The organism is Blastocatellia bacterium (assembly GCA_016713405.1).
GTDB lineage: Bacteria > Acidobacteriota > Blastocatellia > Chloracidobacteriales > JADJPF01 > JADJPF01.
In genome coordinates, this window is sequence record JADJPF010000010.1 from 57672 (window position 1) to 173014 (window position 115343).

Sequence of the window (115343 nt, forward strand, 5' to 3'; positions counted from 1 at the left end):
ACATTTAATGGTAAAAAAACTAAGTAACAATATAGATAAAACTAATTTCTTCATAGACAAATCTTAAAATTTAGTAATAAATAATTACCAAAGTATTTTCAAATTAATTAATGATATTTACTTATCTTTTGTAGAGAATAGGATCTCTATTAATAGTATTTTTATTAAATTGTTTATATTTAGGGCAACCATGATAATAGCCTTCTGATTTAGAGACATATTGTTTATTTACTGCCCAGTAGCCAATTAATCCTAAAAAGGAAAGCTAGAGTAAAGGCAAACATACCATAGAAAAATTTGCTTCCCATAAAATAAACTCCTAAATTTTGTTGTTAAATAAAAAAGATAAGCTAGCTAAGTATAGTCAGCCACATCAAGCATGGCAACAGGTAAAAACCTTCCATAAACAAAAATCGAATCATTATCTATAGAGTTTCTTTGTCTTCTAGATTTTCTATTACTTCTAACACAGCTTTTGGTTCTAGTTTACCCTTAAAAAAAATTACTGGCCCGGCTAGACCTGTTAAATGCTCGTCAGTAACGTTAAGCCTATCAGAAACAGCTAGTAACAAGTTTTTCATTCCTGCTTACGAGCCTTATCAAATTTACGTTTTAAGTAATCTGGATGCCAAAAGCCTACTATTTCCACATGGTTAACTCGTCCATCAGGATGACGTAGAGCAAAATCTGGAACAAAAACTGTCCCTTTTAAGTCAACTATTTCTACTTCTCGCTCTATTACCCAAACTGTATCAGTTTTTGACCAACGTTCAACAAAAGCACTTTCAAGTAAACTATCGTAAACCGGAGGCTTAGGAAAATGCGATTTTAATGCAGATTCAGAAGTTAGAGCATAAATTGTTTTTTTCCCTTTAATTTCAAGCTCTGCTTCCATTGCCCAGCGGGTTAGCTGTAATAATGCTGGCAAAAATGCAGCCATTTTTACCCCATAACGCCGGGTTTGATGAAATAAGCTTGCTGGGCCATCAACATGAATTCTATAACCATCTTCTAAATTTCCTTCTACAGCATACATTAGCCCATAAAGCTTTAAGCGATGAAAAAGCCTTCGGTATTCTCCTGGCTCGTTACGATAGGCATGAATTACCAGCCATTTAGCATAATAAAGTAACCCTTGAGCTTGAGCTAAATTATATAAATCCACTAGTTTTTCTGCTGTTGTTTCTGGAACACCTGTAAGTATGTGGTTTTCTGGCAAATCTGCATATAAAGCGTCTGGAATTGTTTCCACTGGTAAATTATGCTTAATGGCTAATTCCTGCAATACTTGCTCTTTTTGTTTTGTACCGTGACCATATTTTGTAGCTAGTAAAAATGCGTCCTCTCGTAAAACTTCAGGCTCAATTTCACAGGCAATACTAAAGTTTGCGTCTGCTAATACTAAATGGGCTAAACCTCTAACTAGCTGATAGTCTGGTGAATCGCCTTCTAAAGCTTTTAATGCTTCGTCCAACTCGCCCCGACTTTGACCGTTCTGCTCATTAATTACTTGTAAAACTTTTGCTGCCCAAGATGTTTTTTCACCTTTTAAGTAGAAAGGATAAGCTTGTCCAGCTTTAACACTATTACGTAGTAATTCGCTAGGTAGCACTAAAATTCCTCCTCGCCATCACTATCTAAATTACTGGTATCAAATAACGGTAAAGCATTATTTTGCTCATTATTAGTTGATGGTTCATCAGTATTAAGTAAGACACCTTCTCGGCGACGTTGTGAGACTCGCTCTTCTTGGGTATTACGTGTAACTATTTCATATAAAACGGCTTGCTTACCTTCTGATTTGCGTAAAATTCTCCCAAGTCGTTGAACAAATTCACGATTAACCGAACTTCCAGACAAAATTACTCCAATTGCAGCATCAGGAACATCTACACCTTCATTTAAGACTTTGCTGGTGACTAATGTTTTATAACTACTTGAGCGAAAAGAAGTTAAAATATGCTGACGCTCTTTTACTCGTGTTTGATGGGTGATACAAGGAATAAGAAAAGTTTTTGAAATTTCATAAGCTGTAGCGTTATCTTCAGTAAAAATTACAGTTTTTTCTTCTTGGTGTTGTAAAAGTATAACTTCTAAAGTACGAAGTTTTGCTGGTGCTGCTTGGGCAAGTCGTCTGGCTTCTCGGTGCGCTCTCATTGCTTGACGACCTATAGAAGTACGAGCCGACATCATAACAAAATGTTGCCAACCTGTTAGACTTCTTAAGGAAATATTATTAAGTCTTAAGAAATTATCTCGTAATTCTAATGCTGCTTGATAAGCTTGGCGTTCTGCTCCTGAAAGTTCAACATAAAGACGGCGAATTTGAAAAGGGGCTAAAATATCGCCTGCTAGCTCAATAGCTTCTCGTCGATAAACTAGCGGCCCAATTAATGCTGGTAAATCGTGATGACGTAAATCTAACCTTTCAGGTGTTGCCGTTAATCCTAAGCGATAGGGAGCAAGGGAAAATTCTGCAATATTTTTATAAAATTCTGTTGGTAAATGATGAGCTTCATCTAAAACCAACATTCCAAACAAGTTACCAAATCTTTCCATATGCCTAGCCGCAGAATCATAAGTAGCCACACTTAAATCTTTAACTTCATAATAACCGCCGCCAATTAAGCCTATTTCAACATCTGGAAAATTAGCTTTTAGCAGTGCAAACCATTGGTGCATTAAATCAAGTGTTGGAACAACAACCAAACTAGTACGCGAAGCCCAAAGTATGGCTAAAACGCCTACTAAACTTTTTCCTGCTCCTGTTGGCAAGACGATTAAGCCACGCCCTTTATTTGCTTTCCAACTCTTTATTGCTTCTTGTTGATGTGGATAAGGTGTTAAGGGTAGGGAAGTAGTAAGCTGTAACTTTCTATATTTAGCTGCTTTGTTGGTTTTAATTAAATGTTTAATTTTATTTATTACTTCAAAATAATGATGAGACGAAGCCCGGTAAGCATCAACCCTTGCATCATAATAAAAATAACTCTCAACTGATGTAGGTAATTTTGAAAAGCCTTCTAAAACTATTGTTCCTTGATCAAACCTAAGTATTTTGTCCATATAAATTTGCAATAAATATTTTTCTTAGTTTTTACTCTAATATTGTCAGTTTCAAGTTTGTTAAATCAGCTATTTTAACAATGTCTGCTTGTTGTCGTGCTGTTTCTAAAAATTGCTCAATTTGTCGGCTAACTCGTTCCTCAACCAAAATAGCTTCAATTAGCTTTCTTTCCTCGTCGCTAGACTTTTCTGGAGGAGAAAATTTTCCTTCTGATAATTTTGGTTTTACTTTTTCATCATAATATTGCTGTATTTCAAGTTCTGAAACTAACGCAAAAGCACGAAAACGAAAATCAATATATTTCAAAATTAGCAAACGATCCCGAAAAATTTGTTGTAGCACTTCGGCTGTTAGCCCGACTTTCTCAAGGCGTTGGTAAAACATTTCTTCATTAGGAAATTTTTTAACTAACTGTGTAATTGCCTGGGAAATTTCTGCTTTATCAAATTCTAGGTTAGGTAAACGGTTAGCTTCTGATAACAACAAACGTTGGTCAATTATTTGCTCTAACATTAATGATAAATTTTCGCTTAAACTAGAGCTATTAGCTACTTCTGGATTTAATGCTAAGGCCCAGACAATATCACTTTGTGTTATAGCTTCGTTATTGACTGTAGCCACTAGTTGATCAACCAAAATTGGTTGTGCAACAACTTTTATTGAAAACAAAAAAATAAATGTTAATGCTACTAAAACCTTATTTATCATATATTAAAAAGCTTGACCAAAACTAAAATGAAACTGGATTCTTCTTTCAGGTACTCCAGGATTAATTAAAAATCCCATATCAAATCTTAATGGCCCAACTGGGGTTGCAATACGTAAACCTGTGCCAATCGTGTTAGAAAATTTCTTTAATGCAATATCTGAAGTTTTTTGAAAAACATTTCCTGTGTCGTAAAATAATACTCCTCCAAGTCGATTATTAATTGGAAAACGTAGCTCTGAAATTAAGATAAGTAGTGCGTTACCGCCTACCGTTCTACCAAGCGTGTTGCGAGGGCCGGCTCTTTCAAAACCAAAACCACGCAAAGTATTTGCTCCACCTGCAAAAAATCTTTCTGTTAAAGGTAATCTTCTGCGCTCATCAAATGTTCTAGCTAGTCCAAGTTGTAAATTTGCTGCAAAAATTGCTGGAGCTTTGGTTGGAACACGTGCATAACGCTGGTGATTTGCAAAAAGCTTGATAAATTTTCTTTCACTTCCTAAAGCCGTTGAAGCTATAGACAAATCAGCAGAGGTAAAAGTCCCTTTGGTTGCATTAAAAATATTATCTCGACTATCACTAACAAATGTTCCAGAGACACGACCTAATTTAACAGGTGTTTCATTACGCCTTAGTATTATGTTATTAACTCTTAAGTCAAATACATTTACATCCTCAAATGTATAGCGTAAAAAAACATCTGTTTCTTCATTAATTTGTCGCTCTATTTGGAGTAGAGCAGTAAAACGACGAGAAGTAAAGCTAGTATCTTTACGATTCCGATAAAAGAAAACTAATAAAGGGTTAATAGGCAAACCAAAAGGTTTAGGGAAAAGGTAAGATATTTGACCCAGTTGCTCACGTGGGCTTGCCCTTAAGGTTAATGTACCGGTTTGAAGTCGTCCTAGTAAATTAACATTAGAAATTTGCAGTAGTCCCCGCGCTCCATCTTCGCTTTGATAGCCAAAGCCATAAGTTAGCGTATAAGCCATAGATTCGGCAGTTTCTACAAACACATCATGCAAAGCACGGTTTCCATCACGTGAAATTAGCTCGCTATGAATTTGAGCAGACTTAAATGCTCCTGTTGCATAAAGTTGCTGTTCGCTTTTGCTAAAATCATCTCTTTTTAAGAGGCCATTTTCTTGGAAAGTAAGATATTTTTTAATGTATTGTTCTTTAGCACGTCCACGATTATTAATAACAACACGGTTAATTACAACTTGATCACCTTCCTGGATATTAAATTTAATTTTAATATTGCTTTCATCAATATTTTCTACTTGAACAGTGACTTGTGCTTCGGCAAAGCCTTTTTTACTATAAGCATTTAAGATAGCTTCTAGGTCTTCATTTAGCCGAGAACGAGAAAAATAATCAAGTTTTCTTTTTGGTAACATACTAATGAAATCTTCATCAGTAAAGATTTCATTTCCAACAAAAGAGCGTGCTGCTATAGAAACTCTAGATCCTGTTTCTACAACAAAAGTAATTATCAAATTTTGGTTATTTGGCGATACTCCTAAACGTCGCTCTGTTACTTGTGCGTTGATGTAGCCTAAAGCTTTTAATCTATTAGAAATAGTTTCGCTATCGCTCTTAAGAAAATCTTGGCTAGTGATACCACGAGCAGAAAAGGCTGCTTTACGGGATTTTAGAGTCTCAGCAATGTCTTCTAATGTAAATTCATTTGTACCTATTAATCTTATATCTGATACTCTATAGCGTTGACCACGATCTACAGAATAAGTAATTTCTGAATTGTCTAAATCAATATCTTGCTTATTACTTTCAATAAGAGCAAAAAAATAGCCATCTTGTTGAACTAGCTCAAGTAAGTTTCTACGACCTTCTTCTATAGTAAAATCGTCAATTCCGCCTTGACGAAACATTGGAAGTATTTCACGAAGTTTGCTATTAGAAATGTCTAAACCACTTACTGAAACCGTAGTTTTTGGGCCAGAATTTATAGCTAAATTTACTTTTACTGTGTTGTTATCGCTATTATAGCTTATTTGTGGATTACCAATTTCTGGGTCAAGATAGTCTGATTGTAGGTGTCGCTTACGCAGTAAATCTATGTCTTCCTGTAAGCTAATTTGTGAAAATGGGCTTCCTTGTTGAGTTTTAAGCAGCGGTATTAAAGAAAAAGGATCAAGTTTTAAGTTTCCTGTAAAAGTTAGTGGTTCTGAAACTATAGCACGGCTACCTGCTAAAATTTGAAAATCTATATTAGCTCGTTCCTTGCTTTCATCAGGTTGTATGCTAGTGTTTATTGCTACTTGAAAGTAACCAGCATCTTGAAAAAATTTTACTAGACTTTCAGCCGACCTATCTATATTTGGTTGTGAAACTCGGCTACCTTCTTCTAATCCAATGGTACGCAAGCGTAAATCTGTAGCAGGGAAAACTTGATCACCAGAAAAAGTTATTTGGTCAATTCGTAACTGTCGAGTAATAAGAAAAGTTAAAACTAATCCTTCAGGCGTTGGGCTTGCTTCAATTGCTACTTCAGCAGCACGCCCAGATTTATAAAGCTTTAGTATAGCTTCTCGCACTTTTACAGCAGAATAAGGTTGATTAGGATATAAATTGATAATATCTCGTAGTTCTGCCTTTTCTTCTTGATCCTTAAAAGTGCTTTTAAATTTAATTTCTATTTTAGAAATTCTACTATTTTCTAAGGATTGACAAAAAACTATTGCTGGCAGGGAAATTAGCCAAAATAAACAAAATAAATAACATAAAGATTTGCTTATTTTAAGATACATAACAAATTTGTCATTATTTAGAATTTTTTGCGAAAACGGACATCAAAGCCATATGTCCCATCTTGTTCACGTGTGCCAATTATAGAAACATTTCGGTTAACTTGGTATTCAACTACTACAATTTGTTCTTGTCCAGTTGTTATATTAGTTGAATAAGTTAAGGAAAGATTTTTAGTAATACGACGACCTAAAGTAATTCTAGCTGTTGGGTTTGAACCTCGGCCAGCAATTAAAGGGTCTATTTGAAAGCGATTTAACCCAAAAAGCTTATCTGTTCTTTGCTCTACTTTTTGAGATAAAGTTTCAGAGAGTAAACCAATAGCAGGGCTTAGCCGAGTTTGTGAATCTAGGGCTTGCGCACTAGTTCCAGGCGGTAATAACTGTCCAGTAGTGATTAGAGAAATAATGTCCGGCTGTGGTAAAGCTGGTTCAGAACGAATTAGAGTATTAAAACGGTTTAATGTTCCAGCTAAATTTAAGATTATTTGATAGCTTCTTATATTTGTATCAGCTTCAATATCAAAGCGAAGTTGTCCATTACGGGAATTAGGAAAATCTACAATTCCACGAGTAATATTATAACGGTCACTTCTTAAAAATAATGTTCCTCGTGTAATAGTTGCACGTCCAGAAATTATTGGGTTATTTAATGTTCCAGTAACTTTTAATGCTCCACTTCCTACCATTTCAGCTACATTATTATCAACAAAAATACTATCTTGAGCATTAACATTAAGGTTTAAGTTTAAGCTATCACCAAAGCTAAAAGATGTTAAATCACCTATGGAAAAAACAAAATTTGATGCAATTAACTTAGCTAAATCTACATCTTCTCTATATTCAGAATGACGAATATTTATACGTCCACTTAGCAGTTGTACGCTATCGCTACCTTGGAGCAAAAGTTCAGTATCTACAATAGAACGAACGGTTTCAGGATATTTTATTGCTACACCAGCAGCAGAAACATTAAGACGTAATCGGCTAGGACGTAATTTATCAAACAACAACCCGCCATTAACTTTAACCTGTCCACCATTTGCTTTAGCTGTAAAGTTATCTAACAAAGCACGCTCATTAGAAAAAAGTATTTGTCCCGCACCATCTTGTAATGTAATAGGAGAGTCAATATAACGAACAGCAATATTTTTTAGACTTGCAGAACCTGTTAAATTTGTCCCATTAGTTATTGCAGCATTAAAACTAGCTGTTCCATTGATGAATAACGATTTAGAGATTGTATTAAGTAATCTAAGGTTTAATTCTCCTGATAACTTTAAGGTGTTATTTCCACCTCCAACCCGACCAGACACACTAAAATTAGTTTTGTCACCTTTTAAGTTAAATTTTGTAAACACTAAGCGGTTTAAGCCTGCTTCAAGCAGTATTGGCCCTTCATTAACCACTTCATAAACATTTTCTTCATCTCCACTAGTTTTAACTTGAACGGCTAAGTTGCTAACATCAACTAAAACTTTAATTTTGCTTAAACTTAAACCTTCATCTGTAGAAAGTGGCCCAGCTATTTTTAATGCTCCTGTTGCAATTGTTTCTAATCTAGGTGGTACAGTTGTAAACAGTGCAAGAAGTGGAAGCAGGGAATCATTTTTTAAGTCAATTTGTGCTTCTAAAGGTAGATCGTCTGATAATGTAACTTTTCCATTCATCTGATAAGGACGATTTTGATAATTAGTTGTTAGCTTTAAGTTAGCAATACCTTCTTTTGCTTGGCTTGTTAAGCTTAAATTCTTTAACGGTTGATTGCCTAAAAATATTTCTTTGCTTTTTAGAGATAAATCAAAGATAGGATTATTAATATTGCCTTGACCGCTAATATTTACTGCAACTATACCGCTAAGAGGCGTAGATTGTTGCTCTAAAGATTTAGAAAAACTTAAAAGATTTAAGTTTTGACTATTTAGATCTACTTTGTAGTTTTTACTAGGTATATGATAACTTGCTAAACCTGAAATTGTGCCAGAAGGCAAATCTAAGTTTATACGGCTAAAATTTATTGATTGGTTTTCTACTGCAAATTTAACTGCTAAATTACGAAATGAAGCATTAGGATGAGAATTCTTTATAGTTAAATCTAAGTTTCCTAGGAATTTGTTTAAGTCTATTGCTTTTTTAGCTGCTAAATCTCCAAAACTTGGCAGTCCTGTTAGTGAAACTTCTCCGTTAATTTCTCCAGCTAGATTTTTTAATGCTGATAAAACATAAATACTTGCAGAGGAACCAGATTTTAACGCTTGGTTTCTAGCTGCTTTGATTGCATTTTGGGAAATTAGGAATTTTTGAAATTTTAATTTTGCTAAAGTGTTGCTATCTGCTACCAAACTAGTAGACAAGTTGACCATTGCTTGGCCGCCAGACTTTTGCCTTAAAATTCCTTGATTAATACTAAGTTCTTTCGTTTGATAATTTATGCTACCCTGAAATTGTCCTATTTCTTCATTAGCAGATAAAATTTCCTCTACAAAAACATCTCCTTGAATATTTGGAGAATTTGCTAGACCTGTTAACTTACCATCAAAAGTAACTTTTCCAGATAAAGAAATTTGGTTATTGTCTTTAGGTAGGAAACTTAAACCAAATAGACTAACTAACTCATTTGTTTGCTGAATATTAGTTGTTTCAAATTTAGTTACTAAATCAATGTTTTTATTTATTAAAGAAATGTTTCCAGAAGTATTTATATTTGTAGCGTCATTGTTGATAATAGCTTTTTCTAGTAAGACATTATTTTTATTTAATTTAGCAACAAGATTTCCTGTTAGAGGAATTTTTAAGTTATCTTTTGTTAAAGTATCAAAATTAGCGGTTAGTTCTCCTGATAGGGAATTGATGTTAGTTTCTAACCAAGATAAATCTACACTAGCATTTAATTTTCCTGTTAATGGAATAGTTAGATTATTTTTAGCTATTAATTTGCTGATACTTACAACATCTAAATTATTTAATTTGGCTTTTAACTCAGAATTACTATTATTTAATGCTAGCAAAATATTCCCATTAACATTTCCACCTAAAGTAGTTAGAGAAAAGTTTTTTATTTCTATTTGGTCTTTAGTGGCCTCTAAGTCTTGGCTTTGGAAAGCTTTTACTAAAATTTCTTTATGTTGTAGTTGAGCTAATTTAATTTCTCCAGAAAAAGCACTATTAGCAAAATCGCCTGTTATTTCTAGGTCTTGGGCAGTTATGTCAGGTGCAGTAAATTTTGGTACTTGGATTTTACCTTGAAAACGATAATCTAGTTTTTCACCTTCAACCACTGCTTGTAAAAGGGCTTGACCTGTAATGTCAGGTAGTGAAGAAACAAATTTAGAAGTTTTTTGTAAGTCTAAATCAGCCGAAACTTGCAAGTTATATTTTAAGCTTTGCCAATTTGATACATTACCAGTAATTGTTGATGAAAAAAGGTTAGTTGCTAATTTTAGTGCTTGAATTTCTGCTCTATCAGATAATATTTTTGTCTGTAAATTAAGTTTGGTTAAATTAAGCTCTTTATCTTGATACTTTAATGAGCTATTTTCTGTAATTAAATTAATTTGATGCCCAGAGTCCTTATTGATTAAAGCATTTAATGTAAAATTTTTAAGCTCTCCTCCAAAACTAACTCGCTCGTCTTGATAAATTATTGCACCACCACGAATTGTTGTTGTTAGACTAGAGATAAAAGAATTTTCTTGTTGTTGGTTATTAGGTGGACGAATCTGAGAGAAATTAGATTTTCCTTCGCTGTCAAATTTAACAAAAATTTCTGGTTCATCAACTACCAAATCTTGTAGTTGAAACTTTTTACTAAAAAAACTAATAACTTTAATTTTTAAGAATACTCGTTGAGCAGTAAAGATTGTTTCTTTGCTTTCACAAGTTTGAATCTTTAATTTATGTACTTCAGCCTGGAAATTTAATGGATTAACTTCTAAATCACCTGTTAAGCAAAGGTTATATTTTACTAATTCTTGGTCTAATCGCTTGCTAATCCAGTTGCGAAAACCATTTCCTTGTAACCAAAACAGCAAACATAAAGCAGCCAAAGGAAAAATTACTGCTAGGACAAGAAAAAGGCGGAAAATAGTTTTGCGCATATTAACAATTTAACTTTATATTGTTAGTAAACTAAATAAAATAATTAGCCAGAATTGGCTAATTATTTTGATATCCCGGTTAGTTGTGGATAGTAGGCTAAATAGTTGCTTATCGTTGCAACACACCTAATTTTTCAGGAAAAAACAAATTACTATAATTGCTAGTTTCTGATGGCTCTATAGTAATAGTCTCAATAATATTAATACCAAATCCTTCTAATGCTGTAAACCTAGTTGGATGATTAGTTAAAAGACGAATATTTCTTAATCCTAATAAATGGAGAATTTGCGCTCCAATACCATAATTTCTAGGGTTGCCATGTCGAAAATGAAAAGGATCATCAGTATTTTTAGCTTGATGCTCTGATAGCGCGTTTAAGTGTCGCTCTATTTCATAGCCCATATTATTCATAGATAAATAGAGAAGTACCCCACAACCTTCTTCTGCAATAATCTCTAATGAACGATGTAGCCAAAAGCCCATTTCATCTACTAAACCACCAAAAACATCGCCTAATAAACAATGTGTATGGACTCTTACTAAAATATTATCTTTTTCTCTATATCACCCATAACAAGGGCAAGGTGAGTTTCTCGGTTTAACTCATTATAAAAACTAATAGCTTGAAACCGTCCATAAATTGTTGGTACTTGGGCGGTTGCAGTGCGTCTTACTAAAACTTCTGTTTCCATACGATAGCGAATCAAGTCGGCAACAGAAATAATTTGCAAATTATGGCGGGCAGCAAAAACTTCTAGGTGTGGCATTCTAGCCATTGTGCCATCATCGTCCATAATTTCGCAGATCACTCCAGCAGGCATTAGCCCTGCAAACCTTGATATATCAACGCTAGCTTCGGTTTGGCCTGGACGAATTAATACCCCGCCGGGCTGCGCTCTTAAAGGAAAAACATGTCCAGGACGTGCTAGATCATTAGGCTTAGTTTCAGGGTTAATTGCAGTTAAAATTGTAGTTGCACGATCTGCTGCTGAAATTCCTGTTGTAACACCTCGTTTAGCTTCTATGCTGACAGTAAAGGCTGTTCCCATGCTAGAAGTATTTTGGCTAGACATTGGCGGCAAATCTAATTCATCGCAACGCTGCTCTGTTAAAGATAGACAAATTAGTCCTCTACCTTCTTTAGCCATAAAATTAATAAGTTCTGGTGTGATTTTTTCTGCTGCACAAACCAAATCACCTTCGTTTTCTCTGTCTTCATCATCAACAATAATAATTAGACGGCCTTGACGAATTTCTTCTATTGCTTCGGGAATAGTTGCTAGCATAGCTATAAAATGCCTCAAAAATAAAAATTTCTTTGCCACAAGCCTAACATGCTTAATGTCTTAGCTTCAATGTAGTTAAGAGGTTAAGCCGATATATCAATTGTGCTTAATATTTTTCTTGTACTCAGAAAAATATTTTTGTCATTTATGTCATAGTTGCCAAAAGTGACATTAAAAGTAACGCCATTTTTGACATATTTTTTAAGTACTTTAAGAAGGGGATTAAATTACTATTTAATTGTAAATAAAGAATTAATAAAAATATATTTTGTAATTTTATAGCAAAATTTATGAAATTAACTACATGGCATAGCTTTTGACTTGTTTGCTTTCAAATCGAAATAAATTTATTTTTTTAGGAGATAAAGCCATGAGTCCTGTAGGTTCAATATCAAACAATAGCGTAAGTAATTTTAATCAAATTGATAACATCCCAAAATCTAATCCATCAACTCCCCAACAAAAAGTTAGTTCTACTAATACAAGCAAAACAGAAAATGCTAGCCCTGAACAACTAGGTAAGGGACTACAAGATGTTAAAAGTGGCACTAAATCAGCAAATGAAACAGTAAAAACAGGTAACGAAATAATAAAAAGTGCTGTAATTGGTGTTAAAGGCAATACCGAGCAAATATCTAAAAAATTAGAAGTTTTCCTACCTGAAGAAAAAACCTTCCGCTCATTAAAAGACGACATAAGCAAACTTGATTTTGGAGCTAAAACTATAAAGCAAGGACTTGATACAATAAAAAGTGGAGTACAAAGTTTTGAACAGGCCATTAATAATGGTAAAAATGTTTTTGAGAAATTAGTTATAGGTGTTGGAATTCCAGCTAGCAAACTTAATCAAGCAGAATCAAAAGCAGATGTTTCAATAAGAATTACTAATTTTGGCTTAAGAAGTGCCGAACTTGGAGCAGGACAAGTTCAACAAGGTATACAAACTATTGAACTTGGAACAAAATTTCTTGGATCCAACCAAGAAAAGGGAAAAGAATTAATAAAAAATGGAGTTGATACAGTTAATCGAGGCGTAGATAGATTGGCTCGTGAAGCCAGCCAATCAGCAAAAAATATCGATGATGCCGCTTCAAGTGTTGTTTCTGCTGCTAATGAAGCAGCAAAAAGCATAGGGCATGAACTTCCAGAAGAACCAGCTTTAGAAAGCCAACATCCAACTAACTCTCAAATATATTCTGATTCTGTTGACCATCCAATTATCGATAACCACCAATTACAGGATTTTTCTAATGGATGCCCTCCAATTTCCCAAGAAAAAGCTGACCATCCAATTTTAATTAAAGATCCATCCAATCAAGTTAGCCCAACCAATTCTGCTGATAAAACCAATGTAAGTGATCCAATTATTAAAGACCAGTCCAATCCTGCTACAAACCCTGATAATACAGCAATTAAAGATCCTTCAAATTCAGATAGTGTTACAACAAGTGGCACCACAAAACCAAATACTCCTCCCCCTCCAATTAATAGAGAAAACCTATCAACAACAGATAAATTTATAATTGATACTTTAGGATTAGATAACATAAAGCCTGGTGAAAAACTTAGTTTCGCTGCTGGCGGCTTGGCAAAAATAGGTGGCTTTGGTTCTTTAGGATTAGGGGCTAATGCTAAGGTGAGTGTTGAGCGGGACAAAACAGATCCAAACAAATTTAATTTTGTTGTAGAGCTTGAGCCTAAAGGAAAGGCTGGAGCAGATGTTAAAGCTCTTGGAGAAGGTGGAGAAGGTAAACTCTCTGCAAGTGCAAAAGCAACTATAACTTTGCAATCGGACTTTTCCAAAAAAGGTGAAGCTACAAATTTTGCTTTTTTTGCTGCTCAAACAGGATTGAGTGCTTTAATACCTCCTATAGCTCCTTCATTATTGCTATTAGAAAGTATACCAGGAGTTAATTTACCTGGTGAACCAGTAGATTATGTAAGATCCCATATTAAATCTTTAGAATTAAGTACAGGTGTAAGTGCTGATGTAACTGCTCAAGCAGTTGCTTTGGTGGGTGCTGATGCAAGTGTAGGTGCAAAGTTAGCTTATGGTGGAAAAGTAGATTTTAATGACAGTGGAACCTATACTGTTACAGGCAATATTGGTGTTAGTGGCAAAGCAGAGGGAAATGTTTTAGCTGGCGTACCAGGAGTAGCTATCAGTGTGCCAGGTATATCAGGAGAAGCAACACTTTCATTAGAAAGAGTTCTTGAAATTGGAAAAGATGGTAAAACTATAAGTGATGACAAAAAAATAAAATTATCTACACGAGGGCAAATTGCTAGTCGTGGGGTAGAATATGAGTTTTCTACAACCTTAAAAGAGTTAGAATCTCAAGTTCCAGCAGAAGTAGGAAATAGATTAAAAGAAGCTGTTTCAAAAGGCGATTCTGCAAAAGTTGCTGAGATTTTGCAAAAAGAAATTTTACCTAACTTTAACGTTAACTTTGATATCAAAAGTCGCTCTTTTACCAGTGACAAAGAAGCTCGCAATGTGGATCTTTCTTTATTAGGAACAGGGGGCGAGTTTAGCACTGAAACAGAAAAGGAAGTTACCTTAGAAACTAGTGAATCGAAAGGCACATTGGGTCGGGATGGTGTAATAGTGGATACACCAGTAGAAAAAGATGGAGTAAAAACTACTCAACGAAGAGAAATTAAATTTGATGACCTGAAAAAAGAAGTTACTAATTTAGTATCAAACACAATTGGAAATTCACAAGATACAGCAAATAAAACAGTTAAACCAAGAAAAACCTTAAATATATTAAATAGAGGGTTACTAGGTAATTTACTAGGATAGTAATTTATTTATAGCAAAGTTAATAAATGGCGAGAGCATTAAGAAAATGCCTCGCCATTTTTGTTGTTACAGTACATATTACTTAACTAACATAGCTGACTCAGGTAAAGTAATTTGTTCAGGTACTTTTAATTTTTGCTCTAGTTGCTCAGTGGTTGATTTTGGTTTTAGTAAATGTTCCAAGCTGCTAAAAGCTTTTGTAGCACCTTGAGCCGCGCTAATAAAGTCTGATGGCATTAAAATTACTGTAGTGCTGTTATTTTCTGCTCCAACTTCTGAAACCATTTGCATACGTCTTAGCTCTAAAGCTCCTGGATATTGACTTATATGTTGTGAAGCTATTGCTAATTTTTCAGAGGCTTCTAGCTCTGCCTCAGCTTTAATAATACGTGCGCGTTTTTCACGTACTGCTTCGGCTTCACGTGCCATTGCTCGTTGCATATTGGCTGGAATTTCAACTTCTTTCATTTCAATCATTTCAATTTTTATTCCCCAAGCGGCTGTAGCAGTATCTACAATTTTGCATAAAATATCATTGATTTTGTCTCTTTCTTTTAGCACTTCATCTAGTAAATGCTGTCCAATAACATTACGTAAAGTTGTCTGGGCAATTTGATGAATAGCAGTAGGATAGTTTCTAATATTTATAGTTGCTCTAGCAGGGTCAACTACTCGATACCAAAGCGCGGCATCAACGCGAATAGCTACGCTATCTTTAGTAATTGTTTCTTGTTGTTCTAAAGCCATTGTGTTAGTTCGTATGTCTACCTTAGACTGCCATTCTAAAATGGGAATCAACCAATAAAGGCCAGGCCACGAATACCAACAAAACGACCTAATCGAAAAACTACTGAACGTTCATATTCTTGAGCGATTCTAAGACCAGATAAAATAATAACTGCAAAAATGATAAAGATTGGTAAGAAATACATAATTAGCCTCTTTCTAGCCTAAATAAAAGTTATAAAAATTAATTAAAATTAAACCAAAGTAAGTAGTTAAAAACTTAACAATGCTTTGATTTAAGTAAAAAGGATATTTATTGTAGAAAGATAGACTTAAATTTTTTATGAGAGTGATAAGTTTTAATAAAGGGAGTTTTTTTTTGAGGTGACATTTTCCGCGCTCCTTAAATTCAATAGTAAAGACACGTCGAAAAGGCAAGAACAAGTTGGTTTAATTAAAAAATATCTAACTTTTCAATGCCTTCCGCTTAGGCTGACGAGGTTAGCTGACGGACTCGGACTCGGAAGTTGCCCTACAAATTACTAATTTGATTCGCCCCATAACTAATGGCCTATAAGCTTTAGTCAGTTGGTTCCCCCGTATTCATTTATCAAAATGAAATTAAGCCATTTAACTACCTTCATTTTACGCCTGTTTTATTATGAGTCAAGAGAGAATATTTTTATTTAAGCAAGTTTTTCTTATAGATTAAAATACTGTAATATAAATTAATAAAAAGACGAAAGAATATTAAAACTCTTTCGTCTTTTTCCTATTTTGAGGGAAGACAAAGTTTTTATTTATATTGCACAACTAAAACAGGGCGATATTGACTTAAAAAGTATTCTCCGCCTGCAAGAAGTAAGTAATCACTAGTTTTGTTGTTATTAGAATTATTTTGGAAACGTAGCTTAAATTGAGTATTTCCTGTTTTGTTTATATGGTTAAATGCTGTGGAATTAACCATTCCAACTACAGATGTACCAGCACTATTGCTAGTAGGAGCAGGGAAAACTATTGCATTGCTAGCTGAAACTGTTGCTTGAAAATCACTAGCTGCCAAAGCACAATTTCCACCTAAACAACCATTAGAAATATCTGCTACTAAAGCCCCATTGCTTACCCAGGGATTACCCAAACTAGCTTGAGTATAGAAAAGACGTAACTCAGCAGATAAAATTGTTGCCCCATCAGGTATTGAAGAAGTATCAAATGAAACTACCCCTCTTAAAGGCATGTCAGCATTATCGCCAGCATAAATATCTAGGCTTACTGCATAGCTGCCTGTAGTTGCTGTTGTACTAGTTGTTGCAACATAACCATCTTGACCACCTACAGAAACAAAAGTGTTAGTCATAGGTGCAGGGTTAACTACATAATTGTAGCTTTGAACTACAGAAACGTTGTTTGCTAGATCTACACCATAAGCAGTTAGAACAGAAGTATTTTGTATTATTATACTTCCATTATTAGTAATATTTCTACGGCTAGCATTATTGCTATTTGTTGGGTCGCTACCATCAGTTGTATAGAAAATAGTTCCTGCTTCATTAAGAGACAAGTTTACTGTTACAGATGTGTCAAAACTACCTCCTGCTGGGGAGATAGTAAGCACAGGTGGAGTTACATCATTTACTGGAGGAGGAGGTGGTGGTGGATTTTGTTGCTGAGAAAAAAATCGCCAAATTTCGTTACTTGCTTTGGGGCCTTTTGGATCTACAAAAGATCCAGCCGTAGAGCCTCCAGACCAAGCATGTCCCATATTTTCAACTATCCATTTTTCCATCAGTGTTGCACCATTAGGATCATTATACTTGAAGGTTGTAAAGTTATAACCTCCAGTTACAGTTCCGCTTACGGTTGATGCGGGTGTGTCGGTAATGTTGTTATTATCACTGCCATCATCAGCTAAGTCATTAGTTTGCGCCCATTGAGAAATTACTTGATTACCATTAACAGTATTTACTGTAAAATCTCTACTTCCATGAAAGACAATAACACGGACTTTTCGGGCAGCACTTCCCATTGCTTGAAAGGCTAAAGTGCCTTGTTGATTGGGGTTTGGCCCACCTTGGCTAAGAGCAGTAAAAGAATTATTTAAGCTTGTTGCAGCCTTATATTCTAGACCAGCACTAACAGCAATGGCTGAAAAAACATCTGGATAAGTTGCACCAAGTATTACTGACATAGCGGCTCCAGCAGAAAGACCAGCAGCATAAACCCTAGCATTATCAATGTTATATGAGGTTTTAATCTTATTAACTATTGCTACTAGTAAAGAAGGCTCACCAGAACCACGAGATTGATTAGCCGACTCAAACCAATTCCAACATCTACTTTGATTAGCATTAGATGGTTGTTCTGGGTATACAACTAAAAAGTTGTTGCTTTCAGCTACTGCATTCATTTGTGTTCCAGCAGCAAAATCATCTGCACTTTGTGTGCAACCATGAAGCATCATAACTAGAGGAACAGAACTATTACCATTATAGCTACTTGGAACCCAAATTTTATAATTTCGTGAGCCAAATTGATTGCTAACACTATCAACAACCCAAGTTCCAGCAAAAACTTGTCCAGGTGCAGCTAGACACAAATAAGCTAATGTAAAAAGAATTAAGCAGAATCCTTTTTTCATATGATCTCCTTAAATACTTAAAATTTTTAACAAAATTAAATCCTTGATTATTAAATTAGGGTAGAGGAATAGATAAAGGGGCTATTGGAAACTAATTTTGACTATATCAAAGTTTTTTATTTATTGATATTAAATGAACGTTCGTTTCTTATATCGACTAAAAATGCAGAAAGTTGCTTATAGAAATTTAGAAAGAGTAGTGGTTATAGAAAATTTTAAGTGTGGTTTGTTTGTAGAGTGGTGAAAGTCAGATATTGCGCAAACAAACTAAAAGTATGTAAAGGATAAATTAAATGTAATGATAGCAAGCACAACTAGCAAGCAAAACAATTACACATTCTCATCTGACCATTTGGTAGAGTAGAACCAGCAGGTCTCCACATATCACCAACAAGTTGTTCACTGTTAGCAGTATCAGTATTGGTTACAACACTATTTCCATTTAGATTAACCCAGGAAGAACGATCCAAATAAGCAGCACGCAAGTTATAGCCTAATTCGGCACGTATAGCGTTTTCTGTTGGTTCATCTTGCTGGCGAAATCCTGCAAAACCTGTAGCTCTTAATTCTTCAAATCTCCATGCTTCTTTATAAGTTGTATTACCTTCAGTAAATATGTGATCTGCTGTAGCGTTAATCCATGCTCCACGTTGTGCATGAATAGCATGAATTAACTCATGAGCTAGTGTTACTTCAATAGCGACGGGTTCATTTTTAATTGTTCCATCAGGTTGTAAAGTTGGCAAAAGTGCAACTGCTGAAGGATCTAGCGATACTGTAGCATTTGATCCAACACCGGATCCGCCTTGGTTATTAACTGAGGCACCATTGTCTGCGGCAGTAAAAGCATCATTTAAAGCAAAGCCAATTGTAACTTTTTTATTGCCGTCATTGCCACCAGCTAAAAGTTCATCAATTAGTTTGTAGCCTTGATCATGTCCTGAAACTCTTGTTGTAGCAGCATGGACAAACCCTTTTTCATCAACTGTTGTTCCGGGTGCAAATTTTGCTAAATTTTGGGCTATATGAGCGCGAAAAAGAGGAGTCCCTTTTACTAATAGATTAGTTGGGCTTTGGTTAATAGTGCTTGGTCGGAGCAAAGGCACGCTAGCTGTTTTAAGGCTTAAGCCCCAGGATTTTAATGTTCCAGTATCACCATTATTAGTATCTTGAACAACCATTTTCCATTGGCCTTTTATTGATTCTCCAGAGAATGCAAATTCTTTAAGTCTGCTAGCAGAAAGAAAGAAGTTACTATTACCACCGCCTTCTTGGTTAGTTAGGATAGCTTCTTTGCCTGAAGGGGAGACTAATTTAATTACTAAATCTCCGCGAAAACTATGTTCTATGTCTAAGTTTAGTTTTAGGTCTTCTAAAGTTCCTTCATCAGTGATATCTATAGTAGAAATAATTGTGTTTTCGTCTGAAATAGTAAGATTTGGAGTAATATCTTTAGTAATAGTAGTGCTAGGAGGAGGAGTTTTTGGATTGCCAGAAACATTTAAGTTCCAAGATTTTAGCGTACCAGAATCTAATGCAGCTTTATCATTAACAACTAGTGTCCAATCACCTTTGCTAGATTCACCATTAAAATCAGCAGGGCTAGCAGTAAAATTAACTGTTCCAGAACCTCTACCACCAGTAGCCGCACGAAGTAAAACTTCTTTACCTGAAGGAGACTTTAGTTTTACTTCTACATCTCCAGCATAAGTATGATCAATGTTTACCGCTACATTTACACCTGTTACAGATAAATCATCATTAATGCTGGCTGTAGAACTAGTAGCTTGAAAATCTTTTATTAGCGCATTAGGTGTTGTAGTTACAGAAGTTGTTAAGCTATCTCTTCCTTGAGTAACTAGGCGCATTAAGCTAGCTACATTTTGGTTACTCAAAGTAGAGGTAGTTAGCTGGCTTCGTAATTGGGTTGCATTAATGTTTTCTGAGCTACGTACAATGCCGCTTTGACTTGGCCTTTGAGAAATAGGATTATTTTGAAATTCGCTGTTTTCTGTTTGTTGTTGTCTTATATGATTTGTTGGAGAATTGCTTTGTTGTTGAATTTGATTTATTGAATTATTTATGCGAATTGTCATAAAAGTTTCCTTAAATAAATTAACTGATTTTAATAGTATAGCGAATGAATGTCCATTCATTTAAGTAAGCTTGCTCCAGCACTAGCCGTTGCAAAATAAATTTCTGCTGCTATGCCAGTTTCTTGTAAATACTCATCTTTAATGCTTTTTGCTATCTCTTGGGCAAATTCTGTTGCTACTAAATTAACGGTGCATCCTCCAAAGCCTGCTCCAGTTAGCCTTGCACCATAAACGCCTACTTGACGACGAGAAATTTCAACCATTAAGTCTAGTTCTTTAGAGCTAACTTTATAATCTAAACTTAAGCTTTTGTGAGATTGATTTATTAACTGTCCTAGTAAGGTTAAATCATTGTGTTGACAGGCTTTTACAGCTTCTAAGACTCGTAGATTTTCGCTAATTACATGTTTAGCTCTTTGAAATAGATTAGTTGGCAAAACTTTTTCAGCTTCTTTTAATTGTTCTAAAGAAATATCTCTTAAAGAAAGGAAATTTTTTTGGTGGAATTTTGCTAATAGCTCAACAGCTTTATTACATTCTGCATGACACTCGTTATAGGCAGATCCGCTTAACTCACGTGATTTCATTGTGTTAGAAATCAAAATAGTTAAGTTATTAGGCAAAGATACGTGTTTATAAGAAAGATCTTGACAATCTATAAATAAAGCATGGCTTTCCTGTGCAAGTGTAATAATAAATTGATCCATAATGCCGCTTTGAACACCACAAAAGAGGTTTTCAGCTTGTTGACATAATTTTGCTACTTCTATTTTATCTAAAGAAAAATTACCTAAGTTTTGTAAAAGAACAGCAAAAGCTACAAGTAAAGCGGCGGAGGAAGAAAGCCCTGCGCCCATAGGGATATTGCCAGAAATCACAGCATTAAAAGCAGGGAAGGAATACCCGCGCTCTTTTAGTAAAAATGCTATACCTTTAGGGTAATTACTCCACAATTCTTTGTCATCTTTAACAATATTATTTAATGCAAAAACACAAGTTCTATTATTTTGATCCATTGCTGTTAAATAAATTTTATCGTCCGTTCGTGGACTAGCAGCAATCAAAACTTGGGATTCAATAGCCATTGGAAAAACAAAGCCTTGGTTATAATCAGTATGCTCGCCAATTAAATTAACTCTGCCAGGTGCGCGAACAATTATTGATGGACTAGTTTTGTAAATTTGTTGAAAAGCTTCTATAACTTTATTTTTCATAGCTGAATATCTCTTAATTCCTTAGCTTTTTCTTCTGCCATTGTGTCATTAAGAAAAACTCCACAACCGGCTTCAACTCCAGCTAAGTATTTTAATTTATTTTCGCTTCTATAAGGTGGATAAAATTCTATATGAAAATGATAATAACTATAATCATTACCATCGGTTGGCCTTTGGTGCATTAGCATTATGTAAGGAAATGAGCGTTGCCAAAGTTTGTCAAATTTTCCTAAAAGTATTTTTAATAAATTTGCTAAATGCTCACGCTCAACAGAGTTAAAATCTGTAATTGCATTAACATGTCGCTTAGAGTAGACATGCGTTTCATAAGGCCAACGTGCATAAAAAGGAATAAATGCTATAAATGATTCATTTTCAATAATTAACCTAGTTTGGTTAGAAAGTTCGTTTTCTAAAATTTGACAAAATAAACAAGTTTTATGTTCTTGCCAATGTTTTTTGGCTGATGTTAGCTCTTTTTCTGCAATCGGTGGAATAAAAGGAAAAGAATAAATTTGTCCGTGTGGATGAGGCAGTGTAACGCCTATTTCACGCCCTTTATTTTCAAAGATATAAACATATTTAATGTAATCTAATGACCCAAGTTCAGCAAAACGATCTGCCCAAACATCAATTAAATTTTTTATCTCTTTTTCAGATAAATCTGTAAGTGTAGCTTTGTGATCAGGTGAATAGACGACTACTTCACATTCTCCTTGAGATGGAGAAATTTTGTAAAAATCAGGTGGTTCAACAGTTTGAGTTGCAGCAGTAAAAGCAGGAAATTTATTCTGAAATACAGCTAATTCATACTCAGGCAAAGGAATTTCGCTAGTAAAGCCACCTTCTTTGGTGACACAAAGCGGACAAAAATCATCTGGAGGAAAAAAAGTTCGGTCTTGACGCTGAGTTGCTACGCCTACCCATTCAGAAAGAACAGGGTTCCATCGTAGATGATTTGAAGCTTTGTTAAGTGAAGAGATATTATTTTCTAACAAACGGCTGTTTTTAGCTTCTTGCCAATATAAAATTAAATATCTACCATCATTTTTAATTAATTTTTCTTTGTACATTAATGGTTTTGCCCCATTAAACATTATCGGGAATAGGGTTTTAGAGAATTTTGACTTTGATTTATAAGTATTTAGGTTATTTATTTCTTATTCCTGATAATGTTTTATTTAATGCTCAACTATTTGATAGGCAAATAATACCCACAAAAATGAATTGTAGCTCTTCCATCTGAAGATGCTACTGTTGCAGTGCCTCTATGTAAAAACCTTATGACAAGATCTTCATTGGGATTAAGAGCAATCCACACATTTTGCCCAATCAAATATTCATCAACTTGCTTGCCTGCACTCTCAAAGCTAAAACTTTTGATGGGTGACAATGTATAGTCTGACCAATACGTCTGATTTGACATTTTTCCTGTTACAAGATCTATTAGAAATGGCACACCAGATGTCATAGTAACTCTACCACCGATATATTTAATAATAAGATGTTTTCCTTTTGGGCTTGAGATCCCTCCAATCAGTGTATGTGTTAAATAAATGTCTTGGGTATAGTTCCAAATTTCTGAACCTACTGTATCAACTACACGCACAGGATAAGGTGGTTTAATAGTTGGGTTAAAGCTCATAAGTTTTGCTCCTTTATTTTTAGTATTATATTGTAAAGCTAGTCACAGTAGCGCATAATGTTGAGAGCTTATACTAATATAATACGGATAGGATTAGAATATACAGCAGTATTTGTAAAATAAAAATTTAGCTTTATGCAAATAAAAAAAGCCCAATAAGCATTGGGCTTTTTTCTGAAGTTAGTTTTTATTTATTATTATTTAGCAGGTTTTTTAGCAAAATCACCATCTTTGATAATAACTATTTTGCTTGGATCTATATGTTTGCGCATAGCTTGAAGAATTTGCTCATTAGTTAAAGCACTAATTCTTTGTTCAAGTTCTTTATCAAAATTTAGTGTACGGTCGCTAAATAAAAAGGCGTTTAAGCGGCGAGCAAGTTCATTATCTTGAGCGCGGCTTACTTGGCGAGATTGTAAATAGCCAGATTTAGCTGCTGTGATTTCTGCTTCAGTAAAACCATCTTTTAACATCTTTTCAATTTCTTCTTTGAATGCAGCTTCTAATTTAGCAACATTTTCTGGTGCATAAATAGCAAAAGTAACAAAAGAGCCATTTTTGTCAAAAGAGCTAGCGTTTAGTTGTGAGCCAACACCATAGCTTAGACCTTCTTTTTGACGAATACGAGTAGCTAGACGAGAATTTAAGAATCCTCCGCCAAGCATATAATTTCCTAAAACTAAGCCAGCATAATCTGGATCATCATCACGGATATTTAGATTCATACCTGCTAGGAAAAAGGCATTAGCTTTATCTGGAGTTTCAAGTGCTTTATTGGTGACTGTAGCTGCTTGATAAGGTCTAGTAATACGTTGAGGTTGTGTTTTAGATGTCCAATTACCTAATTTTTCAGTAATTTGTTGGGCAAATTGTTTTTCATCAAAACTACCAACAACAGTAATTTCTGCTTTAGAAGCACCATAGAAATCATCATAGAATTTCTTTATATCTTCTAGTTTAGCAGCTTTGACTTCAGCAATATCTTCATCTGGAGTAGAGACATAGCGAACATCTCCTTTTGGATAATTGCTCATAATACGTTGAAATTCAGTGCCACCAACAGAAGTAGGTTCACTACGTTGTTGTTCAATTTCAGCAAGTTGTTCTTGGCGAAGTTGTTCAAACTCATTTGCATCAAAAGCCGGTTCGCGTAAGATTTCAGTTATTAAATCTACTACAGCAGGCAAATTTTCCCGTGTAGTTTCAATTCCCACTACTGCTTGACTAGAACTACCAGCAACAAAGGCTCTTGCTTTAAGCTTGTCAAATTCGTCTTGAATTTGTTGACGAGTACGTTTTTTAGTTCCTCGCATTAACATTTGACCAGCCATGTCGCCGGCTGTAACACGATTATTTAAGCTCTTCTCATCGCCTAAATGGAAAGTCATTGCTACTTGGACACTATTACCACGGGTTTTCTTTGGTAACATTGCTAGTTTAATGTTAGAAATATTTTGACGAGTGAGGCGAGCTTCAATATTATTTGGGGAAGGATCAAAGGCTTCACCAGCAGCAATAGCTTCTGCACCTTTATAATCTTTTAACATTGATGCAATATCTGGCACATCTGGAATTTCAGACCTTTCAGGTTTGCTAGTAGGAATAAATAGCCCCACGGTACGATTAGAAGATTTAATATAGCTAGCTGCTACTTTTTTAACATCATCTACAGTAACTTTTTTAATACGGTCACGGTGTAAAAAGAATAAACGCCAGTCTCCCATAGCCTGAAAGTCGCTTAAAGTTAAGCCAACACGGTTGGGATCATTTAAGGTAAGTTCAAATTCTTTAAGTAGCGCGGTTTTAGCACGGTCAACTTCTTCTTGTGTAGGGGGTTCATTAAGAATATTTTCTATAGTTTTTGTTAAGCTTTCTTTTGCTTCATCTAAAGATGAATCTTGGCGGACTTCGGCACCAAATATCATCATGCCTGGTTCGCGTTGTTGGAAACTAAAACCATAGGCAGCACTAGCTTTTTTAGTTTCTGCTAAAGCTTTTCTTAAACGTCCAGTGTTAAACTCACCAATAATTTGAGTAAGTACATCAACAGCAGCAAAATCAGGGTGTGATCCTGGAGCAGTATGATAGAGACATCCTACTAATTGAACGTCGCCTGTACGTCTTAAGGTGACAAGTCTTTCGCCGTCCTGGGTTGGCTCAGCCGTATAAGTTCTAATAAGTTGACGGGATGGTTTAGGAATAGAAGAGAAATACTTGTCAATTAATTGCAGGGTTTTTTCTTCATCAAACTTACCAGCTACAGTTAAAACTGCATTATCTGGCTGGTAATAGTTACGATAAAAGGCTTGAAGTCTTTCAATAGGCACATTTTCAATATCAGAACGTGCGCCAATTGTTGTATTTCCATAGTTATGCCAAAGAAAAGCTGTAGACAACATTCTTTCAATTAAAACTCTTTGAGGGCTATTTTCACCAGATTCAAACTCATTACGAACTACAGTCATTTCACTATCTAAATCTTTTTTGGCAATATAAGAGTTGATCATACGATCAGATTCTAGGTCTAATGACCAATTTAAGTTTTCATCTGTAGCTTGGAAAGTTTCAAAATAATTAGTGCGGTCAAAAGAAGTTGTACCATTGGGACGAGTTCCATGCTCGGTTAATTCTTTTGGAATATCAGGATGTCTGGGAGTGCCTTTAAATACTAGGTGTTCTAGTAAATGTGCCATACCAGTTTCACCATAATTTTCATGGCGCGAACCAACCATATAAGTAATATTTACTGTTATTGTTGGTTTGGAAGGATCTGGAAATAACAGAACTTTTAGACCATTTTTTAATTGGTATTCTGTAATTCCTTCTACAGAAGTTACTTTTACTACTCCTTCAGGAATAGCTGCTGTAGCTTTAGTTACAGCAGTAGCATTATCATTAATCGCAGCACGAATATTAATAGGTGTTGCTAAAAAGGTAGTTGTCAATAACGGAATTGACATTAACACGCTGGCTTTTCTTACTTTACTAGACATTAAATTATTGAACCTCCAAAATTTTGAAAACTTCGGTAAATAAAGTTATATTGTTTACGGTATAAGTTAGATTGCGAAAATTTGAAGCTATCTAACTGTTAAAATATTGTCAAGATTTAAATAATATATTACTTAATAGTAGTTATTTTTTAGAGGCACTAATGATTAATTTTACTAATGAATTTCAACCAAGTTTACTAGAACTTCGCAGTATACTAAAAATTTTACGCTATGATTGGCTTTATCGTAGTATCAAGGGGCTAAGTTATTTTACAGATAGTTCTTTAGCAACTTTTCCTAGAGCAATAACTGAAGAAATAATGAGTTTAAGTTTGTCTTATAATGTTATGTTGCGGTTATTTGCTTTAAGACAAGCTTTAGAACGCTTAGAGGTAGTCGAGAATTTAATAAATGAACAACTACTAAATGATTTAATTAGATTAGGTTTGATTAAAGAAACTGGAAATTTAGTACAACTTGATAATTATAGGATCATAGCCTGGCTAGGTTTTTATATTATTTCTTCAGATCCAATTTTTGAGCCTTCAGCCACATTAACATCTGAAACTTATAAGTTAAGTTATGAACTAATGAAAACAGATGCTAAATCTGCAATAGATCTAAATTGTGGTTGTGGTTTAGCTAGTTTAGTGGCAGCAGAAAAAGCAGAGCAAGTTTTTGCTTTTAGTGATTCTTTAGCTGCTATTAATATTACTAAAGCTAATGCAGCATTAAATCAACTATCAGAAAAAATTATAGTTTCTAGTACACCAAAGGCAGAATTTCCTAAAGTAGAACTAATTTTTTGCTCTAGCACTAGATTTTCTTTACGAATAAATATTGAAATATTATTAAATAATAAATCAAGTAATATAGAGAAAAATAATTTAGAATTATTAAATGAGTTAAAAAACATTGCTAGTGATAAAAGTAAAATAATAATACAAATACTAGCAACAGATAACATAAATATACTATCTGCAAATATAGAGAAATTATTACTAAAAGATAATCAAAAAGTAAAGCTGTTTATTTTATCTCAAAGTTATATTGATAATGAATATTTTAAGGCTTGGGCAGAAATACTATATTATCAACTAAATATGTTAGAAATAAATAGTATACCACTAGAAAATATTAGTAATGAGTTAATAGAATACTATAAAATACTAGAAGCTAAATGTAGTTATTTGATCTTAATAGAAAGTAATGAAGCAAATAATTTTAGTTTTGAATTAATAAATTTAGTTAGTGAGTTAACAAATCAATTAGAAATACCTGAAGATATTAAATTAATAGAACAAGATATAAAAATCCTTAAAACGGAAAAAGGAAATATATCTATCATAGTTGATGAAATACAAAAAGATATAGTTGAGCTAATAGATTCAGAAAATCTTTTACTTAAAGAAGTAGCAGAAATTATTTCTAATCGTCATGACTTATCTTTAGAAACAGCTAGTGTAAAAGTTTTAGAGCTATGTCAAGAATTGTTTTTATCAGGATTGCTTTCAAATCCTGTAATGTCTAGTTTACGTGGTCAAATGCGGTTAATGACCTTAAATGTAAATAAATTTGCTAGCACTCTTAAAACTATTGGCGAGGAATTAGATAAGCAAAATAACTAGAAGTAATCATTAGTACTCTGTAAACTAAATTTACTGATATTTTAATCTTAAGCCCCAACGGGGCGACATAACTGTAGCCTAGGGCGTAAGCCCTAGGAAATTATAGTTAAGCCTTCTTAAGCCCTGAAAGGGCGAAAGAGTCTTTAAGAAAAGGCTCTTTCGCCCCGTTGGGGCTTTATATGATATATTACTTAAACCCTGAGCTTACGCTCTGGGCTACATATCTTTCGCCCCGTTGGGGCTTAAGATTTAACCCCTTACTTTTCAATTAGTTGTTCTTAAGTTCGCGCTTATGGGTTGTAAGACCTAGGTATAGTTGTTATACATAATTAGAGTCGCGTAGCAACGACATAATAAATCTAATAAATTCAATAAATTAATTATGTCGTCACGTTCGTGATTCTCTAAATACTATACTATCATACGTAGGGTTGAAACCCTACGCTACAAATATGTCGCCCCGTTGGGGCTTAAGATTAAAATGTTAGAATATTTAAGTTACAGAGCATTTATTGTTAAGAGCTTATCAGTTTGTTGCGACTATAAGTAAGATTATGGTAGAGTGTAGGATCTCATTTAACAACTAAACTTTAGAAATAAGTATGGCAATACAACAAATAAAAGCCTATGTTGAAGTTCAATCACCAGCACAATTAGCTGATTTTAAGGGTGTTAGTAGTGATTTGGTGGTCAGAGCCTATCAAATTAACTGGCGGCTTAAAGAAAGTATAACTAATTTATTGGCGGCTTTGGCTGGTCAAAGAGGCCCTTATATTATTACTGGCCCTAGGGGTGCAGGTAAAAGCCATCTTTTAACCGTGATGCGTGCTTTAACAACTAATCCCGGTCTTTCTAACGCCCTACGTGATCCTGCTATAGTTTCATCTGCTGGCAAATTAGCAGATGAAAAGTTTTTTGTAATTGAACTAGATATTACTAGTAAAGAACCTCCTGATTTATTAAGTATGATTAGAGAGGAACTAGCTACTAGAGATCATAACCCTGTATTTTTTTCTGATACTGAATGGGGTGACTCTATTTCTGGTTCAAGAGTTTTTAAGCTAATTAGGTCAAAACTTCCTTATGGAGCAGTGCTAGCACTTTTTATTGATGGTATTTCACTGCCAATGCGTTCTAGCAAACGAATACAATCACAAATAGTTAGTTGGTTAAGTTGGGTAGCAGATCAATTTGGTGATCAATCTCAAGGTTTAATTATTACTTTAGATGAAGATATTTTATCTGATGTAGGAAGCAAGCTTTTAAGTAAATTTAAGGTAGAGAGAGTAGATACAGCTAATTTAAGAGATATTGCAGATCGGTTTATTTTGAAAAAAAATGATCAGCAACGTCAAGAATTAGGCTATCTTTATAATGAGATTGTACGTTTAATGCCTCAGTTTGCTTGGTCAAAGGAGGACTTTACAGCCGTTTTTCCTATTCACCCAGCGGTTTTAGAAGTTGCTGCTGGTTTAAGAGTTTATTCTAGGAGTTTTTCCTTACTAGGTTTTATTAGTTCTTCTGCTTCAAAAGCTAGCAACCGACGTGCAATGAACCTTTCAGCATTAGACGAGCTTTTTGATGGTTTTGAGTTTGAATTAAGAAAAAATGAAAACCTTGCTAGTTTATTTGCAACTTATGATTTTATTACTCAAAGTGGTATAGGCCGGCTCACTAATTATGATGAAAAAATGTGGGCTAAAATCGCTCTTAAAGCCTTGTTTATTTTTTCTCTTGCTGGAAAAGCTGTAACAATAAGCAAATTAGCTGATTCTGTAATGCTTTATGATGATCGAGATTTTAAGGCAGGAAGCCAAAGAATAAGTAGAATAATAGAATGTTTTCTGCAAACTGCTCCTGATATGATTGAAGTATCTGGAGAAGGTCGTTATTCTACCTACCGTTTTGTAATTAAAACTGCACCATCTACAGAAGAGATTTTAGCTGAAAGTATTGAAAAAATTGCAGATAATGACATAAGACTAACACAATTACTTATTACTGTAGGAGGAGAGTTTTTTTCTGATTGGCCGCTAAAATTTGGTCAAGAATTAAGAGCAGAATTTCCTATTTCTTGGCGTAATAGCTCGCGTTTAGGAATCTTAAAGCTAGGAACAGAAGTTGAACTTTTTCCTGTTACTAGTATACCTTCTAGTCAACAAAATAATGTTTCTTTAGGTGTAGGCTTAATTACTCCAGATATTGGAGATGATGAAGAACTCCTACCTATTGATTTGCTAGTAGAGCCAGCTTTTGCCCAAACGGGCGAATATATACTTTCACAAAGTATTTGTGAATGGGATTGGCAAGTTTGTTTAATTCCTCTTTTAAGCGATCCAATAATAGATTTTCCTTATTTTAATCCACCAACGCTTATTTATTGGACACCTGAATATCCAACTAGAGAAGACTTAAATACATTAAAAAAAGCTTTAATCTTTAGAATAGATTCACAAGAGCTAACTCAAGCAGGAGTAGATTGTTTAGAAGAACAAAAAAAAGTAGACCTAAGTTTACAAGAAATTTTTCAACGCTTATATGTAGATGGGGGGAAATTTAATAATCCTGGGTCAGATAGACCTATTTTAATTTATCAACTAACTGTAGCAGGTTCAACAATTACAGAAATGTTTTCCTCACTTATGGCTGAATCTTTATATCTTCGCTATCCAGAACATCCTCATTTTGGACAAGAGATAACAGAAGAAGTGTTAATAAACTTAACAAAAAATTTTTTTGGCAAACAAGATCCTTTTTCTTCTCAAACACAAAGCTATCTGGAAAATTGCGCTTTACCACTAAAATTAGTTTTATCAAATGAAGGACAATATATTTTGGACTTAAGCGAAGAAAACACTTCTTTAGCTGTAACAGAAATTTCAAGCATAGTTTTAGAGCTAAAAAAAGATGCTACTATGCCTATTCGCCAGCTTTATACCCGGCTACGTGCTGAACCCTTTGGCTTAAGTGCTTTAGTTCAAAAATTGGTTTTAATAGCTTTAGTAGCTGATTGGAAAATAGAACTTACTTCAGAAAATGGTAGCCAAGCCTTAAATCCATCTAAATTAGCTCTGGAATCAAGCTTAAATCAATATACTCATATACGTATTTCTTCTATTACACATTCTCCATCAACTCTTTGTCAATGGTACTCTTTATTAACTTCATCTGAAGAAGAAATGGATTTAGTTAACCAAACTCATCGAGAACAAATGAAAGAAGGCTTAAAAGCATGGCAAGAAAATTGGGTAAGTTTAAGAATTTCTGACCAACTAGAAAAACTACCTGTTGAAAGTGTAACCACTAAATTATCCCAAATGGTTGTTTCTTGTAATCGCTATTTTGAAGCTATTAGTGAGGAAATTAATGACTTTTTATCTAATAGAAATACTTTAGAAGAATGTTTAACCCAAATTATTGATAATTTTGCTGCTAAAGATACAGTTTATTTTCGAGCAGTTAATGAGTTGACTTTACTAATAAACTTTTTTGCCTGGCTACCATTTTTTGATGCAACTAGAAAATATATTTTAGCAGCAGAAAATACTGGAAATGGCCCAATAGAATCCCTAAGAAGCGAACTTAATAACTTTTTACAAAATACTCATAGTTTGCTAATAGAAGAAAATCGCCAGCTTTATGAATCAGTTTATAGCAGTTTTCAAACAGAATATAAAGAGTATTACTTAAATAAGCATGATAGTGTGATGAATTCAGAAAATTTAACTGAGCTAGAAGATTTACTTATTAGCAAGAAATGGCGTAATTTTGAACTAATGTCACAACTATCAATTGCAAGAAATTATTATTATTTGTTGGCTATGAAAATAGTAAAAAATCTTAAAGCCAATACTTGTTCTTTACCTACTAAAGAGTTGTTAGATTTACAACCTTATTGTAATTGTTCATTTCGTCTTAATCATCAAACAGATAAAAACCTTTCTTTAGAGCTACTTAAACACATTATTGATATAGAGACTACTTATATTCAAAAACTTTTAACACAATATCAAGCGAGCTTAAATATTCTTAATGATTCTCAGGAAGAAAGAAAAGATTTGGAAACTGTTTTTGCCTCATTTTTTAATGGTGAAGCAGAAAAATTAACTTTTTATACAGTAGAAAAGTTTAATCAAACATTAGCTGGAAAAGTTAAATTTCTTCCATCAATATTGCCTACTATGAGACTTGCTAACAAAGTAAATAAAGCTGATTTACGAGATAAATTTGAGCGTTGGCTAGAAAATTTACCTGATGAACCAGGAATAGTGCTAGATTTTTCTCCTTGGAAAGAAATACCTAATGAATGAGTCTTTAACTGTTGCAATAGTTGGAATAGGAAAAGTAGGCAAAGCAATAGCTTTTTTTACTAAAAAGGCTGGTTATAAACTAGAAACAATTTTTACAAATCAAACAGCTACAGAATTAATTAAAGAAACAGAAAATATTTTAATACTAAAAGAAAAAAACTGGAATTTTACCCAACCAGATATCCTTTTTATAACTACACCTGATGATAAAATAGAAAATATTGCAAAAAAACTTTCCGAATTTAATAAAGATAAATGGCAAAAAACACTTGTGTTTCATTGTAGTGGAGCCTTTAACAGTGAACTTCTTCTGCCATTAAAAAATCTAGGTGCTAAAGTTGGTTCAATTCATCCGCTAAAAAGTTTTGCTCAAAATATTATATCTTTAAGTGAATTAGCTAATGTTTATTGGTGTGTTGAAGGTGACAAAGAAGCTATTGATTTTGCTGAAAAATTAATTACTTTTACAGCAGGCAAAATTGTTAATGTTAGAACAGATAAAAAGGCACTCTACCATGCAGCAGCAGTAATGTCTTGTGGGCATGTGCTTGCTTTACTGGATTTAAGTCTAAATTTATTAGCTGAATGTGGTATAAAACCCCATCAGGCAAAAGAAATATTAATGCCGTTAATACAGGGAACTATTAATAATTTTGCGAGTCAAGAAATAAGTGAAGCTCTAACTGGGCCATTTGCACGAGGAGATTTTCAGACCATTAGCCATCATTTGCAGGCAATGTTAAAGCTAGAAAAAAATGACTATTTGCCAATTTATACATTACTTGGACAACATAGTTTAAAAGTTAAAAATAAATAATTATGGAAAATCTACAAATTAAGGCTGAATCTTTGCCCAATCGTTGTGAAATCTGCCACCAGTCAGATTTTTTTGACCCAATTAAAAATATTTGTAGTCGTTGTTCAATAGTTCAAGAAAAAATAGAGCTTTTAGACCCTAAAAATCAAAGTGCATTAAGAAATTTGCAAAACCAGCCAACTACCTTAAAAATATAAATATTATTTATGCTGCAATTATGTCTACAGTTTTTCCTTTTACAGTTTTTCTAATATGTTTATTTTTTAATAATTTTATTAATTCCTGGTATATTTCTTTATTTAATTTTACAGTTTGGTTTTTAGTTACTTTCCAAAATATTAGAAATATTAGTTTTGCTCGTCGCTCTATTGGCGATACCATCAAAACACAAGATGATTTAGCTATTATTAAAAAAGCCATTAATTTTAATATGATGGGAGCAATATTTATAATGCTTTTTTCTATTCTTTATTTTTTATTTCTTTATGCTATTTTTTCCAAAGTATTTACTCATTCTCCCATTATACACATCTTATTATTTTCTATTATTGCAATAAACTTTGCTATTGTTAATAAATTTTATGATACAAAATTAAGAACATTTAAGGTTGATTCTAAAGATTCAAAAATTGCACAAACCTATGAAACTTGGATAATTCAATGGGAAGAAGCTAGATTTAAGTTACCAGATTAAAAAATAAACTATTAGAAAGAGGAAAATATGGCTAAAAGAAACTCTCATTGTTCATTTTGTGGACATCTCTTTAATGCAGAACAAGCTTGGCCGCGTGAATGTGGCAACTGTAAAAATATTACTTATCTTAACCCAACACCAGTAGCAGTAGTTTTGCTTCCTGTTGATGGTGGCCTTTACACTATAAGACGTGGAATTGAGCCTAGAAAAGGGCAACTAGCATTACCTGGCGGATATATTAATTTAGGCGAATCTTGGCAAAAAGCTGCTGCTCGTGAACTTTATGAAGAATCAGGAATAACTATTGATGTAGAAGAAGTTAAACTTTTTAATGTTTTAAGTGCGCCTGATGGAACAGTTTTAATTTTTGCTATAGCTAATGAGCGTAGAAGCGAAGATTTACCAGAATTTATCATTAGTGAAGAAACTTCTGAGGCACTTATAATTAAAGAACCTCAAAATTTAGCCTTTCCACTTCATAGCCAAGTTGTTAAAGAATTTTTTGCTGGTAAATCATAACTATTTTTCCGAAGTCAGGATTTTAATTTTCATTATGCTACAAGAAAAAAAACTTGCTAGTAAAGATGCTTTTTTTTGGATCACTTTAATTTTAGCATCAGGAATGCTAATTCTTTATAGCATTGTTGGTTCAATGATTTTTCGCTTTGGTAGTTATGAAAAAGAATTAGGCTGGAAATATAACCGTGTAGGTGATTCTTATTTTATTAGCGAAGTTATCCCTAAAACATCGGCAGAAAATAAATTAAAAGTTGGCGATAAACTTTTAGCAATTAATGGCGATAAATTTGTCCAAAAAAACTTTTGGCTGCTTCAAAGCTTAATAGAAGCTAAACGTAAAATCCCTATTAATAGCTTTTATTCAATTGATGTTGAGCGCGATGGAGAAAAATATAGTTTTACATTAAAAAGCAAACCTAAACGTGATTATAAAAACTTAATTATGGCAATAGGTTTCTTTTTTGCTAGTTTAGTGTTTTCTACTTGTGGGCTACTTTTTGGAATATTAAAACCAGAGCTAAAATTAGCTAGGCTTTTAACCATTGGAATGTTTACAGCCGCTTGTTTTATGCTCTTTAGCTCTACTAGGCTATTTAATAGCTTTCTACTAGGCTTTGATTATATTATTTACTTATTTTTATGGCTTTCTTTCCCTCTTATTTTTCCTTTTGCTTATAATATTTATTGTCCTTTTCCTCAAGATGTAGAAGTAAGTCAGTTTTGGAATTTAGCTAAATATTTTCTTTATTTTTATAGCAGTATATTTATAGCTATTTTCTTATGGAAAGATTTTTATTTAATTAATAGCTTACCATTACATTTTCTTTTTAGTAATGAAACATTTCTTAAATATTTAGATAAAGGTTTTGATTTTTTAATTATTAGTACATTATTTCTACTTGTTGCAGTAATGTTTCGTAATTATCAGCAAGTTAAAGATTTAGATCAAAAACGACGTATAAAATGGGTTATTTATGGATCACTTTTTGGAGTTATACCAACTTTCGTTAATAATTTTACTACCTTTATACTTAACACATTTTCTTATAAATATATTATTGATACTCCAGTTTATTTCTTTTTTACTCGCTTTAGTGATTTATTTATTACTATTATTCCTATAGCATTTTTTTATGTAATTGTTAAACATCAGGTTTTTGAAATTAATTTTGTTGTTAGACGAGGTTTACAATATTTACTAGCAAAAAATTTCTTGCGAGCCGTTTTAGCCTTAGAAGTTTTAGGAGTAATTGCTGTAATTAAACTAAAACCTACTTTAACAATAGGGGAAATTTTTTCCCCTAAATCTATTTATCTTTATTTGGTTCTAACCACCATAATTAGTTTTGTTTATCGAGTAGAGATAACTTCTGGGCTAGATAAAAGATTTTTTCGTAAAGTTTACCAACGTGAAAAAGTGTTAGCTCAGTTGTTAGACGAAATTAAAAAGCTAAACTCTATTGCAGAAATATCTTTAATTGTTACCAATAAATTAACAGAAGTCTTACATCCAAAAAGTATTTATCTATTTTATAGAGATCCTCAGAAAACACATTTTACCCTAGGTCATTCTGTTGGCGGTGTAGCTAAAACTCAAATGGTTGTTGCTGGTGCTGAACTAATGCGGGCAATGCGTGGAGAAGAAGCAGCAAAAGAAATAGAATTTTTAGCAGATTTCCCAGAGGCAGAGAAAGAATGGCTTTTGGAAATGAAAGTTCAGCTAATTGTTCCAACTCTTGGAGGAAGTAAAGATTTAGTGGGACTTTTGCTTTTAGGTGAAAAACAGTCTGAAGAACCTTACTCACAAAGAGATAAAAACTTACTTGAAGCAATAGCTTCTCAAGTTGGTGTAGTTTATGAAAATAGTTTACTAAAAGAAAAAGTCGATATAGAAGAAAAAATAAAGAAAGAGGTGCTTTCAAAATTAGAAGAACAAAATATTAATTTAGTAAAAGAATGTCCTAAATGTGGGCTTTGTTTTGATAGCAATATAAATATTTGTGATAAAGATGGTGCAGAATTAATTTTGTCTTTACCTGTTGAACGAATAGTTGAAAATAAATATCGCTTGGACAAATTGTTAGGTAAAGGCGGTATGGGAGCAGTTTACAAAGCTGAAGATTTGCGCTTAGGACGTAGCGTTGCAGTAAAAATGCTTCGAGGTAATATGTTTAATGACCAAGATGCTATTCGTCGTTTTGAACGTGAAGCTAAAACTTCAGCAAAATTAACTCATCCAAATATTGTTGCTATTTATGATTATGGACAGCTTGCTACAGAGGGTGCTTATTTAGTGATGGAAATGGTGACAGGCTTAACATTAAAATCTAAGCTTGCACAAGAAAAAATGCTGCCTCCAAGCCTAGTTGCAGAACTTTTTGAGCAAATTTTAGACGCAATTAAAGCAGCACACTCATCAGGAATAATTCACCGTGACCTTAAACCTGATAATGTTTTAATCACAGAAATTTCTGGGCGTAAAATAGTTAAAATTCTTGATTTTGGAATAGCAAAAATTAAGCCTACCAACAAAGTTGACCCCAATAGCTTAACTTTACCAGGGACAATAATGGGAACATTTGGCTATATGCCTCCAGAGCAATTTTCAGGTGAAGACGTTGACGAACGTGCAGATATTTTTGCTTTAGGAGTAATGATTATTGAATCCTTAACAGGTACTAAGCCTTTTATTGGTAAAACTTTGTATGAAATTATGGGAACAATGCTAAAAAAACCTTATCATTTACCAGGTAACTTACCAGAAATTAAAAACTTAGACTTAAAGCTGCAAAAATGTATTACTCCAGACCCAGAAAATCGTTTTTCTTCAATTGATGAAATGCTAGCAGAAGTAATTCCAGCTATTCGCAATTGCTCACCTAATGCTTTTTTAGCTCCAAATAAACTTCCAAGCTCTGAGTCTGATACAGTTAAAATCCAGCGACCAGACACAAATAAAAATTAGATAGGTAAACTTAAAACTATCCAGCTAAAGATTCAATTGTTAAAACTGCATCTTTTGGGAGTGTTAATTTAAGACTCTCAAGGTCTTGTTTCATATGCTCTGCATCAGATGTTCCGGTCATTGGTAGCATTCCAACTTCACGAGCAAAAGAAAATACTATTTGCATTGGTGTAACGTTAAATTGAGCCGCAAGTTTATGAACAAAAGGATGTCGCAATACTCCTACGTTAGCAGTTAAAAGGGAAAACCCTTGATAAATTATGTTATGTTTTTGACAAAATGCCCGCACTTCACGATCCCAACCAAGTTGAGCATAGCAACGATTTTGCACAAATGCTGGAATTTCTTTTTGAACAGAAATCATTTGCTCTAAATGTTCTAAAGAAACATTGCTAACGCCAAGAAAGCGTGTGCGACCTGCATCACGTTCTTTTTTCATTGCTTCCCAAACTTCTGAGTCTGCATCAGTCCAACCATAACCAGAAGCAGGCCCGTGCAAAACAAAACTATCAATATAATCTGTGTGCAAATCCTCAAGAGAACTTTTTAAGGCTTGTGCAACTTGTGTTGACAAGCTTGCTTTAGGATCATAGGGCATACGATGATCTTGGCCTCGTTGATAAGTATATTTTGTCTGTAAAAAAAGATCTTCGCGTTTTACAATTCCTGCACCATAAACATTTGCTAAGGCTTGACCTACACCAACTTCAAAATAATGACGACGTTGATTAGCTGTGTCAATTATGCGAAAACCTGTTTTAATTGCAATCTCAGTTAAGATTGCTGTGCGTTCTTCTTTCCAAGCTGTTCCATAAAAAAAATTAGGTTGGGGGAGTGCTTCTTTAGCTAACATTTAATCACCTCATTAAATTAATTAAATTTCTTCATTAAGCCAATTGATCACATCTGTAAAAACTTCTTGTTTGTTGACTTCATTAACCATTTCATGACGGCCTTCTTTGTAAAGTTTTAATTTTACATTTTTTATTCCAGAAGCGCGAAGTTCTGTAGATAAAAGGCTAATGCCTTTACCAAATCCGCCTACAGGATCACAGTCTCCACCAAAAATATAAATTGGTAATTGTGCTGGAATAAGTGCTAGTTTTGGACGTTCAGAAATTTCTATAAGTCCGCCTAATAAATCCATCCATGATTTATTGCTTATCTTAAAACCGCAATAAGGATCATTGATATAAATGTCCACTTGCTGAGGATCCCGACTAAGCCAGTCAAATTTTGTTCGTGCAGGCTCAAATTTTTTATTAAATGAACCAAAAGAAAGAAATTCAAGCAAACTGCTTTTACCCTCGCTACCTTGTCGCCAAATTTCAATTTGTGTAAAAAAACGTGCAAGCTTATAAAGTAAAATTGGGGAAGAATTACTACCAGAAAGTATCAAAGCTTTAAGTTTATTTCCATAACGTATTGAAAAACCAAGGCTAATAAATGATCCCATTGAATGACCAAATAAAATTAATGGAATATTTGGATTAAGCATTTGAAGATGATTTACTACAGTATTTAAGTCTTCAACCACTTTTTCCCACCCGTTTTCATTTTTACTAAAATGTCCAATATCGGTTTCATTACGAGTTGATTTTCCATGTCCTCGATGATCTATAGCATAGACAGATATTCCATAATTATTAAGAAATTTTGCTAGTGTTGCGTAACGCGCTCCATGTTCGGCCATACTATGAGCAATGACTAGTAATTTATTTGGTTTGTCTATTTGCCATTGATGGACAAAAATTTCATGACGATCTGTTGAAGTTAATTTAAAAAAAGACATAGATTTTTTAATTTTTGAATAATTGGAAATTCTTACAATATTTGATTAAATGCTGATTAAAAGATGGAGTCAACCTAATCTAAACTAATTTTCTTGGTAAGACAGCAGTTAGCTCTAAAAAGCTAGGCTGAAATATTGTGAGCTAGCTTGACGCATTGCTAAAAGGCAATTAAACTGTTTCGCTATCAAATAGTTAAGATGTTTTTTGCTAATTAACCATTAAAAGAAATAGCTAAATCTTGAGGTAAATGGACGGAATCAATATGCATAATCTTTTTAATACTTTACAAACTTTTGATCTTGGCAATGGGCAAACAGCCAAATATTACTCTCTACCACAACTAGAAAAAGAAGGTGTTGGTAATATGAGTAGATTGCCGGTTAGTATTCGTATTGTGCTAGAGTCAGTTTTACGTAATTATGATGGAAAGAAAATTCGTGAGGTTGATGTAAAAACTCTATCAAACTGGCAAGCTAACGCAGAAAGAACAGAAGAGATCCCCTTTGTTGTAGCAAGAATTGTTTTACAAGATTTTACTGGCGTTCCACTACTAGTAGATTTGGCAGCAATGCGCTCTGCTGTAGATAAATTAGGTAAAAACCCAAAAATTATTGAACCTTTAGTTCCAGTAGATTTAGTTGTAGATCACTCAGTACAAGTTAATGTTTCTAATCAAAGTGATTCATTAAAACTTAATATGGAAATAGAGTTTGAACGTAATCGCTTACGTTATCAATTTCTAAAATGGGGGATGCAAGCTTTTGAAAGCTTTAAGGTTGTACCCCCAGGTATAGGTATTGTTCATCAAGTAAATTTAGAATATTTAGCTAAAGGTGTACTGCAAAAAGATGGAGTTTATTATCCTGATACTTTAGTAGGAACAGATTCTCATACAACAATGATTAATGGTTTAGGCATAGTTGCTTGGGGTGTTGGTGGTATTGAAGCCGAAGCAGGGATGCTTGGACAACCTGTTTATTTCTTAACTCCTGATGTTGTTGGTTTTCATATGACTGGAAAATTACGCGAAGGTGTTACAGCAACAGATTTAGTTTTACATTGCACAGAAATGTTAAGAAAAGCCAAGGTAGTAGGTAAGTTTGTAGAGTATTTTGGAGAAGGTGCAGCCTCGCTTTCACTTCCTGACCGGGCTACAGTCGCAAATATGGCCCCTGAATATGGTGCGACAATGGGCTTTTTCCCAGTTGATGAAGAAAGTTGTAATTACTTAAAAGCTACTGGTCGAACTGATGATCAAGTATCAGCTTTTCGTAACTATTTCAAAGCACAAGAGATGTTTGGAATGCCTGCAAAAGGTCAATGTGATTATAGCAGCGTCTTAGAACTAGATTTAGCTGATGTTCAACCAGGAATTGCCGGGCCAAAACGTCCTCAAGACCGCATTAATTTAGGTGAAGTAAAATCTAAATTTGTTGACTTGTTCCAAAAACCTGTTAATCAAAATGGTTATAACAAATCATCAGAAGAACTTAATAAACGTGTAGGAGTTGAATTTAAGACAACTAGCTTACCAATGCTAACTTCTACAGTTAAAACTCGTGCTAACGACAAAGCAGTAGAACTTGGTCATGGAGATGTTTTAATTGCTGCAATTACTTCTTGTACTAATACTTCTAACCCAAGCGTAATGCTAGCAGCAGGACTATTAGCTAAAAAGGCTGTAGAGAAAGGCTTAAGCGTTCCAGCGCATGTAAAAACTTCTTTAGGCCCTGGTTCAAGAGTTGTAACAGATTATTTGGCTAAAACCAATTTACAAGGCTATTTAGACCAACTTGGTTTTTATGTAGTTGGTTATGGTTGTACAACTTGCATTGGTAATTCAGGCCCACTTGATGCAGATGTTGAGGAAACAATTGTTAAAAATGACTTAATTGCTGCTAGCGTTTTAAGCGGCAACCGTAATTTTGAAGCGCGGGTTCATCAAAATATTAAAGCTAATTTCTTAATGAGTCCTCCGTTAGTAGTAGCATTTGCTTTAGCAGGTCATGTCAATATAGATATGAACAATGAGCCTTTAGGAAAGGGCAAAAACGGGGAAGATGTTTATTTAAGAGATATTTGGCCGTCATCAGATGAGCTTAAAGAAGTGCTAGCAAGTGCAATGGATGCTGAAACTTTCCGCCGTTTATATTCTAACTTTACAGATGACAACCCACTTTGGGATGAAATACCAAGTAGTGTTGGCGATGTTTATGAGTGGGACGAAGAATCTACTTATATACAACAACCTCCGTTTTTTGAAAACTTTAGCCTAGAAGCAGGAACTTTTGCTGATATTAAAGGCGCACGTCCACTAGCAATTTTTGGTGATTCAGTAACTACAGACCACATTAGCCCAGCAGGTTCAATAAAGAAAACCTCTCCAGCAGGTATTTATTTACAAGAAAAAGGCGTAACAGTAGAAGATTTTAATAGCTATGGTTCGCGTCGTGGTAATGATCGAGTAATGGTTAGAGGAACTTTTGCTAATGTTAGAATTAAAAATTTAATGCTGCAGGTACAGAAGGAGGAGTAACTGTTTATCAGCCTGCTAATGAGCAAATGAGCATTTATGATGCCTCAATGAAATATCAAGCTAGTAAAACACCATTAATTATTTTTGCTGGTCAAGAATATGGAACAGGTAGTTCGCGCGATTGGGCAGCAAAGGGAACTAGATTGCTAGGCGTTAATGTTGTAGTTGCACAAAGTTTTGAGCGTATTCACCGAAGTAATTTAGTAGGAATGGGAGTCCTACCTTGTCAGTTTAAGGAAGGTACAACTGCACAAAGTCTAAACCTTGATGGAACAGAGACTTTTGATATTTTAGGTCTTGAACCTACTCCAAGACCACAGCAAGATGTTACTTTAGTAATACATCGTGCTAATGGAGAAAGTCAAGAAGTACCGTTAACATTAAGAATAGATACTGGTATAGAAGTTGAATACTACCAACATGGTGGTATATTACCTTATGTGTTAAGAAGCTTAGTTGCTAATGCGTAGTATTCTTTAAGAGCTTAAAAGCAAAGGAATTGACTAAGAGAGTCAATTCCTTTGCTAAAAATCTAGACCTTCTAAACAAAGCTAAACAACTCTTAAACTCTCCAATTTACTTTTAAGTGTTAGAAAGTAAAATTCTCTAAAAATTCAAAGCAAACCTTTTTCAACACCCAAATAAATTTGGGGTAATTCTACTGCTTTTGGGCATACACTTTTTAGAAACTGCCACTAGTAAATAGAAATAACTAAAGCATCAAACCAACGTGTTTTAAAAAATACCAACAAGCATTATCCAATACCAACAACACTTTGTAGAAGTAAAGGCCAATCTAGTTATTCAGAAATTAAAGGGCTATGTGTGGTTAATGAGTTATAACCTAAACCTGGAAAATTAGGTTAGATTACTAGAATATTTTTGTAATTATAAGTTTTTAAAAAATATCTCAACAAATCAAAACATCTTTTAAATATTTTTAACTTAAGAATTTTTATGGGAGTTATAATGCTTACTCGCTTATATTATAGTTTACGATTATTTTCTTATAAGAAATACATTTTATTTTTGGTTGTTCTATTAGTTGTTTGCATAGTTGCAATTTTTAATCAAGATGCCAAAGTTAAGGCTATGAATCATTCTTTAGTTAAATTGCCTATTATTGTTCAACAGGCTTCATTAGAAAATATTCCGCTAGAAATTAATAAACCTATTAATCGACAAATAAAAGAAGGGGAGATTCATTACTATCAAATAGACGTGATGGAAGATCAATATTTGCAAGTCCTCCTTGAACAAAAAGGAATTGATGTAGCAGTTGATTTAATTGATTTTCAAGGCAATAAAATTGCTGGGGCTGATAATCTTTATGGTGAAAGAGGAATAGAAAATCTAGAAATAATTACTAAATTTGCAGGAACTTATAAAGTTACAGTAGTTGCTAATAGTCTAGCAGGAGAATATGAAATTCAGCTAAAGCAACTAAGGAAAGCTTCCTTAAAAGACAAAACTTTTGTGTCTGAAAAACTTTTGGCTGAAGAAATACTAGCTCAAGCACACCAACAAGGAGATCCTTTAGTTGCACTTGAATACTTTGAAAAAGCTCTACCACATTGCAAAGCCTCCGAAAACAAGCCACTTGAAGCAGAAGCATTAAATGAGATGGGAATAATTCATAAGCGTTTAGGAAATGTTATAAAAGCAGAAGAATATTATAAAAAGGTTTTAATTGTAGCAGCTGATTTAGATGACCTTATTGCAAAAGCAACTTTTGAATCTGGTAGCCACAATAATTTAGGGGAACTTTATTATGAGCAAGGGCGGTTTCAAGAAGCTTTTGATAGATTTAAAAAAGCATATGAAATAGGAAAATCTGTAAAAATAGCTGCTGCGACTGCACGGCCACTTAATAATTTAGCTAATTGTTATTTGTCTTTTGGTGATATTAAGAAAGCTATAGAGCTATATACTGAAGCTCTCTTAATTCACCAAAAAAGTGGGGATCAAGACGCAAAAAATTCAGAAGTTGCTGTGCTAAATAACTTAGGTGCAGCAAATTTCTACTTAAATAATATTGCAGAGGCAAAAAGTTTTTATCAACAATCAATTGCTAAGAACACATTTGATATTTTAACAAAAGCTAAGTCACTAAAAAATCTTGGATGTTTATATGCAAATACTAAAGACTACTCAAAAGCTTTAGATTGTTTACAGCAAGCTTTAGAAATATTTCAAAACAATGTTAAGGCCGAAGAAGGACATAATTTGTTGTTAATTGGACAAGTTTACAAAAACCGGCCAAAAAACAACTCCAAAGATAAAGATGCGGATATTTCAAAAGCTTTTGAATACTTGAATAAAGCCTTAGAGCGATTGCAAACTACAGAAAGAATTACTTGGATAGCTAATACTTTTTATGAATTAGCAGATCTTAAATTCCAAACAGGTAATTTTAAAGACGCTCAAACAGACATTGAACATGCTATTCGAATATTTACTTTTATTCGTAGTAATATAATCAATTTTGAATTCCGTTTAGCTTACAACGAAACACTACAAAACGGATATGAGCTTTATATTACTTTATTAATGAATCAGCATTTAAAAGAACCAAATGCTGGTTATGACATTCAAGCTTTTAGAGCTAGTGAACAGGCACGAGCAAAAGCTTTTTTAGATTTATTAATAGAATCTGGTGTTGATATTAAAGAAGGAGTTTCTTCAAAAATACTTGATAAAGAGCAAAATTTACAAAACCAACTTAGTAAACAACAAAATGAATTAATTACATTATTAAAAAGTGAGAGTGCAAGAGGAACTGAAACTTCATCAACAAAGATTCAAGAAATAAAAATAAAACAAGAAGAGACTCTAAGAAATTTAAGAGAGGTTTTGACAGAAATTAGACAACAAAGTCCTAAGTATGCTACTTTAATACAACCTCAACCATTAGAAATAGATACACTTCAAAAACAGGTTCTTGATTCAGAAAGCCTACTTTTAGAGTATTTTTTAGGTACTAATGAAAGTTATCTTTGGGCAATAACTCAAACATCTATAAAAACTTATAAACTTCCTAAGCGTGAAGAAATAAAAAAACTTACTACTGATGTATACAACATTATTTCTAAGGAAAATCCTGAAAATCCTAAAGCTTATTGGCAAGTAGCAGCTAAGTTAAGCAAAGTAATTTTTCCAAACTTTGAACAGTTTCAAAAAAAACGCTTAATAGTTGTACCTCATTATAGTTTGCAATATATTCCTTTTGGAGCTTTACCTATTCCTACTGCTAACAAAAACCATAAGAAAAATAACTTGCACATTCCATTGATTCAAAATAATGAAATCGTTAGCTTACCAGCAGCTAACATTATGGTTTTATTGAGACAGCGAGTTAGCAATCAAAAGACTTTAAAGACCTTAGTTGTTGCTGATCCTGTATTTACTCAGGATGATGATAGAGTTAGTTTATTTGCAAGTAATGAGGCTAATAAGCCTAATAGAAATCAAACAAAACTTAATTCTACCCTTAGATCCAATTTTGAACGTTTGCTATATTCATCCAAAGAAGCTACAGAAATTTCTAAGTTAGTGCCTAAAAATGAACAAAAGTTATTGTTAGATTTTAAAGCAAGTAAAGACAATTTTTTGAAAGAAGACTTAAGCTTATATCGTTTTATACATTTTGCTACTCATGGGCTTATTAACAGTGTATCGCCAGAGCTATCAGGCTTAGTTTTATCTCTAGTAGATGAAAACAAAGAATTGCAAAATGGTTTTCTTGCTTTGCATGAAATCTATAAACTTAAATTAGATGCTGATTTAGTAACATTAAGTTCTTGTGAATCGGCTTTAGGTAAAGATTTAGAAGGGGATGGAATTATTGGTTTAACAGGCGGTTTTATGTGTGCTGGTACATCAAGAGTATTATCTAGTTTATGGAAAGTAAATGATCGAGCAACATCGCAATTAATGGAAAAACTCTACCAAAAAATTTTCCTAGAAAATAAAACACCTGCTCATGCCTTGCGTTTAGCTCAACTTGAGCTACTTCAAGATAAAGATCTTCAATTTCCTTTTTATTGGGCGGCATTTCAGTTACAAGGAGAATGGAAATAATTATTAGTTAATAAAATTTAATAACTAACGAAGGTTAGTTATTAAATTTTGCTAACCAGGATATGAAAATAAATGTTTCTATGATAAATAGATTTTCCTATAGTGCTGATGCCTTACTGACTTTTAAGGAAATATATTATATTGGCAGATTTGTTTTCAAAAATTTTAGAAATAGACTCACACCCTGATGCACTTAAGTTGCTACTAAATTGGTTAAATCCAGACTTAGAGTTAGCAGAAAAGACTTATTTAGAGCTAAGAAAAAAAATTATTTACTATTTTCAAAGCCAAGGTTGTTTAGATTCTGAGGATTGTGCAGATGTAGTCTTTTTACGTGTTGGACAAAAACTATTAAATGGAACCAAAATCGAAACTCAACAACCTTATGAATATGTTAGAGGGGTTGCACGCTTTGTATTAATGGAATATTGGCGTGATAGGAAAGAAATTGTAGAACCCCTAGATGAACTTCCTTTAACAAAACACCCTAGCATTAACCCAGTAAGCATTGAACAAGAACAAACAGAAGAATTAAAAAAAGAGCAAATGTTAAAATGTCTAGCGTCTTGTTTAGAGCAACTGCCTAGAGAAAGTTACCAGATATTTATCGAATATCATCAAGATAAAAATTCAACAAAAATAGATGGCCGGTTGTCCTTAAGTCAAAGGTTAGGGATAGACATAACTACTTTGCGAAATCGAATTACTCGTATTCGTTCAAAATTAGAAAAATGTATTAGTAATTGTTTAGAGCAACAAAATAGAAATAAAGTTTAAAAATTAATAAAATCAATCATATACTTCTTTTCTTCTAACACTTAAATATAGCTATTAGGCATTAAGAATATAAAGAGTATCTTATTAGTCAGCAGCAAGGCGTTATCGATTTATTTTAAAAATTGTTGATAATGTCTATTTTGTTAAACAAATTAAAATGGTAGTTAGCTTAAACTCTTTTGGAAATAGTAAATTATAAAGGAAATCCATGAAAGATCGGTTAAATTCTTATTTTCTTGGTGATCTATCCAAAGAAGAAGAAATTAGGTTGGAAGAAGAGTTTTTTGCTGATGATGAAAAATATTTGCAATTTGAAGCAACACAAAATGATTTAATTGATGCTTATATAAAAAAGCAGCTTTCATTAGAAGAACAAAAGAAATTTGAAAAATATCTTAAAGCTAGTCCAGGTTTACGCAAACGTGTAGAAATTGCTCAAGCTCTTGCTTTACATATTGCTAAAATAACAGATTCTAAAACTGAGTCTAAAGAAATTGAGTCTCCTAACTTATCTATTTCATGGTGGAAAACTTTTACTTCACCATTTACTTTATTTAACTCGACTTGGCGGGTTGTTTTTGCAACATCAACCATCCTTGCTTTTTTATTAGCTTTAACTTGGGCAATTTTCGAGCAACAACGATTAAAACAACTCATTGAAAAGCAGCAAAACCAACTATCAATTGAAAAACAACAATATCAAGAAGAAAATCTTGCACTAATTGAAAAAATTAAATCAGAGCAAGAAAATGCTTCAAAAACTCAAGAAAAAGTTACCGATCTTGAAAAGCAAATAGATGATCTTAAGCAGCAGCTTGCTAAAAATTACTTACCAAAATTACCTTTAGTGAGTTTTGAATTAGACCAAGGCGGAAACCGTTCTATTGCTGGTGGAGAAACCAAAGTTCTTAAACTTTCAGCAAAAACTGAACAACTAGTTCAGTTAAAAATTAAAACTTTATACACTTTATCTGAAGTAAATAAAGTAGTTTTAAAACATGGCGATGATATTTCTTGGCAACCAAGTAGCTTAAAAAATTCTATTAAACAAGCTAAAGGTTTTTTGATTGTAGAAATCCCTTCAAAAAAATTTAATAACAATATTCATACGTTAGAAATTACTTACGCGAGTGGTGGCCTAAGCCTTACATTTTTTCTGTTAAAAAAGAATAATTTTTTTAATCAAAAATATTGCAATAATTAAATCTTTTGCTTATTCAGTTATTATACTATGTCGTTTAGGCTGAGAATTTTTCTGGAAATTCTCATAAAGTCGGCCAATCAGTTCACTAGTAAAATGTTCTTTATAAGTAGGGTCAAAGGCATAACCTCTAATTAAAATTTTTGGAGGTTCAGAAATTAGATTGTTGGGTAATAAAAAAATTTCAGCTTTATTATAAGGACAAGCAAAAGCATTAAGACTTGCTGCTTGATAAGCTAACTCTTTTGCTTGATTAATTGGTAAGTTAAAAGGGATTACTAAAGTAATCTCACAAACTGCACCATGAGTTTTTTGGTCTTGGTTAAGGAGAATTTTATTAAAAAATGTTGTGTTTGGAATCTCGCAAATGGTTTGATTTAATGTTTTAACTCTTACAAAAGTTAATTGAAATGATTCAACTATGCCAGATATTTCATTAATTGCAATATATTGACCTACTTGCAGACGATCTTCTAAAGCTAAAAGCAAGCCAGCAAATAAATTATTTAAGAGTCCCATATTTAACAAAATAATAACTAAAATTAAAAAAAGCAAAACATATAACTGCTGCTCGTAGCTCTTTAGTAATTATTGGTTCAATTAAAGTCTTTATTTCATATCTTTGAGGAGTGCTAGAAATTTTCTCTACAAATTGGAATCTAACCAAATGATAAATTTCTTTTTCTATTTCCGTTTTATGCCAAAGAAGTATTTCGCCTAATTGCTCAATTGATAAAGACCCATGTTGAATTAAACAGGTTAAAAGCAATTTTTTGTTTGTTGAAAGTTCAGATGTTAAATCTACTTCTCGATCAGGTAAAGTATTAACTTGAATAGTTGTTTTGCTATCAACAGGGTGAAGTTCTACTGCTTGTGACCAATAAAGTAATGCTAAAAGGGGATAACCCTCACTAAATTTATATAAACGTCTAAAAAACTCTTGTGCAGGATCTTTAAGTGCATTAGAAGTGCTAATAGGATGTTGCAACCTTTCAATAATATTAAATTTTGCTGTTGGAAAATCTAACTTAAAACCGCTTAACCAATGCCGATTTCGGATTACTTTTTCAATTGCAACACTGTCCATAGGTTCAACTTTGAAGACCTGAGTAAAAAAGTCAAATAATTTAATTGTATTATTAAGCAATGTTGCAGCAGGTTCACTAAGAATTATGACCCATAGTATTTTATCTGAAGTCGCTGACATCATTTGTAAAAAGCTTCTACATAGGTCAATGCCTTTACTGGTACGCAGAAATAATTTATTTCCATTTTCTATAACAATAATTTGTCTATCTTCAAGATTTTGTAAATATTGCTCAACACTATTTAAGTTATAAAAAATTTCACTAGTTAATTTTTTGTGTTAACTGAATAGCTAGTTGTGATTCATTTTCTACTTCTTCACTTAGACGGATTATGTGAAGTGGGTGTCTTCTAGCCAATTGGCTTTGTAGTTGCTCTAAATTATTATGCAGCAAATGTTGTAAAAGAGTATTTTTGCCTACACCACGATCACCATAAAGTAAGATTGAAGTTGGACGTTCTGCTAACCATTGCTCGATTGCAATTAGACATTTAGCCTCTAATTCTGGACGTGAAACATAAAAGTCTGGGATATCCAAAAGTGTTGGTGTAAACATCCGGCTATAAGAGGCTGGTACTTGTGAACTTGTTTCAGAGCTTAGTAGTTTTAATTTAGCATTATTTGATGATTTAGCAGATTGATTAAGGATAGATTGTAAGTCTTTGGTCACTTGACCATAAATAGGAGTAAATTGACTTACAAATGATTTTGTGACATTTTTTATTGGCTCTAAGGTATTGGCTTGATTGGTGATATTAGCAATTTGTTGTCTACGTTGAGAAACTATATTTTGTATATCTGTTAGGCGATGTTGAAGAAAAGGTTTAGTTGTATTAAGAAATAATGAGTCAGTTTCACTATAAATCCATGCTCTTAATTGACTAGTGTTTTTTTCTAAAGAATTACAAAGCTGCTCAGCAATATGTTCAACACGTTTTAATGTATCTACAATATTGTTAATTGTTTGCGAACTAGTATCTTTATGTATACTTCGGAAGTTAAAATTAATTACCTGCTCAATATGATGAAGTTGTGTCAAGCTATCTTCTAGTAGTTTCTCCATTCGCTCACTTAGTTCAATAAGTCTAAGTGCAATTTCTCGTGCAAGTTCTGTTATAAACCATTGACGTAGAGCAATATTTAAAGTTTTTGGATTAGAAGTTTCGGAAATTAATTGATTTGGATCTTGCCCTAAAAACTCTAGCTCATCAGCAAATTTATAGATTCGATCCTCTATTTCAGCTAGTAAATTACGAGCAAGCTCTGCTTTTACTGTCACAATAGATTGTTCAATTTTGTGTTGTGTTTGATTAATTTGTGAAAGTAATTTATTAGCTAATTCCTTCCAATTATATGAAATATTAGTATCTTCTGGTTTTGTACCTAATCGATTAATTTCTGTTAAAAATTGCTTCTTTAACAATGAAATTTGATGATGACAAGATTTTTCTAAATGTTGATTAAGCGTGACAATTATATTTTTTTGATAATCAAGAAATTCTTGACGAAATATTACTAAAGTTTGATTAAATATAAGCCAGCTACGATAACCATAAACTATTGATTGCTCACGTTTTAATATATCAATTAAATGGTTTTCTGCTCTTTGAGCGCGGTCAAATTCTTTAGATGGACGATAACGAAATGCAGGCAATTCTACCGTTCCAGCTTTTTCTACAGCATTAAAAAAGTTTTCTAAAGTTTTTTGTAAACTCCAAGTGTAATGGTCATATTTAGCTTTAATAGCAATAGTTAAACTATCTTGAATTATCCTTGATTGTGTTTGTAGTTCGCTTTTTCCTTGTTGAAATAAAGCTATTGGAGAGGAAGTTAATAGTTTTTTATCAGGTGATAAAGACTTTTCTGCTGAATTGTTGGATTGAATTTCAAAGTTTTTACTTGTTTCAACTTTTTTTGCTTCAGAAAATAATTGTTTTTCTAAAGTACCAACAATATTTTCAAATAACATATCAAATTGTTTTAAGTAATAACCTAATAAATACCACAGCTTTTCATTATGCCTAGAAGTATTAGCTACACCTGTAGCTAGATAAATTGGCAGAAAAAGCTCAACATAGTAACGCCATAAACGCCCCATAGCAATACTGCGATATCCAGGATGCCTAAGTATAATTTGTCTTATTTTACGTAATCTTTTGATAATTCGTACATAAAAACGGTCAGTAGTATTGATTTGAAAGAACTTATTAGCTTTAGCAATTTGGATATTTTCTTCAAAAGAAAGTCGTCCACGTAGTTGAGCTAAAATTTCTTTTGTTGAAACTGTATTAATTGCAAGGGGTTCAAGTAGTGCTAAAAAGTCTATTTTATCTTGAATTTCTAAACGCCAAGTAACTTGTAAATCCCTAATAGCACCAGCTTGAGCTATTTCATCAAGATAACTAGAGTCTTGAATAATTTTTTCTAGCTTCTGAAATGTTGAGTTATTGATTTCTTCAATTTTGCCAATAGTATTTCTTAGTTTTGCAGCAAGTTGATTAATTGGATCTGAAACTTTTCTTTGGTGAATATCAATAAATTCTTGACGCAGGTTTAGTAATTTTTCTTTTAGTTCTTTATTTTCAATATTTGTCAGTGAAAAAGTTGTTTCTGTTGGCTCAGATGAATAACTATTTTCTAAAACTTTATCAAGTTCAGCAACTTCTTCTGAACCTTTTTTACGGGCTTCTTCAGTTTCTCCAGCACGGTCTAAGGCAAATTTAAGGAGTAGTGGCCCACCTATAATATAAATTAATATAGTTGCTAAAGTTACGGTTTGGAATTGTTGCCCCCAGGAAGGAATATTACTAGCTACTATAGCAGCTAAAACCAGATCTATACCACCTTTTGGGAAAAAACACATCCATAAATATTGCTGAAAATTTTCTGGAGGTTTAGCTAATTTGTTAGCTAAACTAATACTAAAATAATAAGTAATACAACGTAAGCTTACCAGAATTATTGTTAATGGAACATATGCAGCAACAGCTTTTATATCTAGTTTTAATGCTTCAACTGTAAAATAGATAACAAAAACAGGTAAACCAATACTTTCTAAAGCATGAATCATTGTATGACCATGTTTAGAAAAATTTTGAACACAAAAACCTGCTGTTAAAAATACTAGTAATGTTTCAGCGTGTAAAAGTGAAGAGGCATAAGAACCAGCAAATATAATTAGAATAGTAAAAGAAGTTTTTCTCTGTTAATAAAACGAAGGTAAAGAATAAAGACGATACCTATAATTACACCTAAGACTAATGACCAGCCAAATTCTGCTAGGATAGCTGGCAAAGCTGCTAAAAAGGCTGCTAAATCAATGCCTTCAGGTCTTATCATTAGTTTTGATAAAGCCATACCAACTAAAAATAATGCTACTAAAGCTAAATCTGCTACAACAACAATACCTAATACTAAAGAAGTAAAAAGCCCTTTTGCACGTAAATCTTGAATTACTGCTAGAGTAACAGAAGGACTCATGCCAATAGTGAAAATACTAAATAATAAAGCAGCAGCTATTCTACTTGTTAAAGGCTCATTTTTAAGAAAAACAATTATATTTGGAGCTAGATAAGAAAGTCCTAATATAAGACCTGTTACTAATATAAGTATGGATGGAACTAATATAATAACAATTGCAATAATAGTACGTAGATTAGTTTTTAGTTCAGAGATTTTTAATTCACCACCGCCCATAGTACCAATAATTCCAACAGTTAACACACTAATTAAAGCTAAATCATTTGTTACATCCTGACTAAAAAGGGCTTTATTGGAAGAATTAAATATAAGAGAAGCAAAGTTTGGCCCAAAAATTATACCTGTAACAATATAACCTAATAGAGAAGGCAAGCCTATACGCTTTAATAATTCTCCCATAGTAAAGGCAGTAACAATAATAAAACCTGTTACTACTAATGTTTCTGGTCGAAACTCACCAGTAAAAGAACTAATGCCAAGCAAACGTAAGCCTAACATTAATCCAAACATTATTAATATAGTAATTACTTGCCACATCTTTTTAATAGTCCTAAGTTATATTACTAGTCGCGTTTTGTTGGAATATCAGCCGCATCAATTAACCAAGCACGCATTTTGGCTGGGGCAAAAACTTCACTTAAAATAATGCTAATTAGTAATGTTGAATATATTAAAGGAGTTAAAGTTAGTGTCTTATACAATGCAGCAAAATTTAGTGTCATGGCAATACTTAAACCGCCCATAGACAACATTGCTCTTTCTAGTCCTGGTAAGCGTCCAGATAATGGAGAATTATGTAAGGCTAGGAAAACTCCTAAAGTGTGACCCAAACGTCTTAATAATAAAAAAGGAATAAATAAAAGATATGCCCACCAAGGAGCAATAAATACCCAACTAAGCCCAGCAAAAAAGAATAACATTATATAAAAAGGTCTTTGCAATGAAGCCAACATCATTTCAACTTGGTTTCCATTACGACAAGTATTTATAAGAGTTACTCCTAGAATAAAATTAACAAATATTGGAGATAACCTTAAATATGATGCTAGTCCGCTAGAAAAAACTACTACCCCTAAAACTATAGTTAAAAGTTTTTCATCCTTAAAATCTTTACGTAAAAATGTGCTAAATATTAGACCAAGTATTAAGCCTAATGATAAGTGAATTAATAACCAGTGACCAAAGGTAAAATTAGCTGTTGTTTGACTAGTCCCAGGGTTATAAAAACAAAATATAAGACCAAAACAAATTATTGATAACGAAGAATTTAACTGAGTAATTTTTATTGCTAGATCTGAAGCCGTTCCCTTAGCTTTAAGAAAAGAACTCATTGCATCTAGCCCACTAGCATCAATAACTAGAGAATTTGCACCAGCACAAAGAATTATTGGCATCCATAAAGGAATATCTAGTTTTAATTGATAAATAATTAAAGTTGGTAGTCCAACTACTATTGATAAAGTTGTAATTGAAATTAGTAGAGCAGTTTTTAATAAATCTAAATTTTTTAATAAATTCTTAAAATCTATTTCTAAACCAACCAATAATCCAAGCGAGCCTGTTGCTAAAAATATAGCAAGCCTAAAACGCTCTACTATTTCAGGGTTTAATAGTCCTAGCCCAGGGCCAATAATTGCCCCAAGTAAAATAAATTCTACTCCACTAATAAAACCAAATCTTTTTGCTACTTGATTTACCAATAAATGACTAACTAAATAAGCAACAGCAACGATTCCTAACAATAACAATACTTCCTGAATAGGTCTTTGTCCCGCTCCACCTGCTGCTAATGCTGGTGATGCAGAACAACATAACAAAAATATTATTGTTAATAAAGATAGATAGAACTTGCGTCGCATAAAAATATTATTTTTTGTAGACTAACCCATAGAATAGTTATCAAATAATAAACCATCAATCTAAAAATAAAAAAGAGGCTTTGGAAGAGCCTCTTTTTTTTTTTAAGCAAACTTTTAGTTTATCTAAATCTTATCTAACACTAGTAGGGGAATTTGATTCGCCTACGTCAAATCCTGGAGAAACAACTTCTAGCGTAGTACCGCCTAGTATAGATCTTCTTTGGATTCTGTTATTTAGCGTGTCGCTAACAAAAACGTTGCCAATATCAGAAAGCACAATACCTTCAGGTGCATTAACTGTTCCAAGTACTGTACCTTCTCCCATAAAAAGTGACCAACCATTTAAACTACCATCTTTGTTAATTTGAACCCGATTATTGCCAGTGTCAGCAATATAAACCCGATTTAAGGAGTCAATAAAAATTCCTACAGGTGCATCTACTTTACCTAAACTAGATCCAGAAGAAGCACCAGCAAAAAGTACCCAACCGCCGGCCATTCCTGTAGTAGAAAGCTGAATACGATTATTACCAGTATCAGCAACATAAACTCGGCCAATAGAATCAACTGCAATACCACTAGGTCTTAAAAATTGCCCTAATGCTCGACCTGAAGTAGAACCAGCAAAAACAGACAAGATAGGTTTTGTTGTAGCATCCGTCATTTTAAGAATTCGACTATTGCCAGTATCAGCAATATAAAGAATATCTTGGTTTTCGTCATAAGCTAATGCTTGTGGGCTTCTAAGTTGAGTTGATAAAGTACCTGTACCAGCCATTACTACCCAAGTTTGTCCGCCATCTATAGTACGTTGAACCCGATGATTGCCTGTATCAGCAACAAAGATTACTTGACCATTAGCACTAGTAGCAATACCACGGGGGCCATTAAAATGCCCTGCTGCATCTCCTTCTCCTGCTCCTACAGTTGCCCAAGTTAGCCCTTCATCAGTCGATTTTTGAATTCTATTATTAGCTGTATCAGTAAAAAATATTGCATTATGTTCAAGTGATGGCCCCTTAGTACAAGCTAAATTAAGGTCAGGATTACCACAATCTTCCATTCCTGCCATACTAAAGCTGTAATCATTACAAGAAGTGTCACCAGTAATAATACTAGAAACTACTACTACAAACTTAGATTTTGCAGGAATATTAAAAGAAAAGGTTTGATTGGTTGAACTTGTACCAGAATCAGCTACATAATTTTGAGCAATATTATTAGGATTGAAGCAACCTACATAAGCAGTAGCAAAAATGCTAGCACTTCTACAAGAACCGCGATTTAGTCTTACTGTTACACAACGATCTTCACTAGCACTATTTTCAAAACGATAAGAGTCATACTTAAAACTGCCAGGCAATGTGCCAGGAAAGACCTTACCTCTACCACAATTTGTTGGAATTCCATCACGAAAAATGCGATTTTTTTGCGCACCAGAACTAAAAGGGACTGAACGACTACCTTCACCTAATACACCTTTGACAGTTAAACATTCAGCTAAGGGTTCTGGCTCAATGGTTGATGCCATCATATCAAACTCAGTATTTGCTTCTAACTCTTTAGCTGAAAAATTTTTATTTTCTTTATTTAGTAAGTAAAGATCCGTAGTGTACTTGGTAGGGTTTTCTTGCTGTGCTTCAGTTGAGGTAGTGATAAAAAATATACCAATTATTAAAGTGAAAATTAATATAATTGTAGTGGTTTTATAGGTGTTTTTCATAGAACTTTTTAATAGTATTGCAATTACTTAATACTATTAACCTCCTTAAAGCATTTTATTATAACTATACATTATCGAAAAATTAACATACTTAAAATAAAGAAAAATAATTGCATAAATTACCTTTTAAGGTATACGAAAACGTGTTTAAAAACAAGCCATTTTATTGGTTTTTACCTAAAAAATATTAATATAATGCCTAACTCTTAAAAGCATGCCTAAAGTTCAACAACTTGCTGAAAAACGTTATTTAATCAATACTTTGGTTTATATTTTTTGCTTTTATTTATCAGCCTTTGGTTGATAAAAGCGAAATTTCTGTTATTTTTGTTGTTTTTGTTATTATATAATGTAACTGGTAATGTTTATATATAGTTACATTATGTAAATATCGCACGTATTTTTAATAATACTAATAAAATATAGGGGAAAGCTGTGATCTTAGAAACAAATAAAAAGTATTTTTTAGTGATTTTTTTGATTTTTTTTATAATATCAATCCAAAAAATTTCAGCTAATCGACTAAATCACCAAAATATAGATATTCAACCTTTAGCTACTAGTTCTTCTAACAATCCAAACTTTGGGCCACCTACTAATATTAGTATTGGAACAAATCCATTTTCTGTATCAAAAGGAGATTTTAATAATGATGGTATAACAGATTTAGTTACACCTAACTTTAATGCTAACAACATTTCCATCTTTATTGGCAATAGCTCAGGTACTTTTAATACACCTACTAATTTACCTACAGGTGCAAGCCCTAGACAAGTTACGATAGGAGATTTTAACAGTGATGGTTTAGAAGATTTAGTTGTAGTAAATCGTAATTCTACATTTGTTTCTTTTTTTCAAGGTAGCCCATCTGTTCCAGGTGTTTTTACTGGGCCAACAAATATAGCCACAAACGCAGCAGGTATTTCTATTGATTCTGCTGATTTTAACCTAGATGGAAATAGAGATTTAGTTGTAGCAACTATTGCTGGTTCGGTAAGCGTTTTTATGGGAAATGGGTTAGGAAGCTTTTCTTTAACACCAACTATTTTTACTCCTTTAGCCCAACCTAATTTTGTAATTTTTGCAGATGTTAACAACGACTTAAAATTAGATATTGTTACTTCAAGCCGTGCAGGGAGTGTTTCGGCTCTTCTTGGTAATGGAACAGGGGGACTAATTGGCCCAGCCCTTAATACTTTAACAGGTTTAGATTCTGCTACTGTTACAGTAGGTGACTTAAATCAGGATGGAAAAACGGATCTTGTAACAGCTAATTTAACTAATGCTAGTAGTTCAATCTTAATAGGTGATGGGACAGGAAATTTTACAGTTACTAACATTACAACAGGAGCAAACCCAACTCAGGTAGCTATCGCAGACTTAAATTTAGATGGAAAACAGGATTTAGCTATAACAAATTCTATTCCAAACACAGTGTCGGTTTTTGCAGGTAATGGAAATGGTACTTTTGCCGCTGCTGTGAATTTTTCAGTTGGAACAACTCCAAATTCTATTATTACAGATGATATTAATAAAGATGGAAAAGTAGACTTAATAGTTTCTAATCAAAATTCTAATAATCTTTCTCTTTTAAGTAATATAACTAGCGTTGTCGTTGCAGCACTACAATTTACAACAACCAATTTTCCAGCAGGTGTATCACCATTTTTTGGAGAACTAGCAGATTTTAACAAAGATGGAAATTTAGATATTGTTGTAGCTAATTCTGATTCTTCTAATGTTGTTAATTCTATCTCTATTTTGCTTGGTACTAGCACAGGGTTTGGCCCAGCCACAAGCTTTCCTGTCGCTGGAAGTGCTGTTAATGGTGTTACAGCAGGAGATTTTAATAAAGATGGCAATTTGGATGTGGCTGTTGCTGCTAGGTTTTCCAATAATGTAGCTGTTTTGTTTGGTGATGGAACAGGAAGTTTTGGGGCATCTACATCATTTTTTTCTGGTGCTGGCCCTCGTGAAATTTCTAGTGCAGACTTAAATAAAGATGGAAATTTAGATTTAGTAGTACCAAATATATTTGATAATACAATTTCTGTATTAATTAATAACTCAATGGGGTCATTTGCTTCTCCTTTGACACTTCCTACACAAAATAACCCTAACTTTGTAGCTATCAATGATCTTAATAAAGACGGAAATTTAGACCTAGTTGCTTCAAATGAAAATTCCGCTAGTATTTCAGTTTTTTTAGCTGATGGAAAAGGAAGTTTTGGTCGTGCTGCTAGTTTTGCTGTTGGAACAACACCAGGACATGTCATATTAAGAGATATAAATAGTGATGGTAATGTAGACGCAATTACAGCAAATTTTTCTGGCACTGTTTCTGTACTCTTAGGAAATGGTTTGGGGAGTTTTGCTCCTACAATTGACTTTCCTGCTGGTTCAAGTCCAGGTGAATCAGTTTTAACAGATATAAATAATGATGGAAAACTTGATCTATTAGTTCCTAATCAATTAACTTCAACAGTTACGATTTTACTAGGGGATGGACTTGGTAATTTTACTTTAACAAGTTCTGTTTCTGTAGGAACAGGGCCGTTAGAAGTTTTTGCGGCGGATTTTAATTTTGATGGTTGTGTAGATTTTGTTACAGCTAATACTGGAGGAGCTAATATAACGCTTGCACTTCAAACAGGTTGTCCATCTATTAGTATTTTACCTGCTGCTTTGCCAAACTTAACATTTAATATTAATTATTCACAACAATTAACTGCAACGCCAACAGGAAGTTATGCTTTTTCATTAGTTTCAGGAAATCTTCCAATAGGCTTATCCTTGAGCCGTACCGGTCTTATTTCAGGTATAGCTACTAGTCAAGGAACTTTTACTTTTACAGTTCAAGCTATTGATAATAATCAATGTACTGGTAGGCGTACTTATACCTTAACAGTTGGTGCTAATACTGGAGCCGGAAGAATAGGATTTTCAGTAAATAGTTTTACAGTAACAGAAGGAAGTATAGCAACAATAACAGTAGTAAGAACAAATGGAGGAGTAGGAACAGTATCAGTAAATTACTCTACTGTAAATGGAACAGCTAGGTCAGGAGTTGATTATGTAAATTCTGCTGGAACAATAACTTTTGGCAATGGTGATATGTCACCTAAGACTTTTACTGTACAAACACTTCCAGATAATGTTTCAGAAAGTAATAAAACTATTCTGCTTTCTCTTGGTAATCCTACAGGAGGAGCAGAGCTAAATTTAACTACAGCTACCTTAAATGTTATAGAAAAAGATGCACCACGTCCGGGAAGATTTGCTTTTTCTCAAACTGCATACTCAGTGAATGAAACTGGAGGTGCTGTCACCATTAATGTCAACCGCTTGGATGGCGGCAATATTTCTGCTTCTGTTAATTTTTCTACCTCTGCTGGTGCTAATGCTCGTGCTGGTTCTAATTATATGGAAACTAGCGGCACTTTAACCTTTGCTCCTGGTTCAGTTAGCCAATCCTTTAATATTCCTATCTTTAATGATCGTCAGCCGGGCCAAGATAAAATTGTTAATCTTCGTCTCTCTGAAGCTACTAATGGTGCCATTATTAGCGGTGGTACTGCTAGTCTTACCATTATTGAGTCTACTCCTCCTGTTCCTCCTGCTGTCTTGCAAACTGTTAATAGAGTTGAGTTTGACTCTGTTAATATTGGTGAAATGGCTACACGTACTATTACTATTCGTAATGTTGGAGGTCAAGATTTAACCTTTAATAACCCTGATATTAGCGGTAATGATATTACTCTACTTACTCCTCCTCGTACTACTAGACTTACTGCTAATGAATCTACTAGCTTTGAAGTTCAATTTAGCCCTAAGCCTGGTAGTTTAGGTGATGTTACTGGAAATATAACTATTAGTAGTAATGCAGGTATAACACGAATTCCAGTTACAGCACGTAGCATAGATATGATTGCCCCTAGTGTTAAGTTTACGGCTCCTATGGGAGGAGAATTACTTAGAGCAGGAGGACAATTAAGAATCCGCTATGATGCAGAAGATAATGATGCACTAAGTGATTTTACTGTATCTTTTATTGCAACAACTAGCAGTACTTCTAAATCTATTAACCCAAATGCAACTGGTGCAAGTAGTGGAGATATTGGAAGGTTGGATAACACTTTTAGAGAAGTAATCTGGAATATACCGGGTGACTTAAGCTCTTCTACAGTAAGAATAATGATTAGAGAGCAAGAGATAGAGCAGGAAATATAGTAAATGTAGGAAGTGGACAATTTAGCGTACAACGACCAAGTACACCAACCCCAGTGCTACAAACAATAGTAAGATTTACCCCAGTTCCAGATGGAGTAATAGCTCCACCAATGAATGTAACAGCAGATGCAACAGAGATTAAAGATGGGACAATAACAAGACCACCAGACCCAGTATTGCTTGTAAATGTTACATTTGACCCACCACCAGTTAATCAACTTTTACCACCTCAAAATGTGAGGGTAAAAGCAGGAGAGTTAACAACAAATGGAATAGGTCAAATAGCAAATATAAAGCGTGGAATAATGCCAAAAGCAGAAGGGGATTTAGTATTAGCAGGATTTAATGTTTATAGAGTACCACAACCAGAAGATGGAACAATGCCAAATGTAGATTTAATAGTAGATCCTGAAAATTTAGTAGCAACATTGCCAGCAGATGCAACAGGATTTATGGATATGGTACAACAGGAGAAAGTAATAATTTTAGTTACAGCGTAACAAGTTTCTTTGGAAATGGACAAATGAGCGGAGGCTCTCAACCAATGGGGACAAACTTACCAGTAATTAAAAACCCAATATTTACAACAGGAACGGTATTTTTAGAGGCAGCAGGCTCATTTATAAAACCAGGAGCAATGTTAATAATAAATGATACTGACACATTTGTACTGCAATTTGATAATGAGGCAACACGCTTTACAGTACCTAAAAAACAAAGAAGTAATGGAAGAAGTTTAACAATAAAGAGAATAATAACAAAAACAGCGATAGTTAAACTAATAGTTAAAAATACAGATGGAAATACATCTGTAGGGGTAATGTTTAATAGAAAAGGTATAGTACAAAGTAGGAAAGCAGATAGAAGTGATGATAGGCAAATAAAGCCACAAGCAGACACTCCAATGTTAGTAGGGTATAATATCTATAGAACATTACAACCAACAGATGGAAGAATGTTAAGCCCAGAAGAGATAATAAAGCCAGAAAACTTGGTTGGATCAATACCAGGAAATATGAATAGCTTTACAGATACACCATCAACAGGACAAGGAGGAAACTTTAGCTATAGTGTAACAAGCTTCTTTGGAAACGGGCAAATGAGCGGAGGTTCACAGCCAGCAAATACAGATTTACCAATAATAAAAAGCCCAAGATTTGATGGAAAGTTATTCTTTATAGATGCAGCCGGTTCATTTATCAAACCAAAAGCAACTTTAATCATTAACGATACAGAAAGCTATCCTTTAGAGTTTGACACAGAAGCTACACGTTTTACTACTAATGATAAAAAGGGTGATCCTTCTAATCTAGCTATTGATAAGTTTATCAAGAAGGGTGACACTGTTCGTCTTATTGTTAGAAATCCTGATAGTAAAATTTCTGTTGGCGTTACTTTTACTAGAAGGTAAGAAAACTTTTTGTTGTAGAAGCTATAGCACAATATACCACTGTGGTTGATAATGCTTTTGTATTATTAATTTTTGTAATAATTATTCACTACAGCTAGACATACAGTTGTACTTACAAAAAACTGATTTAAAAAATTAGGTGCAGGATTAATCTTGTACCTGATTTTTTCGATTGTTTAGATATTTAGATATTTAGATATTAGTTTAGATTTTGTAGTAAAAAGTTACATTGTTTATTAACTGCATCCAGAAAATGTTCCCCATGATAAATATCAAAATGTCCAAAAGGATATTTAATTAAAGTTGCGTTGGGCATATTACCTGCTGTTTTTGCTACAGCACTAGCAGGGATAAGAGAGTCTTTTTCTGCTGACATTACTAATGCAGGACAAGTAACTTTTTTGGCAAATTTTATAGGGTTATAAGTGGCAAAAATTAACATTATTCGTGCTGGACACTGGTTTTGCCAAGCAGAATTTTTGGAAACAATTTCACCATATTTTATAGAATCTATTGTATTTAATACTGCAAATTCTGATGGAGAACTATATATTTTTACATAATGTGGATCACGGCCTAGAAGGGTAGAAAATAAATCCAGTAAACCATGCCAAGTAGCTTTAATTAAATAACTTATTCCTAAAAGTTTTGCTGTGGCTAATGAATTTACATGAGGAACTTGAGAAACAATTGCTTTAACATCGGGATTTTTGCAGCAGTAACTATCACATGACCACCACTATAAGAACTTCCCCAAAGAGCAATTTTTTTATTGTTAATATTAGTTAATGTTTTGACATGTGTTAAAGCTGCTTGCCAGTCTTGTAGATGATGATAAGGATTAACATAATTTCTAGGGATTCCATCACTATCACCAAAACAGCGATAATCAAATAGATAAACAGCTAGTCCATTTTTAGCAAAATGTTCAGCAAAGTTTGGCAAAACAAAGTTTCTTTCTGCTCCAAAACCATGTGCCATTATTACAATAGAAGGGTTTTCTATTCCTAGAGGTAAATATAAGTCAGCGCGACATTTTAAGCCTTGGCTAGGAAATTCTGAAGGACTAACGGTAAACTGGTAATTGTTCATAAAAATTTTTAAGAAGTTTTACTCATCTTTATTAATAAAAGCTTCAGCCTCAATTTCTACAAGCATTTCAGACATTATTAATTTGCTAATTTCAATCATTGATGTAGCAGGGCGAATATCTCTAAAAAACTCTCCATGCGCACGTCCAACATTTTCCCAATCTGCTTCAATATTAGTTACATAAATGCGTGTTCGTACTACATCTTTTAATCTTGTACCAGCACGATTAAGGGCTTTTTCAATATTTTTTAAGGTTTGGATTGTTTGTAAATAAGCATCACCAATTCCAACAAGTTCACCATTTTCATCAGTTGCAGTTGTGCCAGAAACCCAAACTTGATTACCAAAGCGTACAGCACGGGAATAACCAACAAGTGGTTCCCATTTTGTTTGAGTAGAAAAGTTTTCTCGTTTCATAAAATTACCTTTTTAAGTTTTTTTCTAAATATTCTTGATAGCTTGGTGAGCGAGTCCCAAAAATCCTATCTAAATAACCAGTAAAACCAGAATAATTTCCTTGGAATTTTGCATGATGAAAATCATGATAGCTACTTCCTTCATAAAATGGAAAAAGCCTGGATGGATTCCAAGGAAAGTCATATCCACAATGACCTTCTGCTGCTATCCATTGGCGAAATAACACCCAAATCCAAATTGTTACTACGTGAGAACCTAGCAGTATTGGCCCTAATAATACATTACTTACTGTGATTAAAAATTCTATTGGGTGCATATAATGCGCGGAAATTGCCCAAGGAACAATAATTCGATGATGTAGAGAGTGAACAGAATGATAAAAATATTTTGAGTGCATTGCCCGATGAAACCAATAATAAATAAAATCATCTAAGTAGACAAAAAATATTACTTGCCCTATTACTATATACCATTTAGGTATTATTCCAATATGAATTGCCGAATATCTTAACAAAGGCCAAGTAAGAATTACTCCAATCAAGGCTAATGTACTATTTAATAATGAGTATTTTATAGATGGAAGTATAAATTTTGTTGTACCTTGGCGCGATTGTATACGGTATTTTTCTGCCCATTTAGGTTGTTTCCAAGCAATGTAAGTTAGTGGAGCAGCAAATAAAATAAAACCTATTGCACCTATCACCCAAGTTGCTAAAGCAAATAAAAGGAATCTTTCATCTTTATAAATAGATACTAACTCGGTTAAATTCATAATAAATTTTTATAAATTCTTGTTTTTCTGGATGTTTCTTTTAGCCTTGGAAATTTCTAAATTTACTATTTTAGGCCATTTGCTAGACTTAAAAGTTAATTTTGTTAGTCCAGTGTCACTTAAATTTACATGCTCTAAATTAACTAGCTTTTTGATACTTGCTGGTAATTTAGCTAATTTATGATTATTGCTTAAGTTTAAGTAAACTAAATTGGTTAAATTTCCAATTTCTAAAGGTAATTGTTCTAGTGCATTACTAGGTGCTTGTAAATCAACTAAATTAAACAGTTTACATAATGAGTCAGGAAAGTTTGTAAAATATTCACAATATGAAATGTCTAGTTTTTCTAAATTAGCTAAATTTTTAATCTCATTTGGTAAAGTATTTATAGAAGTATTATCAATATATAGTTCTGTAAGGTTAACTAAATTGCCAATTTCACTTGGCAATTCTTTGATAGGAAATCCTGATATAGATAATTTGGTAAGGTTAGTCAACTGTCCAATTTCACTTGGGAAAATACTTAAATTATTCTCATAGCCTGTTTTTTTATTCCAATCCCAATAATACTTACCATTTAAAAATAACTCTTTTAAGTGGGTTAATTGTTTAATTTCTGTCAAAGAATCTACTTCTAATTCACTTAAATATAAACCAGGTTCTTGGCTTTTAATAGATTCTTTAATAGTATTTAAAAATTGTTCTTTATTCATAATTTTGATAGTTTTTAGAGAGATATTTGATTTTAAGACAAACGATTTTTTAAGTATTGTTAACGTATATTTTCAGGAAATTTTTCTATTGCATAACGAAGCATCGTTCTAGGCATAATTTTATAATGAATAGCTAAAAAATCTTCTTCAACTTTTAAGTTTTTCTTTCCTACTTCACGTAACATCCAACCTACAGCTTTATGGATTAAATCTTCTTTATCTTTAAGCAGTATTTCAGAGATTTTTAATGTGTCGGTAAAGTCATTATTTTTAATAAAATAATGTGTGGCAATTATTGAAATTCTACGCTCCCAAAGACTATCTGACTTAGCTAGCTGGTAAAGTATATCTTTATTTTTGTTTGCTAGAAATTTTCCTACAATATGTGAAGCTGAAACATCAACTAAATCCCAATTATTGATAAAATTAGTGTTATTTAAGTATAAGTTATAGATTTCTTTTTGAAGTATTTCATTAGCTTTTTGAAAAATTAATACCAAAATAAACAATGCTAATGCTCGTTCTTCATGAAAGTTTGATTTTAGTAATTCTACTATTTCTACAAGCTCAATACTTTTATATTCTTTAGCTAATTGCCTTAACTGTGGGACTCGAATACCAAGAAAAATATCTCCAGCCCCATATTGACCAGGTGCAGTCTTAAAAAATTTTTGTGCAAATTTAGCATCTTCTTTATTTGCTAAAGCTTGTAATTTATTTCTAATTTCTGTAACTTTCATTGTTTATTATTTTTCTAGTTTTTGTGCTTCTAAATAAAGCATTGGTACAGACATTTTTAATTCATTAAATTTAATAACTATTTTATCTAATTCTTTTTCTAATTGGCTAAATATTTCTTCTCTATCTTCAACTTTAACAATAGATTTCCAACCACCTAAAAACCCTACTTTAACTAAAGAATGGTTAAATAAAGCATTGGCGTTACTGTATCTGATAATAAACTTATCTTCAATAGTGCTATTTATCATAAACCCTGTTGATTCAAGTAGTTGGCTAAATAACTCTTTTGAACCTCGATGAGTTTCATTAGTTTTTAGGTTTTCTAAATAAGAGGAATCTCCAAATTTTTCTAATATTTCCCTAAAAACATGGTAAAACTCTTGAAAATGGCCTATTACATTAGTTGTTAAAGCAATTTTTCCATTTGGTTTTAAGACTCGGTGACATTCTGATAATACTTTGTTTACATTGGAAAAATTATTAATTCCTAAATTTATAGTAATTAAATTAAATTCTTCGCTTGAAAAAGGCAAATTTTCTGCATTAGCTTCTAAGATTGTTATATTTGGCAATTGCAAAATATTTTGTTTTTGCCTTGCTCGTTCTAGTCCTGCTGTCCAAATATCTACTCCAATAACCTGACAACTACTTCCAAACCTTTGTGCAAGCTCAAAAAGAGGGAATCCATTACCACAAGCTAAGTCTAAAATTTTTATATTTCTCTCAATTGTTAAATTATTAAATAGTAATATACCAAATTGAGCCGACCAAAAAGACAATTCATCAAAGCTAGAAGCAACATTTATGTCTTCAAGGTTATATGAGTCTGATAAATAACGAGTCATAATTTTGTTTTAGGTTAACTTTCCTGGGTGTTAATTCCAGGAAAGTTAAATAATTGATTTATTGTGGTTGAATTTTTTCTAAACCATCTAAATAAGGACGAAGAGCTTTAGGAATTGTAATGCTTCCATCAGCTTCTTGATAGTTTTCTAAAATTGCTAGCCAAGTTCGTCCAACTGCAATACCAGAGCCATTTAATGTATGAACTGGCTCTGGTTTAGCTCCTGGTGAGCGACGAAAACGAATTTGAGCGCGTCTAGCTTGGAAAGCATCACAATTAGAACAAGAAGAAATTTCTCGGTAAGTATTTTGACTAGGCAACCAAACTTCTAAATCATAGGTTTTTGCAGAAGAAAATCCCATATCGCCACTTGATAGTAAGACTACTCTATAAGGAAGTTCTAATCTTTGTAAAATGGTTTCAGCATTAGCTGTTAATGTTTCTAAGTCCTGATAAGATTGGTCAGGATGTGAAATTTTTACTAGCTCAACTTTATCAAATTGATGTTGGCGGATAAGACCGCGAACATCTCGCCCATAACTACCTGCTTCAGAACGAAAACAAGGTGTGTAGGCTGTTAAGTTGATGGGCAAGTTTTCAGCTTCTAAAATTTCATCTCGATAAATATTAGTTAATGGTACTTCTGCTGTAGGAATTAACCAATAATCGCTTTTTTCTAACTTAAAAAGATCATCTGCAAACTTAGGTAATTGTCCAGTGCCTTGCAATGTCGCGCTGTTAACAATAAAAGGTGGTAGAACTTCTTGATAGCCATGTTCTTTGGTATGAATATCAAGCATAAAATTAATTAATGCCCGTTCTAGTCTTGCTCCTAAGCCACGTAAAATAGAAAAACGCGCTCCAGAAATTTTACTAGCCCGTTCTAGGTCTAAAATTCCTAAATTAATTCCTAAATCAATGTGATCTTTAACAGGAAAATCAAATTCTCGTGCTTTTCCTATACGTCTGACTTCTAAATTAGCACTTTCATCTTTGCCAATAGGTACAGATTCATGAGGAAGGTTAGGAATGGTTAGTAGCATTTCTGCTAACTTAATTTCGCTATCACTAATAATTTGCTCTAATTCTTTAATCCTTACTTTAGCTGTAGCTACTTCTTGTTGTTTTGGTGCTGCTTCTTCCTTTTGTTTGGCTTTCATTAAAGCACCAATTTCTTCACTTAAACGATTACATTTTGCTTTTAATTGATCACGTTCTGTAATAGAAGCACGGCGGGTTTGATCTAATTCTTCAAATGGTTCTAATGAAAGGTTGCTATTACGAGAAGCTAAAGAGTTTTTAACAGTTTCTAAGTTGTTACGTACAAATTCAACACTTAACATGATTTGTCTCCAGATAAGGCACTAAAGGCACTGATTTTAACTTGTAGATTTTTATAAAGTTAGCTGTGTTAAGGTATTTTTGTCAAATCGCTTCAACCAATAGACAAACAAAGACTCAAAAAATTTTTAACCCTTGGGGAATTTTTAAATATTTAATGGATTTTACTTTGATAAGTACAAAGTATACTTATTGAGGAGAAGTTTTATATATGTCTAAGACCATTTGTTTTTTAGTATTCTGTTTATTGTTTTGTCTAACCTTAAATTTAACTGGTAATGCTGTAGCTAAAACTAAAAGGCCTAGAATCATAACAAAAATAAAAAATGTAGGTTTAGGCCCTGATAACTTGGCTTTTTCTCCAGATGGAAGATACCTTTTTGTTAGTAGTGCTGGGCCTTTATATCTTATAGACACAGCTAATGATAGTTCTTTAGGTGAGTTTTTATCTTTATCAAATGGGCAACATTCGGAAGGCTCTGAACCAAGCACACTTGTTTTTACTAAAATAGGTGCTGAAAACTTTAACTTTGCTACTAATTTTTCAGGTAGTATTGCTGTGGTAGATATAAGTCAGTTACCTAAATCAGGGTTGCAATCATCTGGAGGCATTATTAATAAGGGAATTGTTGGAGGGGTAATAAATAATGATGGCACAGTTTTGTATGCAATAAATAAACTTACTTCTAAAATGCCTTTGTTTTCTATATTTAAAGATCCAAATAGTGGTTTACAAATAGCTGTTAATAGTAGTGAGTTTATAAGTGATGTTGGTAAAGGTTCATCAGCTATAGTAAAAAGTTTGGATGGAAAATTTGTTTACGTTGCTAATAGTGATAGTCAAGATATATCTATAGTTGATTTAACTATTAATAAAGTAATTAATAAAGTTGTTTTAGGTGCTATGCCTATGAGACTAGCACTTTCACCTAAGGGTGATCGTCTTTATATAACCTTAAATAACACAGGTGAGTTAGCTATTCTTGATACCTCAACAAACAAAATCTTGTCTAAAATTTCTCAAATAGGGGAAGGTTCCTGGGATATAGCTCTTAACTCTACAGGTAGCAGAGCTTATATAAGTAATAATATGAGTGGTGATTTAACCATTGTAAATACAACAAATAGCAAAATTATTCAGAAAATCTCAAACATAGGTTTGGAGCCAAGAGGTATAAAAATATCTCCTAAAGGAGATAAGCTTTATGTAGCTAATTTTTTAAGTCAATCCGTTACAGTTATTTCTTTAAAAAATTCTGATTAATTTTGTAAAGAACTTCAAATAGATATGCAGGTAATCCTAAGAATCTTCTTAGAATTACCTAAGTAATGAAAAGAGGTCAGAAATTTATTGATAAAAAATGCGTTTAGAAGGAAGGGGATGTCATCTTCTGAAACATTATCATCATAGTCAGGTGCTTGATGACTACTAGCTTTGTTACTACTAGAATGGGATGCTTTTGCAGGTGCAGCCATTGCACTAGCTGACATATCTTCGTTACGATTTCCTAATAATCTAAGATCTGTGCCAAAAATTTCTAAACTAGTTCTTGTACGTCCTTCTTTGTCTGTCCATTCACGGGCGCGAAGACGACCTTCTATATAAACTTGTTTTCCTTTAGATAAATATTGGCTAGCTACTTCTGCTTGTTTACCCCAAAATGTAACCTTAAACCAAGTGGTTTCTTCTTTCATTTCTCCAATGTTATCCTTGCGTTTTTCACTAGTTGCAACAGAGAATTCACAAACTTGTTGACCTTGTGGAGTATATTTGAGTTCAGGGTCACGACCTAAATTTCCAACAACTATTATTTTGTTAAAAGACATATTAGCTCCTTAGTTTTTCAATAATTAGTAAATTTTAGTTTTGGAAAATATAAATATTTTCATAAAATATGTGAATAAATAGATTTTTACTTAAATAAAAAAATTTAATAAAAAAATAAGTATAGCGAAATAATAGCGAAAACTTGATGTAGGTGTCAAGAACTATTTTCTAGTAAAAATAAATTTATGCTTTTACATAGTTAAATAAAGCATTACTTTAAGTTATCTATATTTAAGCTTATTGTGCGAATAGTAGAAGTATTTGGATCTGTCCAAGCAATGATCGCCTTATTATCTAAAAGAGCTAGTTTAGGAATACCACTTTTTCTTGAAATGCTCGTTTGGGCTACTTCTAAAACTTGGCTTTGTCTACCATTAGGCCAAACACGAGCAATATTTAGACTACCTTTTTCTTCTGTTCCAGAAAGCCAAGTAAGTAAAACAGAAGTGTCATCTAGTATTACTAAATCAACTCGTCCAATTGCATCACCCTCAGCAATTGTTATTGGGGCATTAAAAGTTTCTCCAGCAGTGTTAGAAAAAATTAATTTAACTTTTGATTTTCCATCAGCACCGCTAAACCAAGCTACAGCAACAGCATTTTCTTTAGCTACTACAACCGGGCCATTTACAGGACAACCATTAATTTTCCAATTATCTGGATAAAGTGTTTTTGGCTCTAACCATTTACCATTTTGATAGTGAACCAAAGAAATATCCCTAAATTCTTCTTTGGAGCGATCCCTATAAACTGCTATTGCTCCTTGAGAGGTAAATGCAACGGAAGTTGGGCAACAATCGCAAACGCGCTCATCTAAAGAAGTTTCTTCAGAAAGTTTTCCTTCTTTATCAATTGCAGCAAAACGTAAAGTCATTTCATTTTCTGGGTTTTCTTCTACATGGCTACCAGCTTTGGTTTTACGACCATCTAGCCAAATTGCTCCTAATTTATCCTTTTCCCAAGCAAAAAGCGAAACAAAGCCATGTTCGGTCTTTGTGCCGTCTGTATGGGGTAAAATGGGGCTTGACCAAGTTTTGCCATCATCAAATGAGCGTGCAATGTTGATGTCATAAGCAAAAGTGCTAGGATCGCTTTTAGCTAGCCAATGGGCAGCAAGTGAATTATCAGGAAGCTTTATAACGGAAGGGAAATCAGCCCAATTTACAAACCAATTGTTACTTTTAGCTACTAAATTAGCTTCTGACCAAGAATTATTTTCTAAAGTAGCAAAATAAAGTGCATGTTCTTTATTTTCAAGCTTTTGTACCCAATTTATTAATATTTTACTGTCAAAGCTTTTTGTTAACTCTGGAGATTGGCTATTTGTTTTTGCAGGGGATTTTATTTCTGTTATTAAAGAAATACTAGAATTAGGAGTGATATTTGTTGTATTTGTTGGGGTTGCTGGATCTTGGCGACAAGAAAAAAATATTTGAAATAATAGCAAAACTACTAATAAGTAAAAGTATTTCTTCATCAGAAAATTTTTCCTAAAAATTAAGTTAAACAATAGCCTAGAAAATAACTTCTAGGCTATTGAAAATAAAGCTATTAACGTCTTGGTCTAGTTGGTTTTACTACAGGTTTTTCTTCTGGTGGAAGTGATGCTAAAACTTGTTCAGCTTGGCGAGCTTCTGCGCTATTTGGGTAATTTTGAACAATTAATTTTAGTTCTTCTTCTGCTTCTTTACGTCGGTCTGTTTTTAACAAACAATCTGCCCTTTTATAACGAGCCGTAGCAAGCTTATTGTTAGCAGGATACTCAACAATTAGTTTGTCTAATTCAGGAATTGCCGCCTTAAAATCTACTTGTTTATAGTAAGAATCAGCAATTAAATATTGTGCTTGTCCGGCTGCATCTGTTCCAGAAAAACAAGTTACATAGTTACGAAACTGGTCAATAGCTAAAGCATAGTTACCACGTAAATAGTCGGCATAAGCTTGCTTATATTGTTGCTCGCCTTCATCACAATTTTTAATAATGCTAGTTGGGCTAAAGATATTTTCTACATTCTTGATTTGCTTTTCTAAACGTTCTAATCTGATATTGACAGCATTAATTTTTTCAGCAAATTGGTTAATTTGCTGTGTTCCACCACTAGCGGTAGCATTAATATCACTAAGGCTACGGTCTACAATATCTCGTGTTTGTCCAATATCACGGCGTGCAAGTGACACATTATCTACAACTTGGGTAAGTAAAGCAGAAACTTGACCAGTATTTTTATCTGTAGATTCTTGTAAATCACGGACTTGTTTTTGCAGCACTATTAATTCTGCTTTTAGCTGTATTAGTTCATCTTTATCTTTAGCTTCTAAAGAATTTTTTGTTGTAACTGCAAGGGTTAATATTAAAAGCAGGGCAATAGGTAAAAGCTTACGCATAAAATTTTCTCCAAAACTTTAAAAACAAAAGAAACAGTCTCTAGGACTGTCTTAATAAAAAGTGGTTAGGAACTTGATTTAACAAATCAAGTTCCCCTAGTTAAACAAAAGCAAAAAAACTACTTATTTTCAACAGGTGGTGCAGGTGGTACAGGTCTTAATGTGCCACCACCACGTAAGTAAATAAATTCTGCTCTTCTATCATATGCCCAAGAAGGTATGACACTTGGATCACCTTCAGAACTACCAGCAGCATAACGCTTACCATTGCTAATTACTTCCATTCGTGAAGGGTCAACACCTTTACCAATTAGGTAAGTTTTAGCTGCGTTAGCGCGTTTGTCACCAAGAGCTAAGTTATATTCTTCTGAACCACGAGGATCACAATTACCTTCAACACGAAAAACTATAGTGCTATTTTCTGAACGTGTTAAAAATTGGGAATTACGATCCAATGTGTTTTTAGCTGCATCTGTTAAATCAGATTTATCAAAATCAAAAAAGATAGAGCGAACACCATCTTTAAATCGTCTGGCTGCATCAGCATCAGCATTTGGATTTTTAATTCCTGTTTCAGCACCGCCAGATTTAGTATCAGTTACGGTTACACGCGCACTTGCAGAAGCATCCCCACCAGGGCCTTTAGCCGTTGCTGTGTAAGTAGTTGATGAAACAGGGGAAACTTTGGTTTCTCCTGATGGGCCAAAAGATCCAAGACCTGGAATTTCTACGCGGTCGGCACGTTGAGATGACCAACGAAGAGTTGCTTGATCACCAACACCAATTGCACCCGGTTCAGCCGACATTGTAATTGTAGGGCCAGCAGGTAAGACTTCAACTTGTACACTTTTACTATCTTTAGCTTCTTTTTTTCCACTTTTACCTAATATTTCATAAGTGGTTGTTTCATTAGGTGTATAGACCTCTGTTCCAGTTTTTGCAACAGCTTTGCCATTTAATAAAATTTCTTTGGCATTTTCTGTTTTCCAATTTACAGAAACAGACTCACCTTGTTTGATTTGGTTTTTAGAAACGGTTAATTCTGCTTTAGGGGGTTTTGCACAAGCCGCAGCTATGATGGCCCAAACTATTACGGAACTTAACACTAGTAGTTTTTTCACTATCTCTTTCATCACTGCTCCTTTCTAAACTATTCTAAAAAATAAGTTAATACTGCTAGATTTATCTTGACCAAGATGGAGAACGCCCACCACCTTTAGAAACTTGAATTTCGCTGCTTCCATCTATATTCATAATAAATATTTCCCAACGTCCGCTTCGGTTGGATTGGAAGACAATATGGCGACTATCCGGGGCCCAGGCTGGAGCTTCATTGCTACCATCACCACGAGTTAATTGCACAATTTGTCTAGTTGCAACATCCATAATAAAAACGTCTGAACGACCAGCCCCAGAAGGCCGCCAAGTATAAGCAATAAATTGACCATCAGGCGACCAAGCAGGGGAGTCAGCCTGTCCACCATCATTTAACACACGTTGAACATTAGTTCCATCATCGTCCATTATATAAACTTGAGGTGTGCCAGTTCGGTCAGAAATAAAAGCAAGTTGTTTATTGGTTTTAGGATTCCAACGAGGAGATGTGTCTATAATGCCGCGATTATCAGTTAATCGACGTGCGCGGTTTCCATCAGCATTTGCAACATAAATTTCCATTGTGTCGCTATCTTTACTTGATGCAAAAGCGATTCGGCCACCATCTGATGAATATTGAGGGGAACTAATTGTTCCACGAGGAAATGAAGCAAAACCAAATGGTAAACCATCTTTAGCTGAATGAACTTGGATTGTAGGTTGACCAGTTTTATAGGAAATATACGCAATACGACTTCCATCAGGAGATAAACTTGGTAAAATTGCATAGCTTCCATCACGCACCAAAGCACGTTGACCAAAACCATCATAGTCCATAATCATAATGTCTTTGCCAGTTGTGTAAGCAATTTTAGAATTTGCAATTCCATCAATGTTAAACAATTTTTTTATGATATCGTCTGCAAATTGATGAGCAACTTGGCGGATAGAGTCGCCACGATAAGTTTTATTGATTAATCCATCTTTGGTTTTTACATCAAAAAGATAAGCTTCTATTTGCTCTCCTGTAACTCTACCAAAAGCTAAATAATCAAGTCTTACAGGGTCGGCTGCCCACTCTTCAGGCTTAAACTCGGTAGGAGTTGCCAAGCCTTTTTTGGGATATAAGCTTTTGCCTACAATATCAATTACACCTGCAAACTTTAAGTCATTTAATAACACTTCGTTAAAAATGTTAGTGTCTGCGTCTTTTGCTCCTAAACCTAAAAGAAAATCTGCAACTCCAAGCCGCTGAACTCCACCAGGATTAACCACAATTCCAGTGAGTTTATCCTTTAAATTTTGTCCTGTAGCTTGCCCATCCTGTGCTTGAATCTTTGCTGGAGGTGCAAGAGTGCTAAATAAAAAGGCTAAAATAAACAGGAAAGTGAGCTTGTACTTCATAAGTTGTTACCTTTCAGTTAGTTAAAACTGTTGAGCTAAGGTTAAGTTTTTCTTTAACTTTTTTAGTTAAAATAACAAGTGATAAATTATTGGAAACTAAGGATATTGAAACCAAATCTCAGCTATAGCTTCTTGTGTTCCAATTAAAAAGTTGCCTGGAAAAGGTGGCAAGCCTTGTGTTGCTGTAGCAATAACAGCACGTTCTGCCGCGTAATTTAATTGTTCATAAGGACTTAGCCGTTTGAAATAATTTTTTGGCACTCTACCACCTACCACAGAAGTTACTTTACCATCTCTACTTATCTTGATGTAAACAATCACGTTAACCGTTCCACTAGCTGGAATTGTTGGAGGGGTAAAGTTACGACTAAGAATATTTTGGATTCTGCGACCATATTCTGAGCCACCTGGAAGCCCTGTTCCTAGACCACTATTTAAGCCATCTCCAACACCTATACCACCACGAATTGCAGGTTTAGCCGAACCTGCTGTTGTTCCTATGTTAGCTACTGTTTCTGTAGTGTTAGCCTTTTGTACAGTTTTAGACCAAACTCTATTAGGCTTTTCTTGTACGGGTAAATTAGTCTTTTTAGCTTCTGGGTCAGGTTTTTGTTTAGTCTCTAAAACTTCTTCTGGATTTTCTTCAAGCTTTTCTTCATGTTTTACTATCTCATTGTTAAATTTATCTTTATTGGTTACATCTTCAGTTAAACTTGAAACAGCTTCTTTTTTTTTGTCAAATCCAAATAGCTCTGAAGCATTAGCCACGCCTACTTGAACTGCGCCGCCTTGCTCGCCATCTTCGCCAGCACCAGCAGCAATAATTAGCACATCAGGAATTTTTCCAATCCAAAAGAAAATTAGTCCAAAAAGTAATAAATGGGCTGCTAGTGCAAAAAAGGCTGCAACAACAAAACGTTGTGGTTGAATTTGTCTTTCTTTATGTGCATTACTAAGTTCCATTTTTACTATTAAATAACTTGTCTAAGTTAAAGTATTAGACTAACTTTTTTTAGTTTCTGGTTCTGTTACTAAACTAACTTGAGCTTCAAGTTTTTTACATTCTGTTAGCACATAAGCAATTATTCTATAAGGTGTATCTCCATCACCACGCACATAAACCTTTTTTTTCCTGAGATTTAGATAATGCTTCTTGAAGTTGTGCTGAAAATTCACCTGTTTTGATATTTAGAGCTTTTTTTTGTATCGCTACCTAAGAAAATATTTCCATCTTTATCAATGCTAACAATAACTGATTTGTTTTTTGGTGTTTCTGCCTTTGTTGTATTAGCTGTTTTTGGCAAATTTACTTGGATTCCTGTTTGTAAAATAGGTGCTGTCACCATAAAAATGACCAGTAAAACAAGCATCACATCAACTAATGGAGTGACATTAATCTCTGATAAAGATGTTTGAGTGCGACCACGATTATTAGTAAATGCCATAAACTAAAACCTAAAGATTTTAAGAAAAATTTCTTTCAACTAAATTTAATAATTCAAGCGAAAAATCGTCCATCTCTGAAGTTAAAATTTTAATTTTATTTAGGAAATGGTTATAAGCTAGTGCAGCCGGGACAGCCGCCGCAATGCCAGCAGCAGTTGCAATTAAAGCTTCAGCAATACCAGGTGCAACAGCCTGGATAGATGTTTGTGTTGATGTACTTAAACCTTCAAAAGCAATGATAATTCCGACTACAGTTCCAAAAAGCCCAATAAACGGGGAAGCACTTGCAGTAGAAGCAAGCCAGGCTACACCTTTTTCTAATCTGTTTGTTTCACTAATACAAGCACGTTGTAAGGAACGTCCAACAGCCGTTATGCTTTTAAGAGAATTTGCTGGCTCTTTTTGTACTTGTTTATCTATTTCCTGATAAGCTGCAAGAAAAACACCTGCTAATGGGCTTTCTTTATATTTTTGACAAGAGATGTGAACATCAGACAATCGGTTGCTGCGGCGAAACATATCAAGAAAAGAAAGAGTTTGTTTTTCTGCACGAGAAAAAGCCAACCATTTAGTAACAATAATTGCCCAAGATAAAATAGAAAAGCCTAGTAATGCAATCAGCACTAATTTAGCTAAAAAACTAGAACGCCAAATTAAATCAAGTAAATTTTGATTAGTGCTAACTTCAACTTGCCAAGCTAAAAAGAGCAATAAATAGTACTGCAAACTAGGAAAACCTCCTAAGATTAGTTGTTCAGAATATAAACAGAGCATAATACCTACTTTACTTAGCACTAGCAAGGGATTAAGACCATTTATAAATACCTAATTAAAAAGTTAGGGAAATACATTTCCTAAGAGTATTAATAGCCATTTTAAGGTTTGCTAGAGAAAAATTTTTACTCTTAAAATTTTATTTTTACTAATTAAAAATAACTATTTATTATTAAAATAATAGTTTAAGTTGAGTAATTTAACTCAACTTAAACTTACAATAGCGACTTTCAAACCTTGCTTTCAAAATTAGCAGGAGGAAAAACAAATCTTTTCGGATCTTTGCATATACAAATCTTGTGCCAGTATATTGAATTTAGAGGATTTAGGGATAAGATTAACTAAAGACATAGCTTAATTGACCTTATGGTAATTTCTAAACCAAGTTTGGTTGTTCAGAAAATGTTACAATTTAGTGTTATTAGTTCGGATTTACGAACAAGATTTATTCCATTTGCTTTTTATAGGGTAAAGACCTTGAAATACTTTTAAAATACCTTTACGTAGTTTAGGTTTCTTTAGTATTTTTTGGAAAATTTTTCTAATTTAGCCAAGTAAATTGAAAGAAAAATTGCATCTATACACTTTAACAACGCCAAATTAGCCTAGTGATCTTTAGGTCATAAGTTTTTATATCATTAATCCGCTTAATAAGTTACCGCTTTTTTCTGGCAGTTATGATAATATTATAGGTAAAATACAATCAAAAAATAGATGCCTTAAATTTCTTAAACTTTTATAAAAAGGTGTACTAATTATTCTATGTTGAAATCATTGAATATTTCTAACTTAGCAGTAGTAACAAAATTACAAGTTGAATTTGGTAATGGATTGAATTTACTAACAGGAGAAACTGGTTCTGGTAAATCAATAATTGTTGATGCACTAGGTTTATTATTGGGTGGTAGGACTTCAGCAGAAATGATTCGTTCAGGACAGCAAAAAGCACATGTAGAAGGTGTCTTTCAAGTTGTTGCTCATAAGGAACTTTTTCAAACTGTAGAATCAGCAGGAATTGAAATAGATAGTAAAGAAATAGTAATTCGTAGGGAACTAACTACTAGTGGGCGAAGTCGTGCTTTTGTTAATGACCAATTAACTACAGTTGCGTTTTTAAGAGAACTTAGACCTTATTTAGTTGATATTCATGGACAAAATGAACAACAAACTTTGCTTTATGCAGAATCACATTTAGATTTGCTGGATTTGTTTGCAGGGCTAGAAAAAGACTGTGAAGAAATTCGTAACAAATACCGCTACTGGCAATCTTTAGAAAAAGAGCTTGCAGAGTTAAGACGTAGTGAGGCTGAAAGGCTAAGAATGTTAGATATGCTTGAATTTCAATCATCAGAAATTGAGCGAGCTAATTTAGAAATAGGAGAAGACCAACAGCTTCAAGATGAACGACGACTTTTAGTAAATGGAGAAAAATTAACAGCTAGTTCTGTCCATTGCTATGAAATGCTCTATGAAAGTGAAGCAGCTATTTTATCTCAAGTAGCAAGTCTTGCTAAAAAAATGGATGAGCTTGCTAGTTTAGATCCACGTTTTGGGCAATATATTGAGTCTGTTCAAACAGCCCGTTATGGCTTAGAAGACTTAGCTTATTTTTTACGTGATTATATTGACCGAGTAAATTTTTCTCCTGAAAGATTAAAAGAAGTAGAAGATAGGTTAATAGAAATTGATAAGCTAAAACGTAAATATGGGAATTCAATAGAAGCAATTCTTAGTAGTGCTGAAGAGATGAGAGAAAAGCTTTTACGTCTTCATACTTCTGAACTACAAGAACAACGACTAGTAAAATCTATTTCTGAAGCCCAAATAAGTTATTGGGAAATAGCTAAAGATTTAAGCAAACGTCGTCGCAAAGTTGCCAGAGATTTAGAAATAGCTGTTATGGAAGAACTAAAACATTTAGCAATGGAAAGAACACAATTTCAAATGGGATTTTTAGGAAATGAAATTCGTGCAACTGAAAGAGGAATGGACAATGTAGAAATGTTAGTTTCTACTAATGTTGGAGAAGAATTTCGACCACTTGTAAAGATTGCTTCTGGAGGTGAAATTTCACGCTTGATGTTAGCTCTAAAAACTATAACTGCTCCAACTGAATATCCACGAACTTTAGTTTTTGATGAAGTAGATGTTGGAATTGGAGGAAGAGTAGCCGAGGCTGTAGGACAGAGATTAAAACGACTAGCTACTACAAATCAAGTTTTATGTGTCACCCACCAAGCACAGATTGCCCGTTTTGCTGATATCCATTATTCTGTAGAAAAGCGAGTTATCGCTGGACGTACAGAAGTTAGTGTGGAAAAATTAGACCAAGTTGGTAGAGTCGAAGAATTAGCTAGAATGATAGGCGGCTCACAAATTACAGACCTTACCCGTCAACATGCTAATGAACTACTTGTAAAAGGTTGATAAAAAGATAAAAAAGGATTTTGTCGGCACGCCGACATTCCTTGGAAATTATTGATAGAAAGAGTGTTATTGACTATGGAAACTAAACTTTATCAGTTAACTAGCCGCCGACAAAAGACAGCAGAAGCGGCCTTAAATACTAGTAATTTAGAGCAAAATTTAAGCAGTAAAAGCAATTTTCGGCAGTTTTATATTGAAACTTATGGCTGTCAAATGAATGTTCATGACACAGAAAAAGCTGCTGCTGTGTTAGCTCATATGGGTTATAAACAAGTTGAGAGTCCTATAGAAGCAGATCTAATGCTTTTAAATACCTGTATGGTTAGAGAAAAACCACAGCAAAAAGTTTATAGTCGGGTAGGGGAACTTAGAAAAATTAAAGCTAAACAAGCTCAAAAATTAGAAACAGAAGTAAAAACTAATAGTAAAAAACCTTTGATTGGTGTGATGGGTTGTGTTGCACAAGCAGAAGCAGAAAAGATTTTTAAGAAGTCTCCAGATGTAAAATTAGTAATTGGGACTCATTCTATTGATAAGTTGCCAGAATTAATTGCCCAAATTGATAATGGTTTTAATCGTGCAATAGATATTCGTCAAACCAAAGAACCAGACTTTTTAGAAATAAGCCCCTCAGAACATAAAACTGAACATATGGCTTTTGTAACCATTATTGAAGGTTGTGATAACTTTTGTAGCTTTTGCATAGTTCCTTTTACACGAGGGAGGGAACGTTCTAGGCCAGCAGAAAGAATACTTGCAGAAGTTCAAGGTTTAGTTGAGCGAGGTTATAAAGAAATACAACTGCTTGGACAAAATGTTAATTCTTATCGTGGTAGCTTTACAGGTGTTGAAGATGAAAGCTTAGTTAATTTAGAAAGATCTCCTTTTGTTTCTTTACTAGAGTTAGTAGCAAAAAGATCTGGTGCGCCACGTATTAAGTACACTACTTCGCATCCAAGAGACTTTAATAAACAGATTGTAGATGTAATGGATACTTATGAAAATCTTTCTCCTTGGGTACACCTTCCAGCACAATCTGGTTCTAGCCGAGTCTTAAAATTGATGCGCCGAGAATACACAAGAGAAGAGTATTTAGAAAAAATTCAAGCTATAAAACAAGCTAAACGGGATATTTCTATTACTGGAGATATGATTGTAGGTTATCCGGGAGAAACAGATATGGATTTTCAAGAAACTCTTTCTTTAGTAAAAGAAGTTGAGTATGATGGGCTATATATGTTTAAGTATTCTCCTAGACCAAATACACACGCAGCAAAACGTAAAGATAACGTGCCTGAAACAGTAAAAACAGAAAGATTATTAGAACTTCAATCTGTACAATCAGCAATTCAAAAACAAAGATTTCAACGCTATATTGGACGTGAATTAGAAGTTTTAGTAGAAGGAAAAGCTGCTCGTGGGGAAAGTCAATTAGCTGGGCATAGCTCTTGTAATAAGGTAGTAAATTTTATTGCTCCAATAGAGTTAATTGGAAAACTGGTAAAAGTGCGTATTACATCAGCTACACCTAATAGCTTAATTGGTGATTGGATAGCTTAAATTTAAGTTGTATTAGAGGAACAATTATGGAAATAGAAATGAAAATACGCGGTCTGATGATTGACCCTTCGGCAAATACTCCAATAGTTATATTAAAGGATATAAACAGTGATACTTTGTTGCCGATCTGGGTTGGTGCTTATGAAGCTAATGCTATTGCTTTAGAAATAGAAAAAATTGCTCCTCAAAGACCAATGACTCATGACTTGCTAAAAAATGTTATTGAACAAATGGGCGCACGTGTGCAACGAATAGTTATTACTAGTCTGGTAGATAATGTTTTTTATGCAGTGATTGAACTAATGTCAGGAGAAAGCACTGTATTTTTAGATTCTCGTCCTTCAGATGCTATTGCTTTAGCACTACGTAGTGATTGTCCTATTTATGTTAATGAAGAAGTAATAAAAAATTCTCGTAATACGGTTTCGGAAAAAACTTCTTTATCTGATATTGAAGATGAGATGGAGAAAGAGGAAGAAGAAGTAGAATGGCCTGATGAAATAGATGATAGCGATATGAATAAATATAAAATGTAGCCAAGTTTAGTTTTATTAAACTTAACAAATTGCTTAGTAATGGAATTTATATGTCAACACAAACAATAATTTTAACTATTGCAAACCAAAAAGGTGGAATTGGCAAAACTACCACATCAATTAATGTTGCTGCTGGACTTGCTAATCAAGGAAAACGAGTAATGCTTTTAGATCTTGACCCACAAGCTAATAGCACTTTAACTTATTTGGATTTTGACCAATTTGGGGCTTCTATTTATGATTTTTTAATAGAAAACACTTCTGCTGATGATGTAATTGTCCAAAGTAAAATACCTTGGGTTAGATGTAATGCCAGCGCGAATTAGTTTAGCTAAAATTGAAAGTAAGCTAGTAGGTGAGTTTGATGCCCCTTTTCGCTTAAAGGATAAGTTGAAAATGTAAAAAATAAATATGATTTTATTGTTATTGATACCCCACCAACTTTAGGATTGATTACTGTTAATGCCTTAGTTGCTTCTACGCATTTAGTCATTCCTATACAATCTTCTTATTTTGCTTTAGAAGGGACAGATGATTTACTTGAAACAATGGAGAAGATCAAAGCACGACCAAATCCTAATTTACAAATGCTTGGAGTCGTAATAACTTTGCATGATAAACGGACTACTTTAGCAAAAGATATTCATGATCAAATTTGCCAAGTATTTGGAGATAAAGTATTTAAAACTGTAATAACAAAATCTGTTCGTTTAGAAGAAAGTCCAGCTTACAAGGAACCGATTTTTTCATTTGCCTCACAGTCTAGTGGAGCAATAGAATACAAAAGTCTTTGTGAGGAAATACTAGAACGTGTAGGATTTTCTGTAGCTGTAGCAAAAAGCAAATAGGACAAATCTGGAGATTATAAATAAATGACAACAAAAAGAGGGCTGCCTGCAACCTTAAAGATGCGGCACGATGTACATTATGTTGAAGAACTTGCTGCCCGTAGTGGCGCGCCTGTTGGTCGAATGATTCCTATTGACCGATTAGAAACCAATCCAAAACAACCCCGTATTGATATTGGAAATTTAGAAGACCTTATAGCTTCTATTAAAGAAAAAGGGGTTTTAGAACCTATTTTAGTTCGTCCTTCTCAAGTTGGAGGACGTTTTATGATTATTTCTGGTGAGCGTCGCTATCGTGCTAGTATTGCTGCTGGATTAAAAGAACTACCTTGCATTGAAATGGATGTAGATGATAGAGCAGTAGCAGAAATAGCTTTAATTGAAAATTTACAACGAAAAGACTTAACTCCATTTGAAGAAGCAGAAGGATTTCAAGCTTTGGCTGATCGTTTTGGTTATACACATGAAGAAATAGCCCAAAAAATAGGTAAGTCTCGAACTTCTGTCACGGAATCTTTATCTTTAGTTGCTATGCCAGCAGAGATTAAAGAACTATGTCGGCTAGCCGACATTACTTCTAAAGCTATGTTATTACAAGTAGTTAGGCAGCCTGATATTGAAGCAATGAAAGAATTAATTCAAAAAATTCAGCGACAAGGCTTAACTAGAGATCAAGTCCGTAAAGCAGCTAAAACTACTCAAAAGGGTCGTCCTAAACCTTTTAATTATCGATTTCAACCTACAGGCAAGGAATTTACTTTAGAAGTTAAGTTTCGTCGCACTCAAGTTGAGTTAGTAGAAGTTCAAAGAGCGATAATTACAGCTTTGGAACAACTAAAAGCCAAAGTTGAATCTGAGCTTTCCCAAACAGATGAATAATTATGTATCGTCCAAACAAGGTTGAACCAAAACCAGGGCAGGAATCTGTTTGGGATTATCCCAGACCTCCTAGAGTTGAGATAACTAAAAAAGAAATAAAAATTATTTTTAATAAAGTTACTATTGTTAATAGCAGTAATGCTAAACGTGTTTTAGAAACTAGCCATCCGCCAGTTTATTACATACCTCAAACAGATATTTTAATGCAATATTTATTTATTAGTTCTGGAAGTAGTTTTTGTGAATGGAAGGGAGAAGCTATTTATTACTCTTTAGAGGTAAATGGTAAAAGGCTAGAAAAAGTGGCATGGAGCTATCCTAAACCTACAAATAGATTTGAAGTTATAAAAGACCATTTGGCTTTTTATGCTCATCCAATGGATGCTTGTTTGGTTGAGGGAGAATTAGTTACACCTCAACCAGGTAATTTCTATGGTGGATGGATTACATCTGATATAGTTGGGCCATTTAAGGGCGGGCCGGGATCCTGGGGCTGGTAGCTAATACAATTTTATTAACTTTTGATTTATATCTTAAATTATTTTCTTACTAGCTTTTTGAGCTTTTTGGTTATCTAAAACTTTTTCTTAATCCATTTGTCTAGCCGTTTAATATAAGGTTCAAAGGGCTTAAAGAGTTCTGTACGATAAGCAGCATTATTATCACGCCAGGGGACAAAGTGCTTTCCTACATAAGCTCTAACTTTTGGTTCAAATTGAGACATTTTTCCTTTCTTGACTCCATACGCATAGGAAATATGATAGTGCTGCCCAATGATTGCAAGTAAAGCTCCTGCTATATTAGCCTTAAAATTTAGTTTAGCTGCTAGACGTTTGATAAAATTTTCTTTTTGTGAGAGAAAAAAGCTCATTGCTATTTCAATAAATGCTTGATTAGCAGGAGTTTTTGGATGATACAACACAGGTTGAGGATCTTTTGTAATTGCTGCAAGTCTTGGGTCTTTTATTTCATCTACAATTACTACTTTACTAATTCCTCGTGTATGTTCTTTTGGAACAGTATCAAATACTTGATTAATCAATACTTCTAAATTTGTAGGGGCTTTTATGGTGGAAAAATTTTCTACTTTAACAGGCATAATAATAAGAAATCCATTCAAATTAATTGAAAATAACGGCAAAATAAACTATAGTCTGATAACTGAGTTTAATATAACCTAATAACCAGCATAAGTCTAATTAAACATATTTCTTAGGTCAAGATAGGCTACCCTAAAGTTAGATTTTAACTATAACTACTATGTTATGCAATAAATCCATTATATTTATTAAAGTAAAAGTTTAGATGTTTTACGTGAAACATTTTAGGAGAAAATAAAATTATGACATTGATTCCAGCAAATATTGTAAAAGAGTTTTTAGAATTTTTAACTAAAGAACAAAATTTATCTACTCAAAAAATTGATGACTACCAAATAGATTTAACTAGCTTAGAGGAGTTTGCACAAACAAAAAATAAATCTCTTCTAACTTTAGATAAAAAAGAAGTAGCTCAATATTTAAGACAAATACAAAAAAATAATACTAGTAAAGCTGTTAGTGTTTTAAGTGTAGTAAGTTTATTTTATCAATTTTTAACAAATAAAAATTATTTGCATCATAACCCAACAATTAATTTAGAGTTGCCTAAAGCTTGGCAAACTATGCCAAAATTCCTTAATAAAGATGAAATAGACAAGCTTTTTTCTATTGCAGATCCACTTGCTGATGATGGAATTAGAGATTTAGCAATGCTAAATTTGCTTTATGTGACAGGAATTAGAGTTTCTGAATTAATTTTAATTAAATTAACAGATATTAATTTATCAAATAACACTTTAACTTATTTAGGAAGAAACAATAATTCAAAAGATATTGTTTTAGATAACAAAGTGATTGAAATTTTGTCTAAATATTTAGTTGCTAGACAAAGGCTTTTAAGAGAAAAACATTCTGATTTGCTTTTTATTAATAATTATGGCGATGAAGTGACTAGACAACAGTTTTGGAGAATAATTGTTAATTATGGAGAAAAAGCTGGCTTAGGTCATATTACCCCTCATATGTTACGTCATACTTTTGCGACACATCTACTTGAACATGGGGCAGATAACACGTCTATAGAAATGTTAGAACAAGAAGAAAAAGCAAAAGCAGCAGATATTAACTATGTTGCAAATGAAAGAATTAAGTCCATTTATGAAAAGTTTCATCCACGTTCAAGATAGCTATAAATTAAAAATTCTATAACAAATTGGCATAATAAATATAAGCTAGAACAATTTCTTATTCCTCTCATAGTTTTTAATCTTATAAGCTAAAATGGCTTTTACTAAACTACATTCCTATTAGCCTTTAAGCTTAGTTTTATTGTTTAGTAAGTCAAGAGAGTTTTATAATGACAACCAATTTTGTAGAAGAAGGCAAAAGCGAAGATAAGAAGATGCAAGAAAATATTATTAAAGCTGTTAAGTTTTTGTTTGGGTTAGGGTTATTGGTTTTTGTTATTCATTGGACAGGACTAGATTCTAAGGAAGCCCTTAATAAAATATTATCGGCAAATCGCTACTATCTACTTATATCATTTACTTTTGTCTTTATAGCCCAAATTTTTGGGATCAAACGTTGGCAGATTTTATCAAGTTCTTTAGGTATTAATATTGTATTTCCATATTTTTTTAAGCTACATTTTTTAGGGATGTTTTGTAATAATTTGCTTCCTTCAATGGGTGGGGATGTTGTTAAAGCCTTTTATTTAGCTAAACAAGGTCAAAAAAAGCATGAATCTTTGTTATCTGTAGTTTTAGATAGATATGTTGGTTTATTGGTTATGCTATTTATGGCTTCTTTAGCCGCACTTTCGCTTCCATCAGATGATTTCAATAGAAACTTAAAGTTTGCAACCTGGGGGATTTTGCTAGCATTTATTAGCGGTGGAATAGTAACACTGTTTTTTTCTGAGTTAGTCGCAAAGCTTCTACAAAAATATCACACCATTTTAGAGAAATATAAAAAAGAACATTGGCCTGCTAAAATTCGGGAATTAAGCCAATTAACAAAAGATTTTGTAAAAAACTACTATACTTTTGGTAGTTCGCTACTACTTTCGGTTGTCTCTCAATGTTTTGCTATTTTAGCTGTTCAACAACTTTCTTTGTCTGTTGGGGCTAATGTGTCTGCTGGTACTGTATTTGTTGTTGTTCCTATAGTTTTACTTGTTAGCGCGCTTCCAATTTCTCCAGGCGGTCTTGGAACTAGAGAAGTAGCTTTTGTTTATTTGCTTACCAATGTTTATACGGCTGAAGGAATAGACAAAGATTTTGCTAAAAGTGCTGCTGCTTTAGTCGCTTTTTTATGGTTAGCGATAAATATATTGATTAGTTTACCTGGAGCAATAAGCTATTTCACTATAGGCAATGATATTGATAAAGTTAATAAAGAAGAATTAAGGTAAACTTCTAAATAAAGCAATAAGTTAAAGTAAAATTTCTACTAAATTAGTTTAATTAATCTCACTCAATTATATCTAAAACAACAGCTTATATCTTACTGCTTACATTAACAAAATTTTCTCTTTTCTTTAAAATAAATAAAACTTTAAAATTTATTCTATAGCTATTTTACCAGCGTTATAGTATTATCACGTCCTAATAAATTAACTTATTTTAGCTAGCTTAAAATTATTAATAAAAAGCATTAATAACAATATTAAAACCAAAAATTTCTTATTTTAGGAGAAATCTGGAAAAAGTTTGACGGGTTTTATAATGTTTTAGCATTTATATGTAAATAGAAACTTAGAGTTTTAACCCCAAAATACTAAATAAATAAAAATAGTTTACAAGGAGAAGCTAGCTTATGTCTAAAAAGTTTTCTGCTAAGTGGTTAAATTTATGTTTTGCTATTTTATTAACTTTAGGGTTATTTCAAGTTGTTAATGCTCAGCAACTTGGCCCATATGATAAAGAACGTGGCGTAACAATGCTAAAAATTCTCAAAGATGAGATTAAAAAAAATTACTATGATCCTAATTTTCATAATATCAATTTAGATGTTAGATTTAAGGAAGCAGAAGAAAAAGTAAAACAAGCTACTTCTTTTGGGCAAATTGTTGGAATTGTGGCTCAAGTCCTACTAGATTTTAATGATTCCCACACTTTTTTTATCCCACCTAGTAGAAGTATAGATGTAGATTATGGTTGGAAAATGTTAGTTGTAGGGGATAAATGTTTTGTTAATTCTGTGCGTCCTGGAAGCGATGCTGAAACAAAAGGGCTAAAAGCAGGGGATCAAATACAAGCTATTAATGGTTATCCAGTTACTAGACAAACTATGTGGAAGATTAGATATCTTTTTAATACTCTACGACCTCAGCCGGGGCTGAAATTAAGTTTACTTGATCTTGAAGGAAAGAGCCGAGATTTAGAAATCATGGCTAAAGTAACCCAAAATAAACAGAGACTTGATTTAGTCGATGATGAAAGTGCAGATATTTATGATTTGATTCGTCAAGGTGAAAATGATCGCTACTTAAACCGGCATGTTTATTATGATGATAAAGATGTTTTTGTTTGGAAAATGCCTGAATTTAACATGCCTGAAGAGCAAGTTGACGATATGATGAATAAAATTAAGAAAAGTAAGTCTTTAATCTTAGATTTAAGAGGAAATCCTGGTGGATATGAAGTAATGTTACTAAGATTAATCGGACATTGTTTTGACCATGATGTTAAAGTAGGAACTATACAACGGCGTAAAGAAACCAAACCAATTGTTGCTAAAACTAGAGGAAAAAACACTTTTAAGGGCGATATTGTTGTTTTAATTGACTCTGATTCTGGATCAGCAGCAGAAGTTTTTGCTAAAGTCCTACAACTAGAAAAAAGAGGAAAAGTTGTAGGTGATTTAAGTTCTGGTTCTGTTATGAGAAGTAGAAGCAAGAATTTTCAATTAGGTATGGATGTAGTAGTTTTTTATGGTGCTAGCATTACGGATGCTGACTTAATTATGGCTGATGGTAAGAGCTTAGAACATATTGGAGTAACACCAGATGAAATTATACTACCAACAGCCAAAGATATAGCTAGTTCTTGTGATCCTGCTTTTGTAAAGGCTGCTGATTTATTAGGAATAGAAATTTCTGCTCAAAAAGCAGGCAAACTATTTCCTATTGAGTGGAAAAAATAAATTTTAATAAATAAAATGCTTTTTACTATAGCACTATGTTCTATCACTAGAATATGGTGCTATAGTTTTTTATGATTTTAACTACTTTAATAAACCTATATTTTTCTATATTATAGGAAACAAAATAATTATAAATCTTTATGTTAAAGTAATAACTATAACTACATTTATACCTACAGCTATAGTAATCATTTATGTGTGATACTCAAATAATTAGAAAAAATAATACTGTTTTTTTTGCTAAAAATAGTGATCGTGAACCAACGGAAATGCAATTAGTTGTACGTATTCCGCCAATAGAAAATAGTACAACTCCTAATTTAAGAACAACTTATTTAAGTATCCCAGAAACAAAAAAGCGTTTTGGAGTTATTTTAAGCAAGCCTTTTTGGACTTGGGGAGCAGAAATGGGAGTTAATGATCAAGGGCTTGTAATTGGCAACCAAGCAGTATTTACTAAAGTTCATGACAAGACAAATGGGTTAATAGGAATGGATTTAGTAAGACTTGCCCTAGAACGTGCTGCCACCGTGGAAGAAGCATTATTTGTTATTACTGAGCATTTAGAAAAATATGGTCAAGGTGGTATTTGTGGCTATCAAGACAAAAGCTTTTCCTATGATAATAGTTTTATAATTGCTGATAATAAAAATGCTTGGGTGTTAGAAACAGCTAACCGCCATTGGGTAGCAAAAAAAGTAGATAAATTTGCTGCTATTTCTAATTGTATTACTATTGAGAGTGATTTTGACCGTCAATCTAAAGGTTTACAGGATTTTGCTAAAAAACAAGGTTTATATAAAACAGGAGAATTTAATTTTGCTAAAACCTTTAGTACTTGGTTTTTAACCTATTTTAGCGGTTCCAAACAACGCTTAAATACTAGTTATTGCACTTTATCAAATCTGCTAAATCAAACTTCTATTTCTGTCATTGACTTATTTAATGGGCTACGTACACACTCTCAAACAGGTAATAGCCATTTTCAGCGTAGCAATAAAGACGTTTGTATGCATGCTTGTGGTTATGTTCGTCGTGGTCAAACCTGTGGTTCTTTGGTAGCTAATATTACTAATCAACAGTATTTTTTTACTGGTACATCTGCACCTTGTTTATCTGTTTTTAAGCCAGTAAACTTTGATTACACAAAAGATTTTGGAGTTTTAAGTTTAGAAAAAGATTGGCTAGTACCAACACTATGGCAAAAACATGAATCTATTCACAGGTATTTTCTGTTTAATGATGAAAAACGTGACGAATTTCTGCAAACTCGTAATCAGGTAGAAAAACAGATGTTAGAAAATAATAAAAATGCAAATGATTTAGTTATTGAGTGGCAAGATAAATGGTATAAATATGTTAGAAATAAGCCTTTAGTTTACCCAAAATCTTTTTATGGTCTTTTTTGGAAAAACAAAACTAATTTTTTGGAAAACAATATAAAACATGCTGTTTATTAAACTATCTAATAATAATTATTTACAACCTAAACTTAAAAATTTACTAAAGCTATTTTTGTTTCTAACACTCTTTTTTTCTCTAACTAATTTTCTATTTAGTATAGTAATTTTACCTGTTAATGCTAATAGACTAACCTTGTTTCAAACAGGAACAATCCTACAAGGCAAAGTTGTTAACGAAAATGAACAACCTCAAGCAGGCGCAACAGTTTATATTTCTTTAGATGGTGCAACAGTTCAAACTTTATTAACTAATTCTGAAGGTGCTTTTACAGTTAATCTTTCCAAAATTGGACAATATAGCGTTACTGTTAGCTTAGATGGATTTCGTACCCAAACGGAAATTGTTCCAGTCAATAAAGAAGAATCTTTTTCTTATATATTTAAGCTAGTTCCAAGCTCTTTACATGTCTTAGTTTTAGATAACTTACAAGAAAGATTGTCTGATGCTACTGTCACCTTAAAAAGTCAAGATGGAACATTAAAACGTGCTATTGAATCTCCAAAAGGTGATTATTATTTTGGCCGTCTTCAAACAGGAATTTATCAATTAACAGTCTTAATGCCTGGATTTGAAATTATTGTAGATGAAAGTGTTTATGTTGCATCGGATAATAAAACAATTTTACGTACTGTAGTTCTGCCTAGAGCCTCAGCTATTCCAATTGGTGACAAAATAAAGGAGCGTTTTACAACTCCACTTCTACCTTCCAATATAGTCCAAAGCATTTGGCAAGACCATTTAACAGGAGTTATTTGGTTAGGTACTAATCAGGGAATATTTAAGCTAAATAGCGAACAAATACGAGTGTCTGATAATCAAGAATTGCAGTTATCCCCTTTAGCTAATGAAGATATAAGGACTATTTTTCAAGGTCGTAATGGAATTTTATGGATTGCTACAACTAAAGGTTTAAGAAAAAAACTTCCTTCAAGTAATAAAATTGAACCAACAACTATCTTAAATGGGCGTGTTGTTAATGTAATTATAGAAGATCGTGTAGGTGCTTTATGGTTTGCTACTGAGCAAGGGTTAGTGAAATATTTTAATAACTCTATTAGTGAGTATACTGTTAAAGATGGGCTGCCAAATGATAAAATTAATAGTATAACTATTGATAAAAAAACAGATATTGTCTGGGTTGCGACTGATAATGGAGTAGTAAAAATTGAACAAGGTAAAGTAAAACCACTAATAATTGATAATAATATTATGGATTTAGCTACCCAAGCTATTTTAATTGATAGCCGCTTTACTATTTGGTTTTTAACTTCTGTAGGGTTAAAAAAATTATCAGGCGAAAGTTTTTTGACTATAGAAAAGGCTGAACTCACTCAACCACTTAAATCTATAGTAGAAGACCGTGTAGGTAATTTATGGATTAGCACTATTGATAAAAAAGTCTATGTTTATGATTTACAACGAGATGAAGTTGATGATCAATTAACAACAGATAAAGTAAATGCCTTGCTTTCAGACCAAGAAGGAAATCTTTGGTTTGCAACAGAAAATGGTGTTGTAAAACAAGATTTTTATAGCTTTGTTAGTTTTAATACTAGTCGCGGATTACTAGAAAATAATATTTATTGTTTATTACCAGATATTAACCAAATAGGGGCTTTATGGGTTGGTAGTGGTGCAGGATTAATTTATTTTAATGGGGTTAGCTTTAAGCGTATTAATGAAATTCCTACTAATGTTATTGTTTACCATATTTTACAGCAAAAAAATGGAGTTTTATGGTTTGCAACTTCTAATGGTTTATACCGAAAACAAGCTACTAGATGGACTCGTCTAGGTATAGAACAAGGTTTAGCTAGTAGTGATATTCGTTATCTGTGTGAAGATGTTCAAGATAATACCTTATGGGTAGCTACTAAAAATGGAGTTTCACATTTTGACACCGAACTAGCAGAAAAAGTTTATCCTGCTGCGGTTGTTCCAGAAGCCTTAAAGATTACTGCAGAAGTACGGCAAATTTTCCAACAGAATAATAGAATGCTTTGGTTTGCTACCGATCGTGGTGTATATCGTTATGATCCAACAACTTATGATTTAACTGTAATTGGGCAAAACGATTCTTTAGAAAGCATTGATGTACGTTGGATTACTGAGGGCCCAAGCCAAGATATTTTATGGTTTGCAACTGCTAAAGGTATAGAAGTATTTAAAGAGCAAAAAATTGTTCCTTTAGGACAATTTTTAAGCCTTAACGAAGATGTACAGTGTATTTTTATGGATCGAGACAAAATGTTTTGGCTTGGTCTATCTGATGGTAAGGTAAAAAATTTTTTAGTCCTACTAATATTTCTATTCCTCCTTTAATTAATACTTATACTCGTGAGCAACATGGAGTGGTTGGAAATAAAATACGTGTTATTACTCAAGACAACACTGGTGCTATTTGGTTTGCAAGTGATTTAGGACTCACTAGACATCTTCCTAGCTCAGCTATTCCTAATGTTGAATGTCAGCTTGAAGTTAATGGTGCTACAGTAACTAATAATGATATTGCTTCAGGTCAACATAACATCAAATTCCGATTGATTGGCACTAGTTCACTAGGCGAAATTTCTTTTATTTATAGAATAATTATTAACAATCAAGCTAAAGATTATCGTTTAGTAGCAAAACAATCTGTTAATGAAGCTTTATTTAATGATTTACCTGCTGGAGAACATACTTTTGAAGTTTTTGCTATTAATAGAGATCTCTATGGCACTAATGCTTTACCAGTTAAAGTAACCATTCGTATTGACCTCCCATTTTGGAAAAAAAGTTGGTTTTATATATTAATAGGATTAACTTTTTCTTTTGCTTCAGGAGCAATATTTTTAATTCGACAACATCAGAACCGGGAATATGTGCTACCAGCAAGTTTATCAAGTTTTGTTCCTATTGAACCTAACCCTTATATTGTTGGAAATCCAATACGTAGTCCAGCTATGTTTTTTGGGCGAGAAGATGATTTTAACTATTTGAAAATTAAGTTAGAAGGCGCGGCACAAGGTGGAATAGTTTTGGTTTTATGTGGTGAAAGACGCGCTGGCAAAAGCTCTATTCTTTACCAGGTCTTAAATGGCCGACTAGGAGAAAGTTTTATACCTGTTTTTATTGATTTACAAGAAATGGTTGTTTCAAATGAACATGAATTTTTTGGCCGTATTGCTAGACTTATTGGCGAAGCCGTTGCACAAGCAGATGACCCTAGCTTTTTAGAGCAGAATTTTAGCACTAAAGAAATACATAATTTTCGTTTTTCAGACCCAACTAAAAATGCTTATCACTTATTTTTAGATTTTTTAGATAAAATTCTTTTAGAAATAGGTGAGCGTCGCTTAATTTTGTTAATGGATGAATATGAGCTATTAGAAACCAAGGTAGAAGATAAGAAATTAAGTAAAGAGATTTTTACTTTTTTTGCTAGCTTAATTGATAATCATGACCGGCTTTCTTTTGTCTTTACTGGCTCACGACGGCTAGAGGAAAGAGAAAGAAAATATTGGAGGGAATTTTTACGACATTCTTTATTCCGTAAAGTTACTTTCTTAAGTGAACGGGATAGCAAACGCTTAATTTCTGAACCTGTAAAAGATAAAATAGTTTTTGGCCGTGGTGTTCAAGATGCTATTTATCGGCTAACTTCAGGTCAACCTTTTTATACACAATATATTTGCCAATCAATAGTTGATTATCTAAATGAAGCAAAACGAAATTATTTATTAAAATCTGACCTTAGCCAAGTTATTGATGAAATTGTAGATAATCCTTTGCCTCAAATGATTTATTTTTGGGATGGCTTTAGCGATGATGAAAAATTAGTGATGTCTTTACTTGCAGAAGTTTTAACATTTGATAATGATTCAGCTACAGCTAGTAAAATTACTCAAGCTATTCAAAAAGAAAATTATCCTGTTAGACTTTCATCTGATACAATTCGGTTAACTTTAGAAGAATTAGCTAGGGTAGATGTACTTAAAAAAATAGGAGATGAAGCTTTTTATTTTCGTATAGATTTACTTCGGCTTTGGATTAAGAAAAGTCATAGCATTTGGCGCGTTGTTCGTGAAGTGCGAACTTTATAAATAGTTATTACTAAACTAAATAAGTTAATATTTTCTTAATATCTTAAGTCACGCGCGTGACGAAATAATTATAGCTTAGGTCATAAGACCTAGGTACAGTGATTATACATAATTAAAGTCGCGCAGCGACGGTATAATAAATATAACAAATTCAACAAATTAATTATGTCGTCACTACGTGACTCTATAAATATTTCATTATCATACGTAGGGTTGAAACCCTACGCTACAAATATGTCGCCCCGTTGGGGCTTTAAGAGATAAAACATTAGAAAATTTTGTTTACAATGTAGTTATTTAGAAAGTTATAAAAGATATGGTAAAACGCTGGACTTCTCATACTATGACATCAGAAAATTTTCTTGAAATTCATGAAAAATATATTTGTTATGGTGTAGAAAGCCTGGACGATGAACAAGCTTTTAATAGAAAATGCTTAATTGCTAATTTTATAAATAGTGAAGCTTGTTATTGGGTTAAAGTTAATCTTAGTCAACATTATGGGGAAATAGAGCAAACCATTAGAAAATTATTATGAAAAATCCATACTTAAATAGAGTAGCAATCCGAGATACAACCCAATTTTATGGACGGCGTAAGGAAATTACTAGAATTTTTTCCCGTATAGGTGCTTCACGTCCTCAATCAGTTTCAATTGTTGGTGAACGCAGAATAGGTAAATCTTCACTTCTAAACTATATTTATGCCCTAGAAACTAGAAATCAACTATTAGATAGCTCCTCTAACCATATTTTTGTTTTTATGGATTTACAGCAAAAACGCTATAGTAGTATTGAAAGTTTTTTTGCTGACTTTTTAGCTTTATTAAGTGAAGCTACTAATGAAACAATTATTACTCCTAACACAGATTTTGACTCTGTTCGTCGAGTCTTTGCCGATTTACACAGAAGGCGAAACAAATTAATTGTGCTTTTTGATGAATTTGATGCAATTACTGCAAATAAAGTATTTAACTTAGATTTTTTCTCTTTTCTTCGTTCTGCTGCTAATAATTATGACTTAGCTTATGTTACTTCATCAGCTAAAGAATTACAGGTTTTATGTCATACTGACCAGATTGCAGATTCACCATTTTTTAATATTTTTACTAATATTTATTTACGTCCATTTACTCAAGAAGAGGCTATGACGTTAATTCGTGAGCCTTCTAAAGTTGCAGGAATAGCTTTAGAAGCTTTTAGCAAAGATATTTTTTCTTTAGCTGGATACTTTCCTTTTTTCCTTCAAATAGCTTGTTCTACTTATTTTGACCACATTTTAGAAAATGGTAATTTAGTAGACCCCCAACAATTAGAAACAAGTTTTCTGGATGAAGCAGGAACACATTTTCGCTATATTTGGGAACACATAGGAGATGCAGAGCGCGAAGTAATTAACTGTTTTATTGAAAATCAGCCCAGATCTAAAGCCCGTGAACATGTTTTTGAAGAACTTCGCCGGGCAGGTTATTTTATTGATGAAGGAAATAGTTCAAGACTATTTTCCCGCCTATTTGCTACAGCTATAGCTCGTTTTACCCCAAATCAATCATCAAGTAACAACCTAGGGAAATTTTCAGAAACTCCTCCAGGAAAATATTTTAGTGATGAATATTTTGCTAGCGATGAAGTTATCCCACCAACTGACCCAGCTATCACCCAAGGAGATCTTCGTAAGGTAAGAGGCTCAATCAATAAAAATACTGGAAAAGACTTGCTTGAGAAAATAAAACAAAAAGGTCAAATAGGACATTTTGAAATTTTGCGCACTTTAGGTAAAGGTGGAATGGGAGAGGTTTTGCTTGCTCGTGACCAAACCTTAAAACGTCCTGTTGCTATAAAACTCTTAAAAAGTCGTTATGCAAGTGATGAAGCCATCCGTCGTCGCTTTTTACGCGAAGCTCAAACAGCTTCAATGCTTAACCATCCAAATATTGCAACTGTTTATGAAATTGGCGAAATAGAAGATATTCCTTATATGGTTATGGAATATGTTCATGGTAAAACCTTGATAGAATGTTTACGTATAAAGCCTTTTTCTTTTAAGGAAGTTGCTAGCATTGGTTCTCAATCTGCTCTAGCTTTAGCTGAAGCTCATTCTTTTGGAATAATTCACCGGGATGTTAAATCTTCTAATATTTTGCTTAATGACCGAGGACAGGTAAAAATGCTAGATTTTGGACTAGCTAAACCAGGTATTTTTAGCGAAGTGAGAAATATAGATTCAAATAATTCTGACCCAAGATTTTCTAATTCTATTAGCAATATTACAGAGCCAGGGATTTTAATGGGTACTGTTACTTATATGTCACCAGAACAAGCTAGCGGAACTGAAAAAATAGATCCTCGTTCAGATATTTTTTCTTTTAGGTATTGTACTTTATGAAATAACTACAGGAATGTTACCTTTTGACGGTTCAACTTATTTTCAAATTATTGAAGCTATTACAAAATCTGAGCCTAAACCCATAGCAATTTTACGCCAAGATACACCTAAAGAGCTTATTTCTGTGATTATGCAGGCTTTATATAAGGATCCTCTATCAAGGTTTCAATCTGCCGAAGTAATGGCTAATCAATTAAATGGCTGTATTAAATAACAACGTTGTTATTAACTTTTTATTCCTAGGAGCTATAAATATTTATGATTAAAATAAAAATGATTGTGTTAGTTTTTTTCTTAGCTTTGATGCAAATAGCTTGTAGTTCAGGGCCTACAAATGAAGAAACAAAACTATTAGTCACCTCTGAGTTAAAGAAAGATTTTCCCACTGCCTGGGTAGTTGGAACAAAAGTAGAAGGCATAATAGGAAATATTGTTTCTAATACTATGAAAGCAACTAATATTGAAATTGAAAGTATTGAAATAAAACAACGAGGTAGCTTTAATGAGCAAGAAAAGTATTGGCCTGTTAAAGTTCAAGTAAAAGGTTCTTTTCAAAGGGAATTTATAGGTAATAGAGCTAATGAAAAAGTAACTTTTGATAAAGAAGCAGATTTTAGATTTTCCAAGGATGATTATGATAACTGGAAGATTTCTTTAGTAGAAAAATAACAAGAAAAATAATTAGAGCTTAAAAAGGTTTGATTTTTTAAGCTCTAACTATTTGCTTTAGTCTATACTTGTTTATGCTTGTTTATGCTTGTTTACCTTCAACCGCGCAAAGTAAAATAGATGCTGCAATTCCAAGACGACGATCTAGCCATCCATTTGTATCAGGAGAAAAATCTAGCGAAATTTTAATTACAAAAGGATTAAAGTTTTGCTTAAATTCACAAACTAAAGCATTGTTTATTGTTCCTTTGTAAGTTTGTGGAATTAAATTAGTTATAAACCTTCTAACTAACCCAAGTAGCAAATTTTCTTCTTCAATTATCCCTATTTCTTGATCATTAGCATTTAGAATTGTCCATTTGTCACGAACTAAAGAAGCAAATCCTTGGCGTTTTAATGCTCCTACTTTTTGATTATTTATAGTGTCAAAAACATCATAAGTTGCAGAAAAATCTAGCATTTGCCTTGCTTTTATAGTTATAAGCTCGGTGGTCATATCTTCGCCCGTATAAATACGAATATCTTCTTTTAACTTAAAAGCTTTCTGTTTAGAGTAAAACATTACTTGTCCATTAGAATCAAAGATATGAAAAGCACCACCTAAAAAAGAAAAGATTTTTTTTCTTACTAAATATTGATTAAGGCGAAAAGAAGGATGTAAAGACATAGGTTGTTGATTATTGTAAGGAGCAGGATATTGTCCATTCATATTTTAAGTCCTTTCAGAAAAATACTTAGTAAAACTAAAATTAATAGTATAGAAAAGACTTGCAAAATACAAGCGAATATTTGGTTGTATTAATTAATAGCCTTTTTCTTGGTTAATTTGCCCAAGTAGCGGTTTACCTGCCCAGTAAAGATGAAAATTAGTTATAAAACATTTAGTAATGTCACTTGGTAGGCTAGGGCCTCCTACATGAGGTGTAATTATGCAATTAGGTAATTTCCAAAATGGGTGTGAAACTGGCAAAGGTTCTTGATGAAAAACATCTAAGACTGCTCCAGCAATGCGATTATGTTTTAATGCTTCTATTAAAGCAGCATCATTAATTAATGCTCCGCGGCCAACATTAATTAGCCATGCATTAGGTTTCATATGTTGGAAAACTTCGTGTCCAAACATTTCTAAGGTCTGTTTTGTTGCAGGAAGAATTAACACTAGAAAATCTACACCTGCAACAAATAGCTTTAATTCATCAGGCGAGAACATTTCATCAATAAATTGATGTGGGCGACCATCGCTATTTAGCCCCCAGGTTTGCATACCAAAACTTTTGCCAATTCTAGCTATTTCTGCTCCAATATCTCCAACTCCTGCAATACCTAAGCAATTTCCTGTGATTGGTTCTAATGGATGACGCTCCCATTTTTGCTCAAGCTGTGCAGCTAAATGCTCACGTAATTTAATTTTGCTAGCTAGAATATAACCAAAAACATACTCACAAATATATTGTCCAAAAACTCCCCAAGGTTTAGTAATTATTACATTTGAAGGTATGGGAGCAGGTAGCAGATTTTCTACACCTGCCCACATTGATTGAATCCACTTTAAATTTTTAGCTAAAGCGTAAATTTCTGGTGGTAAATGCACACCAAAAACGATTTCTGCATCTACAATAGCTTTTTTTGCTTCTTCTTTGGAACGGCAAACTATTAAATCTATTGGTAGTGAAGCTTGCCTAATTAGCTTTTCATACTCTTCAATTTCATTATCTCTCAGTGTATAAAGTAATACTTTGTGTGTACTCATAATTTTTACTTAAGGGAGAAAGTTTTTATTTAGGTAATGTCTTAAAACGAGCAAGTGCTTGTTTTTCTAGCTCTTCTCGGTGATTTGGATGAGCAACATTAATTAAAGCCCTAGCGCGTTCACGTAAGTTTTTTCCATAAAGATAAGCGACTCCATATTCAGTCACTACATAGTGCATATGCGCTCTAGTTGTAACTACTCCAGCACCTTCTTTTAAGAAAGGAACAATTCTAGATTCTCCCTTTTGTGTTGTTGATGGTAGCGCGATAATTGGTTTACCACCTTCAGAAAGTGAAGCACCTCGGATAAAGTCCATTTGTCCACCAACACCAGAATAAAGCCTTGTTCCAATAGAATCAGCACAAACCTGGCCCGTAATATCAACCTCAATTGCACTATTAATTGCTGTAACTTTAGGATTACGACGAATTACAGCAGTATCATTGACATATTCAATATCTAGCATAGAAACTAGAGGATTATCATCAATAAAGTCATAGAGACGGCGAGTTCCCATTACAAAACCACTAACAATTTTTCCTGGATGCACACGTTTACGTGAACCTGTAATAACACCACGTTCAATTAGATTAATTACACCATCAGAAAACATTTCTGTGTGAATACCAATATCTTTATGATTGATAAGTGCTGACAAGACGGCATCTGGAATTGCTCCAATTCCTGTTTGCAAGGTCGCGCCGTCTTCAATAAGTTCTGCACAATTTTTGCCAATAGTTAGTTCTGTTTCTGTTAAATGATGTTGTTCTAGTTCTGGGATTTCTTCTTCAACTGCTATAGCATAGCGAAGTTGGCTAATATGAATTAATCCATCGCCATGCGTTCGCGGCATATTGGAATTAACTTGGGCAATTACTGTTGTAGCTGTTTGAACTGCGGCGCGAGCAACATCAACTGAAACACCAAGCGAACAATAACCGTGGCGGTCTGGTGGGGAAACCTGGACTAGGGCAGCATCTAAAGGAAGTATTTTTTTACGAAATAGCCCTGGAACCTCGCTAAGAAAAACAGGAATATAATCAGCTTCACCAGTTGCTACTGCTGCACGAACATTTCCACCTACAAAAAGCGCGTTAGTGTGAAAACTTTCTTTATGTTTTATATAAGCAGCGTCTCCTTCTGTGTGCAAATGGACAATTTCAACCCCTCGCAGTTCATTTGCTCTTGCCACCATTGCACTTACTAATATTTGTGGTGTTGCTACTGCTCCATGAATAAAAACACGATTAAAGGATTTAATAACAGAAACGGCTTCTTCAGCCTTTACCCATTCCATAAATTTTTGCTCCTAAATTAAACACCAGATTTGTTTGCTAATTTTGTTTGGTTATTTTCAGTTGGTAATAATAATAGTTTAGCTTTAGAAAACTCTAAAACTTTTTCTTTATCAAATAACATTGGATGAAGTTCAGTTTTTAGCCACATTTTTATCATATCATCATAATGTGGGCTAAAAGGTGAGCCAGATTGTCCAGTAGTGTGACACATCCAAGAATTATCTAAATCTCCAAGGTCAACAATTTGACGATAGGACACCGCCCAACCAGTTACTTCAAACCCTCCTTGAGCATTAGCTAAAGGAGGAAAAGCCATTGTGCTGGAGTTTCTACATCACCCCCAATTGCATAAGGCCCTGATTAAAAAGTGGACGAAGTGCGCGGTTTGCTGTTCCAAAAGGATGCTCAAATCTAACTATATGCAGCTTTTTCCATGCCCAAGTTTTAGGATTATTACCAAAGCGTTTGGCTAGTTGTGCTACTGCTTCTTCAAAACTTGCTTGTAAAAGTTCTGACCATTTTTGAGGTTTAGCCAGTTCAACTAATAAAGTCTGGTCATCTTCTTCAATCATTTTTAATAAAATAGGAAGAAATCGACCTACAAAAGAGCTAAGTTTTGATAAACTTCCTGATTCTGCATAACCTAAATAAGCACGTAAATCTTCAGCTAGTAATCCTCCTAAAACCCTTTCTAGCAAATTATGAAGGGTAGTTTGATAAAGGCTTTGTGCTGTACTTTCTGTTGAGGCTTCTCCGTGCCATCCATCAAATTCAAGGATTGCTTTTGCTGCTATTGGACTAAGATCTTCTTTTTCAATATGTTCTAAAAGTAACTCAGCAAATTTTCTACCAGCAATAGTAGTAAAATCGCCTTGTATTTGTCGGCAGTCTTCAATTGTTACTTGGTGATTATTTTCTAGCAGTTCTCTAATACGTTCTGCACGATAACCAGAAACAAAATCACTACTTAAGTGATAAGGGTAGTCATCACCTACAATTTTATTATTAGCTGTAATTATTAAACCTTCAGGAGGGTTATACATTGAAGGCATTTCTTGATAATCAACTATGCCTTGCCAATCATTTGCACTTTCCCAACCTGGTATTGGAAGCGTTCCTGCACTAGGATTCTTTCTAATTGGAGGACAAGCAATTAATTGATAGCCAATATTTCCTTGAGTGTCTGCATAAACCATATTAAATCCTGGTGCTGTCCAATTTTGGAAAGAAGCACGGAACTCATCCCAATTTTTTGCACGATTAAGAGCCAAAAAACTACCTAACAAATTACTAGGTTGATAACCTGTCCACTTAAGCGAAAGTTTATAGTTAAATTCTTCTTTTTTAGAGCTATGTATAGGCAAATCTGAAATTACCGGGCCGTGTTGAGTAACTAAAATTTCTTCTTGGTGGTTAAGTTCATCTTTAATTGCAATGTCTATTTTGACCGTTTCGGCCTCTCGCCAAAGACGTGACCGTAAATAATGATTTGGTTGGTCGGGCAAGAATTTTTCTACAAATAAATCTTGTAAATCAGTCATTGCCGCGGTTGCACCCCAAGCAATATGGTCATTATGTCCAATTGCAATAGTTGGCGCACCGGGTAAAGTTGCCCCAATTGCTTTAAGCGTTGGGCAATCTAGGTGCATTTCATACCATAAACCAGGCATTTGCAAAGGTAAGTGAGGATCATTTGCTAGTAGTGGTTTACCGCTAACAGTCCGACTACCACTAATTACCCAATTATTAGACCCGCCACCCTCGCTTAACATTGGCATTAGCAAGTTTTCTGCGTAACTATTAACTATTTTTTCTGCTATACCTTGATAATCTGCACCAGGTGGAGTAACAAGAGGATGTCCTTTAGGGTAAATAGGTTCCAGCTTGCTAGCTAACCTAGAACCTAAACGTTTTAATATCTTGGCGCGAGTAAGTTCTAAGTCATAGTTAGAAGAAAGTGACCAAGCAAAAGTTTTAATCCAAGCCAAGGTGTCAAGAGGTCGCCAAGCTTCTGGCTTATGACGCAAAAAAGAAAATTCAATAGGCAATTTATTTTCTTGAAGAAAAGCATTAACTCCAGCACTGTAAGCTTCTAATAAACTTGCAGATTCTTTGTCTAATGCTGTAAGGTCAACACTAGCAGCACGATTAATGCCAACGCGATGAATAAAGCGGTCAATTTCTAGCGTTTTGCGGCCAAAAATCGCGGCTGTTTGTCCTAGTCCAATCCGTCGGTGCAGTTCCATTTGCCAAAAACGGTCTTGAGCTTGAACAAAACCTTGTGCATAAAATAAATCATGCTCATTTTGTGCGTAGATATGCGGTACACCCTGATATCACGCCAAACTTCTACTAAAGAATTTAACCCAGCTAGCTTAAAACCTCCTGTTGTTTTAGGTTTATAGCGTTCAGAAGTTTTACGCCATGCATAAGCACCACCTAAACCAACACCAGCCAGCAAGCCTATTCCTAACCAAAATAAGCCACGAGATTTGCTTTTATCATCTTTTGCCATATAATTTTTTGCTCCAGATTGCTAAGTATTGAGTAGGCAGAAAGCAAAAAGAATAAAAGATTCTTACAAATTTCTCAAACCTTTTTAGGTTCTTTCTCTAGTAAATTAAAACAAATATGGATAAATCTATAGCAATAGAATTAGTTGATGTTGGTTATTGTATTAATGCTAATCAATGGTTAGTCAAGGACTTAAGCTTAAAAGTAGTTGTTGGAGAAACATTAGTTTTATTAGGACAAAGTGGTTCAGGTAAAACAACTACACTTAAATTAATTAATCAATTAAGAAGGGCTAGTTGTGGCGAAATTTTTATTTTAGGAAAAAACATTAATGATTGGGATATAACAAAACTTCGTCGTCAAATTGGCTATGTTATTCAAGAAGGAGGACTTTTTCCACATTACACAGTAGAGAAAAATATTGCTTTGCTTCCAGAATTAACTGCTTGGTCAAAAGCCGACATTAAAAACCGTGTCCAAGAATTAATGAAGTTAATAGGTTTATCTTACCAAGAATTTGCTAATCGCTATCCTCATCAGCTTTCTGGCGGCCAACGTCAGCGTGTTGGAGTGGCTAGAGCTTTAGCACTTGACCCACCAATTATTTTACTAGATGAACCTTTTGGGGCTTTAGACCCTATTATTAAAAATCAACTACAAAATGAATTTGCAAACTGGCAACAAAACTTAAATAAAACTGCTATTTTAGTTACCTCATGACATTCAAGAAGCTTTTAAGCTTGCTGATAAAATTGGGCTAATGGTAGATGGTAAACTAGTAGTTTTTGGCACAAAAGAAGACTTTCTAAACTCGCAACATATAGAAGCTAAAGCATTTATGGAATGTTTGAAAATAAAATTTTCCCATCAAACAAATGTTGCAACCTTTTATTCAAACTATTGGTACAAAGTTGTGTGGTCGCTTAACACCGCTTTTTTGATCACAATTTGTATACAGTTCCCAATCTATTTTTTGCTATTTGTGGAAAGAATTCAAAATTAAATCAAATTTCGGGTACTTGGTCTAGTCTTTCTTTTTCTTCTATTTGTGTCATGTTTATAAATTATACTGTTAGGTATTTATTTTCAATAAGTTATAGACTAAAGAATATTACCATAATTCAAGTTTTTAATACAGCATATGTTTTCTGGCTTAAAATTTTCTAAGTAAATGACGGCTAAAGGTTGTATCACTAAAGGCTTTGTTACATAATTGCAAAAAATCTAATCAAAATCTGTTAGTAATTCTAAATAGTGAACTTATAGCAATGGTTAAGTTAATTAGGTTATTCTTCCAGCAAAGTTGGCGTAAAAAGCTAGCCATTATTTCTAGCTTTTTATTGATAATTATAGCTTTATTAGCCGTTGGAATTGGTTTATATGTTCGTAGCGACAATTTTAACCGTTTTGTTATTGCTCAAATTCAAGCTAATGCGCCGCTTTATGGACTACGGGCAGAAATTGAGGGTTTTGGTTTTAGTTTAAGAGAAGGTCAAGCAAATCTAAAAAAAATCAAGCTATTTAATGGGAAAACAGAACAGTTACTTGTTGAAGTTGAACAAGTTAATCTAGTTGCTAAAGTTCTTGACCCTTACGCATTGAAATTAAATCGTAAAGTAGTGCTAGAAACAGTTGATTTATCAGGAGTAAATTTATTTATAGAGCTTAAAAGCGATGGTAGTTCTAATTTTAGCGACTTAAAAACACCTCCAAGCAGCAATGAACCAAGTGCTATTGAACTTGATTATTCAAAACTAATAGCCACTATAACTAATAGTAATATTAGCTTAAAAGATCCAACTAATAGTTTATCCGTTGAACTAAAATCTTTAGACTTAATCTCTAGATTAAAAGGACTTACTCAAACTGACTTAGACTTATCAATAAAAGGTGGAAGTGCTGTTTATCAAGATTACAATGCTACTATTGAATCTATTAATCTTAAGGCTGAAGTAGACGAAAAAGGCTTAAGACTTGCTCCAAGTGAAATTATTACTAATCTAGGTAGCTTAAAATTAAATGGTCAATTAGATGACTGGAAAAAATTACAACATCAAATAAATATAGCTTTAGAAACTAAATCTCTAAAAATACCAAATCTTGAACTTCCAGGATTAACTAAATTTGATGGTCAACTTGCTGGAAACATTGATGTTAGCCGCTTAACAGGCCAACTTACAGCTAGCGAAATTCTTGTGCCAAAAACTAAGCTTACAGGAGTAACAATAGATAATATAGAACTTGTTACAGCACCAGAACTTGAGCTAAAAACAGGTCAAATTAAAACACAAATCGTTATTTCTAATCCTCTTATAGCTAATTCTGTAATAGTCCCAAGTGTAAGTGTCAAGCTTTTACCTAGTAATATTTCTCTTAATCTTCCTCAATTATTAGTAGGTACATTAGCAATTCCTAAAGGTCAATTAAAAGATATTAAATTAACACAAGTAGACCTAAATATTGTTCAAGACCAAATTACAACTAAGGTTAAACAAACAAATGTAAGTAACTTAAATATTGATAAAGCAAGGCTTAGTGGTATTAGACTAAATGACACTGTTGCAACTGTCCAAAATGATAAATATCAAATAACCTCAGATTTATTTTTAGCTAATGGTCAAGCTGAAAAGTTGGAAATAGGTCAAACTACTGGAAAACTTGGTATTGATAATAATAAAGCTACACTATCAAGCCTAAAAACTAACTTATTAGGTGGAGAGGCAGACTTAGAGCTAGAACTAGCTTTAACTAATAATAATAAATCAAACTTACAAACAAAATTCCGTCAAATTGATAGTTTTGAACTAGTTAAATTAGGCAAAGAAGGTCAATCACTTCCTGTTAATGGGCTAATTTCTGGTGATGCAAATTTAAGTTGGCCCGGAACAAATTTCTTAAAAGTAACAGGTGAGCTTAAAGCTATTGCTGAAGGTCAAGCTTCTAAAGATCTAAATCAATTACCTTTAACTGCAAATTTACAAGTTTTAGCTAACCAAGGGAATTTAACTATTAAACCTTTAATAGCAAAACTTGGAGAAATCAATTTAACTGCTCAAGCAGAATTTTCACCACAAAATAATTTACTAAAAGCTGAATATAAAATTGATACAAAAAATAGCGAAGAATTACTTGTTTTAGCTAAAAACTTAAAACTCCTTGACCAAAATCTTTTAGACCTTAAACCAAATTTAACAGGTGATTTACAAGCTATAGGTCAAATTAATGGACAATTAGATAAATTGACTGTTGAGTCTGATATTGAAGTTGGACAATTAGGATTTCAGGAAAATAAATTTAAGGATTTGAGCGGTAAACTAAAATTAAATCCTGATGAAGTTAGTTTTGTTATTTATAAACTTTTTTGATAGTCAGGGGGCTTTATGCAGCTTGATTTTCAACAAAAAGTTAATGACAAAAACAGCGGACAAATAAAAGCAGACTTTACAAATTTCTATGTACAATTCTATCAACCTAATACAACCCAAGAACTATTTGCAGGTCAAATTAATGGCAGAGTTGAACTTAGCCAACTAGCTGAAAAACCTTTAGGTATTGCTGAGTTAAACTTAAAAAATAGCCGTTTAGCCACTCAACCAACAGAATCAGTTGATATTCAAATAAGTCTAGCTAACCAAATTGCTAAAATTAATAACTTATCCTTAAAACTTCCAGCAGGCATAATTAATACTCAAGGCTCTGTAAATTTACAAACTAATGACTTTCAATTAGTAAGCCAAACTGCACAACTAGACTTATCTAAATTAAATATTGAGAACCCTTTACAAGGAAAAGTTAATGCTATAGTTTCATTAAATGGTAATCCTAAAGATTCAAGCCAACTACAATTAGACTTACAAGCTGAGTCTGATAACTTAAAAACTATAGATACTCAATTAGGTCGTCTTTCTATACAAGCTTGGTCTGATAATCAAGGTCATATTCGTTCTGAAATCACATCTTATTTAATTGCTAGCCAACCTCAAAAAATCTTTGCTTTACTTACACTTAATAAAGAAGGCTATCCATTAGAAATAGAGAGCGAGTTAAACAAATTAGATGTTGCTTTGCTTTTAGCAGCAATTCAACCTCAAGCTGCAAAAAATGATGCAATTCATAGCAGCATAACAGGTAAATTAAATTTTAAGGGTAAAATACTTAATGATAAAGGGGAATTTAATTTAGTTAATTTTGAGGGTGGATTAAATCTTAGCAATGCTAGTTTTAAGCTTGCTGAGCAAACGCTTAATATTGAAACACCAACAAATATTGATTTTGAAGCAGGAAAGCTATGTTTAGACCGTCTTAGAATTTTTAGCGGGGATTCAGATTTTAACATTGCAGGACAACTAGCTTTGATGGATAAAAATAATTTAGACTTTACTGCAAAAGGAATTATTAACTTAAAAGATTTCAATAGTTTAGTCCCTAATACTTTATTAAATGGATCAATTCTTTTAGATGCTAAATTAACAGGTACACCAGAGAAACCTCAGCTTGTTGGACAAATGATGCTAAATAAAATAGGTTTATCACAGGATGATTTACCTATTCAATTTACTAATGGTAATGGACTAATTGTTTTTGGCAGCGAGCGAATACTGTTAGATAACTTTTCTATTAAAGCTAATGATGGACAAGTTAACGCAAAAGGACGAGTTGATTTAACAGCTTTTCAACCAAATAAATTTCAAGCAGACCTTGTTATTAACAATGTAAATTTAATTTATCAAGGAGCTTCCTTAACTGTTGGTGGAGATTTAGCCCTTAGCGGTACACCAACAGACCAATTAATAAAAGGAAACATAAAAGTTTTAGAAGCTTCCTACCTAAAACCTTTTGATACTAATACTTTTAACACCAAAATTAATAGTGCTGATGAAGGAATAGGAACAAAAAGTCTATTTTCACCTCGCTTAGATATTAATGTTGATGCAGATAGCTCTATTGTTGTGCAAAATCCTCAAATAAATACAGTTGCTTCAGCTACTTTAAGTTTAACTGGAAAAATAGATAACCCTAATTTAATAGGAAGAATTAATTTAGAAGGTGGATCAGTAATTTTTCGTAAAGAAAGATATGATATAACTGAAGGAATTTTAGATTTACCAGGTGGGGTTTTACTTCCAAATGTAAATTTATTAGCGGAAGGTGAAGTTAATACTTATCGTGTTTTTATTCGTTTTAGTGGCCCAATTGACCAAATAGATTTAGAGTTAGAATCTGAACCAGTATTAACCCGAACAGAAATCTTAACTTTAATTACTACAGGCCGACCAGATGCAACGGGTGGAGAACAACAAGACTTAGCTACTACAGGGCTTAATACTGGTGCAAATTTACTAGCACAAGAATTTATTTCTAAGCCTTTTGGACGTAAAGCAGAGCAATTATTGGGGTTAAACCAATTTCAAATAGACCCAATTATTAGAGCTAATGAAAATCCTTCAGCACGTCTAACTTTAGGACGACAAATTATTCCTAAACTTTCTTTTACTTATTCAACAAGTCTTGCTAGCAGCAATGACCAAGCCATAATTTTAGAATATAACTTATCAAATAGGTTTTCTTCGCTATTTTCTTTTACTCAAGGAGGTAATTCTACTAGAGGAAACACTAGTGACAGTGATTTAGCTTTTGAAATTCGTGGGCGTGAACGTTTTAGCTTTGGTGGAAAAGGACAAGTAGAAAAAACTACTAACTTAGGAATAATTAGCTTTAAGCCTTTGCTAATAGCAACCGCAGAAGTAATAGTTGATAAACCTGAAGGAATAAAAATAGGTAATGATACTTTACGTGATCTTTTACCCATTCAACGTCAACCATTTAGCATCCCTTTAGCAAAAGCAGGTCAAGAAAATTTAACTAACTATTTACAAGAACAAGGCTACTTTTTCGCTAAAGTTAACACTAGCTGTGATCCAGTAGATTGCCAAGGGCCAGGACTTAAGGTTAAATATGAAATATTGCCTGGTGAACGTTATGAAATCCGCAAAATTACTTTATCTGGTACAAATTTAATTGATACAGGTTCTGTTATTGGTCAACTACAAACTAAGGAAAAAAACTTTTTTGGTAAAGTGCCTATTTTTAAGAGTTTACCGCTAATAGGTGGTTTTGCTTATGGTGTAACTAGTAATGAACGATTACGCCAAGACAGCGAATTTATTCGCCAGCAATTAATTGATTTAGGCTATCGTCAAGCAAAAGTTTCCTATGACTACAAAATAGAATCAGATGGACAAGGAATAGATATTAATTTTACTGCTGAAGAAGGGGCATTAAACCGTATTGGCGAAATTCTTTTACAAGGAACAAATGCTTTTGAAAAAGGAGATTTAGCCCAAGCTATTTCTTTAAAAGTAGGAGAGCCTTTTACCCCAAATCGTCCACGTGAGGTAGCTAGAGAACTTCAAGACTACTATGCCCAACGTGGCTACTTAGACACAACAATTGAAGTTGAATTAGAGCAATTACCTAATAATGATATTCGCTTAATTTATCAAGTTAATGAAGGTGAGCCAGCCGAAGTTGCAGAAGTTATTATTCAAGGTACGCCAAGAGCTAATGAAGGGCCTATTCGTAGATTTATTGACTTAAAACCAGGTGATTTAATCACTAATAAAAAGCTTCAAAAGTTAAGAAAAGACCTTTACGCTACTGGAAATTTCCGAGAAATTCAGATTACTTTAGAGCCTCTAGCTTCTGAACCTTCTTTAAGGCGTGTTTTACTAAAATTAACTGAAGCAAAACCACTACTTTTAATTTATGGTTTTGGTTTTTCTACTGATGATGGCCCACGAGGTTCAATAGAATTAAGTAATACAGACTTTTTTAATCGTGTTACTACTAGCGCGATACGTCTACGTTTAAGTAAACGCGAACAGCGCGTCCAACTGCAATTTACTGATTTACGCCCATTTGGTAGCCGCTGGGCTACAACTGCTTCTATGCTCTACAACAGAGTTTCACCTTTAGGAGGCTCTAGTCAACAAATTAGCAATGTTGACCAAGCTGGATTAAGCGAAAATACTAATATAGGCTTAAGTCGTTTTGCTAGCTTTGTTCAATCTGAGCGACGTTTTACAGATAAACTATCTTTTCGAGTTCGATATAACTTTGAGTTAGCTAAGTTAATTAATTTAGAAGATGCTCAATTTAGTGCCTTTACAGAAACTTCTCGTATTACTCGTTTAGCAATTCTTACAACTGGCGCATCTTATGACACACGAGATAATCCAATTAATCCAACTCGTGGAAATCTATTTAGTATTGATTATTCTTTAGCTACTCGCATACTTGGTGGAAATGAATCATTTAACAAAATTAATACTAGCTACCAGTATTTTAATACTTTAGAAAACTCACCTATAAAATTCTTAAATAGTTCTATTCTAGCGTTTTCTTCTCGAATTGGACTAGCAGCACCTTTCCAAATTCGTTCCCGCCGGGGTGATGGTGTTATTACTGATTCTGATACATTACTACCTTTTAGTGAACGCTTTCGCAGTGGAGGTTCTACTACATTAAGGGGTTTTTTATTTGAGACTGCTGGCCCGCAAGCAATTTCTGAAGTAGGAAATGCACCTGCTCAATTAATACCTTTAGGCGGTAATGCCTTGGCAGTATTTAACTTAGAACTTCGTTATCCTTTAACTGACCGTTTGCAATTAGTACCTTTTTATGATTTAGGAAATGTGTTTTCTCGCGTTCGTGATATTGATTTTAAGGGAATGGCTAATACTGTAGGTGTAGGTTTAGGTTTAATACTCCAATAGGCCCAATAGGTGTTGATTATGGTTATTTGCTTGATCCTCAAACTTTTATTACTCCTAATGGTGGAGTTCTAAAACAACGTCGCGGCGTGCTACATATTAAGTTTGGACAATCTTTCTAAAAGCATTTGCTACCAAACTGTGTAGATATTCATTGCCCCTTAGAGCATTACACAAAAGCTCATCATAATAGCCTTTATGATTTAATACAAAAAATAAATTATTTCTTGATAAAAAATTAAAAAGGAAAGTAGTTATTAATTTAACAACCTACTTTGTATTGCAATAAGATTTTGTTACTAGTAATATATAACAGTAGTAAAATATAGTAGTCTAATTAAGTAACTAATCTAATTAAAAATAAATAGAGGTTTGATTAAAGGATATTTTTTAAACCTAATTTGTTTGTTAAAGATTTATATTGTTAAATTTAGATGAAGTTTTTTTGTGCAAATCTTGCCAGTTGGTCAAAATCAAATCAAAAGATATTTATAAATGCAATGCTGTAATGCCATTTGAAATTATAGAAACAGTATTGGAGGGTGTTGTGTTTGAAAAAATGACTATAGCTAAACGATTAATTTTAGCTTTTAGCGTGATTTTAATATTGTTTTGCTGTGTTGGAGGAATAAGTTTTTGGTGCTTATATAAACTGTATAAAGAAGTAGAACTTTTACAAACAAACGCTAAGATATCAACCTATGCTATGCAAGTACGTAGTGATTATGCAAATATGCGAAGGTTTGAAAAAGGTATATTTATAAATGTTTCATCTATAGAAAAACAAGATCCCTATTTAACTATATGGAACAATACTCATAAAGATTTAATAAGCACAATTGTTGAACTAAATAAATATATTTCATCAGAAGAAGATAAAAAAATAGTTACATCAATGCAGCAAATATTAACAAATTATGAATATGGTTTTGATGAAACTGTTGATCAATTACGCAAAGGAAAATACCAAACGGCTGAACAAGCTAATGATGCAATGGATAAATACAGATGGGCAGCTAATGGATTAGAAAGTACAGGTAAACAGCTTGCAGTAAAAACCGGTCAAAGAAGTACATTAAGCTTACAAAGTCTAACTAATCAACTTAAATATGCTGTATGGATTACATCGGTAACTTTACTTGGGATTGTATTTTTTATTGGTGTTTTTGGTGTTTTATTTATGCAAAGCATCACAAAACCACTTTTGCAAGCAGTAGAGGTTGCTCAAAAAGTTGCTTTAGGAGATATAACACAAAATATTAAAACAACAAATAACAGTAGTGAAATAGGACAATTACTTTTATCAATGAAAAACATGGTAGAGTCACTAAAAGAAAATGCAATAATTGCTGAACAAATTGCATTAGGTAATCTTAATGTTAAAGTAAAAGAAAGATCAGAATTAGATACTTTTAGAAAGAGTTTTAGAAAAATGGTTAAAGACTTACAAAATGCTGTTATTTCTATTAGTAAAGCTGCGGATCAAGTTTTTGTAGAAAGTAGTGATCTTGCTTCAGCCTCAGAACATTCCTCAAAAGTTAATAGAGATATCTCTATTTCTGTAGATACAACTAGCACTGCAATTTGTCAAATAAGCGTTAATACTCAAAATATTGCGAAAAAAACAGAAGAACAACTATCTTTTGCTAATCAAATAAGTAAAAGTAATGTAGCAATGGTTTCTTCAATAAACAATATTACACAAGCCTGCAAAGAGATGCTTAACATATCGGCACAATCAAAAAAAGATGTTTTATCTAGTGTTGAAACAATAGACAAAAATATCAAAGGTATAGACAAGATAAATGAAAGCCTCTCTCATCTTACACAAACTGTTTTTAATCTTCAAAATAAAACAAATAACATTAGTAAAATGGTGGATGTAATAGCCAATGTTGCAGACCAAACTAATCTTCTTGCATTAAATGCAGCAATTGAAGCCGCACGAGCAGGAGAATACGGACTTGGTTTTGGAGTTATTGCAGAAGAAGTGCGTAGATTATCTGATCAGTGTAGAAATAGCACTCAAGAAATAACAGATCTTATTAGGGACACCAAAAAAGAAGTAAATAAAGCTGTAAAAGACCTAGAAAAAAGTAGCCAGATAGTTAATGAAAGTACATTGTCTTGTAATAGTGCTAGATTAGAACTTAAATGTATTGAAAAATCTGTTATAGAAGTACATAAATTTACAATTGTAGTTGATGAAGCTAATAATAAACAAACTGAGATTTGGAATACAATTGCAGAGATATTTTCTAAACTAAATTCTTTAACTGAACAAATCAATGCAGCTACATTTGAACAAGCTATAGGTGTGCGAGAAATTGCCGAGTCTGTAGAAAAAATTGCAATTGTATTAAATGAAAACACAATTTTATCATCTCGTCTTGCTTATAGTGGTAAAAAAATGGAAGAACAAAGCCAAATACTTCAGAAATTTCTTGGGCATTTTTACTTTAATACAGCTAAACTTGTGGAGGAAAACTACTAGGATACCTACAACAGCAATTGTTGAAATTCTAGTATATGATAAATAATGCAATAAATAATTTTTTAGAAATAAGGATATGGAGATAAAAGTGTTAATAAGTAGATATGTTTTTAAGTTAGTAGTATCGTTTTTATTAGTATTAACTTCTTTTGTAGCAGTTAAAGCAACAACCTTAAGAGTTCATTATGATGTTGGATTTGGTAACAATATTACCATTAGAGGAAATAAAGCACCCTTCTCTTGGTCAACAGGGGTAAATGCAACTTGGACAAGTTCTAATATTTGGGTTTATTCTTGGCCTAATTCAGTTGGTAATGTAGAAGTAAAACCTATGATTAATGATCTAACTTGGTCAATAGGAGCAAATTATAAGATTACAGCAGGTTCAACAGTAGATATTTATCCTTTATTTAAGAATACTAAAGGGACATTTTCAAAAATAACTAATTTTTACTCACCACAATTTGGAAATAATAGAACATTACTTATTTATCTACCACCTAGCTATAAAGAAAATTACGCCAAAAGATATCCTGTTTTATATATGCATGATGGACAAAATATTTTTGATGCAACAACCTCATTTGGTGGAGTTGAATGGAAAGTAGATGAAACTATTAATAGTTTAGTTACTAATGGCTCAATGGATGAAGTAATAGTGGTAGGCATTTATAATACAGGAGCAAATAGGATCTTTGAATATACTCCATGCTGTGATGCTGAATATGGTGGTGGCGGTGCAGATAGCTATTCAAGTTTTCTTATTAATACAGTTAAACCCTTTGTTGATACAAATTTTAGAACTTTACCCTCTAAAGAAAATACTGCTATTATGGGTTCTTCTTTGGGAGGTTTAGTTTCTTTTTATATAGCTTACAATCGCCCAGATGTTTTTTCAAAAGCGGGATGTATGTCTAGTTCTTTTTGGTGGGATAATCGCGCATTAGTTCGTACTGTAGATATTTCTACTAATCGGCCTGCTGTTAAATTTTATATAGATGCAGGTACAAATAATGATGGCTTACCAAATACTACATCTATGAGGGATGCCTTATTAGTAGATGGATATATCCAAGGTAATAATCTTTATTACTATGTTGCAAATGGTGGATCACATAGTGAATCTTCCTGGTCTCAAAGAATTAATATTCCTCTAAAATATATGTTTCCTTTTGGAAGCACAGTTTATTAATACTAAATTCTAGCTAAAAACTTTACAGCAAAAAGCTTAGTTTTTGTAAATGAAATAATCACTATATAAAAAATTGCACAAGAATTAATGAGGGTAATTATAATTAATTGCTCTCTTTTCTTGTTATTTGTTTAAGGATTTCAACTGTAATGTATCTACAGTTGAAAGTAAAATAGTTGGTTATTATTGCTTTATGTAAAATCACATAACTTTAGTACAGGTCTATCAAAATATCCAATTCCTGTGCTATTGTTGGCACATCTAGCTATTTATGATGATTGATTAAATTAAAGCTAGCATCTTGCAGTAGCAAGAATAATATATAAGTATTACTATTTATCTTAAAATGAGTTATAGAAAATATAAATGGTAGTAAATTTTTCTGTATCCCATTGATAAATAGTAGTTTATAAAAAGGAAAATCTAAGTGCAACAACAAAAAGTAATACTAAAAATAAGTTTATCAGAATTAAATGCCCTAGCAGAAACAATAATAAAACATAGAGAAGTTATATTAGTACAAAGAGATCCTAAAGATGTAAAAATGGACGATAGAAGCTTATTAATACATAAATTATGGATGAGGGTAGCAGAAAAAAGCCAATGCCGTGTAGGTGCTTATCCTAATATCAAAGAACATCCCACTCATGAAGAAGTTTTAGTTGGTAAGCTAAAAGATTTGTTAGATAAAGTTTTAGATATCCCTTTGACAGAGGAAGACTATAATAGTTTCCTTTTTAACTTGTTACAACGGGCATTAAATTCTTAAAATATTATTGCGTAGAATTAATATTACTTTAGTCAGATAATAATAGTTAATAAACCTTTTTATCTACATAACTAACAGATGTCTTAAGAGAATTAAAAGGTCAGGTGGTCTTGCTTTATTGATTTTGTTTACCACTGAACCTGGTGTTCGGCCATCCATTAAAATTGCATGGTAGAGACAAAAATTAATGAACAAATTTTAGATAAAGAAATGAAATACAAACTTGTAATATTTGATTTTGATGGTACTTTAGCAGATTCATTTCCTTTTTTTCTAAATACCATAAATGATTTAGCAAATGAATATAATTTCAAAAAAGTAAATATGGAAGATATAGAAACCTTACGAGGTTATGATGCAATGCAGCTTATAAATCATTTAGGTTTACCATTGTGGAAAGTGCCGTTTGTAGGAAAGAGTTTTAAGACGAAAATGGCTAAAAATATTGACCAAATTCCCTTATTTTCTGGTGTAGAAAATATGTTGCAAGTTTTGTCTAATAAAGGAATTATACTAAGTCTTATAACTAGCAATTCTTACAGTAATGTTTACAAAATCTTAAACCCTAATAATATGGCTTTTATGGTTGATCCTCAATGTGGTACTTCTTTGTTTGGAAAACGTTCTAAATTGAAGAATATTTTACGAAAAACTAAGATTGATTCTAGCCAAGCCATTTACATTGGGGATGAACTTAGAGATTTACAAGCTTCTAATGCTGAAAATGTTGCTTTTGGTGCTGTATCCTGGGGATATACTAGAACTGACACCCTAATAAAACATTCTCCAACAGAAATGTTTTATTGTATTGATGAGATTATTGGAAAAATTGTTTAACGACAAGTTAAAAGAAAGCTATTTCAGAATTGGCGCGGCCTATAAGTAAAAACGCTGTATTAACAATAAAAATAGGGTTACATTCAAGTAACCCTATTTTGCTAAAAGACTAATAAACTAAAAAGTATATTTAACCATTATTTAACAGAAACATCATCAATACGAAATATTGTTGGAGATATTGAACCATTAACACCTCTAAACCTTATTTGGATGGTTTGACCTTTATAACTTAGTAGGCTAAAACCACTTTTTTGAGAATAGACACCATCAGCGCTTTTATTTAAGTTGCTATAAGTAGCTAGTCTCTTTAGAAAACTACCTGAAGAACTATAAACTTCAACATAAAATGAATCATAAGCAGTAGTAGTTGTTGTTTCTGTAGAACTAACATTAAGCCAAAATGTTAAATTAGCTGTTGTTGCTGTAGATGGGATAGTAAATTGTTGATATACAGTGCCTGTACTATTGTTAGTATTACCAGTATTAACATAGCCTGTACCACCATGAGGATATGCTCCATTAGTTGTATAGAATGATGCACCACTTAAAACCCAAGGTGATGAGCTTCCTTCAAAACCACCATTAACTAACCTTTCAACTATACCAGGAGTAATAGTTAATGAAAGAGGAGTAGAACGGCTTAATGGACTTGCTACACCATTAATATTTAAT

General features: G+C 33.2%; 80 protein-coding genes and 5 pseudogenes (1 of these 85 only partly in view). 39 read left to right on the forward strand and 46 right to left on the reverse strand.

From position 1 onward, the window contains the following. Positions 1-425: 425 nt before the first annotated feature. The 7 genes and pseudogenes from IPK14_14235 to ribB form a co-directional block, all read right to left on the reverse strand. The gene (locus IPK14_14235) at positions 426-581 is read right to left on the reverse strand and encodes a hypothetical protein (GenBank protein MBK7994490.1); all 156 of its coding nucleotides are present in this window, start codon (positions 579-581) and stop codon (positions 426-428) included. After that, complete coding sequence (locus IPK14_14240) at positions 578-1612, reverse strand: DUF790 family protein (GenBank protein MBK7994491.1); 1035 nt, start codon at positions 1610-1612, stop codon at positions 578-580. The genes IPK14_14235 and IPK14_14240 overlap by 4 nt, the downstream gene beginning before the upstream one ends. Next, positions 1612-3066, reverse strand: coding sequence for a DEAD/DEAH box helicase family protein (locus IPK14_14245; GenBank protein ID MBK7994492.1), 1455 nt, complete (start codon positions 3064-3066; stop codon positions 1612-1614). Before IPK14_14245 ends, IPK14_14240 begins: the two co-directional genes overlap by 1 nt. A 31-nt stretch (positions 3067-3097) precedes the next feature. Next, entirely contained in the window at positions 3098-3775 is a 678-nt protein-coding gene (locus tag IPK14_14250) for a SurA N-terminal domain-containing protein (protein ID MBK7994493.1), read from the reverse strand. 3 nt (positions 3776-3778) lie between these two features. Next, entirely contained in the window at positions 3779-6544 is a 2766-nt protein-coding gene (gene bamA, locus IPK14_14255; GenBank protein ID MBK7994494.1) for an outer membrane protein assembly factor BamA, read from the reverse strand. 17 nt (positions 6545-6561) lie between these two features. After that, a complete protein-coding gene (locus IPK14_14260) occupies positions 6562-10638 on the reverse strand; it encodes a translocation/assembly module TamB domain-containing protein (protein MBK7994495.1) in 4077 nt (1358 codons plus the stop codon). 109 nt (positions 10639-10747) lie between these two features. Beyond that, positions 10748-11925, reverse strand: a pseudogene (gene ribB, locus IPK14_14265) (3,4-dihydroxy-2-butanone-4-phosphate synthase). A 370-nt stretch (positions 11926-12295) separates the two neighbouring features. On the opposite strand from ribB, the gene IPK14_14270 reads away from it, so the two are divergent. Further along, positions 12296-14731 (forward strand): hypothetical protein, encoded by a 2436-nt coding sequence (locus tag IPK14_14270; GenBank protein MBK7994496.1) that lies wholly within the window; start codon positions 12296-12298, stop codon positions 14729-14731. Between the two features lie 78 nt (positions 14732-14809). On the opposite strand, the pseudogene IPK14_14275 reads toward IPK14_14270, so the two are convergent. The 7 genes and pseudogenes from IPK14_14275 to IPK14_14305 all read right to left on the reverse strand — a co-directional run bounded on the left by IPK14_14275 (position 14810) and on the right by IPK14_14305 (position 26043). Then, positions 14810-15663: pseudogene (locus IPK14_14275) on the reverse strand (slipin family protein). Positions 15664-16253: 590 nt separating this feature from the next. After that, positions 16254-18095, reverse strand: coding sequence for a PHB depolymerase family esterase (locus IPK14_14280; GenBank protein ID MBK7994497.1), 1842 nt, complete (start codon positions 18093-18095; stop codon positions 16254-16256). 314 nt (positions 18096-18409) lie between these two features. Further along, on the reverse strand, positions 18410-20191 hold the full coding sequence (locus IPK14_14285; protein MBK7994498.1) for a proprotein convertase P-domain-containing protein: 1782 nt from the start codon (positions 20189-20191) through the stop codon (positions 18410-18412). Positions 20192-20247: 56 nt separating this feature from the next. After that, the gene (locus IPK14_14290; GenBank protein ID MBK7994499.1) at positions 20248-21405 is read right to left on the reverse strand and encodes a galactokinase; all 1158 of its coding nucleotides are present in this window, start codon (positions 21403-21405) and stop codon (positions 20248-20250) included. After that, the gene (gene galT, locus IPK14_14295; GenBank protein MBK7994500.1) at positions 21402-22478 is read right to left on the reverse strand and encodes a galactose-1-phosphate uridylyltransferase; all 1077 of its coding nucleotides are present in this window, start codon (positions 22476-22478) and stop codon (positions 21402-21404) included. Before galT ends, IPK14_14290 begins: the two co-directional genes overlap by 4 nt. Before the next feature lie 119 nt (positions 22479-22597). Then, positions 22598-23050: a hypothetical protein gene (locus tag IPK14_14300; GenBank protein ID MBK7994501.1), complete on the reverse strand. Its 453-nt coding sequence runs from the start codon at positions 23048-23050 to the stop codon at positions 22598-22600. Positions 23051-23247: 197 nt separating this feature from the next. Further along, positions 23248-26043 carry an insulinase family protein gene (locus IPK14_14305; GenBank protein ID MBK7994502.1) on the reverse strand — a complete coding sequence of 932 codons (2796 nt, stop codon included), beginning with the start codon at positions 26041-26043 and terminating at the stop codon, positions 23248-23250. A 161-nt stretch (positions 26044-26204) separates the two neighbouring features. On the opposite strand from IPK14_14305, the gene IPK14_14310 reads away from it, so the two are divergent. The 7 genes from IPK14_14310 (at position 26205) to IPK14_14340 (ending at position 36976) form a co-directional block, all read left to right on the forward strand. Next, the gene (locus IPK14_14310; protein ID MBK7994503.1) at positions 26205-27671 is read left to right on the forward strand and encodes a methyltransferase; all 1467 of its coding nucleotides are present in this window, start codon (positions 26205-26207) and stop codon (positions 27669-27671) included. A 602-nt stretch (positions 27672-28273) separates the two neighbouring features. After that, positions 28274-31981, forward strand: a complete 3708-nt coding sequence (locus tag IPK14_14315; GenBank protein MBK7994504.1) for a hypothetical protein — start codon at positions 28274-28276, stop codon at positions 31979-31981. Beyond that, positions 31974-32798, forward strand: a complete 825-nt coding sequence (locus IPK14_14320) for a DUF2520 domain-containing protein (protein ID MBK7994505.1) — start codon at positions 31974-31976, stop codon at positions 32796-32798. Before IPK14_14315 ends, IPK14_14320 begins: the two co-directional genes overlap by 8 nt. Positions 32799-32800: 2 nt before the next feature. Further along, complete coding sequence (locus IPK14_14325; protein ID MBK7994506.1) at positions 32801-32995, forward strand: hypothetical protein; 195 nt, start codon at positions 32801-32803, stop codon at positions 32993-32995. A 20-nt stretch (positions 32996-33015) separates the two neighbouring features. After that, a complete protein-coding gene (locus IPK14_14330) occupies positions 33016-33492 on the forward strand; it encodes a hypothetical protein (protein MBK7994507.1) in 477 nt (158 codons plus the stop codon). A gap of 27 nt (positions 33493-33519) precedes the next feature. Continuing rightward, on the forward strand, positions 33520-34011 hold the full coding sequence (locus tag IPK14_14335) for an NUDIX domain-containing protein (GenBank protein MBK7994508.1): 492 nt from the start codon (positions 33520-33522) through the stop codon (positions 34009-34011). 34 nt (positions 34012-34045) lie between these two features. Next, positions 34046-36976, forward strand: a complete 2931-nt coding sequence (locus tag IPK14_14340) for a protein kinase (GenBank protein MBK7994509.1) — start codon at positions 34046-34048, stop codon at positions 36974-36976. 16 nt (positions 36977-36992) lie between these two features. Here the strand turns inward: IPK14_14340 and IPK14_14345 are convergent, their stop codons facing one another. Both IPK14_14345 and IPK14_14350 read right to left on the reverse strand, forming a co-directional pair. Next, complete coding sequence (locus IPK14_14345) at positions 36993-37829, reverse strand: aldo/keto reductase (protein ID MBK7994510.1); 837 nt, start codon at positions 37827-37829, stop codon at positions 36993-36995. 21 nt (positions 37830-37850) lie between these two features. After that, positions 37851-38768 (reverse strand): alpha/beta hydrolase, encoded by a 918-nt coding sequence (locus tag IPK14_14350; GenBank protein MBK7994511.1) that lies wholly within the window; start codon positions 38766-38768, stop codon positions 37851-37853. 263 nt (positions 38769-39031) lie between these two features. On the opposite strand from IPK14_14350, the pseudogene acnA reads away from it, so the two are divergent. The 4 genes and pseudogenes from acnA to IPK14_14370 all read left to right on the forward strand — a co-directional run bounded on the left by acnA (position 39032) and on the right by IPK14_14370 (position 47366). Then, a pseudogene (acnA, locus tag IPK14_14355) lies at positions 39032-41775 on the forward strand (aconitate hydratase AcnA). Between the two features lie 499 nt (positions 41776-42274). Further along, a complete protein-coding gene (locus IPK14_14360) occupies positions 42275-45385 on the forward strand; it encodes a CHAT domain-containing protein (protein MBK7994512.1) in 3111 nt (1036 codons plus the stop codon). 141 nt (positions 45386-45526) lie between these two features. Further along, positions 45527-46162, forward strand: coding sequence for a sigma-70 family RNA polymerase sigma factor (locus tag IPK14_14365; protein MBK7994513.1), 636 nt, complete (start codon positions 45527-45529; stop codon positions 46160-46162). Between the two features lie 208 nt (positions 46163-46370). After that, positions 46371-47366 (forward strand): hypothetical protein, encoded by a 996-nt coding sequence (locus tag IPK14_14370; GenBank protein MBK7994514.1) that lies wholly within the window; start codon positions 46371-46373, stop codon positions 47364-47366. A gap of 9 nt (positions 47367-47375) precedes the next feature. On the opposite strand, the gene IPK14_14375 is transcribed toward IPK14_14370, so the two are convergent. The 6 genes from IPK14_14375 to IPK14_14400 all read right to left on the reverse strand — a co-directional run bounded on the left by IPK14_14375 (position 47376) and on the right by IPK14_14400 (position 55512). Next, positions 47376-47882 (reverse strand): mechanosensitive ion channel family protein, encoded by a 507-nt coding sequence (locus IPK14_14375; protein ID MBK7994515.1) that lies wholly within the window; start codon positions 47880-47882, stop codon positions 47376-47378. Continuing rightward, the gene (locus IPK14_14380) at positions 47866-48573 is read right to left on the reverse strand and encodes a hypothetical protein (GenBank protein ID MBK7994516.1); all 708 of its coding nucleotides are present in this window, start codon (positions 48571-48573) and stop codon (positions 47866-47868) included. The genes IPK14_14375 and IPK14_14380 overlap by 17 nt, the downstream gene beginning before the upstream one ends. A 139-nt stretch (positions 48574-48712) precedes the next feature. Further along, positions 48713-51520 (reverse strand): hypothetical protein, encoded by a 2808-nt coding sequence (locus IPK14_14385; GenBank protein MBK7994517.1) that lies wholly within the window; start codon positions 51518-51520, stop codon positions 48713-48715. Between the two features lie 107 nt (positions 51521-51627). After that, positions 51628-52467: a cation:proton antiporter gene (locus IPK14_14390; GenBank protein ID MBK7994518.1), complete on the reverse strand. Its 840-nt coding sequence runs from the start codon at positions 52465-52467 to the stop codon at positions 51628-51630. Between the two features lie 26 nt (positions 52468-52493). Next, positions 52494-53747 carry a cation:proton antiporter gene (locus IPK14_14395; protein ID MBK7994519.1) on the reverse strand — a complete coding sequence of 418 codons (1254 nt, stop codon included), beginning with the start codon at positions 53745-53747 and terminating at the stop codon, positions 52494-52496. A 172-nt stretch (positions 53748-53919) separates the two neighbouring features. After that, the gene (locus IPK14_14400; GenBank protein ID MBK7994520.1) at positions 53920-55512 is read right to left on the reverse strand and encodes an NHL repeat-containing protein; all 1593 of its coding nucleotides are present in this window, start codon (positions 55510-55512) and stop codon (positions 53920-53922) included. Between the two features lie 477 nt (positions 55513-55989). Here IPK14_14400 and IPK14_14405 point away from each other — a divergent pair, with 477 nt between their 5' ends. The 3 genes from IPK14_14405 to IPK14_14415 are packed head-to-tail and all read left to right on the forward strand — an operon-like array spanning position 55990 to position 61153. Beyond that, positions 55990-59742 (forward strand): VCBS repeat-containing protein, encoded by a 3753-nt coding sequence (locus tag IPK14_14405; protein MBK7994521.1) that lies wholly within the window; start codon positions 55990-55992, stop codon positions 59740-59742. Between the two features lie 53 nt (positions 59743-59795). Further along, a complete protein-coding gene (locus IPK14_14410; GenBank protein MBK7994522.1) occupies positions 59796-60242 on the forward strand; it encodes a hypothetical protein in 447 nt (148 codons plus the stop codon). Between the two features lie 23 nt (positions 60243-60265). Beyond that, positions 60266-61153, forward strand: coding sequence for a hypothetical protein (locus tag IPK14_14415; protein ID MBK7994523.1), 888 nt, complete (start codon positions 60266-60268; stop codon positions 61151-61153). Positions 61154-61352: 199 nt separating this feature from the next. Here IPK14_14415 and IPK14_14420 read toward each other — a convergent pair whose 3' ends face one another. From IPK14_14420 to serS, 8 genes are all read right to left on the reverse strand, one after another. Then, positions 61353-61595: a hypothetical protein gene (locus IPK14_14420; GenBank protein ID MBK7994524.1), complete on the reverse strand. Its 243-nt coding sequence runs from the start codon at positions 61593-61595 to the stop codon at positions 61353-61355. A 224-nt stretch (positions 61596-61819) separates the two neighbouring features. After that, positions 61820-62245, reverse strand: a complete 426-nt coding sequence (locus IPK14_14425; GenBank protein MBK7994525.1) for an alpha/beta fold hydrolase — start codon at positions 62243-62245, stop codon at positions 61820-61822. Between the two features lie 18 nt (positions 62246-62263). Then, positions 62264-62662, reverse strand: coding sequence for a RidA family protein (locus tag IPK14_14430; GenBank protein MBK7994526.1), 399 nt, complete (start codon positions 62660-62662; stop codon positions 62264-62266). Positions 62663-62666: 4 nt separating this feature from the next. Beyond that, entirely contained in the window at positions 62667-63434 is a 768-nt protein-coding gene (locus IPK14_14435; GenBank protein MBK7994527.1) for a sterol desaturase family protein, read from the reverse strand. 9 nt (positions 63435-63443) lie between these two features. Beyond that, positions 63444-64148: a hypothetical protein gene (locus IPK14_14440; GenBank protein ID MBK7994528.1), complete on the reverse strand. Its 705-nt coding sequence runs from the start codon at positions 64146-64148 to the stop codon at positions 63444-63446. A 59-nt stretch (positions 64149-64207) separates the two neighbouring features. Then, entirely contained in the window at positions 64208-64888 is a 681-nt protein-coding gene (locus IPK14_14445; GenBank protein ID MBK7994529.1) for a DNA alkylation repair protein, read from the reverse strand. A gap of 6 nt (positions 64889-64894) precedes the next feature. Continuing rightward, positions 64895-65734, reverse strand: coding sequence for a methyltransferase domain-containing protein (locus tag IPK14_14450; protein ID MBK7994530.1), 840 nt, complete (start codon positions 65732-65734; stop codon positions 64895-64897). Between the two features lie 58 nt (positions 65735-65792). Then, positions 65793-67076 carry a serine--tRNA ligase gene (serS, locus tag IPK14_14455; protein MBK7994531.1) on the reverse strand — a complete coding sequence of 428 codons (1284 nt, stop codon included), beginning with the start codon at positions 67074-67076 and terminating at the stop codon, positions 65793-65795. Between the two features lie 209 nt (positions 67077-67285). Between serS and IPK14_14460 the strand changes: the two genes are divergently transcribed. Further along, entirely contained in the window at positions 67286-68338 is a 1053-nt protein-coding gene (locus tag IPK14_14460) for a beta-propeller fold lactonase family protein (GenBank protein MBK7994532.1), read from the forward strand. Positions 68339-68352: 14 nt separating this feature from the next. On the opposite strand, the gene IPK14_14465 is transcribed toward IPK14_14460, so the two are convergent. The 8 genes from IPK14_14465 to IPK14_14500 all read right to left on the reverse strand — a co-directional run bounded on the left by IPK14_14465 (position 68353) and on the right by IPK14_14500 (position 75958). Further along, the gene (locus IPK14_14465) at positions 68353-68901 is read right to left on the reverse strand and encodes a single-stranded DNA-binding protein (GenBank protein MBK7994533.1); all 549 of its coding nucleotides are present in this window, start codon (positions 68899-68901) and stop codon (positions 68353-68355) included. Between the two features lie 212 nt (positions 68902-69113). Further along, the gene (locus IPK14_14470) at positions 69114-70379 is read right to left on the reverse strand and encodes an exo-alpha-sialidase (protein MBK7994534.1); all 1266 of its coding nucleotides are present in this window, start codon (positions 70377-70379) and stop codon (positions 69114-69116) included. A gap of 74 nt (positions 70380-70453) precedes the next feature. Next, entirely contained in the window at positions 70454-71287 is an 834-nt protein-coding gene (gene bamD / locus IPK14_14475; protein MBK7994535.1) for an outer membrane protein assembly factor BamD, read from the reverse strand. Between the two features lie 119 nt (positions 71288-71406). Next, positions 71407-72420, reverse strand: a complete 1014-nt coding sequence (locus IPK14_14480) for an OmpA family protein (protein MBK7994536.1) — start codon at positions 72418-72420, stop codon at positions 71407-71409. Positions 72421-72469: 49 nt separating this feature from the next. After that, positions 72470-73786: a PD40 domain-containing protein gene (locus IPK14_14485; GenBank protein ID MBK7994537.1), complete on the reverse strand. Its 1317-nt coding sequence runs from the start codon at positions 73784-73786 to the stop codon at positions 72470-72472. Between the two features lie 96 nt (positions 73787-73882). Then, entirely contained in the window at positions 73883-74749 is an 867-nt protein-coding gene (locus tag IPK14_14490) for a TonB C-terminal domain-containing protein (GenBank protein ID MBK7994538.1), read from the reverse strand. 209 nt (positions 74750-74958) lie between these two features. Further along, a complete protein-coding gene (locus IPK14_14495) occupies positions 74959-75231 on the reverse strand; it encodes a biopolymer transporter ExbD (protein ID MBK7994539.1) in 273 nt (90 codons plus the stop codon). Positions 75232-75250: 19 nt separating this feature from the next. Further along, positions 75251-75958: a MotA/TolQ/ExbB proton channel family protein gene (locus IPK14_14500; protein MBK7994540.1), complete on the reverse strand. Its 708-nt coding sequence runs from the start codon at positions 75956-75958 to the stop codon at positions 75251-75253. Between the two features lie 810 nt (positions 75959-76768). Between IPK14_14500 and recN the strand changes: the two genes are divergently transcribed. The 6 genes and pseudogenes from recN to IPK14_14530 all read left to right on the forward strand — a co-directional run bounded on the left by recN (position 76769) and on the right by IPK14_14530 (position 82756). Beyond that, the gene (gene recN, locus IPK14_14505) at positions 76769-78433 is read left to right on the forward strand and encodes a DNA repair protein RecN (protein ID MBK7994541.1); all 1665 of its coding nucleotides are present in this window, start codon (positions 76769-76771) and stop codon (positions 78431-78433) included. A gap of 75 nt (positions 78434-78508) precedes the next feature. Next, positions 78509-79993, forward strand: a complete 1485-nt coding sequence (gene miaB, locus IPK14_14510) for a tRNA (N6-isopentenyl adenosine(37)-C2)-methylthiotransferase MiaB (protein ID MBK7994542.1) — start codon at positions 78509-78511, stop codon at positions 79991-79993. 26 nt (positions 79994-80019) lie between these two features. Then, positions 80020-80529, forward strand: a complete 510-nt coding sequence (locus tag IPK14_14515; protein MBK7994543.1) for a bifunctional nuclease family protein — start codon at positions 80020-80022, stop codon at positions 80527-80529. A 65-nt stretch (positions 80530-80594) separates the two neighbouring features. Continuing rightward, positions 80595-81377 (forward strand): annotated as a pseudogene (locus IPK14_14520) (ParA family protein). Between the two features lie 24 nt (positions 81378-81401). Further along, complete coding sequence (locus IPK14_14525) at positions 81402-82256, forward strand: ParB/RepB/Spo0J family partition protein (protein MBK7994544.1); 855 nt, start codon at positions 81402-81404, stop codon at positions 82254-82256. A gap of 2 nt (positions 82257-82258) precedes the next feature. Then, complete coding sequence (locus IPK14_14530; protein MBK7994545.1) at positions 82259-82756, forward strand: DUF427 domain-containing protein; 498 nt, start codon at positions 82259-82261, stop codon at positions 82754-82756. Positions 82757-82830: 74 nt separating this feature from the next. On the opposite strand, the gene IPK14_14535 is transcribed toward IPK14_14530, so the two are convergent. Continuing rightward, positions 82831-83355, reverse strand: a complete 525-nt coding sequence (locus IPK14_14535) for a hypothetical protein (protein ID MBK7994546.1) — start codon at positions 83353-83355, stop codon at positions 82831-82833. A gap of 243 nt (positions 83356-83598) precedes the next feature. Here IPK14_14535 and IPK14_14540 point away from each other — a divergent pair, with 243 nt between their 5' ends. The 10 genes from IPK14_14540 (at position 83599) to IPK14_14585 (ending at position 96042) form a co-directional block, all read left to right on the forward strand. Beyond that, positions 83599-84483, forward strand: coding sequence for a tyrosine-type recombinase/integrase (locus IPK14_14540; GenBank protein MBK7994547.1), 885 nt, complete (start codon positions 83599-83601; stop codon positions 84481-84483). A gap of 170 nt (positions 84484-84653) precedes the next feature. Next, positions 84654-85709, forward strand: a complete 1056-nt coding sequence (locus tag IPK14_14545) for a flippase-like domain-containing protein (GenBank protein MBK7994548.1) — start codon at positions 84654-84656, stop codon at positions 85707-85709. 404 nt (positions 85710-86113) lie between these two features. Next, positions 86114-87442, forward strand: a complete 1329-nt coding sequence (locus tag IPK14_14550) for a PDZ domain-containing protein (GenBank protein ID MBK7994549.1) — start codon at positions 86114-86116, stop codon at positions 87440-87442. 194 nt (positions 87443-87636) lie between these two features. Next, the gene (locus IPK14_14555) at positions 87637-88902 is read left to right on the forward strand and encodes a C69 family dipeptidase (protein ID MBK7994550.1); all 1266 of its coding nucleotides are present in this window, start codon (positions 87637-87639) and stop codon (positions 88900-88902) included. After that, the gene (locus IPK14_14560; protein ID MBK7994551.1) at positions 88889-91228 is read left to right on the forward strand and encodes a carboxypeptidase regulatory-like domain-containing protein; all 2340 of its coding nucleotides are present in this window, start codon (positions 88889-88891) and stop codon (positions 91226-91228) included. Before IPK14_14555 ends, IPK14_14560 begins: the two co-directional genes overlap by 14 nt. 29 nt (positions 91229-91257) lie before the next feature. Continuing rightward, positions 91258-92988: a hypothetical protein gene (locus tag IPK14_14565; protein ID MBK7994552.1), complete on the forward strand. Its 1731-nt coding sequence runs from the start codon at positions 91258-91260 to the stop codon at positions 92986-92988. Positions 92989-93304: 316 nt separating this feature from the next. Continuing rightward, on the forward strand, positions 93305-93526 hold the full coding sequence (locus tag IPK14_14570; protein MBK7994553.1) for a hypothetical protein: 222 nt from the start codon (positions 93305-93307) through the stop codon (positions 93524-93526). Further along, positions 93523-95373 (forward strand): protein kinase, encoded by a 1851-nt coding sequence (locus IPK14_14575; GenBank protein MBK7994554.1) that lies wholly within the window; start codon positions 93523-93525, stop codon positions 95371-95373. Before IPK14_14570 ends, IPK14_14575 begins: the two co-directional genes overlap by 4 nt. Positions 95374-95386: 13 nt before the next feature. Next, positions 95387-95587 carry a hypothetical protein gene (locus IPK14_14580; protein ID MBK7994555.1) on the forward strand — a complete coding sequence of 67 codons (201 nt, stop codon included), beginning with the start codon at positions 95387-95389 and terminating at the stop codon, positions 95585-95587. 44 nt (positions 95588-95631) lie between these two features. Then, a complete protein-coding gene (locus IPK14_14585; GenBank protein MBK7994556.1) occupies positions 95632-96042 on the forward strand; it encodes a hypothetical protein in 411 nt (136 codons plus the stop codon). Between the two features lie 82 nt (positions 96043-96124). On the opposite strand, the gene IPK14_14590 is transcribed toward IPK14_14585, so the two are convergent. From IPK14_14590 to IPK14_14615, 6 genes are all read right to left on the reverse strand, one after another. Next, positions 96125-96709 carry a hypothetical protein gene (locus IPK14_14590; GenBank protein MBK7994557.1) on the reverse strand — a complete coding sequence of 195 codons (585 nt, stop codon included), beginning with the start codon at positions 96707-96709 and terminating at the stop codon, positions 96125-96127. Between the two features lie 135 nt (positions 96710-96844). Beyond that, a complete protein-coding gene (locus IPK14_14595; protein ID MBK7994558.1) occupies positions 96845-97792 on the reverse strand; it encodes a D-2-hydroxyacid dehydrogenase in 948 nt (315 codons plus the stop codon). A 25-nt stretch (positions 97793-97817) separates the two neighbouring features. Next, positions 97818-99089 carry an acetyl-CoA hydrolase/transferase family protein gene (locus IPK14_14600; protein ID MBK7994559.1) on the reverse strand — a complete coding sequence of 424 codons (1272 nt, stop codon included), beginning with the start codon at positions 99087-99089 and terminating at the stop codon, positions 97818-97820. A gap of 17 nt (positions 99090-99106) precedes the next feature. After that, the gene (locus tag IPK14_14605) at positions 99107-99406 is read right to left on the reverse strand and encodes a penicillin acylase family protein (protein ID MBK7994560.1); all 300 of its coding nucleotides are present in this window, start codon (positions 99404-99406) and stop codon (positions 99107-99109) included. Positions 99407-99419: 13 nt separating this feature from the next. Beyond that, positions 99420-101408: a penicillin acylase family protein gene (locus IPK14_14610; GenBank protein ID MBK7994561.1), complete on the reverse strand. Its 1989-nt coding sequence runs from the start codon at positions 101406-101408 to the stop codon at positions 99420-99422. Beyond that, complete coding sequence (locus tag IPK14_14615) at positions 101309-101605, reverse strand: hypothetical protein (protein ID MBK7994562.1); 297 nt, start codon at positions 101603-101605, stop codon at positions 101309-101311. The genes IPK14_14610 and IPK14_14615 overlap by 100 nt, the downstream gene beginning before the upstream one ends. A gap of 116 nt (positions 101606-101721) precedes the next feature. On the opposite strand from IPK14_14615, the pseudogene IPK14_14620 reads away from it, so the two are divergent. The 7 genes and pseudogenes from IPK14_14620 to IPK14_14650 all read left to right on the forward strand — a co-directional run bounded on the left by IPK14_14620 (position 101722) and on the right by IPK14_14650 (position 114668). Then, positions 101722-102607 (forward strand): annotated as a pseudogene (locus IPK14_14620) (ATP-binding cassette domain-containing protein). A gap of 265 nt (positions 102608-102872) precedes the next feature. Further along, a complete protein-coding gene (locus tag IPK14_14625) occupies positions 102873-104969 on the forward strand; it encodes a hypothetical protein (GenBank protein ID MBK7994563.1) in 2097 nt (698 codons plus the stop codon). Between the two features lie 15 nt (positions 104970-104984). After that, a complete protein-coding gene (locus IPK14_14630) occupies positions 104985-109379 on the forward strand; it encodes a translocation/assembly module TamB domain-containing protein (GenBank protein ID MBK7994564.1) in 4395 nt (1464 codons plus the stop codon). Between the two features lie 544 nt (positions 109380-109923). Then, entirely contained in the window at positions 109924-111870 is a 1947-nt protein-coding gene (locus tag IPK14_14635) for an MCP four helix bundle domain-containing protein (protein ID MBK7994565.1), read from the forward strand. Positions 111871-111946: 76 nt separating this feature from the next. Further along, positions 111947-113062, forward strand: coding sequence for an alpha/beta hydrolase (locus tag IPK14_14640; protein MBK7994566.1), 1116 nt, complete (start codon positions 111947-111949; stop codon positions 113060-113062). Positions 113063-113489: 427 nt separating this feature from the next. Then, a complete protein-coding gene (locus tag IPK14_14645; GenBank protein ID MBK7994567.1) occupies positions 113490-113831 on the forward strand; it encodes a hypothetical protein in 342 nt (113 codons plus the stop codon). Between the two features lie 168 nt (positions 113832-113999). Further along, positions 114000-114668, forward strand: coding sequence for an HAD hydrolase-like protein (locus tag IPK14_14650; GenBank protein MBK7994568.1), 669 nt, complete (start codon positions 114000-114002; stop codon positions 114666-114668). Positions 114669-114805: 137 nt separating this feature from the next. Here IPK14_14650 and IPK14_14655 read toward each other — a convergent pair whose 3' ends face one another. Beyond that, positions 114806-115343: the end of a hypothetical protein gene (locus IPK14_14655; protein ID MBK7994569.1), read on the reverse strand. The gene runs 1502 nt beyond the window's last position; only the last 538 of its 2040 coding nucleotides appear in the window; the start codon falls outside the window, past its right edge; the stop codon is at positions 114806-114808.

Bases quoted from the DNA above. Each gene is read 5' to 3' on its own strand.
- IPK14_14235 (MBK7994490.1), bottom strand. From the start codon at position 581: ATGAAAAACTTGTTACTAGCTGTTTCTGATAGGCTTAACGTTACTGAC.
- IPK14_14245 (MBK7994492.1), bottom strand. From the start codon at position 3,066: ATGGACAAAATACTTAGGTTTGATCAAGGAACAATAGTTTTAGAAGGC.
- IPK14_14250 (MBK7994493.1), bottom strand. From the start codon at position 3,775: ATGATAAATAAGGTTTTAGTAGCATTAACATTTATTTTTTTGTTTTCA.
- bamA (MBK7994494.1), bottom strand. From the start codon at position 6,544: ATGTATCTTAAAATAAGCAAATCTTTATGTTATTTATTTTGTTTATTT.
- IPK14_14260 (MBK7994495.1), bottom strand. From the start codon at position 10,638: ATGCGCAAAACTATTTTCCGCCTTTTTCTTGTCCTAGCAGTAATTTTT.
- IPK14_14270 (MBK7994496.1), top strand. From the start codon at position 12,296: ATGAGTCCTGTAGGTTCAATATCAAACAATAGCGTAAGTAATTTTAAT.
- IPK14_14280 (MBK7994497.1), bottom strand. From the start codon at position 18,095: ATGAAAAAAGGATTCTGCTTAATTCTTTTTACATTAGCTTATTTGTGT.
- IPK14_14285 (MBK7994498.1), bottom strand. From the start codon at position 20,191: ATGACAATTCGCATAAATAATTCAATAAATCAAATTCAACAACAAAGC.
- IPK14_14290 (MBK7994499.1), bottom strand. From the start codon at position 21,405: ATGAAAAATAAAGTTATAGAAGCTTTTCAACAAATTTACAAAACTAGT.
- galT (MBK7994500.1), bottom strand. From the start codon at position 22,478: ATGTACAAAGAAAAATTAATTAAAAATGATGGTAGATATTTAATTTTA.
- IPK14_14300 (MBK7994501.1), bottom strand. From the start codon at position 23,050: ATGAGCTTTAACCCAACTATTAAACCACCTTATCCTGTGCGTGTAGTT.
- IPK14_14305 (MBK7994502.1), bottom strand. From the start codon at position 26,043: ATGTCTAGTAAAGTAAGAAAAGCCAGCGTGTTAATGTCAATTCCGTTA.
- IPK14_14310 (MBK7994503.1), top strand. From the start codon at position 26,205: ATGATTAATTTTACTAATGAATTTCAACCAAGTTTACTAGAACTTCGC.
- IPK14_14315 (MBK7994504.1), top strand. From the start codon at position 28,274: ATGGCAATACAACAAATAAAAGCCTATGTTGAAGTTCAATCACCAGCA.
- IPK14_14320 (MBK7994505.1), top strand. From the start codon at position 31,974: ATGAATGAGTCTTTAACTGTTGCAATAGTTGGAATAGGAAAAGTAGGC.
- IPK14_14325 (MBK7994506.1), top strand. From the start codon at position 32,801: ATGGAAAATCTACAAATTAAGGCTGAATCTTTGCCCAATCGTTGTGAA.
- IPK14_14330 (MBK7994507.1), top strand. From the start codon at position 33,016: ATGTCTACAGTTTTTCCTTTTACAGTTTTTCTAATATGTTTATTTTTT.
- IPK14_14335 (MBK7994508.1), top strand. From the start codon at position 33,520: ATGGCTAAAAGAAACTCTCATTGTTCATTTTGTGGACATCTCTTTAAT.
- IPK14_14340 (MBK7994509.1), top strand. From the start codon at position 34,046: ATGCTACAAGAAAAAAAACTTGCTAGTAAAGATGCTTTTTTTTGGATC.
- IPK14_14345 (MBK7994510.1), bottom strand. From the start codon at position 37,829: ATGTTAGCTAAAGAAGCACTCCCCCAACCTAATTTTTTTTATGGAACA.
- IPK14_14350 (MBK7994511.1), bottom strand. From the start codon at position 38,768: ATGTCTTTTTTTAAATTAACTTCAACAGATCGTCATGAAATTTTTGTC.
- IPK14_14360 (MBK7994512.1), top strand. From the start codon at position 42,275: ATGCTTACTCGCTTATATTATAGTTTACGATTATTTTCTTATAAGAAA.
- IPK14_14370 (MBK7994514.1), top strand. From the start codon at position 46,371: ATGAAAGATCGGTTAAATTCTTATTTTCTTGGTGATCTATCCAAAGAA.
- IPK14_14375 (MBK7994515.1), bottom strand. From the start codon at position 47,882: ATGGGACTCTTAAATAATTTATTTGCTGGCTTGCTTTTAGCTTTAGAA.
- IPK14_14380 (MBK7994516.1), bottom strand. From the start codon at position 48,573: ATGATGTCAGCGACTTCAGATAAAATACTATGGGTCATAATTCTTAGT.
- IPK14_14385 (MBK7994517.1), bottom strand. From the start codon at position 51,520: ATGATTCATGCTTTAGAAAGTATTGGTTTACCTGTTTTTGTTATCTAT.
- IPK14_14390 (MBK7994518.1), bottom strand. From the start codon at position 52,467: ATGTGGCAAGTAATTACTATATTAATAATGTTTGGATTAATGTTAGGC.
- IPK14_14400 (MBK7994520.1), bottom strand. From the start codon at position 55,512: ATGAAAAACACCTATAAAACCACTACAATTATATTAATTTTCACTTTA.
- IPK14_14415 (MBK7994523.1), top strand. From the start codon at position 60,266: ATGAGCGGAGGCTCTCAACCAATGGGGACAAACTTACCAGTAATTAAA.
- IPK14_14420 (MBK7994524.1), bottom strand. From the start codon at position 61,595: ATGTTAATTTTTGCCACTTATAACCCTATAAAATTTGCCAAAAAAGTT.
- IPK14_14425 (MBK7994525.1), bottom strand. From the start codon at position 62,245: ATGAACAATTACCAGTTTACCGTTAGTCCTTCAGAATTTCCTAGCCAA.
- IPK14_14430 (MBK7994526.1), bottom strand. From the start codon at position 62,662: ATGAAACGAGAAAACTTTTCTACTCAAACAAAATGGGAACCACTTGTT.
- IPK14_14435 (MBK7994527.1), bottom strand. From the start codon at position 63,434: ATGAATTTAACCGAGTTAGTATCTATTTATAAAGATGAAAGATTCCTT.
- IPK14_14440 (MBK7994528.1), bottom strand. From the start codon at position 64,148: ATGAATAAAGAACAATTTTTAAATACTATTAAAGAATCTATTAAAAGC.
- IPK14_14445 (MBK7994529.1), bottom strand. From the start codon at position 64,888: ATGAAAGTTACAGAAATTAGAAATAAATTACAAGCTTTAGCAAATAAA.
- IPK14_14450 (MBK7994530.1), bottom strand. From the start codon at position 65,734: ATGACTCGTTATTTATCAGACTCATATAACCTTGAAGACATAAATGTT.
- serS (MBK7994531.1), bottom strand. From the start codon at position 67,076: ATGTTAAGTGTTGAATTTGTACGTAACAACTTAGAAACTGTTAAAAAC.
- IPK14_14460 (MBK7994532.1), top strand. From the start codon at position 67,286: ATGTCTAAGACCATTTGTTTTTTAGTATTCTGTTTATTGTTTTGTCTA.
- IPK14_14465 (MBK7994533.1), bottom strand. From the start codon at position 68,901: ATGTCTTTTAACAAAATAATAGTTGTTGGAAATTTAGGTCGTGACCCT.
- IPK14_14470 (MBK7994534.1), bottom strand. From the start codon at position 70,379: ATGAAGAAATACTTTTACTTATTAGTAGTTTTGCTATTATTTCAAATA.
- bamD (MBK7994535.1), bottom strand. From the start codon at position 71,287: ATGCGTAAGCTTTTACCTATTGCCCTGCTTTTAATATTAACCCTTGCA.
- IPK14_14480 (MBK7994536.1), bottom strand. From the start codon at position 72,420: ATGAAAGAGATAGTGAAAAAACTACTAGTGTTAAGTTCCGTAATAGTT.
- IPK14_14485 (MBK7994537.1), bottom strand. From the start codon at position 73,786: ATGAAGTACAAGCTCACTTTCCTGTTTATTTTAGCCTTTTTATTTAGC.
- IPK14_14490 (MBK7994538.1), bottom strand. From the start codon at position 74,749: ATGGAACTTAGTAATGCACATAAAGAAAGACAAATTCAACCACAACGT.
- IPK14_14495 (MBK7994539.1), bottom strand. From the start codon at position 75,231: ATGGCATTTACTAATAATCGTGGTCGCACTCAAACATCTTTATCAGAG.
- recN (MBK7994541.1), top strand. From the start codon at position 76,769: ATGTTGAAATCATTGAATATTTCTAACTTAGCAGTAGTAACAAAATTA.
- miaB (MBK7994542.1), top strand. From the start codon at position 78,509: ATGGAAACTAAACTTTATCAGTTAACTAGCCGCCGACAAAAGACAGCA.
- IPK14_14515 (MBK7994543.1), top strand. From the start codon at position 80,020: ATGGAAATAGAAATGAAAATACGCGGTCTGATGATTGACCCTTCGGCA.
- IPK14_14525 (MBK7994544.1), top strand. From the start codon at position 81,402: ATGACAACAAAAAGAGGGCTGCCTGCAACCTTAAAGATGCGGCACGAT.
- IPK14_14530 (MBK7994545.1), top strand. From the start codon at position 82,259: ATGTATCGTCCAAACAAGGTTGAACCAAAACCAGGGCAGGAATCTGTT.
- IPK14_14535 (MBK7994546.1), bottom strand. From the start codon at position 83,355: ATGCCTGTTAAAGTAGAAAATTTTTCCACCATAAAAGCCCCTACAAAT.
- IPK14_14540 (MBK7994547.1), top strand. From the start codon at position 83,599: ATGACATTGATTCCAGCAAATATTGTAAAAGAGTTTTTAGAATTTTTA.
- IPK14_14545 (MBK7994548.1), top strand. From the start codon at position 84,654: ATGACAACCAATTTTGTAGAAGAAGGCAAAAGCGAAGATAAGAAGATG.
- IPK14_14550 (MBK7994549.1), top strand. From the start codon at position 86,114: ATGTCTAAAAAGTTTTCTGCTAAGTGGTTAAATTTATGTTTTGCTATT.
- IPK14_14555 (MBK7994550.1), top strand. From the start codon at position 87,637: ATGTGTGATACTCAAATAATTAGAAAAAATAATACTGTTTTTTTTGCT.
- IPK14_14560 (MBK7994551.1), top strand. From the start codon at position 88,889: ATGCTGTTTATTAAACTATCTAATAATAATTATTTACAACCTAAACTT.
- IPK14_14570 (MBK7994553.1), top strand. From the start codon at position 93,305: ATGGTAAAACGCTGGACTTCTCATACTATGACATCAGAAAATTTTCTT.
- IPK14_14575 (MBK7994554.1), top strand. From the start codon at position 93,523: ATGAAAAATCCATACTTAAATAGAGTAGCAATCCGAGATACAACCCAA.
- IPK14_14580 (MBK7994555.1), top strand. From the start codon at position 95,387: ATGTTACCTTTTGACGGTTCAACTTATTTTCAAATTATTGAAGCTATT.
- IPK14_14585 (MBK7994556.1), top strand. From the start codon at position 95,632: ATGATTAAAATAAAAATGATTGTGTTAGTTTTTTTCTTAGCTTTGATG.
- IPK14_14590 (MBK7994557.1), bottom strand. From the start codon at position 96,709: ATGTCTTTACATCCTTCTTTTCGCCTTAATCAATATTTAGTAAGAAAA.
- IPK14_14595 (MBK7994558.1), bottom strand. From the start codon at position 97,792: ATGAGTACACACAAAGTATTACTTTATACACTGAGAGATAATGAAATT.
- IPK14_14600 (MBK7994559.1), bottom strand. From the start codon at position 99,089: ATGGAATGGGTAAAGGCTGAAGAAGCCGTTTCTGTTATTAAATCCTTT.
- IPK14_14605 (MBK7994560.1), bottom strand. From the start codon at position 99,406: ATGGCTTTTCCTCCTTTAGCTAATGCTCAAGGAGGGTTTGAAGTAACT.
- IPK14_14615 (MBK7994562.1), bottom strand. From the start codon at position 101,605: ATGGCAAAAGATGATAAAAGCAAATCTCGTGGCTTATTTTGGTTAGGA.
- IPK14_14625 (MBK7994563.1), top strand. From the start codon at position 102,873: ATGGTTAAGTTAATTAGGTTATTCTTCCAGCAAAGTTGGCGTAAAAAG.
- IPK14_14630 (MBK7994564.1), top strand. From the start codon at position 104,985: ATGCAGCTTGATTTTCAACAAAAAGTTAATGACAAAAACAGCGGACAA.
- IPK14_14640 (MBK7994566.1), top strand. From the start codon at position 111,947: ATGGAGATAAAAGTGTTAATAAGTAGATATGTTTTTAAGTTAGTAGTA.
- IPK14_14650 (MBK7994568.1), top strand. From the start codon at position 114,000: ATGGTAGAGACAAAAATTAATGAACAAATTTTAGATAAAGAAATGAAA.